This is a genomic window from Chryseobacterium cucumeris (assembly GCF_016775705.1).
Taxonomy (GTDB): Bacteria; Bacteroidota; Bacteroidia; order Flavobacteriales; family Weeksellaceae; genus Chryseobacterium; species Chryseobacterium cupriresistens.
Map to the genome: position 1 here is coordinate 1,268,775 of NZ_CP068760.1, position 115,343 is coordinate 1,384,117.

A 115,343-nucleotide genomic window follows, 5' to 3' on the forward strand; every position below is an offset into this window, starting at 1 on the left:
ATATTGGTCTGAATGGGTGAGGGAAACCAAACGAGGAATATCCGTCTCTTTATCCGAGAACTCAAAATCCGAATTTTTACCGATTGACTCCAAAGTATTTTTAATTTTTACCTGATAGTCATAGAAATTATCAAAATTGTCAATGTTTATGACAGAATGTCCATTTCTTAATAATCGTTCAACTAAATGGGAACCGATGAACCCACTACCGCCTGTTACAAGATAAACCATTTGTATTTTTTATGATTACAAAAATATAAATTTTACTTTTTGAAAAATATAATCATTAAATTTACTTAAAAAAGTAATATAAATATAATATGCAGTTTCAAGGGCAAATTTTAAAGATGACAAGCTACGATGCTAAGCCAATCCAATACTACCTCAATCTTTCCGGGGATCTGATCCACATGAATGAGCTGTTTGGAAAGGAGTTAAGCATAAAACATACAGGATTCCAGTGCGTAAATTGTGGTGAAAATAAACCAGTTTACAGAATGGGCTTCTGCAAAAACTGTTTTTTTGAAAGCCCTTATGCAAGCGATACCATTATCCGCCCGGAACTTTCTACAGCACATTTAGATATTGCAGAACGCGATCTTGAGATCGAAAAACAAATTCAGCTACAGCCACACACTGTTTATCTGGCCTATACAGGAGATGTAAAAGTAGGGGTAACCAGAAATACACAGATTCCTACAAGATGGATTGATCAGGGTGCAACTTTTGCATTGCCTATCGCAAGAACAGAGAACCGTTACGAAGCAGGAATGATAGAAGTAGCTTTAAAAGAACATCTGGCAGATAAGACCAATTGGAGAAAGATGCTGCAGGATGATTTTGAAGGAGAAGTAGACCTTGCCGATTTCCGACAAAAGATAAAAGAATATTTTCCTGACGATTTCCAGAAATTTTACAGTGATGGTGAAGAGCTGTGGATGTTTGATTATCCTTTTGAAAAACCTGAAAAAGTTTCTTCATTTACTTTGGATAAAAAGCCTGAATTTACAGGAAGGCTTACCGGAATTAAAGGACAGTATCTGGGATTTGAAGGAGGGAACTTTATCAATGTAAGAGGACATGAGGGATATGTAATCGAGCTCGAAATAAAGAACTAGTATTAAATGATAGCCTTAACTTGAATCATAGATATCTTAAGCTAAGGCTATTAAAAGTGAAATTTTATCAGTGGGCATAATAATTTACCCCGCATTCAAGGAATTTTTTGAAATCCTCTTTAGGCATATATCCTGAAACAGGCGTGTTGATTACTTTACCATCAGGAGTAATTAAAACATAGTGAGGCTGAGAGTTGTTGTTAAAGTTCACCTGCTGGAATAAACTCCATCGGTCCCCGATGGTTTTTACCTTCTTGATCTGTCCGTCTCCAAGGTCGATTTTGGTTTTCTGATCCTCAGGAAGCTCTTCCTTATCGTCTACATAGAGAGAAGCCAGTACTACATCGTTCTGAAGAATCGGTAAGATATCTGGTTCGCTCCAAACAAATTCCTCCATTTTTCTACAGTTTTCACAACCGTATCCTGTAAAGTCGATCAGGATTGGTTTATCTTCTTTTTTGGCCAGTTCTACAGCTTTGAAGAAATCGTGCTCCGGATGCATTCCTAAAATTCCGTCTTTTTCATCATGGAAATAGCTTACATTGAGTGGAGGTAAAATTCCACTTAATAACTGAAGTTTCGGACGGTCAGATGGGATTAACCCTTGAACCAGATAGATCACGAAACCAATTCCCAATACCCCTAATATTTTTCTGGTGATAGAGATTTTAGGCTTTTTATCATCATGAGGGAATCTGATCAATCCTAATAAATAGATTGCTAATCCTAAGGCGATAATAATCCAGATGGCAATGAAAAGCTCTCTTTTTAAGAAGAATGTTTTGGATACAAGATCAGCTTTAGACAAGAATTTCAATGCCAATGCCAGTTCTACGAATCCTAAAACTACTTTTACCGTATTCATCCATCCTCCGGATTTCGGAAGGCTTTGTAATGCCTGCGGGAATAATGCCAGCAGTCCAAAAATAATCGCCCATGCCAGCCCGAATCCAGCCAAAGCAAAGGTCAGAAGCATAGGAACATTGGATGAACCTGTTACTGCACTTCCCAGTAAACTTCCTAAAATAGGTCCTGTACAGGAGAAAGAAACAATCACCAACGTTAATGCCATGAAGAAAATACCGATAATTCCTCCCGCTTCTTCCGCTTTGGAAGATTTGTTGGCGATAGAACTTGGCAGCGTGATATCATAATACCCGAAGAAACTTCCGGCAAAGAAGATGAATATGATGAAGAACGCAATGTTCAGCCATACACTTGTGGAAATTTCATTGAAGATATTTCCGGCAATTCCATCAATAATATGGAAAGGAATACTTAATAAAACAAAGATCAGAAGGATAAAAAAGCCATAAATAAGAGCGTCTCTTTTTCCTTTGGCTTTGTTTTTACTTCCTTTGGTAAAGAAAGAAACCGTTAATGGGATCATCGGGAACACACATGGCGTAAGCAAAGCGATTAATCCTCCGATAAATCCAAGGAATAGATACGTCCAGTAATTTTCATCCACTTTGGCAGACGCAGTACCGCAATCTGTCAATGGCTTTTTGAAATCGATGGTTGCAATTTTCAACTGCTTTGGATCCAGTTTTGAAGCTTCTGTGATCGCAGTTTCAGTTTTTGCAGGATTTTCAGTAACGGTCCCGGTAACTTTCACTGAATCCTTTACAGGCGCTGCGTTTTCCTCGGCTGCAGCCTCTTCCGCTGCCCCTTTTGGAGTAACTTTTTGATTGAATTCTAATGTATTGGGAGCCAGGCAAACTCTGTCATCACAAGTCTGATACGTAATCTCGGAAGTGACATCTGCAGGTTTTGTCGGATCTTTTAATTTAAATTTCTGCTTAAATCCGGCAGCATTGGAATAAAAAACAATAGTACCTCCGAATGCTTCAGAAAATTCTTCATGTTTTTTACCTACTTCGGTAAATTTTCCAATCAACTCAATATTCTTTCCTGTCACTTTATACTCCGTTGGAATTCCGGTATCTTCCGGTAAATCTTTGGAGTAAATATGCCATCCGCTTTCCATGGTAGCATTCAATACCGCTTCGTACTGATTGTTTCCCAGATCGTTGATGGTGAATTTAAACTTTACAGGATTTTTTATCTGCGCATTAATTCCTGTCGCTAAAAATAGTAGAATTAATAAAAACCAGTTTCTAAATTTCATTTTATTAAAATAATTTGAATATATGTGATTAATAACTGGTGCTAATACCCAAAGAAAGACCGGCACTCTCAGGAACAAATCTGCAAACACCGCCTACACAAAGCAATCCTCCTCTTTGTCTGCCATAAGAAGCCTGAATTCTTGTACTGTTTTTTCTAAAAACCAGCCCTCCTGTGTAATAGTGCATTTGCTTTTCTTTATCAGAATTTCCGTAATTATAAAGGTCATTGGCGAAGATCGACCAGTTTTTGTTAAAATTATATTCGAAAAGACCGGCAGCCCAATTTCCATGGTAACCGTTTGCCCATTGATGCTGCAGTTCCAGTTTCATAGAACTTTTGGAAAATCTGTAAATATTATCCAGAATAAGGGTCTGTGCTTTTACTTCTCCACTTGTTTCTTCGACTCTGTAGGTGTTGTAGTACTGGTTAATAAATACCAGGGCAACCTTCCATTTATCCTTCAGCCTGGTTCTGATATCAAGACTTTGGTCTGAGTAATATTTTTCTCCTAAAGCAAGAAAATCCGTTTTATAGTCACGGATATCATTAATGTATGATCTGTAGGTTCCCTTTAATCCATACCAGTTTGAAATATTCAGAGAAAGATCAGTTCCGTATTTTCCACCCAATAGTGTTCCCTTTTTTATCTTATAAAAGATGTCTAGCTGGGAACCTATTTCCCCGGATTTCTTTTGAGGAAGAAATGACAGCCTTGGTTGTGCCTGATAAACATAAATATTGGCCAGGCTATAGTCATATTGTTTGGTGAGTGAGGGGATATAATTCAGTACGGAATTATGATAAATATTTCCGATTTGGTCTCGTTGTGAATAAAAATTAAAGTTTTCCAGTCTTCTTAGTCCCGCAATGATTCCGAACCGGTCTGTAGCATAGGAAAGGTTAAGCAGAAAAGCATTGCCTGAAAATATATTATTCGGATCCAATACGTTTACCTGCTTGATATTGTCCTTGGTTTTGTAAAGGTATTCCAATTCCATTGCGAAATTTGAATATTCCATTTTCATTCTGGACGAATAGATACTTACGTTTTTAGGGAATTTGCTGTTTTCCTTATTGTCCTCATATTTATTGACATAGCTGAATCCGATACTGGTATGAAGGTCTTTTGCCTTTATCATATTGTCCAGTTTCAGTTCGCTATCCAGTCCTGTTATTAATCCGTCTGAAAGATTAAATCCTAACCTCTGTTTACCTATTAATGCTTTCATGATGACGGTTTGGCTGGGATCTGTATATTTTATTTTTCCTCCCAGCAGGGAATTTGCAATCCCAAGCTGTTTGTCTTCCCATACACGTAAAGCTAAACCGCTGCCGAACTGCTCATAAAAATGCCCTAATGTGACATCTACTCCCGCCTTTTCGTTATTATAATTAACAAAATAAGTTCCCAGGTTGGTTTTATTCAAAGCCGGTGAGTAATTGAGCAAGGCTTTTGGTTCATAAGCTTCAAGCTGTACCCCTGCTGTGAATTTGTTTAATTTATAGCTGATATTCAGGTAGTTGTTTGATCTTAGCCTTTGTTCTTTTTCGGTTTCGGAGAGTTTTACTTTGCTGTCATCAATATAATATTGTGAATTGGATTCAAGATTTACAGATAACTGGCTAAAAAGACGAATGCTGGTTAATAGAGCAGTTCCATAAATTATTTTTTTTCGCATAATTAATTGCTGGTATTGTATTCTTTAATCTTTTTGATCAGTTCATCTTCATCTCCGGGAGAGTAGCCCACATGAGAATATACCACTTTACCTTTATGGATGAGTATGGTGTGGGGGATACTGTTGATATTCAATGCTCTCTTAAGAGTCTGGTTAGAGTCCAGTAATACCGTGTAGGGCCACCCTTTGCTTTTGACAAGGGTTTTCACTTTTGAAACTGTACGGGCATCATCTGTAGCAGCTGCCAGCAGGGTAAACTTGCTTTCCTTCTTCCAATCTTCGTATTTGTCATTAATAGCAGTAAGTTCCTCCATGCAGGGAAGGCACCAGGTGGCCCAAAAGCTGACAATAACAGGATTGGAGGAATCTATTTTGGAAAAATCGATCCTGTCACCCGATATAGTATTTAAAGAGACATTAGGGATGTCCTGGGCATAAAAAAAGCTTAAGCAAAAAATAAAAAGCCCTGAAAAAGTCATTTTCATCATAAATATTATTTTTAATAATTAAACAAATATTATTTTGCTAATATATAATTAATTATGTAATTTTAATGCGAAATAATCATTAAAACAATCAAAATATTGATTTTATCAAAATTTTAATGTTTAAATTTTAAACTCATTTATTAACAACTCCATATAAAATTTTAGTTTTTATTTAAACCTATTAAAAAATTCAACAAACAATGAAAAAAAAGTTATTATTTCTAAATTGTGTGATTTTATTTTTTTTGTTATTGTCCTCCTGTAGCGGATCGGCAAGCGACGAAGGAGATACTGTTGCGACTTATCTTACCATTTCTTCAGAAGGAGGTAACGAAAAACTATTGGGAAAAAGCTTTACATTCAGAATAAAGGATAATCTCAATAATGACATTACTTCAGAAAGTGAAATTTTTGTCAATAATCAGCTTATAAACGGAAATATCTATACGCCTGTAGAGAAAGGAGCTTATACTATCAGTGCCCGATACAGAAACCTCCCTGCAAATCCTATATCTGTAAATGCTGTCATCAATGACGGAGTCAATTTTAAACATAGAATTTTATACGAAGATTTTACCGGTACATGGTGTGGAAACTGTACCCGTGCAGGGGCCAGAGCCAAAAATCTGAGACTGCAGACCGATGATGGTTTTGTCTTTATCGGGATTCATGGGCCTAGTGGGCAGGATCCGTGGTCGAATGCCGTAAGTGCTGAGGTAGAGCAGTTTAAAAATGTAACCGGGGTGGATCTTGGCTGGCCTACTATGTTTATTAACAGAAATACAATGTGGGATGACAGTGAAAATTATACCGATATGTCGTTACCGTTGTCTCAGTTAAAAGCCTTCAGTAAAATAGGGATAAGAATAGGCTCTGATATATCTGGCAATACTCTGAATGTTGATGCCCGGATTTCTTTTGCCCAAGCCTTTTTAGGACTTAAGCTGGCTGCGTTTATAGTAGAAGACGAGCTGGTGGGTAAACAAAAGAATTATGTTCCTGCTTTGGGGCCACCTACAATTTATGATTATGTACACCATAATGTTTTACGGGCTAAACTGACTTCATCTGTTGCAGGAGAAAATATTCCGGATTCCCAGACAGGAATTTCCAATGAATACTCCCGATCATTTCAATACTCTATTCCTTCAGATTACCATCGTGATCATCTTAAAATTATCGTGATGGTAATGGATAGTAATGGAATTGCACTGAACGTGAGAGAAGAAAAGATAGGCATATCCAATACTTATGAATTTTTATAAAACTATTATTTACTAAACTTAAATTTTTAAAACAAATGAAAAAGATTTTATTTTCGGTGCTTATCCTGATATTCGGGATACACTACTCACAGACTTATTACAGTCAGGATTTTAATACTGCAGGACTCAACGGATGGGTGAGTACTGATATTGACGGAGATGGGAAACAATGGACTAATATGAATGTTTCTAGTGTAAATGCAGGCTTTGGAAGCGGATCATTGACTTCCTTTTCTTATGTTAATGGAACCGGAGCACTTACGCCAAACAATCTGATCACTTCCCCGCTTATTAACTTAAGTACTGTTACTGCTTCTAATGCATATCTGGTCTATAATTTGGCAACATATTCTAATGATCCAAACGAAAAGTATTCAGTATATGTTACAACAACCAACGCTTCAGGAGCTATTACTGCTTCCACACCTGTGTATACAGAAACTGTGGCTGCAGGTGGCTTTCAAAACAGAGTGATCAATGTGAGTTCCTTTATTGGGCAGCAAGTTTATATTTCTTTCAGACATTATGATTGTACAGATCAGTATTACCTCATTTTGGATAATATCCAAGTCAAAAGTCTTGCAGATTATGATGTAGCTCTTACAAATTTATCTTTAAGTCGATATGGAGTGACCAATACGGATTATTTTATCAAAGCAACTGTAAAAAATAATGGGGCACAAAGTGTTAATAATGTCACCCTTAACTGGAATGATGGCACAGACCATTCTGCTGTAATACCCTTAGCGGCGCCTTTAGCTATTGGGCAGGAAAAAGAAATTACGCATTCAAATGCCGTAAACTATTCTACAGTCGTAAATAAAAATATTATTGTATCTGTTACCGGAGTCAACGGAGCAGCGGATGCTACTCCTGCAGACAATACATTGTCCACCCAATTTATAAGTGTAAGCCAGAATTCGCCTAAAAAAGTAGTGATTGAAGAAGGTACGGGAACATGGTGTGGTTATTGCCCTAGAGGGGCGGTTGCAATGCATAATGCTGAAAATAGTTTTCCTAATGATTTTATAGGAATTGCAGTACATAATAATGATCCTATGACTTTGGCTGAATATAATACAGGAGCAAACTTTAATAGCTTTCCAGGAATGAATGTGGACAGAAGTCTTCTGAGACAGAGTGTTAGTTCTGATTTCTCTGAGTTTATTAATGCAAGGAAATCATTGATTGTTCCTGTTGCACTAAATGCAACATCTTCCCTGGCAGGAAGAATTTTAACATTCAATGCATCTGCTGTTTTCAGAACCAACTTTACAAATGCTAACTTCAGATTCGTTGCTGTGGTTATAGAAGATGAAGTAAAAGGTACTACTTCGGGCTATAACCAGGCAAATTACTATGCTGGGAGCACTACATCTATGGGTGGATATGAAAGTAAACCCAACCCGGTGCCTGCTGCGGATATGGTTTATGATCATGTGGGCAGAATGCTGTTGGGAGGATATGCCGGGCAGGCAGGATCTATACCTTCCACCCTAACTGACGGTCAGGTTGTAAACTATACATTTACAGCAGATATTCCAACTGCATATAACCTGGATAAAATAAAAGTTGCTTTGCTTTTATTGGATGGTACAACCGGCGAAATTGTTAATGCAGCAGGGCCATTTGCCATAAACACAACATTAGGGGTTCATGCTGCTGAAAAGACAAACAATGAACATATGTTATATCCTAACCCCGCAAAAGACTATTTCAAAATTGACGGAAAAGGAAAGGCAGACATTAAAATTTTTGATGTCAGTGGAAGAACAATTCTTGAAAAAGAAAATGCAGAGCCTAATACTCCGATTTCTGTACACAACTTTGTAAAAGGAACTTATCTGGTTTCTATTAAAGAAAAAGATGCGGAACCGGTTATTAAAAAGTTAATTATTAAGTAATTTCTCACAATCCGGGAAGCTGTAGCGCGGCTTCCTGGTTTTATAAATTTAAAAATTATGAAAAATATTAATTACTACATGATATTTCTGTCTTTTCTTATCTCTTTTTATGGGAAAGCGCAGCTTAGTCTAGCAAGAGAAGATGAGACACCAATAAATGACGGAAGTGTTATTACTTATAACACTGTAGATGAAAATCTGGCAACCTTACACTATAAAATTAAAAATAACTCTGCTGTTCCGATTAATGTTCGTGCAAAAGTTATGAATATTATCAATGCTGACGGAAGTAGTTTTCAATTCTGTTACCAGAATACATGTCTGCCATTTATAATTTTAGGAGCAGTTTATCCCGGAAATTCCAAACCGGCAATCAATATTCCTGCAAATTCTGAAGTTTCAAGTGGGTATACTATGTGGAATGCAGATACAGGTTCCGGAACATTCCCAATTGACTATATAATAAAATATTATCTGGTGGATGATTTTAATAATGAATACGGAATGCCAGTAACATTTACTTACAGATATAATCCTAATGCAACATTAGCAGTACATGATATGGCAAAAGGTAAGTTGTCTTTTGCTGAAATTGATGCAACCCGCGTTAAGAATGTGATTAGTGTAATTTCCAAAGAAGATATATCCTATGTCTTATATACCGCTGACGGGCGAACTGCGTTGGCTGGAAACCTTAAGAATGGAAAAAATGTTATAGATGTTTCTCATCTGCAGCAGGGAAATTATATTGTTTTTTTTAAGAACAGACGAGGAGAAGCTGCGTCAAAAAAAATAGTAAAAGAATAATTAATTACTACAATAAACGAATGTTGTTTTTATTGACAAAAGACTATCTCAATTGAGATGGTCTTTTGCTGTTTTTAGAATGAAATATTTTCCTTTTTAAAGTGATAAATCATATTAATTTTATTATTACAAAGTGTAAACAAGTAAAAATTGCACTTAATAATCTTATATTTAAACTTACATTTAACAAGATCAGGATATGAATAGGTGGATTAAAAATTTACTCATAGGTTTCGGAGTTCTGGCAGGAATTATTCTTGCCGCGAATTTTGGTTTAAATATTTGGCTTAAAACCCAGCTTCCGGAATATATAAAAAAGAATACTGACTATCAGGTTTCCTACAAAACCCTAGATGTGGATTTAGGAACCGGAAATATTTTTGCTACTGGAATTTCAGTTAATAGTAAAGATCCGCAAAATACAGACGTTATTGGTTTGCAGGGAACTATTGATACCTTGAAAATAAGCCGTTTCGGAATTTATGATGCTGTTTTTAATAAAAGAATCAGCTCGTCAGACCTTTTGCTGGCTAAACCTAATTTGAATGTCATTCTTGCTAAACCTGTCGACCGCAAAACCGGAAAGAAAAGAAATCCGGTTTCATTTGAAAATATAAGAATTAACGATGGTAAAATTGCTGTTTTCAGGCATACAAAGCAGAAATTTCTATCTGTACAACAACTGGATCTGTTTGTAGAAAATTTACAGATGACAGAAGAATCTGTAGAAAATAAACTACCCGTCGTTTTTGACAAATACAGCATCAAAGGAGAAAAATTCTTTCTTCGTCCTGATGATACGTATGCGGTTACCATCAGTAGTATCAATACAAGTAACGGGCAGATGGCTGTTGAGAATTTCAGATTGACTCCGCTGCTCTCCTTTGCTCAGTTTAAAAAGTTTTATCCTAAAAAGGCTCGATTATTTGAATTTGCAGTTCCCAAAATGGATTTTACGGATGTTATTTTAAACAAAAATAAAGTTTCACTTACGAATGCAGAATTCCGGAATCCTGTTCTGACAGTCTATAATACAGGAGTAAAGACTAAGAAAGCTGAAAAAAAATCAAATTTTGAAGTTGATTTAAAAAATATAAAGCTGGATAATGCCATAGTAAAGATCACAAAACCGGATGGAAATAATCTTCTGTCAGTAGGGAATCTTAGTGTAAATATCAATCAGCTGATGTTTAATAAAGAAACTTCTGAACAGGTTATTCCGATAGGTTACAAAGATTTTACCATTGCCGGAAAGGATATTGAATACTCCAATGCTCAGAATATTACAATGCGAAGTCTTGCGCTGAAGCCTGCAAACGGTGAAGTCAGGGATGTCGTACTGACACCAGGGCATCCTGCAGAGAGAAAAGCAACAGTAGTGTTAAAAACAGATCATATTGCTTTTAATATCAATAAACTGGAATTCATTGACAAAAAGCTGAATGTTGATATCAAGGATCTTCTTGTAGAAAATGTAAACGGAACCTTTAAAGCAGGTGAAAAACCAGCCAGTAAATCTCCTGAGCCTGGTATTATTAAATCACTTATTATAAGAAAAACATCTTTAAAAAATTCAAACATTACTTATGATAAAGGAAAACAGCCCTTGACTTTCCACGATCTTAATGCAACGGTAAATAATATTGAATTATCACCTAAACCCAATCAGCCGGGAATGTCCTTCAAAGTGAAAGATTATTATATTACCACCAGAAACCTCGCTTATAAAACTCAGTTTTACAACATGAGCCTTGGGCTTCTTAAGCTGAATAAAAATAAGGTGCAGATTAACAATTTTGCCATGAAACCTCTCGTTTCAAGAGCGCAGTTTATCAAAATGATACCTGTTGAGAGAGATCTCTATGATATAAAAGCCGGACAAATTACCGCAGAAGGAGAATGGGATCTGTTTTCTCATAATAAAATGATACATGCTTCACAGGTAGGCATTGAGTCTGCAAATGCCAATATTTTCAGAAGTAAAATTCCTAAGGACGATCCAAAAATAAAAGCATTATATTCTAAAATGCTGCGTTCCATTAAGATTCCGATGACCATTCATAACCTGGATCTGAAAAACTCTGTCCTAGTCTACGAAGAAGATACTCCCGAAAGTATGGGACCGGGAAAATTGGCCTTTAGCAACTTTAATATGAACGTTAAAAACCTGAATTCAGCTAAAATTAAAGGAAAATCAACAAAAGTAGATATTAACATCAATTGTTCTTTCATGAACCTGTCACCACTTTCTGTCAACTGGAACTTTGATGTTGCAGATCATAATGATAGATTTGCAATTTCCGGAAAAACAACCGGTCTTCCGGCAAATGGAATCAATCCTTTTATCAGGCCTTACCTTCATGTGACAGCTACTGCAGGAACTATTCAGGAAATGCTTTTTAATTTCAAAGGAAATCCTGCGGGATTGCACGGAACCTTTAATCTTAAACATAAAGACTTAAAAATTGCCGTATTAAATAAGAATAATCATGAGAAGAAAGGTTTTCTGACTGTTGTTGCCAATGTTTTTCTGAGATCGGATTCAGGGCGCTTTCCGGAAGCCGTTACTGTAGAAAATGTGGAACGTGACCCCACAAAGTCTTTCTTTAATCTCTTCTGGAGAGGAATAGAGCAGGGATTGAAGAAAACCCTGATTGGTAAAAATGTTGAAAAAACAGAAAAGAAAGTCAAAGAAGCAGTTTCTTCTGTAAAGGATATGAAACAATCGGTAAAAGAAATAAAACAGGAAATAAAAAATAAAAAAGAAACTCCCAGTGCGGAAGGAGAGAAAAAAGAAAAGAAAGGCTTCCTGAATAATGTGTTCAGAAAAAAGGGAAAAACTGAAGAATAATTCTTTAAACCATTAAGACAGATCCTTTGGCTGCCAGTCATAACCACTGTACAGTTTTTAATTGAAAACAACCTTAATGGTTTAAAAAATTAATATGTGATTGAGTTGTTAAAAATTGAATTCATCACTTTCCTGAATAGGGATATCTCTTAAAAACTTATCAAATTCTTCACCTGGATAATTGCTGTCTGCACCATAGGAATCTATAATCATCCCACGATTTCCTGCATTGTCCTTCACTACATACAGTACGGCGTTATCATCAGGATTGCTGTCTCCCTCGAAGCGATAAGTTTTTAAAATGACCAGTTCAGAGGGTTGATACACTTTCTCAGAATTTTCAAACTTCATTTCACATTTTTCGTTCATTCTGAACTCTCTGTGTATTCCTCGTTCAGAAAGCGTTTTCATCACTTGGCTCAAGGTTGTCATTCTGTCAATGTTTTCTGGATTTTCCATAATAATATTTTTATTTTTAAGTACAATAATTAAACCATTGCTATCTTAAATATAAGAAAAATAGCAGATTGTAATTTTCCTAAAAATAAAGTTGAATGTTAACAAAATTTATAATTAAAAAAAATAAAATAGGTATGCTTTTTGCAATGGTATCAATAATAAATCAGAGAAAATATGAAAAAAGAAGTTGGAGTTTTACTGGCAGGAGGAGTTGGTCTTTTGGCAGTATTGAGTTTAATAAGCATTAAAAAAATTTTGACTAAAAAAGATAAAAAATATAGTGATTCCTATTCGGACTATCACAGACACTTTGATGAAAAAAATAATGATGATGAAACTCATGGAGTAGAATTATTCGCGCTGAAGTAGTAAAAAAATATATTTAATTATGTTTAAATCCAACGCTTTTGAAAGTGTTGGATTTTTTTGTGGAAAACTTTAATGTTAAAACTCATTATTTTATAAAAATTCCATTCTAATTTTACACCGGAATGCAAAACGAAAATTTCATAAAAGGTCAGGGAGCTCAGCGAAACGTTGTCAATCGTTTCGACAGGTATACCTATGAACCAGAAGATGAAGATTTCGAAACCGTAAAGACTTCTTTTACGGAAGTATTTCCCAAAAGCATTGTCAATCAGGTTAAAAGTGAAGACCTTCCAATGGAATATTCGATGAATCCTTATCAGGGATGCGAACATGGCTGTTCTTACTGCTTTGCAAGGCCAACCCACGAATACTGGGGTTATAGTGCCGGGGTTGATTTTGAAAGAAAAATCATGGTAAAGAAAAATGCCCCTGAGTTGCTGGAGAAATTTTTTCAGAAAAGAGGATACAAAGCTGCCCCGATTCTATTGTCCGGAAACACCGACTGCTATCAGCCGGCGGAAAGACAATTTGAAATTACCAGAAAATTACTGCAGGTATGTCTTGATTACAGACATCCTGTCAATATTCTGACAAAAAATGCGCTTGTGTTAAGAGATCTTGATATTTTAAAACCTATGGCAGAACAAAAACTAGTGTCAGTTTCTCTAAGCATTCCAACCATCAACGAAGAATTGAGACGAAAGATGGAGCCGAGAACGAGTTCTGCAAAAAATAAATTAAAAGCAGTGGAAATCCTTTCCCAAAACAATATTCCCGTACATGTTATGGTAGCGCCCATTATCCCGGGACTCAATAGTGATGAACCTTTAAATATATTGAAAGCCATTTCGGATGCCGGTGCTTTAGGTTTCGGATATACTTTGGTACGCTTAAATGATACCGTAGAACCTGTTTTTGTTAACTGGATTGAAGCTCATTTTCCGGACAGGGTACAAAAAGTTCTAAATCTCATCAGATCCATGCGGGGTGGAAAACTTGGAGATAAAAGATATTTTGAAAGACAAAAAGGAGAGGGAAATATTGCAGAAATGATTCATACCACCTTTAAGATCGGCAGAAAGAAGTTTTTTGAAGGCAAAGAATTTCCAAAGCTTTCAACATCCAACTTCACGGGAACCCGCGACCAGCAGCTTAGATTGTTTGATTAAGCTTATTTTATATATAGTATAAACTTGTTGCTATTTCTTCAAACCCGCCCACACTCCAACCCTCCAACTCTCGAACTTTATTAGGAGCTATTTCCTGCTATCCATTCATACTCCTCGCGCCCTCGCACTCCAACGCTCTCACCCTGAGCGAAGCCAAAAGGCCCCACACCAAAAACCCATCCACCCTCCGACGCAAGCTGCGGGGTAACCATTTCTATCAGGGCTAGGGGTAGGAGTCGTGAATGAAGAGTGATGAGGTTCGGGTTATTGAGTTGCGAGTTTCGGGTTTTTAGGTAGAAAAGGAACATTGGTATTGAATTTTCAGATTGTAGATTTCTATGGAAACTGGTTATTGAGTATCAATCCCTATTCCCTTGTATCATTCCGGAGGAATCCCAACTTCTTTACAAGAGCCTTAAAAGAAGTAAAATGACAGTATAATGTCTAAGATTTTTTTTAACAGTTAGTATTAGCCATGTCATGCTGAGCAGAGTCGAAGCATTTTAATTAATTACAGGTATAGGAGTTAAATCTTATTGCTCTATATTATATATAAATATACTCTTTAGTCTTCGTCGAAGAAAGTCAGCTCTCTTATATAATTTGGTCTCTATATAATATATACCTTATTTGATCATAGTTACCCCAAATCCTCGCATCCCGCACCCCGAATCATCCCTCTCTCCCCCTAAACACTCAAACTCTCCCACACTCCCACGCTCTCACCCCGATCTTCCAAACAAATGTTTAAAATTTTTCCCCCTGCTACCCAGTCCTTTAGGAACAAATATCACCGTAATGTAAAATTTATGTTAAATAAACTTGTTTTGCGTTGCAGGAAGTTACTATCTTTGCCCCACTGAAAACGAGAGTAGAACAGTAGCGCAGAAGCGCCTTTAGATAGGCAGGAACGATATTACTTCAAAAAAGAAACAGACAAAAAAAACTTTAAAACTTTTTGTAAAAAAAGTTGTCAGTTTAAAAAGAGTTTGTATCTTTGCAGTCCCAATTAGAGGGAGCGCAGGAGTATAGAGATTGAGGTTTTGAGAAGGGTTAAGGTTACTTAAAAAACTTTAAAATTTTCTTCAAAAACATTTGGTCATAAAAACCATCAGGATTTGTTTCAAAGAATTACAGAAAAAACAGGAATTAAAATGAAGGGATTGGTTGCTGTACAAAGAAAACTCTTGGAACTGATGTATATTTTATTTAAAAATAAAACTTTTTACCAGATAGATTTTGAAGAAAGTAGGGTAAAAATCAAAGACGTTCACCCTACGCAAGCTAACTCAAGGTCGCTTTTATAAATATAAATGTATAAAAAATATTTGGAAGTTAACACAGAATCTAAAGCCCATTTCTATTGATAGAATATTTACAACACTCTTTGAGCATGAAGATAGGCCTTATTCCAGTATTTTTCATTCAGGGATGAAATGATTACGCCTTTTGAGGTAGAAGCATGAATGAATTTCACTTCTCCATCAGGGCCAATATCATGAACAATTCCCACATGGGATACTCTGCTTCCTCCGGCTGTCGCAAAAAACAACAGATCACCCGGTTTTACGTCTTTGATATCAATATTCTTTCCGGCATCGGCCTGATCAGAAGATCTTCTGGGAAGATTAAAATTATTTTCTTCAAATACTTTTACCGTAAATCCCGAACAGTCAAATCCTGAAGAAGTATTTCCTCCAAATTTATATGGTGTTCCGATATACTTTTCTGCATCTTTCAAAATATCATTGATGGACCTGGAAACACTGCCATTAAATTTTGAATCCAGTTTTCTGAGATTTTCAGCCTTCGCTACGGCTTTTGTATTTGACTTTTTGCTCGCAGAAGCACTTTTCGAGGATCCACAGGAAACCATAAAAACAGCAGCTGCCAGGGTAACCACCAACTGCTTTACTTTTATTTTTTGTTGAAATAATTCCGCTCCCATATTCTTCTGATTTATAATTAATTAACAAAATTTACCACAAATATACATTTTATAATTTAATTATAGTATAACTATACTACAACTATATTATAAATATATGTTAAAATTTTGATTTTCATTATTTATTGGTATATTTGATTTCTATTTTAAAGATATGGCAACCTATGAAAGTGTAATCAAGATCACAGGAGCAGTAGGCGATCTGGTATTTTATACTCTGAATGGCAAAAATGTGGTTCGGAAGAAAAGCGGGTTTAATAAAGCTGCGTTTAAAAAGAATCCATCCTATGAGAAAGTAAGACAGAACAGTTCTGAATTCGGACACTGTTCCAAAATGGGGAAAATGATCCGGAAAAGTCTGGAAGTATATGTTAAAGAAACAGGTGATCCTCTACTCTACCAGAAATTTGCAAAGGTGATGACTGCTATCAAAGATTTAGATAACACTTCTGAAAGAGGAAAAAGAACGGTTGAAAACGGCTTAAAGACTGAAGAAGGAAGAAAACTCCTGAGAGATTTTCAATGGGGAACGGTCAGGAAGGTTTCAGATTGTGTAAGAATGGAAGATCAGGTTCTGTATAAAAATGACCATTGTACATCAGAATATACCGTGATTATGACGATGAAATTAGATTCTGAAAATTATAATATAGAAAGCAATGAAGAAATAATCAGCTGGAACACACAACATAATCCATCTTTTAAAAAGTATTTTTCTGAGGATGGTCTTCTCTATTTTATAGCATTAAAGGGTGAAAATGATAAAATTACCCATATGGGATTTGTTTAAATAAAAAAGTCTGCAGTATATTCTGCAGACTTCTTGTTTTATTTCTTTTCTCCTTTCCAGCTTCCTGATACAGCAGGTGCTGGAAGTGAGTTGGACCAGTTTCCGTTTCCTTTTTTTTCTGTGGTTAACGTTCCTTTGAAATCTCCTTGTGAAGGGAGCCCCACTCTGGCGTTAAGATCTCCTGTCTCACTTAAATTTCCGGTAATGCTGTAGTTTTCATTATTAACATCAGAATGCATTGTTCCTACCACTTTACCACTTTCATCTACCACAAAGTTCCAAACTCCTTTGTCTGCTCCTTCATAAGAACCAGACCATGTTCCTACATAATCATAAATAGTATCATCATCAGAGCTGCAACCGATAAATAAAAACGCCGTTAATAAAAGTAAAAAAAGTTTCTTCATAGTTTCAGTAGTTTTATAACCTAAAATTCTGTTATTCTCATCTGCTTCCTTCCAAAAGTACAGCTGAGTGAGAATGCTTAATATTTATTATTTTTTTGTTCCGTGCAAATCTACTAATTTTTTCATTCAAATTATCTGAATTTTAATCAGCGTTCAATATGTTTGTTAAAAAACAACATATTTCGGCTAAAATACAAATATTTTTCAAACATACAGAGACTGTACAAATTTGAGTTAATTAAAAATATAAGGTTAAAATTGGATAGTAATATGTTCAAAATTCGTTTACAATTACTTTATACTAGATTGCAGATCATTTGCGGTATGTTTTAAAGATATTTCTTACCTTAGTGAAAAATTTAACCTTTTTCAAAAAATAACATGAAAACAAAAACATTATTTTTGGCAGCACTTGCTATTTGTGGAAGTTCAACAGCGCAGGTTGGGATCAATACCGCCACTCCAAGTCATACTTTGGATGTGAATGGTCTGGTAAGAGTAAGAGGACTTTCAAATGCTGAAAAAAAGATTGTTGCGGCAGATGCACAAGGAGTTTTAACGCTTATTTCTCCAGAAGAAATTTTTGCGCCAAAGGCTATACTGAACACATCTACCTCTTCCAGTGAACAAAGATCGACTGTATACGAAGGAAAATGCTTCCAACCTGGCGACAATGCTTCTTCCTGTACCGTTTCTGTAAACCATTACTCTTCTTGTGCGGGATTCAGTAATCCTGTTGACACTCAAATTATTGTAGGGCAGGGAATTAATACAGGAAACGGACAATTTCTAGGAACATGGACAGCCCGATATGTTGATAATAAAGGGTTTGCCAATGCAACTGCTGTGGCTAATCAGACAGCACCTGACTATCCCAGAATCTCTTATCCAAGTACCAATACAGTGAACTATTTAGGAAGTGGAAATTTTGCGGGTCAATGTAATACAGATTTGGTTACTACCATCAATCAGGCCACCGGAGATATAAAAGTAGAGTCTGTAAAGCGAAGCATGTACGCACACCTTGTGTACCTTATTAATATTGCCCGCTCCAGATCTTTATAATAGTTGATATTTGATTTCAAAAAGGCAGCCACAATATTTTCATTGTGGCTGTTTTTTTGATACAACGAACCCTCTTTTTTGAAAAAAAGCCTCTAAAAAGAGGCTAGAAACTATTATTGGATGATGAAAAACTTATCCCAAATGTATGATATATTCGTCTCTGGTTTTATGAGTACAGTCATATTGAGAATTTTACAGTAACATGATTTCTGTTTATCAGAAATCATGTTACCGCTTGAAATAAAAGTAAACAAAAACTGCAAAGAATTAACCTCGCAGCTTTTGTTTTCATAGTATGTTTTTAGAATCTTTTCTGGTCTGATAACTATCCGGAATTTAATTTTGGAACTTTACAAAATCCAGATAAAAAGTAGGGTTCCCAACATTAAACCCAGATGGAACTACAAGATTAGTCTTATGAGCAACTATAGGGTAAACACCGGGGGCTGCAAAATATAATACTCTGGTTTGATCTCTTGGCACAAAATTAATAGGATCGGGACTGGCAGTTCCACAATATGTTTTCCATACTTCCCCTATCCCGGGAATGTAAAACCAGTAATCATTACAGGTAGAAGTTATTGTAATTCCTGAACGGAAAAAATACCATCCTTTAGCAGGAATATTCACAGAAATTCCTGTTGGCAGGTTATCTCCTCCTGAGTTTCCGGTAAAAGGATTAACCAGTGTTCCAGTGTAAGATGTCCAGTTATCAGCAAATGCTGTAGTAACAGTGGAAGACCATGTAGCCAGTCCGTTAGCATCACTGGTCAGCACATACCCCAGCTGCTGGGTGCCGTCCTTGATCTGAAGGGCACCATTGGTAGTTCCGTTATCAATAACAATTTTTGCACTGGCTGCTCCTGCAGGTACTGTATTGGTTCCCACTAGAACTTTTCCTGTACCGTTGATGCTTAAATTGTTTCCTGCTGTGGCAATATCTGTCGGCTGTGAAAGTGTTCCTCCTAATTTTACATCTGTACCGAATAAAGTAAGACCGTTACTTGCTGTAGTAGTAGTTGCCAAAGCACCTGCAGACATTTTTTCCCATGTAGAATTTGTTCCGGTGAGACCCGTGCTCACGAGTTCCACACTCTGATTGGCTGGTACTGAAATACTGGCATTTCCGTTAATTGTTTCCGGAGCTACAGCATTCACTGTGATCTTAAAATTTGTATTGTTTTTAATTCTGTAAATCCTCCCTTTGAAGTTTCCAACCCCACTGACAGAAGGTGGTAAACCAAATACAGCATCTGAACTCCCATTGTATGAAACATGAAAGTCTGATAATACTAAATTATAAGTGGCTGTAGTAACCGCTTTATAATTAGCTGCCAATGATCCGTTAATATCCATAGTAGAACCTGGATTCACTGTGTTGACCCCAACATTTCCTGCCTGGGCAAAAGCAATAGCCGGACTTAAGGCTATCATTGCAAAGATTAGTTTTGTAGAAATTTTAAACATTTATCATTATTTTATTTACATTAATAAACTCAATTGTTTAACATAATGTAAAAGTATCAGAATAAATTCTACAAGAAACATCACCAAGCGTAGAAAAAAACTAAGCAAATTGTAGAAAATTTTCTACACTCAAAAAATTGTTTTATTCATAAAATTCAGTATCAGGACATGTAAGCTTCATACAGTTTAATAAGATCAGCCAGATTACTTGTTTTCAGTTTTTTATGGATTCTTTTTTTATAAGTACTAATTGTAGACATTTGAATATCCATCTCATTTGAAATTTCCAGGTTTCCGTTTCCTTTTACCATGAGCATAAAAATTTCATATTCCCTTTCTGATAAACTCTTTACAGCATCCAGTGCGGACGGCTGCAATAGCTTATTGACAAATCCATTAGGATAATAATTTCCTTCTGAAAACATCTTCATGACTGCTTCAGAAATTGTATCTACTTTACTGAGTTTATTAATGTATCCATCTGCCCCTTCTTTGATATATTGTATGGCTATTTCCTCTTCATACGCCGAAAAAACAAGTATTTTCAAAGCAGGATCAAGCTGTTTGATTTCTGAGATCATTTTTTTGTTTCTGCTTTCAGGCATATTAATATCCAGAATAAGCAGATCAAATTTCTGTCTGGAAATTTTATCGAGGGCTTCAGGATAATCTGAAGCGGTATCTATCAGTACATCAGGAATGCGTGCTTCTAAAATGATAGCGGTTCCTGTTAATACAATATCATGATCATCTGCTATAAGGATCTTTTTAATCATTTTTTCGATTTTTTTATAATTAATTGGAAAGAAGTGCCTTTGTTCTCGTTTCTTCTGATTATAATTTTACTTTCCAGCATCTGGAGCAGCTGCAGGATGAGATGAAGTCCCATACCATATTTCTGCAATAGCAGCTTTTCATTTTCAATATTCTCCTGAAGTTTGGTATAATATTCAATTTTATGGTCGTCCATTCCGATTCCTGTATCTGTAATTTCCAGAATAACAGTTTCCGGCTCATCTGCCCCGATGATTGTAATCGTTCCGTTTCTTGTATATTTTACAGAATTATCCATTAAATTATGAATAATCACAGCAAGAATATTTTTACTGATTTTCACCATTAATTTTTCATCTACATTATTAACAATTGTCGTGTTGTGATTGGCTGCAATCTCATCAAAAAGGATTTTCTTTTCCTGCACCAGATCATAGAAAGAATACAGCTCTGTTTCATCAGTCCTGTATTCATTATAAATATCAGCATACTCTTTCAGTGTTTTTGTAAAATTGTACAGCTGGTTAGATGATTTGTAAATAGAATTAAGAATTCTTTCAGTACGGTATGCATTCTTTTCATCATAGTCCAAGGCTTCTTTGCTGGTTAAAGCAATAAATTTCAATGGTGTGGTAATATCATGGGTAATTGTTCCGATGAGCTTTTTCTGCTGTTCAATTTCTTTTCCCAGCTTTATCTGAGTGATTTCCAGATTTTCTACAGTTTCTGAAAGAGTTTTGGTTCTTAGGCGGATAATTTCTTCCAGCTCACGGTTTTTCTTTTTATGAAAGCTCGTCCTCCATCTTACGGATACATACAGTAAAAGAAGAAAGATAAAAACAATCAGTAGTTTAAACCATAATGTCTGATAAAAAAAGGGAGGAATGATAATTTTAATTTTTTTGAAAACGTATTCCTGCTTATCAGAAACGAGCATCCTTACGATAAGAAAATGGGTGCCATGGCCAAGATTATTGAGTAAAAATTTCCGGTCTTTTCCTACAGACAGCCATTTATTGATGCCATCGTCATCCAGTTTTGCTTCAATGACAATATTATCAGGGTTTGCATAGTAAGGGACATCGATAAACAGTTCAACCTGTCTGTTCTCCTGACTCAGTTTCAGAATATTTGTAAACAATCTTTCTTTATCATCAACGAGGACTCTTTCTATATACATCGCTGCGGGATAATAACTTTTAACTTTCAGCGGGTTAAAAAATACCAGTCCGCTTAATGAAGGCAAAACAAAATCTCCGTTTTTCAATTTGTTGCTATTGATATTACTTCCTCCATTAAACTCGTTGGTACTAAAGCCGGCTTCTTTTGAATATCTGTAATAGTTCAATTTAAAATTCCTGTTTTGCAGGTATTTTAAAAGCATGCTTTCTCTTATTTTATACAAGCCATTATTGGTTGGAATCCAGAAGTAACCATTAGGATCTTCCATCAGGGTATGCGGTGACAAAAGATTGCCTTCAGAATCACCCGGCAGCTTTATAAGACGGTTGTTTCTTAAAAGATAAAAACCTTTTCCAAGAGTGGTTACCCATATATTTCCGTCTGCAGTAAGTACAATATCACGAACTGATAATTCATTTTTACCGTTTAAACTATAGATTTTGTTATGATTGACGGATATTTTATACAATCCTTTTATTGTACCAACCAGAATATCTCCTGCTTCTGTCAATACCATTTTGGTAGGTTCTTTGGCAAACAGGTATTTTTTCTTTAATGACTTAAAAGGCCAGTTTTCATAAATGCTTAGTGTACCTGTGAACTCGGTATTTCCTTTTTTTTGTTTCACTGCCAGCACGTAATATTTCCCATTGGCAAAGAAGAAATCATTCACAGTGTCTTCTCCGGTGGAAATGCTTTGAAAATCTGTAAAATCAGACTTTTTACTGTATACAAAAAGAGTTTGTTCTCTCCGGGTTACAAGATTGCCCTGTCTGTCAAAATTTAAAAAGTACGATATACTTTTATCGAAGTTTTTGCTTTTAACCAATCCATAGCGGTTGTAGATTTCCCCTGCAGGATTAATTACACACGAATCATTATAAGGCTGGATCGCATAAAAAACAGCTGATGATTTTGGGATGTTCTTTTTCGAAGAGGTAAAATCTGTTAAGCTCACTATTTTGAGCCCGTCTGTACTGCTTCCAAGGTAAAGTTTTTTATATTTTTCATCATAATAAATGCACATCAGATTACTTTCGTCTATATGATCCAGCCGGATCAGTTTTGATAATTTAAGCGTTCCGCTATTGTAGATGCATCTGTAAAGGATATTATTATTCAGGACAAATCCTTGTCCATTGGTTCTGTTCCAGAAAATTTTGCTTCTGACATCCGCTACAATGGGCAGATCATAAGAACCGGTAATTTTCCCTTCTTCTATTTTTTTAACTTTTTTAGCATTCCGATCAATATAAAACAGAATATCTCCTATTGTAAAGGCATTTGGATCATTTTTAAAAAGCGGCTTCACGTCAAGTTTAACCTGTGATTTTGAAAGAAAATCTTCATAAACAAAGGAATTCTGTGTGATAAAATACCTTCCTTTTTTGAAGTCCATAAAAAAATAGACTCCCGGAGACGGACTGTAGCTGTAATTTGAAATACACAGATGATAGTTGATATTCTCCCTAACAATAATTGTTGGACATCTTTTTATGTTTTTAAATACTTTTGGAATTTTTTGATGGATTAAAACCGTTTTTCCATCATCTACCGCCGTAAAAATACTGTCCTTATCAGCATCACCATAAAAATAGGTAAACCGCTGGCTATTGAGTGGAAATTTTTTATGAACAAAAAAATTAAGCCCGTCATATCTTACAATTCCGTTTTCTGTAGTCAGCCAGATAAAACCATATTTATCTTTTATAATATCTTTTACACTATTCTGAGGCAGTCCGTTATCTGTATTGAAAAACTGCACCGTGTATTGTTGAGAATAAAACAAAAGAAAAGCAAACAGAAAACCAACCGTAAGAATATTTCTACACAAAACCAATCATTTTTACCAATAGTGTAAAGATAATTTATTTAAAACACTTTATTGCTAAAATATAAGACATTACCTATAAAGTAGGTATTTTTCATGCTAAATATTTCCACAGACCGTAAATGAAGTTCAAAGATCCCTTGTCTGGTTGATATCGGTAATCGCAAAGCCTTATGTATTCAAAACTGTTGATCACAAATCGGCATTTCTGGATTTCAGAAGTATATCTGGAAATAGGAATGATTTTAATAAGTTGCCCGATAAAGTATTTGCCGCATCAGAAAAGAAATAGTAAAAATTGGGCTATTGATCTCCGAAATAACGGAGGTGGAAACTCTATGCTTATTGATAAAATCTTGGAATATATTAAAGATCATCAAAAATAAATGCGGAGACTAATTGATAATCTCCCCATTATGGTTTTCCAGCTTTTCGCGGAATCTCTGAAGATCTTCAGGAGCTGGTCTGGTCCAATCTGTCACTTCTCCGATAATTTTCAAAGGCATTTCGGAACGATAAGAGCGGGTGGGATTTCCGGGAAATTTCTTATCGGTAACATTGGGATCATTCTCAAAATTTCCTGTTGGTTCTACAATATACACACGTTCTGTACCCTCTCCTTTTGCTAATGCAGCAGCGAGTCCTGCTCCGTTTACCAAAGCGGTAAAATAGATATGATTCATTTTCAGGTCAGACTGATAATTGGAACTTCCACCTGCTTTCAGTAAATCTCCAATTTTTAAATCTGCTTTTGTTCCGTGATAAAAAGGTCCTTTATCGGACGGATGGTTTTTTAACTGTAATGCCAGTTCAGCATTCTTTTTTGATATTTCTGTATCTCCCGACTTCTCCCAGCATTGAGCAATGTTCTGATAAAGAGCAGGCAACGCGCTTTTAACAGTGTCATCATTAATTTTTAAAGCAAATTCTAAAGAAGTTTCAAGCCATTTCAACTGATCCTCAGTTGTTTTCTGGTTACGTGACAGATAATAAGCTGCCAGAAACTTTTCGTGGTCATCCGTAGCTTCTTCCCAGGCTTGCAAAAATAATTCACCTGCTTTTTCATGCATTCCTTTGTCTTCAAAATTCATTCCTTGCAGACAAAGCTTAATCACAGGATTAAAAGGAGAAAATTCCATGTTTGATTTTTTATTTCAAATCTAGTGTATTCTGTTGGAATTACCGGGACAAAACATCAACCACAAAAAAGAGCTGTAACACATTATATTACAGCTCTTTAGTGGAGAATACGGGATTCGAACCCGTGACCTTTTGACTGCCAGTCAAACGCGCTAGCCAACTGCGCCAATCCCCCGTATTTTGTTTTTAAAGCGGTACAAAAGTAAGTATTTAAATGGTATTTGCAAATATTTTATCGTTTTTATTGAAATAAATTAGCTTTAATCTTCATAAAACTTGAATTGCCCATTGAATAACTACCAATTACCACTATTTTTGTCCGAAATTATATTACCTTATGCAGCTCTACACAGAAAGATTAGTTCTACGGGACATTACGATTGAGGATCAACAAGACATTTTCGACTACCGTTCCGATGCTGAAGCCAATAGATTTCAAGGCTGGATCCCTGAAACGCTGGAAGAGGTGGAAAATTTTATCCTGAGAAATACTAAAGAATTTAACCAGCCTGAAAGCTGGTATCAGCTGTTAATTACGGATAAAGAAACAAAAACGGTTATCGGAGATATCGGAGTTCATTTTACCGGAGATGAAAATGCACAGGTAGAACTGGGAATTACATTAAATACGTCTTTTCAGGGAAAAGGATATGCTTCTGAGTCTTTAAAAGGCATCATAAGTCACCTGTTTGATGATTTACATAAACACAGAATTACAGCGTCTGTGGATCCGGACAACACAGCTTCTATTCTATTGATGGAAAGAATCGGTTTACGAAAAGAAGGTCATTTTGTAAAAAGTCTGTTCTGGAAAAATAAATGGGTTGATGACGTTATTTATGCGATTCTTCGGGAAGAATGGCCTGCCAGATAAGAATACAACTCCTTTCCGGGGATCAATATCACCATCAACAGTTCCGGCCATCTATTTTTACAAAAGTAACAACAGAAATCAACTTACAGTACTGTATATTTTTCGTAAAATGGAGTGAGTTTTGTTCTTACGATAATTAAAGTGACTAAGTCATTGCATATTAAGCAGGATATGATCATTGTCCTGTACCATTCTTTAATTGTAACCGTAATCCAGTTATCATTTTCTACCAATGGATACCTCTCTTTTTTAAAATACATAATTACATGATCCTTCCTCTTTCCGTTGAGTGAAAATAAGTCTTTCATAATGTTTTTGTAATCTGGTTGCTCTTATTTTAGCAGGTGTTATGTTGGGCTTACTTCAGGCTTTAGTTTATTCCAAATATAGTGAAATAATTAAAATTTATTGTACAATATTCACCGTAAAGAATATTATTAACAAAATATTCACATAAAATACTTATTAAAAGAAATATTTTCTGAAACTTTAACTCAGAAAGAAAAGTCCAGATCATCTGCAGAAGGCCTGAAATTGGAATGCATAGCCGCGGTAAAATAATCGCAAAATATCTGGTACACTGCAGAATCAGTATCTGTAGCCCGGATTCCCAGCTGTGTATAAACAGTAAGGATCTGACGGGATAATTTTTGAACCATCTCTACTCCATACTGATGAATCACGTGTTGTTTATCCTCCGGAATCTCTTTGTGATCACCGAGTATATGTTCTACTTCTCTGGCTATGCTTAATACTTTTCCCAAATGTTTTTTAACAGACTCTGCGAAACTTTTGAAATGGATCTCAGGACGAATATATTCTGCTTCTTCAATAAAATGAGAAGCCATTCCCAAATAGTTGACCAACAGTGTCAAGTCTGCAAAAATCCGAAAAGGAATAGTGTCCAGAATATCATTCGTGAAAAAAATATCGTAAACAAAGCTGTAATCTTCACTGACAGTGACATTTTTAATGGCAAAGGAATAGGTTCCGCTGGCTTTCATTCCCATAGATTTCCAGTTGGGAATAACCTCAGCGTGTTCTTTCGAAATAATAAATGATCGAATTATTCCATTGCCATGACCATCCATTAAAGGTTTTCCGTTTTCTGTAATTTTTGCATTCAATGTAAAATGGGTAAGATGAGGTGCTCCTGTTGCAAAATTCCATGAACCGTTGATCAGATAAGTGCTGTCATCCTGTTTTTCTGCCGTCCCGCCAACCATTCCGCTTCCTCCAAAGCAGGTTTCAGAATGAGTGAAGAGTAACTGAGCAATTTCAGGCTTGATATTTCTGGAAAAGTAATTGGCACCGGCACAAAGTGTCAGCATCCAGCCAAAGCTTCCATCGGTTTCTGCACAGCCAAATAAGGCGTTAAGTCCTTCTTCAAAACGATAGCCGAGTCCTCCATATTTTTTGGGGACCCATATTTTAAGCAGTTCTTCTTCACGAATATGCTGCATTACTTTATCAGAAATTACAGGGGCTCCATGAAGTTCCCGTCTGATCTCTTTAGTACTCAGCATTAGCTTTCGATTTAATAATTTTTTGCCACTCTATATATCCGGAAATGGCTACTAAAAATAAGAATGACATCAAAACAGCATAGAGATACAATTCTTTATGAATCATTAAAGGAATAGAAATGATATTACTGACATTGAGTATCACCCAGTTTTCAATTTTCCGTCTCGCCATCAGCCACATTCCCGCCCAGGCAAAAGCACTCACCAGAGAATCCCAGATAGGAACATCCGAGTCTGTAAAATGGGTCAGAAAAGACCAGAATAAGATAAAAGTTCCCAGAACAATTCCTCCCGTAATCCATTTTTCTGTGGTGGTGGTAACAGAGATTTCCATTTCTGATTTCTGCTTTCCGAATTTCCAATATAACCATCCATAGATGCTCATGATCAGATAATAAAGATTTAAGGTAAATTCAGCGTACAGCTTGGAAGTAAGCATCACATACAGCGTAAGCAGAATACCTGCAATTCCGAAAAGATAGTTGTTGACATTGTTTTTACGGGCCAGTAAAACCTGGATTACTGAAAATAATACTCCGAACCATTCCGGTAAGGTAATTTGTTTTAAAATGTCCTGCATCATATTAATTATTAGAAATCAAATGATGAGATGATCAGTAAGCAATCCCTACGCCGGCATTATCCGGATCAGGTGTGGAAATACATTCCTGGGTATCATCTCAGCCACCGTTATCTGTAGCACCCCATTGTTGGGCAAAGGTGCAGCTTTTTGTTGAAAAAAGAAAGGACTTTAGCCTATTATTTTTGAGATATGATCAGGATTATAAAGAGTCCGTCAGGTAAGTTTTAATTTTATAGCTCACTTTAAAAATTATATTATGGATCATCAGCAGGAAATATCAGTACTTAATGACTTACTACACATTACCAACGACAGAAAGGAAGGCTTTGAAAAAGTTGAGGGAAAAGTATGGGAAATGTATCCGGATGTAAAAGATGAGTACGAACATATGATTTCGCAGTCGAAAATCATGAAAAATGAACTGATCAACCTCATCACAGAAAAGCAAGGCACTCCGGAGGACTCAACGTCCATGGCAGGAGCTGTTCACAGAACTTGGATTGACATTAAAAATTCTTTTACCATGGGAAATCTCATAGAATCTACATTAGAAAATGTGGTATTTGGCGAAAAAGCAGCTATTGAAGCTTATCAAAATGCCCTGGACACAGGTGAGCTCAGCCCAAAAAGTACTGAGATTGTGTCTGAACAGCTTCGTATCCTTAAAGATTCTTACAGACAATTCAAGAAAATTGAAGAATATAAAAAGAAAGAATAATCAAAAAACTCCTCTTAAAAAGAGGAGCTTACTATAATCAAGAACAAAATAATATTTAATCAATTCAAAATTATTAAATATTGTATGCTCATACTTATGATGCAGGTCATAAAAACTCAATATTATTTGACCACATTTTTAGCTTTTTCCGATTCCTGCAAATGATGTTCAAGTGTCGGAAGGGTTTTCGCTGCGAAAGATTTTAATGAGGCTTCTGTTCCTTCTGACACCTCTTTTTTGAATGCTTCTACATCTTCCTTGTGGTCACTGACCATTAAATCTGTATATTTTTTGTCAAAGTCTTTACCTTTCTTAGCTTTCAGGTCATCATACATCTTCTGCTTTTCGGCATCCAGACTTGTGGGTAAGGTATACCCTATTCCTGATGCCCAATTCTTAAGCTCGTCGTTCGCTTTGGAATGATCGGTTACCATCATTGCTCCCAAAGATTTTACCACTGAGTTTTCAGCGTTTGTTGCGGCCAGTTTTCCCATCATTACCTCCATCAGTCCTCCTATGGCTGCAGCATCCGCAAACTTTTTGTCCTGATCGCTGAGAGTACTTTTCTGATCTTTGGTGTCTGACATTTTGGTGGAGTCGCTTACCGTCATCCCGGATTCTGCAGGGGCAGACATTGTGGTACTTTCCTCAGATTGACTCGTGGTTGTCGGTTCGTTTTTTTTGCAGGCCGTTAAAGCAGCTAATGCAAAAATTGTTACTACAAGATTTTTCATAATAATAAATTTTAAGTGGTGATATTAATGAAGTCAAACAATGACTTTGTTTATAAATGCAACAATTTATCTGCCAAAAACCGATTACAACACTTCTAACCTAATCATAAAACATTATGAATAAATACCTTACAACTTATTAACCAACCGGAATGTAAGATTAATACGCTCCTTCATAGCGGTTAGAGACTTGGCAATACGATGTTCCCAGTTTTCCTGAAGGTCTCCTTTCATAATCAATAATGATCCGTGAGGAAGAGGCAGGCTGTATTTACTCTGATGATGGTCTTTTTTCCTGAAATCAAAATTTCTGGTCTGCCCCAGACTTACTGATGCAATCACCGGACGTTTCCCATATCTGCTTTCCTTATCCCGATGCCAGGCAACAGAATCGTTATGATCTCTGTAAAGGTTCAACAATACGGAATTGAATTGATAGCCAAATGTTTCTTCTATTCTTTGTTTTAAAGAAAACAGTTCGGGTGTCCAATGATGGGCATCCAGTTCATTGTCTGAAGGATAGGCATTTTTCTCATCTCCATACCAGGCGGTTAAGCGAGGTGTGAGAACCATCTTATCATACATTTTCTGGGTACGTTGTTTCCAGGGAGCTGTTTCAAGCAGATGAATTTTAAGGCGGTCAGCTTCTTCCTGATTCAGGAAATGTTCTCTGTATTCCAGAAGGTCTTTTGGAAATTCGTACAGATCTGCTGAGTCGAACAGGCTAAGTTGGGTCATTTTTAAACTTTATAAATGGTAGAATACAGTTTTCTTTTACAGTATAAGAGTTTTGTTATTCAATTACAGTTCATTTAAAAAAACTAAATTGATACAAATTATATCCACAAATATACTACAACTGATACAAAATCAACCAAGATAAAAATGTTGCATTTTAAACCTTTCCGGATTTCAATAAAAAGGAGACCTGATTTTTTCAGGTCTCCTTTTTAAAGATTGTATTTACATGGCTTTGCTGTTAAGATTGGTATCAGCAACTTTTGTAAGCAGTTCATCACATTTTTTTTCTTCTTCCAATGTGCTTAAAAAGTTTTTAAGACACTCTTCTTCCTTCAATACTTTTGCGAATGCTGCCAGTGTTCCATAAGTAGCAATTTCATAATGTTCAACTTTTTGCGCTGCTGCAATAATGCCCGCATCTCTTACTGCTCCCGGTTCTGTCTCTTCCATAATGCTCTTTCCTTCATCCAGCAATCCCTGCATAGCATCACATTTTTTTGCCTGGGCTTTTTTTCCTAATGCTTTAAAACATTCTTCCAGTCTTTCCACATGGCCTTCCGTTTCTGTGATGTGCTTATCGATGCCTTGCTTAAGCTTTTCACTGGTTGCATTTTTCATCATTGCCGGCAGCGCTTTCAATAGTGCTTTTTCAGCCCAGTAAATATCTTTCAGTGCATCTTCAAAAAGATCTTCCAAACTTTTGGCTGCATTTTTTTTAGCCGGAGTTTTTGCTGTTGTTTTTGCTGTTGTCGTTTTTTTGGCTGGTGATTTTTTGGTTGCCGTTTTAGTTTCCATAATATAATAATTTAGTGTTTGATTGGTGATAAATCTGCAACTATAAGACCATTTTTACCTGAAATGCCAAGATGTGGTATCTAAAATTATCAGCCTGAATATCTATTTTAAGATATAATATGAGAAGACTCATAAACATGAAAGTGCTTTTAGATGTACTTTTAATATCACTAAATCAATAATTAACATGGGAAAAAGAACCACTTTAAATCTTACGCTGAAAATCTGGCGGCAGAAAGACAGAAAAACAAAAGGAAAATTTGAAATGTATAAAGTATCCGGTATTTCTACAGATTCATCCTTCCTTGAAATGCTGGATATTCTCAATGAACAGCTGATTGATGAGAATAAAGAGCCTGTAGCTTTCGATCACGACTGCCGGGAAGGAATATGCGGAATGTGTTCTCTTTATATCAACGGAAGAGCACACGGCCCTGATACAGGAATCACAACCTGCCAGCTCCACATGAGAATGTTCAATGATGGCGAAACAATAGTTATTGAACCCTGGAGAAGTATTGCCTTTCCTGTCATCAAAGATCTCATTACAGACCGCAGTGCTTTTGACAGAATAATGGCTGCCGGAGGGTTTATTTCTGTAAATACTTCAGGGAATACATTAGACGCCAATGCGATTTTAGTTCCGAAAGAAGATGCCGATAAAGCCATGGATGCTGCAGCATGTATCAGTTGCGGAGCTTGTGTTGCCTGCTGTCCTAATGGCGCTGCAATGCTTTTTGTGGGAGCAAAGGTTTCCCACCTGGCATTACTTCCGCAGGGAAAAGTAGAAGCAAAAAGAAGAGTTCTGAACATGGTTCAGGCAATGGATGATGAAGGTTTCGGAAACTGTTCGGTAATCGGAGCCTGCGAAGTAGAGTGTCCGAAAAATATATCACTCGATAATATTGCAAGAATGAACAGAGAATATATGTCTGCCTGGATCAGTAAACCATAACCAATAATTTTAAACCGGAAACCATGGTATTAGTAACCGGAGCCACCGGAATTCTTGGCAGGGTAATCGTTCTGGAGCTTCTAAAAAAAGGCAGAACGGTAAGGGCATGCAAAAGAAAGTCAAGTGATCTCGAAGAGGTCAAAAGATCACTAAGTTACTACACAGAAAATGCAGCTATTCTTTTTGATAAAATTGAATGGGTAGATATCAGCCTTGATGACAAAAAAACCTTACAACAGGCGCTGCAAGGTGTAAAGGAAGTCTATCATTGCGCTGCTAAAGTGAGTTATGATCCTGATGACAGGGAAAAGGTAGAGCGTGTGAATGTGGAAGGAACACAAAACCTCTTAGAATGCTGTAAAAATTCAGGAATCAGCAAGTTTCTGTATGTAAGCTCTGCGGTTATTTTTAAAAAGGAAAGAATGGATAAGCCTGTTGATGAGCACTCTCCTCTTATTAATGATACAAACAATACAATATATGCTGTTTCCAAATATAAAGCTGATTCGGCTGTTTGTAAAGCTTTTAAAGAAGGATTGAATACCATTATCATCAATCCGGGAATGATCATAGGAAGCGGAAACTGGGATAAAAGCAGTGGAAAGTTCCTGCAGAATTTTATAAGGAGTTTTTACACTTTTTCAGGGCAAGCCGGATGTGCAGATGTAAGAGACGTGGCTTTCATTGCTACAGCACTAATGGATAAAAATGTTTTCGGAGAAAGGTTTCTTATTGCCTCTGAAAATATAAAATACAAAGAGCTGTCTGCTATCATTGCCGGGAATCTGCATAAAATAGAACCATTCGTATTGCCAAAAATTTTCTTAAACATAGGAAAATTCCTGAATATACTTTTGGGAGGGTTAGTGCCAAAGCTAAGGATGCTGACCACCCAAAACATTGAATTTCTAACCTCATCCCAAAATATATCCAATAAAAAAGTTGCTACTCTGCTGAAATACCATTTTATTCCGGTTAGAGAAAGTCTTTTATTCCATATTGATAACTTTCTCAGCGAAAAAAAATAGTTCTTCGATATTATAATTTCAGTTTTTTTTCACCCATACACTTACCGAACCAGGATTTACAGTAAACACCGCTTTCCCGTTTTTATCTGTATAAATTTCTTCATGACGGTTCTTTAAAAAATCGGTATAAACCGAATCCGCATGTTCTTTTCCCAATTCTATTTCTTTATAGCCTTCTTCGCTATTAGACATGATTACAATGCAACCCGGATGCTTTTCATCTCCTTTCCGTACAAAAGCTACGCAGTTCGGATGATCAAAATAATCGGTCTGCTTACCGTATGCAAAAAGCTTTCTTACTTCAAGCAGACCGGGAAGCTCTTCAACCTTCGGCATGATGATATGCACTTCCTGCTCATCCTTTGTGTCGATATAATCTGCACCAAAAAGATCGGGATAAAATATGCAGGGATAAGCTTCATCGGTAAGAAGAATAATAGCATAAGCCAAGGGTTTGAACCAGTCTTTCACCGCAGATTCAAGAGCCTGAAGCTGCTGTGTATCATGGTTTTCAACAAAAGAAACTGAGAATACCGGTTTCTTCTCCAGGAAGCTTCCTTTTAAAATCCGGCTCATATCGTAGTCTTTACCATCCTGTGATGCTTTGAAGAAATTATAATGCAGCGGAGCATCAAAACAAGAGATAAGATCAGACATTTTATCGGAAAAATACTCAATTTTTTCTGCCTCGTCTTTCCAGAATTCGCCCAAAACAAAACATTCAGGATTCACTTCTGTTTTAATATAGGAGATCCAGTCTTTCAAAAAGTCGGAGGAGATATGTTTTAAGGCATCCAATCTGATTCCGTCTACTTTCGTTGTTTCCATATACCATCTGATCCATTTTTTCATTTCCTCCACAACATAAGGATTACGGTACTCTATGTCAGCTCCCATCAGATAATCATAATTACCGAACTGATGACTTACGGCATCTGTCCACTCCTCACCATATTCATTATGGATTTTAAAAACACCCTTCATCTCCTCTCCTTCTCTGATCACATAATCAATACCGCTGAAACAGTGATGATCCCATATAAAATCCGAATACACTCCTTTTCTTCCCGGAAAAGTAAATTTCGTATAGGCTGAAACCTCCATATTTTCAGAGATTCTTTCATTACGGTTTTCTTCATTCAGCTGATGTACCATAATCTTTTCTTCTTCATCTCCTCCCATCCTATGGTTTAAAACAATATCTGCATATACAGACATTCCCGCTTCATGCGCTTTCTCTATAGCCATTAAATATTCAGCTTTCGTCCCGTACCGGGTTGGTATGCAACCTTTCTGATCAAATTCTCCCAAATCGTAAAGATCATAGACATCATAGCCACGGCCTTCCCTATTGAGACTGCATTTATTGGCAGGAGGAAACCATACGGCAGTAAATCCCAAATCTCTTAAATATTCTGCTTTTTCAGCAAATTCATTCCATAGGTTCCCGGGATGATACCAATGGAAAAACTGAATAATAACTCCGTTCATATCCGTTAAGATTAACCGTTAACAATTAAACCTCCATTAGGATGAAGAACCTGTCCCGTTATCTGTGATGAAGCATCTGTGGCAAGAAATAGAAAACTTGCTGCCACTTCTTCGGTAGAAGCATTACGTTCTAGCGGCGGTTTATTCTGACCTTCATCTTCTTCCCCGAATGTTTTTTCCGTGAGCGGCGTAGCTACCGGTCCGGGTGCAACAGCATTCACCCGTATTCCTTTAGGTTTAGCCTGCAGTGCCAATGAACGGGTGAACGAAACGATAGCGCCTTTGGTGGCTGAATAATCCAGTAATTCTTCATGTCCCAGATAGGCAGTAGCTGAAGTAGTATTGATAATAGAATCCCCTTGTTTTAAATGAGGGAATACGATCTTTGTCAGAAGGATCATTCCAATAATGTTGGAATCGAAAGTCTTGCGGATATCCTCCTCTTTAAGATTTTCTATACTTTCACAGGGAACCTGGGTTCCGGCATTATTGATCAGGATATCTATTCCGCCCAGTTTGGAAACGACTTCATTAACAACAGATTCACAAAATTTGCTGTCATTAATATCTCCTTCAAACGAAAGAACTTTTCTTCCTGTTTTTTTTATTTCATCCACTGTTTTCATGGCATCTTTGGCATCATGATAGTGTATGAAGGCAATATCAGCTCCTTCTTTAGCAAATAAAAGAGCGATGGCTTTACCAATTCCGCTGTCTGCTCCTGTAATAAGAACAGATTTATTTTTCAGTTGTAAATCTTTCATAGTGTGATTATAGTTTATTATTGAAATAGTTTTATTCTTTGTTTTTCCGGTTCTTATCCAGTTCCAGCTTAAAACATCCCAGGATGAATTCACTGTAATAGAGCTGGGCATTAACAGGCTTGGTTCTGGAATGCAGATCTAATTTCTCTGAAAGAACCACTTTTCCTTTGTGCACAATGGCAAAGTAAGCGAAGAGCTTCCCTTCTGATTCTTCCACCGGAGTGGCATATCCTGTTACTCCAATAGACCAGTCGGTTTTGTATAGTTTACCTGCCTGCAACGCCATTGTCTCAGCAATATGAGGAGATACAGAGTTATATTGTCTGGCTTCCAGAGCATCTACATCAAGAAGATTTACCTTTTCTTCTAAAGTGTACGCTGTCATGCCGCCTTTAAAAAATTGAGAGGCATCCTTCATCTGGGAAAACGAAAACTGCAAAAATCCGGCTGTAACACTTTCAGCCGTTGAAACGGTTTCCTGTCCGGAAAGAAGATACTCTCCGATACGTTTAAACAGTTTCTCGAGTTCTATGACGAAATACACCAGGGATTTCACTGACAGTGAATCAGCGTGGGCAATTTGAGAAGATTTTAAAATCATGCTATATATATATTATAATAGTATTAAGACTATTTTTGCACGGGATCCTGTGAATGTTCTTTTTCTTGAGATAGTTGTCCAAGTTTCTCATAATATTTGTGAAGCTTGTCCAGTTCTTCTTCCGTCAGATCTTCTATATCCACCAGCCTGTTGCTGGCCTTTTCATAGGATGCTATCAATTCGTTGAGTTTTATCTGAATAGCCTTAGAGTCTTTATTCTGGGTTTTTTGAATCAGAAATACCATCAGGAAAGTAATAATAGTGGTACCGGTATTGATAACAAGCTGCCAGGTTTCTGAATAATTGAAAACAGGTCCGCAAACAGCCCACACAACTACCAGTAAACTGGCTCCCATAAAAGCACCCGGACTTCCGGTTATACAGACAACACGATCTGAAAACCTTTCAAAAAAATTTTTTTTCATAAATAATACGATTTTGAATAAAATGGTAATACAAGTTATCAAAACAACAGTATAAAAATTATGATTCAAGTCATCTCTGACTTTTAATACATAGCTATTATTATAGTATATTTTCCAAGAATATTTAGTTTTATTTAAAAATATGGAGAAGCACATAATTATTTTTATCCGTTAAAAACAAGGCCTTTTTTTGATCAATCTCTTTTGTAACAAATTGTAAACGAAAGATGTGGAATAATTAACATATTCAAAAAAGCGGGAAATAAAGCATATTCAAAAAACTGAATAAAATCACTTCGTTAAGATTTAATACTTAATTAAAAAATAATTATCCATCTTTGCAGCCTTAAAAATCAAACACGCTAGTTTATTTCATGAGCATTACTTTTAAAAAGCGACTTATTATAGCGCTTGTATTACCTACGGCCGCCATATATTATGGGCAGAATACGAAGGATTCTTTAGAGAAATCCAAATCTATTGATGAGGTTATGTTGGTAGGTAGAAACCTTTCCCAAACAGCCAAAGAGAGAAAAACACCTGTTGCGGTTTCCAACATTAAGGCTGCAGAAATTCAGGAGAAACTGGGAAACAGAGAATTCCCTGAAATTATGAAGTCTACTCCATCCGTTTACGTGACGAAAGTAGGTGGAGGATTCGGAGACAGCAGAATCAACATGAGAGGTTTTGATGGTGCCAACATTGCGGTAATCATCAACGGACAGCCGGTGAATGACATGCAGGGAGGTACCGTGTATTGGTCCAACTGGACCGGTTTGGCTGATATTGCCAGCAATATTCAGATCCAGAGAGGATTGGGTGCTTCTAAATTTGTAGTACCTTCTGTTGGAGGAACCATCAATATTGTAACCAAAGCTACCGATTCTGAGCAAAAAGCAATGATCAAAGGAGAAGTCGGAAACGATAACTACTCCAGAATTTCCGCCATGTACTCATCAGGGTTAAAAAACAAGTGGGGAACAACCGTATTGCTTTCCCGCTGGCAAGGTGACGGATACATCAACGGAACCAAAGGAGAAGGTTATTCATGGTTTTTCTCAACAGGATTTAAGCCTAATGAAAAACATGCGTTCAATTTAATTGCAACCGGAGCACCACAGGTACACGATACGAGAAGATCTTCTGCAACTGGAGCCAATGTTGCCACTTTACAGCAATTTGAAACGTACGGAAGAAGATATAACCCTCAAACGGGAATGCTGAATGGTTCTCAATTCAATTTAGCTCCTAATTTCTATCATAAGCCTATCGCTTCTTTGAACTGGGACTGGACCATGAATGACAACCTGAAGTTATCTACAGTGGTTTACGGCTCATGGGGACGCGGCGGCGGCGGTACCGGACTTAACGGTTCTATCAAAAACGCTGCAGGACAAACCATGAATTTCATGAATTATGGTGCAGGAGGAGACGGTACCATCAACTGGGATATGATTTACCGTTATAACAGAGGCGGTATGGTGACGGATTATAATGGAAATACCTTCCAGAAATCTACCTTTACGGCACCTGCAGGATCTCCCGGTGATTATAACGGCCAATATGTCTCTACTCTGAACGGAACCACTGGTATCGTGAGAAAGCAGAGTATCAATGCTCATGATTGGTATGGTGTAATTGCAGACCTTAATTACAAAAAGAACAACTGGACTTTCAACGGAGGTATCGATCTTAAAACGTACAAAGGAGCATTGTATGACATTGTAACTGATATGTTAGGATCTGATGCGCTATTTGTTCCTTCTACAGCCAATGCGCCAAAAGGATATTATATTAATCAAACCGTAAAACCGGAACCGCTTACCAAGCTTAAAGATGCTCAGAAAGTATCCATACACAACGAAGGTCTTGTAAAATGGGCAGGGATCTACGGAATGGTTGAGTACAGCTCCGAAAAGTTAAGTGCATCCGTTCAGGGATCTGTTTCCGAGCAATATTACAAGAGACGAGATTATATGCTGTACACTCCAGGGAACCAGGAAACAAAATGGTATCACAAAACAGGTTATATTGTAAAAGGAGGTGCCAACTATAATATTGACGATCACCACAATGTATTTTTCAATACTGGAGTTATTTCAAGACAGCCTTTATTCAATGCTTTATTCCCTTCAAACCAGAATATTTACAATGATGCCAAGAATGAAAGGATCTTCTCTGTGGAATTAGGTTACGGTTTCAAATCCCGTTATGTGGATGTGAACATCAATGCGTACAGAACACAGTGGGATGACCGATTCATTTCAAGAACATTCAATGCTACGGCTGCAGATGTTGCCAAATTCTCTCAGCTAACCCTTGGAAATGCTTATTTCTATAATGCATTGAACGTTGGGCAACTACACCAGGGAATCGAATTGGAAGCAAAAGCAAGACCTTTCGCTAACCTTAGACTGAGAGGAATGGTATCATTGGGGAACTGGAAGTACAAAGGAAACGCTAACTTCAATATTCTTGATGTTCAGAACAACCAGGAAATAGCAGGAGCAACCGGAATGATCAATATCAAAGACCTGAAGGTTGGAGATGCGGCCCAGACAACAGCAAGCATCGGAGCAGATTACAATATTACCAAAGCTTTCAGTATCGATGCCAACTGGGAATATTATGACAAGCTGTATACTCAGTTCAACCCGATCAACTTCCTTACTGAAGCGGCAAGAGAAAAAGGAATTGTAAAACTGCCAAGCTATCATTTATTTGATGTAGGAGCTTCTTACAAATTCACGCTTGATGCAAAAAAATCTTTGACATTGAGAGCAAACGTATACAACTTATTCAACAAATATTATATTTCTGAATTAAGCTCCAATATCTTTGCAGGCGATAAAATTGCCAATGGTCCGGATGCCGGAAAAACGTATCAGGAAGCTGGCAGAGTGTATCAGGGTGTTGCAGACGGGAATACAGGATTCCTTGGTTTCGGAAGAACCTGGTCTGTTGCAGCGACTTTGAGATTCTAATACAATATCATTTCAATAATGAAACTATTAAACAGGCTGCTCCTTTTTGGAACAGCCTGTTTTTATATCTATTAATCATCAATAAGAAAATTAAAAGTTTTTCGGCTTCCTGTTCTGAGCGGCCTGTCTCGCGATTTCATCTATACGGTTTTTTCTCGTTTCCGGTCTTTTGGCCAACACAATCCATTGCAGCATCATTTTTTTTACAGACTTGCTCAAACTTTGAAAAAAGGCTTCAGAACCTTCATGAATTTTAAATGCTTCATTCAGATCTTCCGGGATTATCAGGTCTTCCACACTGTCTAAAATAGTCCAGGAGCCGTTTTCTTTGGCAATTCTGATGGTTTCAAATCCCGCTTTCATCATCAGATTACTTTTGATCAGCTTCTGAACCTTCTCTTTATTGATTTTAGACCATGTACTCTTCGGCTTGCGTCTGCTGAATAACTGCATAAACGAGCCTTCATCAATAGTCTTTCTTGTGCTGTCAATCCAGCCGAAACAAAGCGCTTCATCTACCAGTTCGCTCCAGGAAACATTGGGTAAATTGGATTTTCTGGTATTGCAGATCAGCCATACCGATTGTTCTGTATGATGATTCTCTTCCAGCCATTGCCGCCATTCTGCCCTGGTATTAACATTGAAAGTTTGTTTCTCTGCAATTTTTCCCATAGCTTTTATTTTATTGATGATGTAAAATTAAAATACTTTAGTGACAATAGTTTGTCAGTATTAAATATTTAATTTCATAATACGCAAACTTATCTTCAAGAAATAAATTATAAATTAGGCAAAATAAATCATTAAAAAACATTCTATTTTTTTCACTTGGATATGGACAGAGAAACTATAGATTATATTATCAGATATTTTAGCAAATTAATGACCAAGGATGAAGCTTTAGCACTGAATCATCATATGTATACTTTGAAGAGCTCTGAAAATACACGTATGAGAAATATAATGATTGAGCGAGGCTGGATAAATTCTGATCCTGAAGTCATACAACTATTAGAACATGGATATGAAGTTTTTGAACAAAATGTTGTAACCCGGATCATGAAAGAAACTCCTGAAAAAGTTTTTTTCAACAATTGTCCTAAATGCCACAAACTAGCCCGTACTCCACGTGCAAAGCAATGCAGATATTGTGGATATAACTGGCATCATTTAACGGTTGCTCAATTTCAACTCAATAATACATTTCAAGTTACAGGAAGAATTTTTTTCTTATTAGGACAAATTGCAGAAGGTAAAATAAAAGAAGGACAAAGAATAGATTTAAGAATATTGGGTCTTAATAAAAAGCCTAAAATTCAATCCATTGAATTTGCCCTTACACGTCAAGACGGAAAAGCATGGGAAGATATTGCACTGGGTATAGCTGAGTTAACTGCAGAAGATAAAGAATATTTAATAGGTATCACACCTGCCAGAGATCCGCTTGACATCATAGAATAATTATTTTTTCACATTCTTCACCTGCAACGCTCTCTGATAAAAAGACTGATTGGCAATTTTCTCTTCTGCTTCATCAATCGCAGCAAGCAGATTATTTTGATTGTCTGCGATATCTCCCAAAACCTGTGACATCAGTTCCCAAACGGGTTTCATTTTTTCAATGAGCGCCTGCCCTTTTGAAGTGAGTTTAAAAAGCCTTTTGCGTTCGTCCTGTTTATCTTTTTCCCATTGGATCAACTCCTGCTTTTCAATTTCTTTGAGCAGTGTTATGGTGGACGGATGAGTATAACCGATCTCGTTGGCTATTTCTACTACACTTGCTATTTCTTTTTTATAAATGGTAAAAATAACCGGAAACCATTTCAGCTCAAAATCGATTCCAAATGCTTTATAGATCAATGCTCCGTCTTTCCTCAATTGTTCACTGAGGCGGTGCAGCCTTGTGGATATGGCAAGAATTCCTGCTTCGTTGATTACATTCATATTCAGTCAAGATTTAAGTGGTAAAAAACATCATCGGCACTCATTAAAGGAAATTTTACGGGAAGATTGCTTTTCTCAATCTTTACAAATTCATTCCTTTCATAGAAACGCTGAGCTGCTTTCAGTACCGTTATGGTTCCCAGATATAGATCATCAATTCTGTTTTCACGGCAGAAAGAAATTAAAACTTCCAGTAATTTCTGGGCAATATTCAGTTCTTTTCCTCTGAATTCCTTTTTAACAAACATTTTTCTGATGGCTCCTGCCCTTTCGTCAAATTTAACCAATGCTATAGAACCTACCAGCTGATTATCTACAAAAGCACCCCAAAAGTTGCCTCCGGCTTCCATGTAAAAACTTTCTATCTGCAAAAGATCAGGCTGATCTTCTATGGTAATCGGAATATTAAACTCTTTTTGCTGGATCGTCAAAATCAGATCAATAGCCTGTTCCGAATAAGAATTTCCGATGGGTTGTATTTCTAATTTCATAGTGTTTACCTTTTAAAGTACAAAACTACGTAGTTGAATACATAAATACAAATCAATTCTTCTTTTTAAAAAATTTTAACACTAAATTTTCAAAGCCGGAATTTCTACATGATGATATTTATGTAATTTCCTCAAAAAAATAATACCATTCAAAACTTCACTTTAAAAATGAAAATAGAAAACATAAAACCTTTTAATGGTCAGCATTGTGAAACGACCGCTACGGGAACATTATTACATCAAATCGGGATCGAACTTTCCGAACCAATGCTTTTCGGATTGGGTGAAGGGCTGGGTTTTATCTATTGGAACATGAAAACAATGGACTTCCCTTTCATTGGAGGAAGGATAAAACCTGACCTGCTCACTCAAAATTTAGCCAGAAATCTGAATCTGGAATTAACCATAAAGGAAACTTCTTCACAACAAAAGGCCTGGGATCAGGTAAAAGAACTTCTCGATGACGGACAGGCAGTAGGATTGAAAATGGATTGCTATCATCTGGAATATTTCTCAAATCCTTTCCATTTTGCAGGACATTATGCCGCCATTTATGGTTATGATGATGAAAATGCTTTCCTGATTGATACCAGACAACAAGGCGGACAAGTACAAACATCTTTAAAAAGTCTGGCTATGGCCCGTTCTGAAAAAGGCCCGATGGCTTCCAAAAATATGTATTATACCCTCAGGAACACAGACAGAAAATTTGATCTGGAAAAAGCCATATCCGCCGCAATCAGAAATAATGCGGCCGAATACCTAAATCCACCCATTACCAATATTTCTTACAAAGGGATTTTAAAAACAAGTACTGAAATTGTCAAATGGTTCAATACAAGTAAAGATATTGAAGGAGAATTTAAGCAAGCGGCTTTACTAATGGAAAAAGCAGGAACCGGAGGTGCATTGTTCAGAAATTTATACCGTGATTTTTTGAAAGAAAGCTATGAACTCCTTCAGCTTGATCCTTTAAAATCAGGCTATGAAGCCTTCACTGAAATTGCCGGACTCTGGACAAATGTGTCTCAGCTGTTTGAAAAAGTAAGCCAGACAAAGGAAATTCAATATATTCATCAGGCTTCGGATATTTTAAAAGAGATATCTGGAAAAGAAAAAAGAACTATGGAGATATTGACAACTTTATAGCTGGAAAAGAAACGGGTACTCCTGTTATAATAAATTCACAAAATAATGAATAATATTAACACCCATCAACAAATCGATAAATAAAAACATACAAACACATAAAAAAAGCTAAAACAATAGATTATTAGTAAATTATATCGCGATTATATGAAAATAATTTATATTTTTATATAATAAATTTTAAATAATACAATGATGAAAAATCTAAAATTAATTGCAATCGCATTAGGGATGCTATCTCTGTCTTCATGTAACAGAAATGAAGAAGAACAAAATACTCAGCAGCCTAAGCAGGAAAATCAGGCAATGCGTTCCTTAGGAGCAATCCTGGTAGATGACAAAACTTACAGTTCATTTGCTAAAGCTGATATAGATGCATTAGCTATGAAATTCAAAGGCAAATCGGCAGAAACGCTTATAGCTTCTATTCCATCAAGTTATACCATACCCAACACTCCTCCAATAGCAAATCAGGGACAGGAAGGTTCATGCGTTGCATTTGCTACAGCTTATGCCGCTGCAAGTATTCTGGAATATAATTTTAAAGGAATAACAAACCCAAGAAGTCCTGAGTACGTATATAATCAGATAAAAGTAAATGGCTGTCCTAATGGAACCTATGCATCCAGTGGATTAAATTTAATAAAAGATCAGGGAGTTTGCAGCTGGGATGAAATGCCCTACACAGATGTAGAGTGCTCTACACAGCCCAATGCAACACAAAAAAGTGCAGCAAGTACTCATAAATTTACAACCTGGGCTACTGTAGATAAGACCAATATCACCAATATAAAGACACTTTTAAGCATGAATTTACCAATAATTATTACGGTGACGGTAGATGGAAGCTTTGATAGTTTAAGCTCGGCAAACAATTGGATATGGAAAAGTCATTCTGGTGCTGTAAGAGGAGGACATGCCATTTGTGTAGTGGGTTATGACGATGCTAAACAAGCTTTTAAAGTACAAAATTCCTGGGGTACCACATGGGGAAACAATGGATTTTTCTGGATAGACTATGCATTTTTTGCCAAGGCTAGAAAAGGAGCTATAAATGAATCTTATGTAGCCTATGTTCAATAAAAATTAACTTTGAGTAAGTCTCCTATGTTTGTATTGTCAGATATAGGAGACAGTCTCATTTTTATACTTTTAAAACCTGATCATTTATTTTTTACAAATAATAACACTGGTAAAATCAGATTAATATTGTCAATAAAAAAACGTATGCCATTCCTGACATACGTTTTTATGATATTACATTGCTGAAGCGGTTATTTCCAGCCTCCGCCCAAAGCCTGATAGAGCTCTACGGCTGCTTTCATTTTACTGTATCTTGCATTGGAAATGTTAAGTTCTGCATTCAATGAATTCACACTTGCATTCAATACTTCAAGATAGTTGGCCATCCCATAGTTCACCAGCTCCTGGGAATAGTCAACTGATTTTTTGTAGGCATCAAGTTCTTTTTGTTTCAATTCAATGAATGAATCCTGAACAGAGAAAACCCTGATGGCATCCGAAACTTCTTTTCCGGCAGTCAAAACTGTTTTTCTGAAGTTAAGATAAGCCGTTTCCTGATTGGCAAGACTTACGTCATAGTTGGTCTGAATCTGTCTTTTATTTAAAATCGGCTGAGCCAGTCCCGCCACTACATTTGCGAATAATGAATTTACACTGAATAAGTGGTCAATATCCACAGACTGCAATCCGCCGCTTCCTGTCAGTTTTAAAGTAGGATAAAACTGAGCTTTGGCAGCATTCGTCAGTTGGAAAGCATTCATTAAGTTAAACTCTGCTCTCATTACATCCGGGCGGTTGGCCAGAAGCTGAGTCGGGTAACCCAGTTTTAAATCGATCGGAAGTTTCTGCCCTTCCAATGTAGATCTTTCTATAGAATGAGAAGGCTCTCCCATCAAAAGGCTCATTGTATTTTCGAGCAGCTGGATCTGTGTATCAATATCAATCAGTAATGATTTGGCATTGAAAACAAGCGCTTCGCTTTGCTGAACTGCTACTTCAGTAAGAGACCCGGAAGCTTTTAAAGCTTTTGTGGCTTCAAGATTTTTCTCCCTTACAGCAATTGTTTCCGTGATAATTCTTTTCTGGGCATCAAAAGTCAGCAACTGATAATACGCAGAAGCAATGGAAGACACCAAGCTGCTTTTAACGGCTTTATGAGCGGCAACAGTTCCTAAATAAGTCGCAAGCTGGGCTTTTTCCTGTGCTTTCAATTTGCCCCAGATATCAGCTTCCCATCCGATACTTGCCGTAATGTCAAACTGGTTTACATAACGTCTTTCTCCGATGATCTGTCCAAACTGGGTATTGATAGACTGGGTCTGAAATGTATAGTTGGGTCCGATAGAAAGCGTCGGCTGATACGCTGCCTTACTCTGTTTAAGATAGGCTTCCGCAGAATTAATACTTTCCAAAGCAATTCTGATATCAAGATTGTTTTCCAGTGCCTTGGAAATATGCCCCTGCAATATCGGATCAGTGAATATTTCTTTCCATGAAATATCTGCAATATTCGTGCTGTCCGAAGGAAGCATGTCTGTACGAAAAAGCTTTTCGTCTACAACATTTTTCGGTCTTTCATATTCTTTTCTCGCCATACAGGATGAGATGGCTCCGAGTATGAAAACTGAAAAAGTGATCCCTTTTATGATGTTTAATAAACTCTTCATTATTTTTAATTAGAAGTTAGAGTTTAGAAGTTAGAAGTTAGTTTTTAGACTTATCTCTAATTGCTAACTTCTAATTTCTTAAATCTTAATTTTATTCTGCTAAATTGATATCTTCTTTTTTGATAGGTTTGATTTTTTCCTGCAGTGTTTCAAAAATCACATACAGAACCGGAATTACAAATAATCCCAAAACAGTTCCTATCAATAGTCCGATGGCCGCTCCCGTAGCGATAGATCTGTTACCTACTGCTCCGATTCCGCTTGCCAGTACCAACGGCAATAAACCGAAAATAAAGGCGAATGAGGTCATCAAAATAGGTCTTACCCTGGCTTTCGCTGCATTAATGGCCGACATCACAATCGTTTCTCCATGATGCCTTCTCTGGACAGCGAATTCAACAATAAGGATTGCGTTTTTCGCCAGTAGTCCCACGAGCATGATCAGGGCAATCTGGAAGTAAATATTATTTTCAAGTCCCATGATCTTCTGGCCGAAATAAGCTCCCATTACCCCAAGAGGAAGAGAAATAATAACAATCAGCGGAAGGATATAACTTTCATACTGTGCGGAAAGGATAAAGTAAACAAAGATCAAACTCAGTCCAAAAATCAAAAGCGTTTGAGATCCTGAATTTAATTCTTCTCTCGTTAACCCGGTAAATTCTACGGCATAGTTTTGATTCAGGGTTTCATCTGCCACCTGCTGCACCGCAGCAATGGCATCCCCAGAACTGTATCCGTCAGAGTTTGCTCCCGTTACCTTCACTGAAGTAAAGAGGTTGTAACGGCTTACGGATTGTGGTCCGTATGCTTTTGTCAATGTTACAAACTGTGAAATCGGAGTCATGATCCCTGATCCTGTTCTCACATAAAGCTGATTCAGGTTTTCAATATTCTTTCTGTTTTCAGGAAGAGCCTGAACCATCACTCTGAACTGCTTTCCATACTTGGTAAAGTCTGCAGTATAAATACCTCCGATATACCCCTGCATTGTAGCCAGAATTTCATTGACAGAAACTCCAAGCTGTTTGCTCAGAGGAACATTAATTTCCATCTGATACTGAGGATATTTGGTATTGAATGAAGTCTGTGCAAACTGAATTTCCGGTCTCTGCATCAGCTTACCGATGAATTCATTGGTTTTAGCATCCAGATCGGCATATTCTCCACCTGATTTATCAAGCAATACCATTTCAAAACCTGCACTGTTACCAAATCCCGGTACACTTGGCGGTTGGAAGAATACTACTTTAGCGTCAGGAACAGATCCTACAATTCCGAATAGTTTTTTGGTGATATCTTCAGAAGTCTGTCCGTCTTTTTTTCTTTCTTCGAATGGTTTCAGTTTAACAAAGGCAAGACCGTTGTTACTTCCGTTTCCGGACAAGAACCCTCTACCTGTTGAAATCGTTACGTTCTGTACGCCCGGAACTTTCAATGCTTTAGCCTGAAGAGTTTTCAATGCGTTGTAAGTTCTTTCCATAGAAGCTCCCGGAGGAAGCTGAACATCGGTAAAAATAATCCCTCTGTCTTCTGTAGGTACAAACCCTTTCTTCATGCTGCTGCTTGCCCAGAACAGAATACCTCCGGTAACAGCAAAAATTATCAGGGTTACCCATTTATGTCTCAACAGGAATACAAATCCTCTTCCGTAACGTTCAGTAGTTGTTTTAAAAGCAATATTAAACTTATAGAAAAACTTCTGTAACAGGTTCAGATTTTTATATTCTGCATGATGCGCTTCGTGAGGTTTTAAGAATAATGAACATAAAACCGGACTCAGGGTCAATGCATTAATCGCAGAAATGATGATGGCTATAATCAGCGTAATACCAAACTGCTGATAGAATACCCCTGTAGGACCTGTAATGAACGTCACCGGAATAAATACAGCTGCCATTACCAAAGTAATCGAAATAATAGCCCCTGTGATCTCATCCATTGCCTCTACGGTCGCTTTTTTAGCATCAGAAATACCATGTTCCATCTTGGCATGAACGGCCTCGACGACGACGATGGCATCATCCACTACAATACCAATGGCCAGTACCAATGCAAATAAAGTCAAGAGGTTCAATGAATATCCGAAGAGATTCAGGAAGAAGAATGCCCCCACAATAGATACCGGAACCGCGATAGCCGGGATCAGTGTAGACCTGAAGTCCTGAAGGAAAATATATACTACGATAAATACCAGAATGAAGGCTTCGATAAGGGTATGAACTACCTTTTCAATAGAAGCTTCCAGGAATTCGTTGGTATCGAAGTTGAAAGTATACTTGATTCCCTGTGGGAAAGTTCCCTCAGCAGATTTCAGATAGGCTTTGATATTTTTAATAATCTCCTGTGCGTTGGATCCCGGAGTCTGGAAGATCCCCATACTGATGGAAGGATTGTTTCCGTTCTCCCCGATTCCTGTGTAAGACTGTCCTGCAAGTTCCACTTTAGCAACGTCTTTCAGCATCAGGTTTTGTCCGTTTGCAAGAGATTTGATGATGATATTATCGTATTGTTCCTTATCGTTGAATTTCCCTACGTATTTGATGATATATTCAAAAGAACTACCGCTGTTTTGGCCGATAGAACCTGCCGCCGCTTCTCTACTCTGCTCATTGATGGCATTGGTAACATCAGTAGGCGTTACACTGTAGGCAGCCATTTTTGCAGGATCAAGCCAGATTCTCATCGAGTAGTTTTTACCACCGAAAACGTTCGCATCTCCAACACCATTTACCCTTTTCAGGTTAGGAATAATATTGATATTCAAAAAGTTCTGAAGGTATACGTCATCCAGGTCTTTATTTTCAGAATAGAAGGACATATACATCAGGGCACTGGTCTGCTGCTTCTGGGTTACTACCCCTGAACGCGTTACTTCGGCAGGTAAAAGCGGCGTAGCTCTCGCTACACGGTTCTGTACGTTTACCGCTGCAATATCCGGATCTATTCCCTGTTTGAAGAAAACCTGGATCTGGGCAGAACCGTCGTTTCCGGCACTGGAAGTGATATAATCCATACCTTCCACCCCATTGATCTGTTCTTCCAAAGGTACTACTACACTTTTCATTACCGTCTCGGCATTGGCTCCCGTATAGTTTGCGGAGACACTTACCGTAGGCGGCGCAATGTCCGGATACTGTGTAACCGGTAACGAGATCAGTCCCAGCACACCGAGAATCACAATCAGGATTGAGATTACGGTGGATAAAACCGGTCTGTTAATAAAGTTTTTTATCATTAGAATTTCGGTTTTATTGATTGAACAAGACTATCCATTTTAATTGGCTGCGGTTTCACGGCTGTTCCCGGTTTCAGACCTCCGATACCAGCTGCAATAACTCTTTCACCTTTATTAACTCCGGATTTGATAAGAGCCATATTGTCGATTCTGTCGATAACATTCACAACAACGTTTCTGGCAGTATCTCCTTTTTCTACTTTGTAAACGTAAACAATACCCTGCTGCTCATAAGTAGCACTTTCAGGTACTACAAGTACATTGTCATAATGCTGAGGGAACCTGATCGTTCCACTGTTCCCATTACTTAATAATTTCTGGGCATTCGAGAAAGCAACTCTGAACTGAATGGTTCCGGTTGTAGGATCAATCTGGCCGGTAATGGCTTCAATTCTCCCTTTTTCAGGATAAAGACTTCCGTTGGCTAACTGAAGTTCAACCATAGGTAAGTTTTTGATTTTCTCAGGCATAGAAGCTCCCGGAGATTTTTCAAGGAAATCAAAATATTCTTTTTCATTCATGGCAAAGTAAGCATAGATCTCAGAGGTATCAGAAATCGTTGTCAGAGGAGTCTGATCAGACGGCCCTACCAAACTTCCTACTTTCAATGGCAGTCTTCCGATTACCCCTGAAATAGGAGCACGGATAATAGAATATTCGATGTTGGCTTCTACTCCTTTATAGTTGGCTTCTGCCTGTCTTTTAGCAGCATTGGCCTGCTGAAGCTGTGCCTGTGCCTGTGACAGCTGAGCCTGAGCGGTCTGTAACTGTACGTTACTGATGATATTTTTCTGAACCAGTGGTTTAAGTTTGTTGACTTCAACCTGAGCTGCATTTACAGAAGCCTGCGCTGCGGCAACGCTTGATGCTGCAGCACCGATTCCTGCTTTGGAAGCAGCTGCATTTTCGGTCAGGATATTGGTTTCCAGACGAAACAATGGCTGTCCTTTTGTAACATATTGTCCTTCATCTACCAATACCTGGGTAATATATCCCTGTATTTTTGCACGTACATCATTGTTTACTCTACCCTGGATGGTAGCCGGAAACGTCTGATAACCCACTATATTTTTTGACTCCACTGAGATAACAGGATATGGCTTGGCACCATCCTGTTTCGGAGCTTCTTTTTTGCAGGCAGTCAGTGAAAGCGCTGCAATGGAAAGTATAACTAGCTTATTATTCATTTTATAGTTTATTAAGAGATTCCTGAATATTTTCTATGTTTTTATTTAAGAGTGCTTTGTAAACTTCTATTCTTTCGTTGTATCCATCGTCTTTACTTTTTTTAAAATTGTTTAAATCATCTAATAGTCTTAGTTCGTCCTGCATTTTCTGGACAATTTTCTCGAATCGTATTTTTTTGTATTCATCATTGATGAAAAAATACCGTTTCCGCTCATCCATTTTGTTATGGTCTACGATAAGCTGAGCATTCAGTAGTAATGAAATACTGGTGGAAACAGAACTTTTGCTCGCGGAGAGCACTTCAACGAACTCGTCAAAAGTAATTCCTACTTTCTCATAGTCAAAAAGAAGGTAGGAATAAATTTTTGATGCTAAAGGAGGTAAGCTGAACACAGTACCATAAAATTTTACGGCATCCTGAAAAATTTTTTCATCAATTTCTATACTTTGGTGCATAATATAAAAATTTGAACAAAAGTAGAAATTAGTTCAGAACCAAACGAACAAACCCGATAGAGTTTATAAATACTGGACGTTTTAAAAATTCAATGAAAGTTGATTTAACTTTTTGCCTAAATTATAATCTTCTCAAAAGCTTTCCTCATCCCGTCTCTTAAAAGAACCTCTCCACAATAGGAATACCCTCTGCCTTCAAGAATTTTCAGCATGGCGATATTATCATGGTTGGTATCTACTTTAATACTCTGAATTCCATGAGATTTGGTAAAATATTCAATCTGATCAAAAAGTTTCTTTACCATTCCCTGTCCGGCAAATTTTTCATCTACGGCCACTCTGTGAACCACAACAAATTCACCGTCACTTAGCCATGCTCCTTCAATGGTACTGTAAGCCGGTTCATCATTCAAAATCAGGGCTGCATATACTGCAATTTCTCCGTCTACGGTCAATACATGCCCGAATCCTTTCGCAATATCACTTTCTACCGTTCCTAGATTAGGGTATCCGTTCTGCCATTGGGTGCTTCCGTCCTGTCTTCTTCTTTCAATGGATTGCTGGATGATTTTCCAAATAATGTTTCTGTCTTCAATTTCCGCTTGTCTTAGTTTAATCTCTGGATTCATGTTATAAAATTTGATTAAAAGATTGAATGATTTAAGAATTTAAAATCAGAATTGCTGCTTTCCGTTCAATCTTTGAAATATTTATTTTTTGATGGGTTGCAATTAAAAAACCGAAAATTAATTAAAATTAATTTTCGGTTCGAAGTAGTAAAATTTAAAATTATGAAATTGTTTATTGATTTTCACTTTGTTGAAGGTAAGCATCAATAATTTCAAATGCTTTGGATTCATCTTCTAGATCTACCATTACCTTCAGCGAAGTGGCTGTTGGCGTTGTAGTAAATGTAAGATAGTTATTTTCAACCGTGTTTGTAATCTGTGCGTCATCCAATTTAGATTTAACCAACTGAATTTCTGAAGGGTTATCACTTTCATAAACTGATACTCTCGTACTTCTTTCCATATTCTAATTGTTTGAGTATCTAAATATACAATGTTTTTTTTAAAATTACAAATTCCGGATTTTAAATTTTATTAATATTGTTTTCAATTTTGTCTAAAGCAAGCTGGATTTCTTCTTTAGTAACATTCAAATGAGGTCTGAAACGAAGAGACTGATCCCCGCAAGGAAGAATAATCAATCCGTCATTGAAAAGCTCATTCATCAGGTGGTTTCTCTGTTCTGCAGTTGGCAGATCGATCGCACACATAAGCCCTCTTCCTCTTGCATTTGAAATTTTCTCAGGATATTTTTCTGCCAGAGCTTTTAAGCTTTCCAGTAAGAAATCTCCCACTACTCTTGCATTTTCTACAAGATTTTCTTTTTCGATCACCTCCATTACCAGCTGGAAACGAAGCATATCAATAAAGTTTCCTCCGAATGTTGAGTTGATTCTTGAACTTTCCCTGAAAACATTGTTTGGAACCTGATCAAATTTTTCCTTATTAGCCAGCACACCACAAACCTGAGCTTTTTTCCCGAAAGAAATAATGTCCGGTTTTGCTGTAAAATGCTGGAATGCCCACATTTTCCCTGTAATGGCAATTCCCGTCTGAACTTCATCAAAAATAAGTAAGATTTCGTTATCATCACAGATTCTTCTTAATCCCAGCAGGAATTCGTCTCTGAAATGATTGTCACCGCCTTCAGCCTGAATAGGTTCGATGATGATACACGCCACTTTATCGGGGTTCATCAAAATAGCCTCTTCAATCTGAAGTAAAGCAAGGTTTTCGTTTTTGATAGTTTCTTCAAGGTTTTCTTCTGTAATCGGGAACTTTAATTTGGGATTTAAAATTCTCGGCCAGTTGAACATCGGGAAATATTGGTATTTTCTCGGATCAGCAGTGTTTGTTAAACTTAAAGTATAACCACTTCTTCCGTGGAAAGCCTGTTTGAAATGAATACAGATTCCTGCTTCAGTGTCTAATCCTTTTGCAAAGTTTTTGCGGGTTTTCCAGTCGAAGCATGCTTTCATTGCATTTTCAACGCCCATCGTTCCGCCTTCGATAAAGAAAGCATATTGTAATTCTTCAGGGATAACCACTCTTTCGAATACTTCAAGGAAGTGAGCGTACTCTTCTGAGTAAACATCCGCAAGAGTAGGTTTATTAACAGCCATTCTTCCTAACCATTCTGATCTTTCAACAAGATAAGGGTGGTTGTATCCGATGGATGCAGATGCAAACATAGAGAACATATCCAGGTATTCTCTGTCTGTCAGTTTATCATAAAGCCATGATCCGTGTGACTTTTCAATATCCATCACAAAATCGAAACCGTCTGCCAACACATGTTTTCCTACTGTTTCTTTTACTTTATTTGCTTTTATATCTAATGTGTGTTCCATAATAAATTGTAGTGTGATTTAATAAATGAACGATTAAATGATCCAAAAATGAAGCCTTTAATCATTCAGGTTATTAAGTTTTATGTTTTTTGAGTGCTTTAAGTAAAGCTTTTATAAATCAAATTTAATTCCCTGTGCTAAAGGAAGTTGTGCGGTGTAATTGATAGTATTGGTTTGTCTTCTCATATAATACTTCCAGGCATCAGATCCTGACTCTCTTCCACCACCGGTTTCTTTTTCACCACCGAAAGCTCCACCAATTTCAGCACCGGATGTTCCGATATTGACGTTGGCAATTCCACAGTCTGAACCAGCGTGAGAAAGGAACAATTCTGCCTCTCTTAGATTCTGGGTCATGATTGCAGAAGACAATCCCTGAGGAACATCATTCTGAATAGCGATCGCTTCTTCTAATGTTTTGTATTTGATCAGATATAGGATTGGTGCAAAAGTTTCGTGCTGAACAATTTCATAAGAGTTTTTCACTTCAGCCACACAAGGTTTCACATAGCATCCGGATTCGTAATCTTTACCAGATAAAACTCCGCCTTCAACAACGAATTTTCCACCTTCTTTTTTACATTTTTTGATGGCTTCTTCGTATTGGTTTACAGCATCAGTATCAATAAGCGGTCCTACATGGTTTTTCTCATCCAATGGATTTCCGATTTTCAACTGGCCATAAGCTTTTGCCAATCTTGTTTTCACTTCATCATACACACTTTCGTGGATAATCAGTCTTCTTGTCGAAGTACATCTCTGGCCTGCAGTTCCTACAGCTCCGAAAACAGCTCCGATAATTGACATATCAATATCAGCTTCTTTTGTAATAATGATCGCATTGTTTCCACCCAATTCAAGGATAGACTTTCCGAATCTTTCAGCTACTTTAGAAGAAACCATTCTTCCAACTCTTGTAGATCCAGTGAAAGATACCAGCGCTACTCTTTTATCATCTACCAGTTTCTGCCCGATTTCGTGGTCCGATACCAATACACTTGAAATTCCTTCAGGAAGATTATTTTCCTTCAAAACTTCCATCATGATATTCTGGCATGCAATAGCACAAAGCGGTGTTTTCTCAGATGGCTTCCAAATGGTAACGTTACCACAGATCCATGCTAATGCAGTGTTCCAGGACCATACGGCTACCGGGAAGTTGAATGCGGTGATAATCCCAACAACTCCCAGCGGATGGTATTGCTCATACATTCTGTGTCCAGGTCTTTCAGAGTGCATAGTGTACCCCTGAAGCTGTCTTGAAAGTCCAACTGCAAAGTCACAGATATCGATCATCTCCTGAACTTCTCCAAGACCTTCCTGTAATGATTTACCCATTTCATAAGAAACAAGTTTACCCAGGTCGTCTTTATATTCTCTTAATTTTAAGCCCAGCTGTCTTACCATCTCTCCTCTTTTGGGAGCCGGAATCAGCCTGAATTCATGAAATGCCTTTTGAGCAGTTTCAATTACTTTGTCATAATCACTTTCTCCGGAAGTTTTTACTTTAGCAATCAACTTTCCGTCCACAGGAGAAATGCTTTCTATCACTTTTCCTGATGCGAAATATTTTCCGCCCACTGAAGTCCCTTTGTTCTCTTCTTTAATCCCAAGATTTCTGAGTGTTTTTTCGATTCCGAAATCTTTTACTTTTTTTGACATAAAATCTTACTTTTCGTTCTCTCTAAAGATAAAAATATTATGTGAACCTCAAAACTTTAATTTTTAATAGGCTTTTTATTTGGACTAATTATAAACATGCTTATCTTTGTAAAGTAATCATTTTGATAATCACCAATGGAAAATTCACAGGAAAACAACTCAAAGCTTAAAAAGTGGTTCAAGCGTGTGGGATGGGCAGGATTAGCTTTCTTTACCATTAAAGGCTTGATTTGGCTCGTCATATTCTACGTTGGAGCAGATAGTCTTCAAAGTTGTATACAATAAAAAAGCAGAGAAAATTTCTCTGCTTTCTTTTTTGGTATAAGATTAACTGAATTGTTATTTTTTTATTGAAAAGCTAAAAAAGAAGGTCTTTTTTATATTTTCTGTAATTTTAGAAAAGGGGGATATCATCATTTTTTGTGGGTATACTTCCCCAAAATATTATCATTCCTTCTCTATTCTTTCCTTTCATTTACTCTTTTTTCTTTCTCCCTGCGTTAACAAGACTCTGATGCAGCAGGTATTCTATCTGTCCGTTTACACTTCTGAATTCATCATTGGCCCACTTTTCAAGGAGTTTATAAGTAGACTCGTCTATTCTTATCACAAAGGATTTTTTGCCTTTGCTTTCTGAAGAGTTCTGAGCTTTTTCTGATTTCATTTTTTTAATTCTCTAACATTATTTACAGTTGCTGTCAGTATAGAAACTGTCTGTACCAAAAGCCCACTGTTAAATTTCTTAATTGTAAAGTGTTCCTGCATTTAGGATAGGTGTTGCCGCTTTTTCACCGCAAAGAACCACCATTAAATTGCTTACCATCGCCGCTTTTCTTTCATCATCCAGTTCAACGATATTATCTTCAGAAAGCTTTTTCAGGGCAAGGTCTACCATTCCTACCGCTCCTTCCACAATCTTGGTTCTTGCAGCAACAATCGCAGTAGCCTGCTGTCTCTGAAGCATTGCTCCCGCAATTTCTGAAGCATAAGCCAAATGGGTAATTCTCGCTTCCTGGATAATGATTCCTGCCGGTGCCAGTCTTTCTAATAATTCCTGCTCGAGAATTTTGTTGACCTGATCCCCACCGTCCCTTAAGGTAATGTTCGCATGTTCATCTTCAAGGTTATCATAAGGAAAGCTTACCGCAAGGTGTCTTACTGCGGCCTCACTCTGCATTCTTACATAATCCGTATATCTTTCTACTTCATAAGCTGCTTTGTAAGTATCTCCTACTTTCCATACAATTACGGCTGCAATTTCAATAGGATTCCCCATCTTATCATTTACTTTTAAAGTCTGCCCCTGAAGGTTTTCGGAACGAAGACTTATTTTCTGTGATGAATAAAGCGGGTTGATAAAGAAAAGTCCGTTTTCTTTTACCGTTCCAACATACTTTCCAAAAAAGTTAAGCACTCTTGAGTGGTTAGGCTGAATAATCATTAATCCTTTTAAGAAAAAGCATGATATCAGAAAACACAGCATAGCGAGCGCAACAAAAGTTATATTCTGGTCTACTCCGGTAATAAAAAAGTAGACAGCTGCGATAAACAAAGCCAGGCAAATAACCAATGTAAGATAGCCGGACATAGGTTTTAAGATTTTTTCCATGATTGAATTTTAATTTGATATTATTTTGATATCATAAAGATAGTGATGAATTATGAATTATGAATTATAAATTTTGATTTTTTTGAGGTACGAGTTTCGGGATCCGGGAATTTTTAACTAATGCAAAGTTCGGAAGTTTAATTTATTAGGATGTCTTATATTTTTGTTCGCAAAGCCAATTCGTTTAGCTAAGACCGCTAGTTCTTTGCTGAGTGAAACGCCTTTGGGAGCAATATTTAGTATCCCAAAATCATTGCGATCCTTAGCGTTAAAACAGCTGACCCTAATGCTAAAAACAATAGAAATAAAAAAATCCCGGAAAGTGAATTCCGGGATTTTAATTTATAGTTTCAGTATTTTATTTCTTTGTTAAAGCTTTAAACTTGATATAAGAAACAGCTGATAAAATAATCATTGTTGAGATTCCGATGTATACCCAGGCTGGTACAGGTACCGGATCTCCCGCTGCGTATGAGTGAAGTCCGCTTAAGTAATAGTTTACTCCAAAATAGGTCATTACCATTGAGCAGAATGCAAACATTGTTGCTACGTGGAATGCCCATCTGCTTCTCAATCCCGGTACTAATCGCATGTGCAGTACAAATGCATATACCATGATAGAGATGAAAGCCCATGTTTCTTTCGGATCCCAGCTCCAGTATCTTCCCCATGATTCGTTCGCCCAGATTCCTCCTAAGAAGTTTCCTACTGTTAAAGCAAATAATCCGATGGTTAATGACATTTCAGAAACAATTACCAGTTCCTTCAATGTCGTATCGTGGTGAATTTTATACGTTTCTTTATTAGAGATAATATAGAATACCAATGAGATTACAGCAATAATCATGGAGAGCGCGAAGAATCCGTAACTTGATGTAATAATAGCTACGTGAACAATTAACCAGTAAGATTTCAATACCGGAACAAGTGGTGTAATCTGCGGATCAAGAGCTGAACCTCCATGGGCAAATCCCATCATGATAACAGCTACCATAAATCCTGCTGCAGGAATCAATGCATTGGCATTTCTGTACAGGATCAAACCTGCCGTAATCCCTACCCAGGAGATAAAGATAATTGCTTCATATCCGTTACTCCAAGGTGCATGACCTGAAATATACCATCTTGCAACAAGTCCTAGGAAATGACACAGATATCCAATTAAACCAATTGCAATAATTACTTTAATTGCTTTATTTAATACTTTATTTGATTTGAATAATTCAACAAATCCTAAGATCAGAAGAAGACCGCCGATAAGCGTGTAGAAGATCAATAATTTGAAGTTAATATCTACTTTATTCATAAATACTTCAAGATCTACTTTGGATTTAGCAGGAACGACTGCTTTACCCCATTTCTGCTGATAGTCTGAAAGCTTTTTCAATTCTGCATCTGCTTTGCTCCAGTCACCGGTTTTTTGTGCCGTAAGCGCTTCTGCAAAATAAGGTCCCATTACCTGCTGAGATTCCATATCCGGTTCGAATTTCTGATCCAGCCATGAATGCCATGTGTGATTGGCATCATTTTTCACAGGAACAATTCTCATAAACTGACCGCTGAAGAACTCATTGAAGATCTGTACTCTTTCGTTTACAGCAATTACTTCTTTATCATAATTCGTTTGTTCAGCCGGTTTCTTACGGAATGCGGTATTGTAATCATGCTCAAGAATATAAGTAAGATTACCGTTTGCATCTGCCGGGAAAAGGTTCATCAGAGAAGTATAACCATCTTCATCTGCTTTTGTTTTATTCTTCAGCTCATCCCCTCCTTTAGTTCCTACTTTAATAATCGGAACCATTGTCCAGCTTGGAGTATCTGTATTGATAGAAAGGAACCATTGGTTGGCTGTAAGAGATTTTCCGTCTGTTCCTTTAAATTCGTCTTTCTTGTATAATTTTCTTAAAATATCGATTGCCTCTGTATTGATAGGAACAATTCTTCCTTCAAAGTTCTGAACCAAAAGATATCCGAATTTATCAGCATGTTCTTTACTGATTTTGTTTCTTGCAATGATCTCGTCCGGAGAAATAGTTCTCATTTTTCCCATTGGAGTTGCCAGAGAGTTCTGCTTCGGAGCAGCTCCATCAAGCGGCTGGGCAGACGGTGCCGGAGCATGGGAATGGTTGTCTCCTTCCACATGAATATGTTCTCTGCTTCCGTCGGTAGTTCCGTGAGTTTCGATTTTTTGTGCATGTAAACCTAAACTTAAGAACAATAAAAGTATACCTGCTGCTTTCTTTTTATTCACTTCAGCCAGCATTTTATTTAATTTCCAGAAATGTGTTCCTTTCCAGAAGAAAATGACAAACATTCCAAGGAATAAAAGTCCGTATCCGATGTAAGAAATCAAAGTTCCCCAGTAATCGTGGTTTACAGAAAGAACGGTTCCCATTCTGTCCGGATCAAAACTCGACTGGAAGAAACGGTATCCTTTATGGTTAAGAACGTGGTTCATATAGATTTTATAAGGAGTTTCTTTACCTTCGTCAATGATTTTTACGTGGCTTTCATAAGCACTTGGAGATGAACTTCCCGGATATGTTTCCATCACGAAATCATCCAGTTTCAATGCGAAAGGCGTGTTGTATACTTTAGGTCCGAAACCTACCATGATGTTTAAACCGTCCATAGTAACCTGCTTGTAAGCATTCGGGTTTCCTTTTTCAACCGAAAGGTCTACAATTTGTTTTGTTTTTGGTCCCTGAAGCTCAATCTGAAGCATATCAGGAACATTAGCATCTTTCTTTCTGTCGCCTTCAATAGCCATCAGTCTTCCTTTTTTAAGACCTTCAGGTACTACCAGCTTCAGCTCGTTGATGGTATATAAACTTCTTAATGCCAAAGGCTGAAACGCATCTTTCACTGTAGTTCCTGTTGCTTGTGTAGCCATGGTCATATAGCTGGCATCTACAGGAGTTTTGATGAATAATTTTCCGCCTTCATTTTTAAATTCAACAGCACCTTCAATAGCTCTGTTGAATGTCACCAAAGTACCGTTGATGGATTTTGTTTCTCCCGGTTTGATGTAAATATTCTGTCTTCCAGTATTTCCGGTAGAAACCAGATGAAGATACTCAGCACCATTTGGCTCAGCTACAAGGCTGTCTTTTTTTCTTTGGATGTATTCCTTGGCAAACACTTTCACTTCTTTTCCGTGGAAGTCATAAGTTGCTTTGAAATCTTTGTGTAACGGAGACATCAGATAAGGAACATCCTGATAATTCAGTACATCACCCTTTTCTTCGATCTGAATTTTAAAGAAATTTTTATCGGTTACGATTTCGTTGGACGTTTCACCTTCTCTGATGTGCATTGTTCCTTCAAAACTGATGTATCTGGTGATGGCACCACCGATAAAAATAAAAACAAAGGCAAGGTGGAAAACAAGAACCGGCCACTTATCTTTTTTCCACAGTCTGTATCTTCCGATATTTCCTATGAAATTGAGAATCAGTAAGACCATGATCAGTTCGAACCATTTAGCCTCATAAATTAATGCTTTTGCTGTAGGAGTTCCGTAGTCGTTTTCTAAGAACGTTGCATAAGCCATCGCGAATGCGTACACCAGCAACAATACAGCCATTGTCCTGGTTGAGATAAGAATATCTTGGAGCTTCTTCATGATTTATTGTACTTGACATGCAAAAATAAGCATGATAAACCACAAAGAGCTTAAAAAAAGCTGTTTTTTATCACTTTGGCCTTGGTTTTGCTTATTTTGAAACGTTCTTAATAAGCCCCAGAAACATTAAGAAAAATTCAATTTTTAAAAATGTAAATATCTGGATTTATATTGCCTATCCGACTGATTGAGAAACTCTATAACCAATTCCATATTCTCAACATAATCAACTCATATAAAACATTTTACGTATCCAAAGTATGATTCACCTCCATTTTTAATTTCAGCTTATTGATTAAAGTATCAATTCCGGTGAATGATCCATCCATTTTCTTAGCTTTTAAAAACAAATCCATTGCTTCCTGATACTCCATTTTTTTCATATGGTAAATTCCTAAATTTTTATAGGCATCAGCATTTTGCGAATCAAGCTTTAATGAATCTTCAATATCTTTACGTCCTTCTTCACAAAGGTTTAATTTAATTTTTGCCAGTCCGCGGTTATTATAGGAATATGAAAACTTTTTATCCACTGAAATAGCTTTGTTTAATAAAGGGATAGACTCTTCGTATTTTTCGAGGAGAATTAGTGTATACCCTTTATTATTTAAAGCAAATTTGTTGTCCGGATTTATTTTTAAGGCTTTATCATAATATTCAAGAGATTCTTCCAACGATCCTGTTTCAGTAAAGGTCAATGCAAAATTCGTCCAGTCATCCGTAGTCATGGAAGAATTATTTTCTTTGAATGTAATGGCTGTCTCTTTTGCTTTTTCAAAGTTCTTAGCATTAATATGAGATACTATTGCCATCCTGTAGATATCAAGATCTTTTGATTCCTGCAGTAAACTGTCAAAGATTGATGCCGCTTCACAATACTTCTTTTCGTTAAATTTATAGATTCCTTCTGTATATTCTTTAGGCAGTTTTTTCTGACGGATAAGATTGACAATAGCTTTTCCATCGTTAAATATTAATCTTCCATCACTCATATAAATAGGTTTGTGGCTCGGAAAAATATTGATCAAAAAATCAATTGCTGAAGAAACCATTAAGATGATGAAAAACAAAGTAAGAAATTGAGTATTTGAAATGATTAAATAAGAGAGTAAAGCCAGTAATAATGATGCAGCCGGCCCTCCAAATACATATAAAATATGCTTATTGACAGAAAATCTTTTTTCTTCACTTTCACAGAGTCCTCTTCCCCATTTAAGGGGATTTTTAAAAATATAAAAAGAAAAATCTTTGAAATTGATGAGAAAACTGTTATCCTTATCTCCGTAAGAACCCATAAAGACATGTACTTTCTTTCTTGTCACCAGCCAGGCGGTAACGGCATGCCCCATTTCATGAAAAAAGACTGTTAAAGGTCTGATCAATATTAAAAAGATGAAAATAAAAATTCCGGGGACACCAAAAAATTCCATTAAAAAGTCTTCAATCGGTTATTAATTATCATTCTTTATCCTAATCGGATACAAATCCTGATATGATAAAGAAAACTGTTGCAATATACTTATTTTTCCAATGACATTTTCCTCCTGATTTTGCTTAAAAACTCATGGGTAATTCCCAGATAGGATGCTACCTGCTGCTGGGTAATCCGTTGTTCCAATCCAGGATACTTTTCAAGGAATTCAAGATATCGTTTGTCTGCTGTTTTGCCCGTTAAGGAAAGAATTCTTCTCTGCAACGCTACCGAAGATTTCTGGTTCATGATTCTGAAAAGCTTTTCTATCTGCGGCATTGTTTTATACAGATTTTCTTTATCTTTTCTAGAAATCATCAAAACTTCACTGTCTTCAAGGGCTTCAATATTGAGAATACTGGGAACGGTATTGATGAGGCTGTCAATATCAGTAATCCACCAGCCTTCAACCGCAAAATATAAGGTTTGCTCCAATCCGTTTTCATTGAGATAATAGATTTTAAAACACCCGTTCAGAACAAATCCTTCAAAGAAACAATAATCTCCTTCTTTGAGCACCACCTCTTTCTTTTTAAATGTTTTGCGTTCAAAAGGCTTTGCAAACTTTTGAAAATCCTCTTCTGGAAGATTGATATATTGACTGATATTTTTAAAAAGTAAATCGGACATCGGATTATTTAAGCAAAATAAAGGTATCAAAATTATTGGCACCTTTATCAAATTAAGTTATGTTAAGCTGTTTTTATATTAAGCAAATGATCTTTTTAAATAAGTTTATTAGAAATCTTCGGTATTTGCTAAATAAAAAATATTAGAAAACGCAATGGCGCCAAGATTTTTTTGAAATATCAGCAGTTTTTAAGGCGCAAGGATTTTATCTATGATAAAATTTATTAGATTCATTTTGCTGGAAATCTTCGATTTCCTTGCGTCTTAAATTAAACAATACGTATGATAAAACTTTGCACCTTTGCGTTTACCCAACAAAAATTGAAGTTCATTGTACACGTTCCCTATCTAAAAAATAGCCTTATTTTAAAAGTTCATCAGTATTTATTACACGGGCATAAAGATTTCCAAGAGCAGAAATCCCGGCCAAAAAGGATCTTTGAACTTCTTCAGCCTTTATCACTTCCCCATTCAGTTCACGGTTTCTGGTTGCTGTAGCATCTCCGATAATGGTATTGGTAAACCCGAAATCAAAAGCAGCTCTGGTTGTAGATTCCACACAGACATCTGTCATCATTCCTGTAATCACCAGATTTTTAATTTTCTTTGACTGAAGATAACCTAGAAGATCCGTCTCTCTGAAGCTGTTGGGAAAATGCTTAACGATAACTTTTTCATCTTCCCTCGGTAAAACCAGATGATTGATTTTAGTGCCCTCTGTACCCGGAAGGAAAAACGTTGCACCATCATTGGTAGAAATATGCTGAATGTGAATGACAGGAAGATGATTGTTCCTGAAATATTCTAAAATTCTTCTGGTGTTTTCAGCGGCCTGTACGCTTTTTTCCAGTGTCATTTTTCCGCCCGGGAAATAATCGTTTTGTACGTCGATAATTAATAGCGCCGTGTGTTCCGTTTTTTGTTGTTGTGCGTTCATTGTAATCATTGAAATTAATATCAGACAAGAGGTCAGAATAGTTTTAAATTTATTTTTCATGAGTAAAATTGTATTGGCCAAAATTACAGAGGCTTTACGTCCTGACCTTTGAACTAGTTCAAAAAACACTGTTGCTATCTAAAAACTTTAATATTGTTAATTTTTTTCATCTCTGTCCGATTAAATCAAAAATTTTATTACCTTTTTAAAGAAAAACAACTCATAAACAGTTAATATAATTTAACGGTATCAGATTTGGATAAGCCAAAAAAATAACCTTATTTTATTCTGTCATAAGAGAAAATATTCTTAAAGTAAAAATTTTAAATACCCTTTATAAAAGCGGGATTACCAAAATGTTTTTTGGATAAAAAAGATTTATTTAGTGTTGAATAAAACATTAAATTTGCGACATTGATATTATGGATAAAAAGACACAAAAAAAACCGACTGAATCGCCTGAGAAAGGCAGAATCTTATCTAAGCCACGTATTTTTTTCGGGCTTACTTTTATACTTTTATCGGCTGTTCTTGCACTCTCATTCGTCTCTTATCTGATGAACTGGAAAGCAGATCAAAGCCAGGCCGGAACCATGCTGGACAAAAGCATAAAATCTTCCAATATCTTTGGCAAGGTAGGTGACTGGCTTGGAAATATTTTCATTTTTGAAAGTATTGGTATTGCTTCATTTATCATTGCATTTTTATTCCTTGTAGTGGGGACTCTGATCCTTAAGAAGAAAATCTTCAAACCGTGGAAAACGATCGGCCACTCTTTATTTTTCATCTGCTGGCTTCCTATTTTTATGGGGGCACTTACGAAAGGCCAGGGTGTTTTAGGCGGTGTTTATGGATATCAGATCATGGACTATCTTAACTCTATCATCGGAGCAGTAGGTCTGTGGACGGTATTAGCTGCAAGCATTCTTCTCTATTTTATTCTTGAATTCAATCTTCGTCCAAGTTCTATCAAAGCGAAACTGGATAAAATCAATGAAAATACGATTGGAAAAGTAAAATCTATGATGCCGGACTCCAATGATGATTTCGAAGCTGATGAGGAATTGAAAGAGGAAGCAGAGGAAGCGGAAGAAGAGACGCTTTCCAGAGTTACGGTGAGTGATGTTGCCAACAAGCCCGTTACAACTCCTGTCAATACAATGAAAGAACCAGAACCTGTAAGTGCTCCGAAAGGATTTCCTGAGGTTCCGGTTTCCAACGAAATAGAAACCATTTCTACGCCCAACCATACTTCTTTTGAAGCAGAGCCAAGAGATGTTTCTCAACAGGTAAGCTTAAACCTTTCTACCAAGCCCATTGTTCCGGTTTCAAGCCCGGAGGAAGCATTTGATATCAGACCTTCTACTCCGTCTCCGGCAGTAACCACTGCTTCGGCACAGGAAAATATTAAATTCAATGTAGAAGTGGCACAGGTGGTTGATGTTTTGGATGATTCTGATAAAAAGTCTCAGGAACTGGTAGAAAAGCATGGTTTATATGACCACAAGCTAGATCTGGCCAACTTCCAGATGCCACCTGTAGATTTGCTGAAAGATTACGGTAATGAAGAAATTTCTATCAATAAGGAAGAATTAGAAGAAAATAAAAACAAGATTGTCGGACTTCTTAAGAATTTCAATGTTGGAATCGCAGAGATTAAAGCAACAATCGGTCCTACAGTTACGCTGTATGAAATTGTTCCTGAAGCAGGAATCAGAGTAGCAGCGATTAAAAAACTGCAGGATGATATTGCGCTGAACCTTTCCGCATTAGGAATCAGAATTATAGCGCCAATGCCAGGAAAGGGAACAATCGGTATTGAAGTGCCAAGAAAGAATCCTACCATGGTTTCTATGCGTTCTGTTATCGCTTCCCAGAAATTCCAGAATACGGATATGGATCTTCCGGTAGTTTTCGGAAAGACCATTTCCAACGAAATCTTTATGGCTGACCTTTCAAAAATGCCTCACTTATTGATGGCAGGAGCAACAGGTCAGGGTAAGTCTGTTGGTATTAATGCTATCCTTACTTCCCTTCTTTATAAAAAACATCCGAGCGAACTGAAATTCGTCATGGTAGACCCTAAAAAAGTGGAACTTTCATTATATTCTAAAATTGAAAGACACTATCTGGCAAAACTACCGGATGCAGAAGAAGCCATCATCACAGACACCAATAAAGTAATCAATACACTGAACTCTCTTTGTATTGAAATGGATACCCGATATGATCTTCTGAAAAATGCTTTTTGTAAAAACTTAAAAGAGTATAATAAAAAGTTTACGGAAAGAAAATTAAATCCTGAAAACGGACATCGTTATTTACCGTATATCGTATTGGTAGTAGATGAGTTTGCAGATTTGATCATGACGGCAGGAAAAGAGGTTGAATTACCGATTGCCAGACTTGCACAGCTTGCAAGAGCCGTAGGAATCCACCTTATTGTAGCTACACAGAGACCTTCCGTTAATGTTATTACAGGTATGATCAAGGCTAACTTCCCTGCAAGAGCTGCCTTCAGGGTAATTTCCAGTGTTGACTCCAGAACCATCCTTGATTCTCCGGGAGCAGATCAGCTGATTGGTAAAGGAGATATGCTTTATTTCAACGGAAACGAGATCCTGAGACTTCAGTGTGCTTTCGTGGATACTCCGGAAGTGGAAAGATTGGCAGAGTTTATCGGAGAACAGAAAGGGTATTCTTCAGCATTATTACTTCCTGAATACGTATCTGAAGATTCATCAAGTACAGTAGGTGCTTTTGACCCGAACGAAAAAGATGCTTTATTTGAAGAAGCCGCAAGAATAATCGTTTCTACCCAGCAGGGATCTACTTCAATGCTTCAGAGACAATTGAAACTGGGCTATAACAGAGCCGGAAGAATTATGGATCAGCTGGAAGCAAGTGGTATTGTGGGAGGATTCAATGGTGCTAAAGCAAGAGAGGTTCTGATCAGTGATCTTCATTCTCTGGAACAGTTTCTTGAAGATTTAAGAAACTAATTATAAAAAATCATCAATACAAAGATTAATCCCGGATACTCCTGATTGGAGACCGGGATATAAAAAATTCACTAAAACTATTACCATGAAAATTACAGTAAAACAAACTATTGCATTGAGTCTTTTAGCATGTACATTAACATTCTCTTCATGCGCCTTAAGAACTGTTCCCAGTGATTATGCTTCTGTGAAACTGGACGTTATTGATAATAACACGCTGGGAAATGGCAAAGTCCTTATTTATAATGGTGCCGGAATTCTTCATAAAATGGATAACACGGCAAGACTCAATATCGGACTTGATGGCAAATCATTAGGACAAATCAGACCGAAAGAATATGTTATTGTTGATTTAGAGAAAGGAAAACATGAGTTTACGGTTCTTCATATAGATATGGTGAATATGAGAAGTAAACATCCGGTTGAAATCGATGAAAATACCAAAGTAATTAAAATTGAACCTACCATTACTTCCAATAAATTAACTGTCACCAATATGCTCCCTGAAAAATTTGATCAGTACATTGAAAGACCGGAGACAAGGTAATCTGTAAACAATATCTGCCAAACAGTATCCGGCATTGAAAGGTGGATTTTGGAACAGTTTTTGGAAGATCTGCGTAGTTAAAGGAAAAACACATCGTTTTAACCTTAAGAATTAAAGAAAATCTAACGATTATTAAATTAAGAAAATGAAAAATATTATTTCAAAAGTTATATTGGGAAGTTTTGTTGTAGGTGCAGTAGGTATGGCCAACGCTCAGAAGATTGATGCAAAAGCTAAAAAGATATTGGATGATATTACAGCCAACTACAATTCTAAAAAGAATTCTTACTTCAAATTTTCTTTTGGAAGCGGCCTTAACGGACAGGTGACCAAAACAGAACCTGGTATTTATTATGTTGCCGGAGAGAAATACAAACTGAAGATCATGGATACGGAACAGATCTTTGACGGAAATAAAATTTACAACATCAACGCCGATGATATGGAAGTTACCATTGCCAAGCCCAACGGAACCAGCACCATGTTCTCCCCTATCAACTACCTTACAACGTATAGAAACGATTATAATGTAACATACAACGGTAAGAAAATAGTGAATGGCGTGAATGCCGATTTTATTAAACTGACTCCAGTAAAAGCCAACGGAATAAAGTATGTATACCTTTTTGTCGATTCAGCGAAAAAGCAGATGGTAAAACTGGAACAGCACGGAAACAATAAAGATGTTGCAGTAATTGCTATTAAAGAATATAAAGAAAACCAGGAACTGGATCCTAATATGTTTGTTTTTGACAAAAATAAGTTTAAAAACTACATCGTTACAGAACTTTAAAAAGCTGAAAGTGAATCCGCAACTAAGTAAATTTACTTTTATCGTTAAAAAAATAAGAAAATATAAAAAGCCACAAGTAAACTTTGTGGCTTTTTGATTAATTTTGGCGCATGTTAAAAATACTAGACCGATATATCATAAAAACCTTCTTTGGACCGTTTTTCTTTATATTCAGCGTATTGTTTTTCATTTTTATTGTAAACATTATCTGGGTACAGTTGGGACAGTTTATGGGAAAAGGATTAAGCTACTGGCAGATCCTCAAACTTCTTTTTTATCTTGGGGTAAACGTCATCAGTATGGTGCTTCCGCTTACCATCCTCCTGGCCAGTATTATGTCGTTCGGTGAATTTGGAGAACGGTACGAGCTTGCAGCCATGAAAGCCGCAGGAATTCCACTGACCCGTGTAATGACTCCTCTTCTTGGAATTTCAACAGCCCTTGCTATCATGTTGTTTTTCTTTTCCAACAATATTATTCCGGATTTTCAGAAAAAAGCCAAGAATATGCTTTTTAATATTGCTCAGACCAAACCGGCCATCAACTTTACTCCGGGACAGTTTATTGATCAGATTCCCGGCTATATGGTAAAATTTGATAAAATATACGGAGAAAACGGAGAAAATATTGAAGGGGTTTTTGTTCATAAAAAAGCCAATGCTTACGAAAACCAGCAGTCTGTTGTTGCAGAAAAAGGAAAATTTGTTCCGGCAGTCAACAAGAACTTTCTAAAGCTGGTACTGTATAACGGCTATGTATTTGAAGATGCTTTTGCCGGAAAAGGTGATAATGTAAGACTGAAACAACCTGACCAGGCGATCAAATTCGATACACTGGTTTCCCACTTTGACATCAGCGAGATCATCAATAAAGCGATCGAAAAAGAACAGATTACGGATGACTACCGTTTCCAGACCTACAACCAGCTTGACGGAACGATTACCAAAACCAAAAAAGACAATAAACAGTTCTTTGACAATATAGGTTCGGAAGTTCTTAACCAGACCAATTCTGTGATTACCTATATGGATAAAGGGAATAAACATAAAGCTGCTCCGAAAACCCAGATCAAACTGGATACGGTAAAAGGTGAAAGAAAAATGGAAATCATTTATAATTCCTACACCAGGCTGGACAACCTGAAATCAACACTGGAATCCAAAAAGAATGAATACAGTTCTAATGTAAAATACTTCAGTAAGGTAGTGATTTACCAGCAGAGAATTGTTGCCTATTCTGTGACCTGTATCATCTTCTTTTTGATTGGATCAAGTTTAGGTTCTATCATCAGAAAAGGAGGAATGGGGCTTCCGGTCATCATCGCTATCGTTATTTTCATCATCTTTTATGTCATGAATGTCGGGGTGGAAAATATGTCATGGAGCGGGAAAATGAATCCTTATCTTGCAGCATGGCTTCCCAACCTGATCCTTCTTCCCTTTGGAGTCTGGATGACTTATAAAGCACTTACAGATTCGCAACTGTTTGATGCAGAAAAATACAAAGCATTGTTCAAACCTATCACCAAAAGGTTTACCAAAAGTAAGGAACATCAGAGATACCAATAATTCTGATTTTAAAATAAAATTAAAAGCTTCGGAGAAATTCCGGAGCTTTTTTGTTGATTATTATTACAATATTTAATTGATAATGATTTTGAATTTAAAAATTTATATTTGTGGGAATTTAAAACAAAACCATGAAGAAATTACTACTTATTGGCCTGTTCGGTCTTGTGTCACTCAATGCCCATGCTCAGGATCAGGATGAAACCGGAACCTACAACGGTGAAAAATACGGCTACATCATTGACAAATCCGGAAAGAAAATTGAAGGTGTTGTACATCTGCACGGCGGCTATTCAAGTCCGTGGCAAAATCAGTTAAAAGTAAAATTTGCGGCCATTGCTGATATTGACAAAGTAAAGAATAAGATAAAATTCAAAACCTACGACACAGACGATATCAAAGAATATATGTTGTATGAAGGTGACACTCCGAGGGTTTTCAAGTCTGTAAAATACTCAAACATGAGAGAAGCCTTGAACAGCTCTGAAAGTTCAACAGGATTATCGGCCGGCTTTAAGGCAATCAACAATCTGTCAAGAACAGAACAGTTTGCAGAAGTCGTAACGGAGGGCAAAATTACAGTTTATAAGCTTTATGGCTACCCTACGGCTCTTTCTGCAAACAGTACTCAGGCCATCACGCAGAGAGAAACAGACCGGTTAAGAGAGAATCCCAATTATATTTTTTCAAAGAAAGGAGGAAAAGCTGAAGAATTAACGCCCGCAAAAGCCAAAATTATCCTGGCAGACTGCCCTTACGTAAAAGCAAAAATAACAAAGGGAGAATATGGTTCCCTGAAAAACGAAGAGAAGAAAAGAAGCGGTCTTGGAAAATTCATCCGGGATGAAATCAACAATTCAACGGTGGATAAACTTTCAATTATCAATGAAGTGATCTATGATTACAATGAGAACTGTAAATAGAATATACAAAAAGAGGTTTCCGGTTGGAAACCTCTTTTTATTTTTAAAACTGATACACAAAAGCATTGATATTCATCCCTGCTCCTACTGAAGCAAATAACACAATATCATTTTTTTTGATTTTATGATGTTCAAGTTCATCCTGCAAAATCATCGTCAGCAAAGAAGGAATCGTAGCCACACTGCTGTTACCTAATTTATGAATAACCATAGGCATGATATTTTCCGGAACCGGTTTTCCATACAGCTGATAAAACCTGTTAACGATGGCTTCGTCCATTTTTTCATTCGCCTGATGAATAATAATCTTATTCAACTGATCAATGGAATATCCACTGTTGTCCAGACATTTTTTCATCGCATCCGGAACATTCACGAGAGCGAATTCATATATTTTACGACCATCCATCTTAATATACCGGGTATCCGGGCATCTTTCGTTGTTGTAAGATTTTCCAAAATACAGATAGTCTTTTTCTTCAAGGGTATAAGAAGCTGACAAATGGGATTTGATCCCGGCATCATCATCCTGATTTACTTCCAGAACAGCCGCCCCGGCACCGTCGGCATAGATCATACTGTCTCTGTCGTGGATATCTACCACACGGGAAAGTGTTTCTGCTCCAATAACCAGACATCGCTTCGCTATACCGGATTTGATAAACGCGTGAGCCTGTATTACCCCTTCAATCCATCCCGGACATCCGAAAAGCACATCATAGGCCACACAGAAATTATTTCTGATTCCCAATACATGTTTCACCCTTGCTGCAAGGCTGGGCACCGTATCAGACTGAACCGTTCCGAAGCGAACATCCCCAAAATTATGGGCAAATATAATATAGTCCAATGTTTCAGGATCGATCCCTGCATTTTCTATGGCTGCACGCGCCGCAATGACGCCCAGATCTGAAGTGACCTGTGTACTATGTGCATATCTCCTTTCTTCAATACCTGTAATCTTTTTAAGCTTATCCGTAATGGAAGCGTTATTCTCCTTTAATAAAATCCCTTCTTCATTAAGAAAAATATGTTTATCAAAAAATAAATTGGTTATGGTTTCCGATGGGATATAATTTCCTACCCCGATTATTTTTGTCATCATTATAGTATCTGTTTCCTGTTTTTTAATTAAACGTCAGGAATAATTCATTAAATATAATGAATGAACGTAAATACTTCACAATATAGTATAGAATAAGAATGCATTGCATTATAAAAAGTTTAAGCAATAGCTGAAAAGTAATAAAAAAAAGAGGTCTCACATCGGAAACCTCTTTACAAATATTTTAAAAACTGAAAATTATACTTTCATAATTTCAGCTTCTTTTGTCTTAAGATGCTCATCGCAAAGCTTAACGTATTTATCAGTGTAAGCCTGGATTTCTTCTTCCACGCCTTTTACGACATCTTCAGAAACTCCTTCCAGTTTTTTAAGTTCTTTCAAACCGTCCTGTCTTGCATTTCTTACCGTTACTTTAGTGTTCTCAGTTTCCACTTTAGCCTGTTTTGCAAGCTCCTTTCTTCTTTCCTCTGTTAAAGGCGGAACATTAAGGATAATGTTTTCTCCGTTGTTAGAAGGTGCAAAACCTAAGTTGGAATTAATGATTGCTTTTTCAATCGCATTGATTGCTGTTCTGTCCCAAGGTTGAATAGAGATTGTCATTGCATCCGGAACAGAAACATTCGCAACCTGGTTGATAGGAGTCATTGCTCCGTAGTATTCTACCATTACATCCTGAACCATTGTCGTAGAAGCACGTCCTGCTCTAATTCTTTGAAATGCGTGATCCAGGTGCTTTACCGCTGCATCCATATCCTGTTTTACAGATTCTAATATAAGATCTAATTCTTCCATTATTATAGTATAGTTTGATAAATTACACATCTATTAATCCATCTGAATATCAATCAATTAAAACTAAAAACACTGTAAACATCAGGGTTTTCTTATTATTTTAAATTATTTTTTACTATTCAGTGCTGCAAAAATAATGATTATTTCCATATTCTGGTAAGACTGCATTCTGTATTTTGTGAAAACGTTGATATTTTTGAATAGGACCCAATATAAAATTGTTTTATTGCAAGTCGTGATTTGTTGCTTGTTTTATTTAATTAGAATACAAATGCATATTTCTCGTACAATTCCTTATCATTAGTAACTAATTCTTCATTAATATATTCAAATAAACAATTCATTTCAGCTAAACATTTATAGTGCCTGTCTTCCAAATACAAAAAATGATAAAAAATCATTGCTGTTTCATATTCAGACAATTGTGATTTTATAAGATCAAAATATAACTTTTTATAATAAAATTCCTTATTGGTCGAAAGTTTAAATCGATCAACATAATCAAGAATCGACTGTATACCTCTATAATAATGCCCTAAAACATCCCAATTTTGTTTGTAGATATAGTGATAAACTTGCCTATTGAATTTTTTATCTTCAGGTAAAGCTTCAAGATATTCTCCATATATTCTTCCCATTAACTGAACACCTTTTACATTGTATTCTTCTGTTGTTCTTTGTACCCCTTTTTGAACTAACTTTTTATATGTCTTTTCTAAAGAAACTACTGTTTCTCTATGTAATTTAAGTAAATTAAAAAAGATTGCTTCAAAATTTTGGATTTTAGTATCTTCCTTCTGATTATTTATATCTTGTCTTTGTAATAAAATCGCGATTATAACACCCACAAATGATAATCCCGTAAAAAGGGCATTTGAAGCACCAAACATATCTCCAAACAATCCTTGATAGTCTTTTCCTAGATTTGATGCATAAACGTAATTTCTCCATAATACAAAGCTCATAAATGCCATAGATCCTAACCCAATAAGCCAGAAAACCAAATTATTCTTTTTCATTTATTTATTGTTTTTTGAGTGTCCAAAAAAATAACCTAGAATAAGCAAGAAAGCACTCTGTACAATTTGAATCGGATTTATTTTGTAAAACATCATTATGATTAAACTAATACCCATTAATAACAATAGGATTGCACCAACTATAGAGGCTACTGATTCTTTATCCAAAAATTTTAGAAAAATATTATACTTTTTTTCCATCATTTCTGTTCTATGCTTACTAAATTCAATTTCTTCAGCAAATAACACTTTTTTCTCCCCTATACTTGACAACTCGTCTTCTAGCCTTTTATTTGCTTCCTTTAATTCATTTATCTGATCTTCAAATCTTTCTTTCAAGTCTGAATCATTGATTTCTTCTACCAATTTTTCGATACTTTTAACAGATTGAGTTTGTTCGAGTTCAGTAATCCTCTTCATTATATAATCATGAGGTTTTTTAAGTTGATGAAAGATAGTAAACTTAAATCCAACAACACTGTCGTCCTCTCTAACTGTGTAATGAATATCTCTATCAAAATGTAGTTGGTGTGTTTGCAGGAATTCTTGGTTTAGAAATAATTCTCGAATTCGAATTTTAGACTCCTTTAACTCGTCTAAATCCATTTTTTCTAAAGACTTATCATCTAATTTATAGTACTCCAAAACAAATTGAAATGTTTCATAACTTTTATGTTTGAAATATTTTCTTGCTTCCGCCGAGGTGCCAAAAGCTATTAAATTTGTCATTAGATATAGTTTTCCGGCAAATATAACAAAAAGCCCTCTCAAAGAGAAGGCTTTAAACTTAAACAATGTAACATTAATTTTCCCAATCAATTTCTAATCTTACATTACAAGTTGGTATAAATTCTAGATCTTCATTGATTCTACAATAAGCACTTTTGTAATCAGTACCTGTTTTTGTAGAAACACTCAACAAGTCTATTTTACACACATCGGGTATGCTAATTTTTAGACCTTCTAAAGGAATTAACACTTTACTTAATAACTCTCCTAGCTTACTTATTTCAGCTCCTGCTTTTAAAATTTTCTCCATTTCAGGTTTTGTCATTAATACATTTATATCCTGCTTCATAACCCATATGCCATTTGGTTAGATGGCCTTATCTCTAATATGATGAATTTATTTTAGTTATGCAATAATTACATGATATTTTTTCCAATCTATTTTTCCAAAGCATGTATTTATTTCTTAATCTGTGCCTACATATTAATCCATGTGCTTGATACTTATTTTCTTCATTATATTATACACTTATCTCCTCTTTGAAACAAGAAACTTGTTTTTACCTAAAATCCAACTTCTAGCAAAAACTTCAGGTACAAATACCTACCGAATATTTTGGTTATTTCTACTTAGTGTGATATCATTTTTAATAACGTCCTTTACTCTATTCTTTTAAACGAAACGTCGGCAGGTATTTCAAACGGAAAACTTGCCGTAACAAACGGAAAGTCCTGGATAAGACATTTTGCAGAAATGAACAATTATAAACTAATTTAAACCCATCACATCATGACAAATCCATCTTTAGATGCCTATCAACAAGTTTTCGGTATGGCAGGTCTTGCCAACCGTGCCGGAGGCTACAACGGTTTTGGTATCCAACTGCAGCAACAGCTTCAGTATGATTTATCCTATTATTTTAACAATGTTCCTCCGGTTAAAATAATGGATCAGAAAACACCTTCCATAGCTAATCCTTCAGCAGTAGCGGAATTAGGAAACTGGGATCTGGTCTGGGGACCTGCCCTGATCGAAGAAAAAAATGAAAAGGGAGTTCCTACCGGAGTTGCAGATAATGCATTATATGTTGTTAAATCTGATGCTGTCGCATTTCCGGGAGGTCCTACATTGCCTACCTACGTTGTGGCTATTGCTGCCACTAATCCTTCCTCTCTTTACGATTGGGAAACAGAAGATTTCTCAGTGGCAGAAGTAGTAAACTGGACCACTTATAATCCTTCCAACTTTGCTCCATCAGCCTTTAACGGCATTGACCCTTATATTTCAAAAGGAACGGCTACCGGAGTCGGTATACTTCTGGGACTTATAAGTCCGGGTGATGCAGCCGCACCCAATACCACGCTTCAACAGTTTCTTGCCAGCTTAAGTCCGGATCCGGATACAGCCATCATATTCTGTGGACATAGCCTTGCCGGAGCATTATCTCCTACCCTTGCCCTTTATCTGAAAGAAAATAAAGATCTGGATGCTTTCGGGGTAACGCTTGTATATCCTACTGCCGGGCCAACGCCAGGTGAGGCAGCATTCGCCAATCTGTTCAATAGTAAATTCCCACCATTACCTCCGGGATGGCAGCAACAGACAGGTACTTATCAAAGCTGGAATACCATGCACTGGAACGATCTGGACGTTGTTCCTCATGCATGGCCGGTATCGGAACTGGGGAAAATTGCAACGATTTATGGCCAGGCTCCTACCTATATGACGGCAGCCTTATTAAACGCTTTACAAAAGATTGCAATTGCTGATTCTTCAAATTCAGGAGCCAGTTATACAAGAATACAGAACCAATCGCTGCCAGGCCGGCTCCAACACTCAAGTGCCTCCTCGGTGAGCATTAAGACACCTCCTGAGTCTTTGCAGGACTATATGCTGCAGCTATCCGTACAGCATGTAGGAATGTATAATGGCATTCCTGCGGAAGGATCCAATCCACAGGTAGAAGGACTTATTTTATCACAGCCATTACCAAAACCAGAGGTGAAGCTGGTACCGGGAGTAACTGCTGTCACGGAATTGGAGATGATTCTTAAAATAATAAATCAGATCATCGGATGGATTTCTTCCCGTTATGTTTTGGTTGAAAAGGAAAATGCCACACAGAATGTTGAAGCAGACAAATAAATACTTAAAACAATCATTAATAAAAAACACCTGTCACAATTACTGTAACAGGTGTTTTTATATTTTAAACGGTTAAACTGATTATAAATCAACTAAAGTCCCTACATTTTCTCCGTCTACGATTTTTTCTAAATTTCCATCTTTGTTCATATCGAATACAATGATTGGCAATTTATTTTCGTGGCTCAGAGTAAATGCGGTCATATCCATTACTTTAAGGTTTTTCTCAAATACTTCATCAAAAGATAATGAATTGTATTTTACAGCATCTGCATTCTTTTCAGGATCGCTGTCGTAGATTCCGTCTACCCTTGTTCCTTTTAAGATCACATCAGCTCCGATTTCGATCGCTCTTAAGGTAGCCGCTGTATCTGTCGTAAAATAAGGATTTCCTGTTCCTGCCCCAAAGATCACTACTCTTCCTTTTTCAAGGTGTCTTACCGCTCTTCTTTTGATGAAAGGTTCAGCTACTTTATCCATTTCGATAGCAGACTGAAGTCTTGTTTTAATTCCTGCATCTTCCAATGCTCCCTGCAAAGCCATTCCGTTGATTACCGTGGCCAGCATTCCCATATAATCTCCCTGCACTCTGTCCATTCCTTTGGCAGCTCCTGCAACACCACGGAAAATGTTTCCTCCTCCGATTACGATCGCTACTTCACAGCCTTTTTCAACTACCTTTTTGATCTCAGCTGCATATTCCTGCAGTCTTTCGTTGTCAATACCGTATTGTCTGTTTCCCATTAAGGCCTCACCGCTCAGTTTCAGAAGGATTCTTTTATATTTCATCTTTTATTTTTAATAACTTTTTATTAGTACCGGTTTCCCCGGAATTTGATTTTGCAAATATAATCATTAAAGATATTGATGAAAGAAAAATATTTAAATAGAAATAATGTCAGAAATATTTTGAAAAGTACGAAAAAGGATTATTTTTGCATTAATTATAAATTGAGTTGAAGAAAATTATCATTTTTTCATTATTTCTATCAGGAATTGTTTCTTATGCGCAAACAGGAACAAATGTTTATCCGTTCTTAAATGTACCTGTATCTGCAAGGCAGGCTGCTTTGGGCGGAGATGCAATTTCGGTAAGAGATTATGATGTTTCCTTTGCTATTGCAAACCCTGCCCTGTTAAATAAAGATTCTGACAAACAGCTTTCTGTAAACGCAACGGCTTACCTTGCCGACTCGAAATATGGAACGATTGCTTATGCCAAAGACTTTGAGAATGGCCATATGGCTACCATCAATGCAAGGTATATGAGCTATGGAAGTATTCCGAGGACGGATGAAAGCGGTTTCGAAAACGGAGAATTCAAAGCTTCAGATGTAGCGATTGGTGCAGGCTATGCCTACCAGTTTGAAGAAGACTGGACGATTGGTGGAGGACTTAATTTTATTACCTCAAAAATTGACAACTATACTTCTTCCGCGATCTCAGGAACAGCGGGAATTACCTATCATAATAAAAAGAGCAAGGAAGTCGTTTCACTGGTCATGAGAAACTTTGGGTTTCAGCTGAAATCCTTTAACGGGACAAGAGAAAATCTTCCTTTCAGAATCGATCTTGGATATACCAAAATCATCAAGAACTTCCCTCTTGCCATTACTATTACCGCACATGACCTTCAGAAGTTTGATATTTCTTCAGAAGAAAACCTGGACGGGCAGAAAGTGGGTGCCGGCAGAAAGATTGCCGATCACTTTTCTTTGGGAGCCGAATTGTTTCCGGAAAAGAATTTCAATATCAGGCTGGGATATAATGTAAAAAGAGGAAATGAGCTGGCGGTTTCGGATCAAAGAAATTTCTCGGGACTTTCTGCAGGATTTGGAGTTAAAGTTTCCAGATTCCGTATTGATTATGCCCACGTGAGATATCACAACTCTTCGAACGTCAATCAGATAGGAATTTCTATGGACCTTTCCAGCCACAGAGGAGAATAATCTTCCTGGCCGGAAATTTCTTAATTATTCCGAAAATTTCTTACTTCCTCTTGATTTTCTAAAAAAAATCTTGAAATTTGCAGTATGAAAAAACCTGTAATTGCTATCGATGGGTACTCGTCTACCGGAAAAAGTTCTATCTCTAAAATCATTGCTGATCAACTGGGACTTATTCATATGGATACAGGGGCACTTTACAGAGGAGTTACCTGGTATGCTTTGCAGCATTGTCTGAATGAAAACGGTGAGATTGATCTGAATACATTGTTCTCTTCTTTTAATCAGATCAAACTTGAATTTAAAAATAACGACGGCACCCTTATTCTTTTCCTGAATGACACAGATATCTCTACGGAAATCCGTACCAATATCGTATCAGACAACGTAAGTCTTGTTGCCAAGCAAAAAGAGGTGAGAGATTTCCTCCTGCAGTCACAGCGCACTTTGGCAGAAAAAGGTGGCGTTATTATGGACGGGCGTGACATCGGGACAGTAGTTCTGCCAGATGCAGACTATAAATTCTTTCTTACTGCCAGTATTGATGAAAGAACCAACAGAAGATTTCTGGAACTGAAAGGACTGGGAATTGAGGCGGATAAGGAACAGGTAAAGCAAAACCTTGTAGAACGCGATAAAATCGATAGTGAGCGTGAAATAGCCCCTTTGAAGCAGGCTGACGACGCTATTGTCATTGATAATTCGGCACTCACCAAAGAGGAAACCATACAGCTTATTTTATCTCACATCCAAAAGATTTAACAATTTTTAATAGGCTTCAGGCCTCCTTTGGTATACAAATTGTAAGTTTTATTACTGTAAAAACTAATCTATTATTAATTATTAAAAAACTTAAAATGTCTAGAAAAGGAAATAATACAGCAGGTATATTGGCAGGACTTCTTGCAGGTGCTGCGGCAGGTGTAATCTTAGGAATGTTATACGCACCGGAAGAAGGTAAAGAAACCAGAAAAAAAATCAAAACAAAGGCTAATGATCTTAAAGATCAGGCAAAAAACAAATACGGTGAGGTTTCTGAAAAAGTGAAAGACCAGTACAGCAATATTTCTTCTACTTTCAAGGAAACGGCGAACAGCGTAGCACATACTGTGAAAGACGGATATGACAAATACAAAGATCAGATTGTTTCTAAAACTGCAGATTTGGCAAAAGATGTAGAAGCAGAACTGAATGATCTGAAAAAATAAGTAATTTATCTTTTTAAGTAAATTACAGAAAGGAACTTTTGTGCGAAAGTTCCTTTTTTTGTAACTTTAAAAAAAAACAATGATAGAAACTATTAAAGAATACGCCTCCAAGAGAATCGATCTTCTGAAAATTGAAGCGACTGAAAAGTCGTCACTTTCTGCCGGGCTCATTACTTACTTTGTAGTACTGCTTGTTGCTTTTGCTTTTTTTATTATCCTTTTCAACTTTGGAATTGCTTTCCTTATCGGAAAAGCATTGGATAATTATTCCTATGGATTCTTAATTGTAGCTGCATTTTATGCGCTGATAATGGCTTTTGTGGTTGCCTTCAAAACAAAAATTGTGAATACTGTTGCAGATCAGGTTATTAAATTTTTAAATCATTAAACTATGGGTAGAAAATACGAGAGCATAGAAGAATTAAGAAGAAAGAAAAAACTGCTTCAGGGTGAAATAAGTGATCTTGAAAATCTTCTGACCTTCAAAAATACAAAAGAAAGCCTGAGTGCATTTACCAATGGTTTAACTGATCAGTATCTTCAGGAAAAGATTGATGAAGACGGTGATGAAAAAGTAGTCCTAAGGAAGGATGTCATTGCCAAACAGCTTACTTCAGAGGTGAAAGACCTTTTGATCAGCAAAAATACAGCTGTAGGAATTGCCAGCTCTGCTTTCAAAGGAGGAAATCTTACAGACGGGCTTGTAAAACTGGGGGTTACTGCTATCGTAGGGAATTATGCCAAAAAGAATATGAAAAGTTCCAACTGGAAGAAAAAACTGATTGGTGCTGCATTGATTTACCTTGCTCCTATTGCGCTGAAATATGTCAGAAAAAAAATAGAAGTATACCAGAAAAACAAAAGTGTTTCAAGTATGGAACAATTGATTTAAGGAATTAGGGCTTAGGATTTAGAAAATAGTTTTACATTTTCACTTCCTGGGCCCTAATTTCTGAATCTTATTTTGAAAATAACTGTCCTAAAATAATCCCGGCAGCCATTGACACATTGAGGCTTTCTGTAGACTGGGATTTTCCAAATCTAGGAATACTGATACTTTTTTGTACCAGTTTTTCCGTCTCAGGTCTCATTCCGTTTCCTTCATTTCCTAAAATAAGGTTTAGCTTTTCGGGTTTCTGGAAAGTATAAATATTCTCCCCTTCCATATCCGTTCCGATATTTACATTCTCTGTTTTGGAAAGATATTCCACCAGATCAGTATACACCACATTCACTCTGGTAAAAGATCCCATGGTTGCCTGAATGACTTTCGGATTGTACACATCTACGGTATCTTCACTACAGATGATCTGTTCAATACCAAACCAGTCTGCAAGACGTATAATGGTTCCCAGGTTTCCGGGATCCTGTATTCCATCCAAAACCAATTGTATATTCTTATCTTCCCATTTTTCTTCCTCGGCAAGATAACATACCGCCACGGAATCTTTTGGAGTTTTAAGAAAACTTATTTTTTTTAATTCATTTTCAGAGATATGGGTAACAGGAACGTCAGTACGGTCCAATTTTTGTGGATCGGTTGACAATATTTCTTTAACTTTAAAGTTAGAATTAGAAAGTTCACAAATGATTTTATTACCTTCAACCAAAAACAAATTGTATTTTTGTCTGAACTTCTTTTTATCTAAAGATTGTAAAACTTTTATTGTATGAGCTGTAAGCATTATAAGAATTCTCCTCAAAAATATTATAAAATTATCTCATTTGCAACATTTGTTGGTCTCCTTTATGCTTGTAGTACGACAAAAAAAGTTCCTGACGGCGAATATCTGCTTACCAAGAACAATTTAGAGTTCGAGGATAAGAAAGTATTTTTCGATGAGGAACTTAAAGATTATATTCAGCAGAAGCCCAATAAAAAGCAGTTTCTTTTCATGCCATTAAGTCTCCTTCTGTACAATATGGCGGATCCGAAATACGACACCATACTTAATGAATATATGACCTATCCCGGTGAGATGAGAAATCAGAAGCTGAGAGATTCTTTATTCCTTAAATATAATATGAAAAGCAGTGTCGGAAAAAGTCTTCTTTTCGACCGTTTACTGCACAACTGGGGAACACCGCCGGTTATTCTTGATCAGACAAGAAGTGAAAAAAGTGCTGAATCTATCAAGAAAAGACTTACCTACAGGGGATATTGGGATGCTGATGTCAATTTTAAACATACACTGGATTCAGCTTCCAAAAAAGCATCGGTTAATTATTCCATCAAACATAATGATCCTACACGTATCAAGGATTACTTCTATAATATTCCGGATCAGGGGATCAAAGGGTATTACAACTATAATCTGAACAGAAGTCTTGTAAGATCCGGACAGATCCTTGACCAGACCGTTCTGGAAAGAGAGGTTACCAGAATCACCGATCTGATGAGAGAGTTTGGTTTCTACAGGTTCAATGCTTCCAATGATGAAGTTTATTTCGTTGCAGATTCCCTTAAAAGTAGAAAACAGGTTCCTTTAACCCTGGAAATTCATAAAGATTCTCTGGATACTCCCTATAAAATAGCCACTTTTGGAAATATTGACGTTGCTATTGTGGATGAACCCGGTGATTATCCTAAAAATACCAAAAAAGACAGCTTAAGGAGAATAAGATTTCATACGATGAATGACAAATACAAACTTTCATCGGTTTGGAGAGCGATTATTCCGGACAGTAAAAAGGTTTTTGACCAAACGAAACTGGACGTAACCAAGAGAAATCTTTTATCGATGAATAACTTCAGCATCGTTAAAGCGAGAGACTCACTGAGACAAGGCGGAATGACCTCTCCTAACGACAGTATTGTTGATGTTTTGTATGTACTGAAACCACTTCCGAAATACGAACTTAAAGTGGGAACAGATATTAACTATTCTCAGGTTTTAAACCTGGGGATCTCTCCTTCTGTGGACCTTACCACCCGAAATGTTTTTAGAGGAGCGGAAAACCTTTCTACCAGTCTTTCAGGAACATTTGGTTCTATCAGAAGTACAAAAGATATCAGTAAAAGAGTTGCAGCCTACGAAATATCGGCTCAGGCATCCCTGAACTTCCCAAGACTGCTGCTTCCTTTTAATTATTATAAATTCATTCCAAAACGATACACACCTACATCATCTATTTTGCTGGGGGCGTCGATACAGAACAACATCGGTTTGGGAAGGTTGATTTTCAATACGGGACTGAATTATCAGGCAAGTGTTAATGATCAGGTGTATCACAAGCTTACTTTATTCAATACTCAGGTCAGTCTGACAAAAAATAAAGATGCGTACTATGACTACTTTGTGAATGACGGAAGGGTAAAAGATGAAGTTTTCGGAAATTATTTTATGTTTAGCCCGGAAACCGCGCAGACCGGACAAGATTACAAAGATGGAAAACTGAATGTAGATGAAGTTTCCAAAATGATTATTGAGAACGATGCTTACCGTGGAAGTCTTAATCAGCAGGGAAGAGATCTTTTAACGGCCTTTACCGGAACATTGGTCAACAAAGACAGACAGACCCAAGATGTCCTTATCTCTTCTATGATCTATAATTTTGTTTATAGTGAAATTGGAAAAAAGGAATATCCAAATGCCTTTTATTTTAACGGAAAAGTTGAGCTTGCGGGAAATATATTGAGTATATTCAATAAAAAGGATAACGGCGGAGGTATTGTTACCGGCCCGCAAGGAACTATTTTCGGACTGCCTTACGCACAGTTTGTAAAATTTGATATTGATACAAGAAAATATTTCAAGTTTAACGGAAACCAGACATTGGTGCTGCGCCAGTTTATCGGAGTTGGAATACCTTACGGAAACTCTCAGGATATGCCCATCATCAAGTCTTATTTCAACGGAGGTTCCAACGATATCAGAGCCTGGGTAGCCTTTGGAGGATTAGGTCCTGCAGATTCCCAGGTGGATGAAAGAGTTCGTACCTATATGACAGACAATCTAAAGCTTACCACTAATATTGAATATCGAATTCCTTTCAATAAAACTTATGAAGGCGCTTTATTTACCGATATCGGAAATACATGGAGTCTTCGTAACTATAACGATGGATATGGAGATGAATTTAAGTTCGGTAAGTTCTGGAAACAGGTGGGTATCGGAAGTGGATTCGGATTAAGATTAAATATTGCTTATGTAACGGCGAGAATTGACCTTGCGTATAAGATCTATGACCCGAATAAACCTGAAGGCGACCGATGGAGATTCAAATTCATCCAGCCTTTCAAACCAACAGTTAATATCGCGTTCGGATATCCTTTCTAATCCGGAGAAACGCCTAAAATAAAATAGACTACAGCAATCACACGGGCGAGGATTTCCCTCGTCTGGTTTCTGTAGAAACTCTCGGGTTTTGTGACATCCTGCGCATCAAACCCCAGGGCATTCATATCATTATTTCTTGCAAAAAACAATGCTCTCAGGTTGTGATATCCCTGAGATACAATAATGACATTCTTCTTCTTATAAACATCCTTACAACGCAGAATGCTTTTATAGGTATTGAACCCTTTCGGATCTTCTACAATAATATCTTCCGGAACACCTTCCTGGTTAACCAGATAATTTCTCATAGCTCCCGGCTCGTTATAACCTTTGCTTTTTTCCCCGCTTACTATAATTTTCTTGATTTTTCCATGATGGTAAAGAAGGGCAGTCGCATCCATTCTTTTGGTGAAATAAGGGTTTGATTTTCCTGATCTCATTTTTGGAGATGTCCCCAGAACCAGTGCAATTTCCCTTGGCGGAATTTTTGAGATTTTGGTATAAGTTCTTCCGTTGGTAAGCCCGAAAACCCACACATTACAGAAGCATATCATCAGAATTCCCAATTCCAGTGATATAAATCCAAGGTTAAATATGTTCCTAATAATTCTCAACTAAGATCAAAGTTAAGCTTTATTTTTTTACTTTTCACAATAGACATACAAGCTAAAATATGTCCCTGCTCCTCCTCTTTTTCGGTAAGATACTCATTCTCCAGCAGTTCTACTTCCCCTTCCTCCAGAGAACATTCACAGCTTCCACAGATTCCTGACTTGCAGGAATAAGGAACAGGGAATTTCTGCATCAAAAGCTGCTGTAAGATTTTATCCTTATTATCAGGCAGATAAGTGGTGTATTTCTTTCCAAGCATGGTAAATTCAACCTCTATATTTTCAATAAGAGGAAATTCTCTTTCCACAGGATAAATATCGTCATTAAATTCTTCAAAAAGTTCAAAATGGATATTCTTTTTCGGAATTCCGTGATGATAGCAGGCATTAGCCAAAGTTTTGATCATTTCACCTTTTCCACAGATCAGCACTTCGTCTACAGCATCCCAGATGGTAGATTCCTCGTCTGTATCATCCAAATGAAGGATCTGATTGATGATAAGATTCAGCTTTTTTTCATCAAGTCTTCCATAAAAAAACTGATCTGCCGTTTTCTCCTGAGAAAAAAAGTAAAATATCTGAAGTCTGTCACCACATGTTCTGGCAAGATTATCCAGCTGTTCGCGATAGACTAAATCTTCTGAACTTTTATTTCCAAAAAATAAGAACAGCCGTGTTCTGGGTTCGTTGTGGAGAATATTTTTAAAATGACTCAAAATGGGCGTAATCCCAATACCAGCAGCAAAAGCAACAATAGTTCTGAATTCGCTGGGCTTGGATACAATGGTAAATCTTCCGGCAGGTTCACTTACCCACAGTTCATCACCTTCGTTATAATTCTGAAATAACTGAGAAGTAGCTCCTTCAGAGGAATTCACCTTTATCCCCAGACATATTTTCCCTTCATAAGGAGCCGAAGTCATTGAATAATCATTAATAACCTCTTCCCCATGTGATTGAAATCGTATACTGACGAACTGCCCGGCTTCAAACCTGAAATTTTCTCTTAAATTCTCAGGAATTTCGAATTCCAGAGAAAAAGTATTTTTGGTCAGCTCTTCCTTTTTCGCTATTTTTAACGGATGAAACTGTATCAGTTTCCCTTTATAGATTTGTTGTTCCATAACTTCAATTCAAAAATAGATAAAAAATAATTTATGAAGAAGATAATTTTTTCCACGTTACTTCTTACTGCTCTCTACAGCTGTAAAAAAGAAGGTCAGAAAACTGAAGACACAGCTGGCACAGACCCTGTTTCTGTATCTCAAACTACAGAATCTGAAGGAAGTACAGCTATCCCCCAAGAACTTTCTCCTGAAAATGTAAGCCAGCATTTGGCCAAAAATAATGATACTTTATATGTAACCAATTTTTTTGCAACCTGGTGTGGTCCATGTATGAGAGAAATTCCAAGTTTTAAAAGTAAAATGGAAGAATTGAAAGGGAAACCTGTAAAATTCACTTTCGTCAACCTTGATGATAAGGCAGATTGGGCTGGTGCTGTTAAGAATTTTGCTGCAGAAAATAAATTGGGAGGCAGCATTATATTACTGGATGGACAAAAATTAGATCCAAACTTCTTTCACAACAACTTCAAACAATGGGACGGAGGTTCTATTCCTTTTACTTTCATGAGAAAAGGTGATAAAACCGACGAATATCTGGGAATGATGACGGAAGATGTTTTGAATTCTAAAATCGATTCTTTCCTAAAATAAATAGACTGAACTCTTTCTGAATCATGTCAAAAAGATTTAAAATCCTGTGTTTATTATTCGTGATTGCTATTATTGCAAGCGCAATTATTAATCTGAACACAGGATTTTTAAGTTTAAGCTTCCAGGATTTCTTTCAGGATTCTGCTCAGAATCAAATTGCTGAAATCCGTATCAACCGTGTTCTGGTGATGATGCTGGCTGGGATTTCCATTCCTACTTCTGGTTTCCTGATGCAGGAATATTTTCAAAACCCGCTAGCTGGGCCTGATATATTGGGGATAACATCAGTCGCCAGTTTATCAGTTGCCTTTTATATTTTCTTTTCCCATACTATTTCCCTTCCTGAATTTTTACAGAACAGTTTCCTGAGTTTATCAGCTATTGGGGGAAGTTTACTGCTAATGTTGATCCTGCTGTCAATGTCTAACAGATTTCAGGACAAATCATATCTTATTATCTTTGGATTTCTTGTCTCTGCTTTTGCCGGAGCTATTGTTTCTCTGCTTCAGTTTTATGCAGAAAATCAGAGTCTTAAAAACTATATTTTATGGTCTTTCGGAGCGAATAATATGGTAACGAGGAATCAGATCTATGTACTTTCCGTCCTGGTTTTAACCGGAATGTTGATCTGCTTCAGAGCGATAAAACCGCTCATTGGAAATTCTCTGGGCAATTCCTATGCACAAAGTTTAGGGGTCAATCTGAAACAGCTGAAACTCTTAATCATAGCAGCATCTTCTCTCCTATCTGCTTCTGTTACTGCATTTTTAGGACCTATTCTGTTTATTGGAATCATTGTGCCGCACTTTTGCAGACTTGTTTATAATCCATCCAGATTATGGCAGCAATGGATTCTTAATATGTTTCTGGGAATGCTGATTATGTTATTTTTCTCTGTCATTGCCGAAAAAACACAGATTCCTTTGAATGTAATAAGCTCTGTATTCGGAATTCCTGTGATTCTGATGATGCTGTTGAAACAGAATAAAGTGTGATTTTTTGTTGGATAAACGCAAAGGCGCAAAAAACTTTTAAAAATTTTATATTTTTAAGACGCAAAGATTTTATCTCCGATAAAATTGAGCACCTCATATTCTAAACAAAAAATTTCTCCAATATCTTGCTGAAAATCTTCGATTTTATCGCGCCTTAAAATATTACACAAAATATTAAAAGCCTTTGCGTCTTCGCGTTTACCCAACATTTCGCATCAATAGGCATACTATGTTCCAAAATCATTAGTAACAGTCTTTGTAATTATTAAGCAACTATTCATATATTTAAGTCCAACAAAACACCACAAATGACAGAAAATGAATTATCAAAAGTAGTTTTTGAAACAGGTTTAAAGATTCACAGAAAACTTGGAGCAGGATTATTTGAGCATGTGTACGAAGAATGCATGTTCTATGAGTTAACAAAAGCAGGATTTTTAGTAGAAAAGCAAAAGCTGCTTCCAATCATTTATGAAGATTTGAAAATAGAGAACGCTTTCAGACTCGATATGATTATTGAAAACAAAGTAATTCTGGAAATAAAAACAGTTGAGTATATATCACCTACTCATAAAGCGCAGCTTTTAACTTACTTAAAAATGACAAACTGTAAATTGGGATTATTACTTAACTTTCAATCTGATGTCTTCAAAAACGGAGTAACAAGAATTGTGAACAACTTATAAAATAAAACATGATAAAAATTTGACAAAGTCAAATTCCTTGCGTCTTAAAACATTATTTTTGTAAAAAACTTTGCGTCTTCGCGAAAACGAACAAAAACATGCATCTACAGATCAAACAGGCAGATATCGGCTACAATACAACTTTAATCTCCAATGCCAATGCAGATTTAAAGCTTGGTGATGTATGCCTGCTGATTGGTAATAACGGTGTAGGAAAAACAACATTAATCAAATCTATCCTGCATCAGCTCCCTTTACTGAATGGGGAAATTTCTATTAATGGAAAAAATGTAAAAAATCTTTCGGTAAAAGAGATTGCGGAGAATATTGCCATTGTCTTCTCAAAATCGGTAATTCCGCAGCATTATACTGTTGAAGATCTCATTTCTCTGGGAAAGTATATCTACTACCCTTTTTATTTTGAACTTAGAAAAGAGGATCGCGAAGAGGTTCGTCATATTATTGAAGAACTGGATCTTAATCAGTACCGATATACTCTTTTGAAAAACCTTTCTGACGGAAATCTTCAAAAAGCATTTATCGGACGGGCTATCACCCAAAATTCGCCTATTATCATTCTGGATGAGCCTACTACCCATCTGGATGAAAAAAATAAAATTATTATTCTTAAAACTTTAAGAAAGCTGGCTAAGGAACAGAACAAGCTTATCCTTTTTTCTTCCCATGACTGGCGACTGGCTAAAGAATTCGCAGACAAAATATGGTATGTAAAGGAAAATCATTTGTATTCCGGAATTGTTGAGGACATTTTGCTTCAGCATAATGAACTTACAAATGCTTCCTTATTTCAAATCAATGAGACCTTTATTCCGCCAGTAATCTCTGCACCGCAGTTTCACAAGGAAATGCTGTATTCTCTGCTTCAAAAAAACTTCCAAAAAGACCTGTCTGACCTGAATTTCGAATTTCAGAACCCATTTTGGGTAATTGCTAAGGATTCCTCCACCTATCAATGTGAATCTTTTGAAGAAATCATCATTTTAGTCTCAAACATTCATTAATACTTAATTTTCTTTGATTTATCCACATACTATGCATGCATAGTATTATGCTAATCATACAATTTAATCCATTTATTTACAGCCTATTAACAAAATTTAACGTTAATAAATATTATGCATGCATAATATTTATTAAATTTGGGTAAAACCATTGGCGCAAAAATGATGGATCATAATAAGGAAAAAATAGAAAACGTAGATTTAATTTTAAAACAGACCTGGTTGGCTGTTTCTAAAATGTACACAGAATTAGCCCAGGAACATGATTCCACAGCGGTACAGGCACTCACACTTTTAAAAATAGATCCTAAAGAAGGAACCCGAAGTACCAATCTTGGACCGAAGATGGCTATTGAACCCACTTCTTTAACAAGAATCATCAAACTTCTTGAAGATAACGGATACATCTATAAGGAGAAGACCACCACTGATAAAAGAGAGGTGATCATCAAACTTACAGATAAAGGATTAAACTCCAGAAATATGTCTAAGGAAGTCGTTGTGAATTTCAACAAGAAGGTGATGGAAAAAATTTCTCCGGAAAAACTGGAGGCTTTCAAAGATGTGATGGGTGAAATCATGAAAATAGCCAACGAATTATTAAATAACAGAAAATAAATTATGATGAAGCCTTCGGGTTCATATCATCTTATACAAATAAAAATTTACATATGAAAAGAAGAATCAAACATGTAACGGTTCTTGGTTCAGGAATTATGGGAAGCGGAATCGCTGCTCACTTCGCCAACATCGGCGTTGAAGTATCACTTTTGGATATTGTTCCTTTTGAACTTACTGAAGCTGAACAGAAAAAAGGTTTGACCAAAGATGACAAAGCAGTAAGAAACAGAATTGCTTCCGAAAACTTTGAAAAACTTAAAAAAGCAAGTCCTGCACTTCTTTATTCACCAAAGTTTGCAGACAGAATCAAAATCGGAAATTTCGATGATGATTTGCCGAAAATAAAAAATACCGACTGGATCATTGAAGTAGTCGTTGAAAGACTTGATATCAAGAAGTCTGTGTACGAAAAAATTGAACAGTTCAGAAAACCGGGGACATTAATTTCTTCCAATACATCCGGTATTCCTATTCATCTCCTTACAGAAGGGAGAAGCGAGGATTTCAAGAAGTACTTTGCGGGAACACACTTCTTCAACCCGGTAAGATATCTTCCCCTTTTAGAGATTATCCCAACCAACGATACAGCTCCTGAAATTATCGATTTCTACATGAATTACGGAGCAAAATTCTTAGGTAAAACGACTGTTTTAGCCAAAGATACACCAGCCTTCATCGCCAACAGAATCGGGGTGTTCTCCATGATGGATCTTCTTCACAATGTACAAAAATTAGGACTTACCGTTTCTGATGTTGATAAATTAACAGGTCCTGTAATCGGACGTCCAAAATCTGCTACATTCAGAACAGCCGACGTTGTAGGTCTTGATACTTTGGTAATGGTAGCCAATGGAGTTCGTCAAAGCGGTGCAGAAGCGAACGACTTTAATGATGTATTTGCCCTTCCTCCCTATATCCAGAAGATGATGGATAATAAATGGCTAGGTTCAAAAACAGAACAAGGTTTCTATAAAAAAGTGAAAAATGCAGAAGGAAAATCTGAAATTCACGGATTAAACCTTGATACTTTGGAGTATGAACTTCAAGGAAAATCATCCTTCCCTACTCTGGAATTAACAAAATCTATAGATAAACCGATTGACAGATTTAAAGTATTAATTGGTGGTAAAGATAAAGCTGGTGAATTGTACAGAAAGTCTTTAGGGGCATTATTCGCTTACGTTTCGCACAAAGTACCTGAAATCTCTGACGAGGTCTATAAAATTGACGATGCGATGAGAGCCGGTTTCGGATGGGAAAACGGTCCATTTGAAATCTGGGATGCCGTAGGTGTTCAGAAAGGTATTGAACTGGCAAAAGATGCAGGATACGAAGTTTCTGACTGGGTGAAAAATGTAGAAACCTTCTATAAAGTTAATGATGAAGGACAAAGTATCTATGTTGATAAAAATTCAGGAGAATACAACAAGATCCCTGGTCAGGATGCATTCATAATCTTAGATAATATCAGAAAAAATAAAACGCTTTGGAGTAATTCAGGGGCTGCAATTCAAGATTTAGGAGACGGAATTATCAACTTTGAGATCCGTTCAAAAATGAACTCTCTTGGAGGCGAAGTTCTTGACGGATTGAACAGAGCGATTGATTTGGCAGAAAAAGAATATGACGGATTAGTAGTTGGTAACCAGGGAGCTAATTTCTCTGTAGGTGCCAATCTTGCGATGATTCTTATGATGGCAATCGAACAGGATTGGGATGATCTGAATATGGCGATCGCTTACTTCCAGAAATCAATGATGAGAGTACGCTACTCTTCTATTCCTGTAGTAGTTGCTCCTCACGGAATGACTTTAGGTGGAGGATGCGAAATGACGATGCATGCAGACCGGGTGGTTGCCGCTGCAGAAACCTATATCGGACTTGTTGAAACCGGAGTTGGAGTAATTCCTGGTGGTGGAGGTACTAAAGAATTGACTTTAAGAACTTCCAGAGAATTCCACAACGATGATGTTAAAAATAACAGACTTCGTGATGCATTTATGAACATCGCCATGGGTAAAGTAGCTACTTCTGCCTACGAAGCTTACGATATGGGAATCCTTGAAAAAGGGAAAGACATCGTTTCCGTAAGCAAAAACAGACAGATTGCCGAGGCTAAAAAAGTAGCAAAACTATTAGCGGAACAAGGCTATACCCAGCCGATCGAGCAAAAAGTAAAAGTTCTTGGTAAAGACGCATTAGGAATGTTCTATGTAGGAACAGACCAGATGCTAACCGGAAATTTCATCTCTGCACACGATAAGAAAATTGCTGATAAACTAGCCAACGTGATGGTAGGTGGAAATCTATCAGAGCCAACAGTTGTAACGGAACAATATCTATTGAACCTTGAAAGAGAAACTTTCCTTCAGCTTTGTGGGGAAAGAAAAACTTTAGAGAGAATCCAGTACATGTTACAGAACGGAAAACCATTAAGAAACTAATACTTTCAAAAGTAATTAACAAACACTTTGTCATTCTGAAGGAATCCAAACATTGAATAGATGCTTCCAGCATGACAAACAGTATGGTTAATTTTTATAACAATTAATTAATAAAACAATGTCAAAGACAGCATATATAGTAAAAGGTTTTAGAACTGCCGTTGGAAAAGCTCCAAAAGGAAGTTTAAGATTTACAAGACCTGATGTCATGGCGGCTACCGTTATTGAAAAATTAATGGCTGAGCTACCCCAATTAGATAAAAACAGAATTGATGACCTTATCGTAGGAAATGCAATGCCGGAAGCTGAACAAGGGCTTAATGTGGCGCGTCTGATCTCTTTGATGGGGTTAAATACCGATAAAGTTCCGGGAGTTACCGTGAACAGATACTGTGCATCAGGAAGTGAGGCAATTGCTATTGCTTCTGCGAAAATTCAGGCTGGTATGGCAGATTGTATCATCGCTGGTGGTACAGAATCTATGTCATATATTCCTATGGGAGGTTATAAGCCGGTTCCTGAAACGGATATCGCAAAAACAAACCCTGATTACTACTGGGGAATGGGCTACACTGCGGAAGAAGTTGCAAAACAATATAATATTACAAGAGAAGAACAGGATCAGTTTGCTTTTGAATCTCATATGAAAGCTTTAAAGGCTAATCAGGAAGGTAAATTTGCCAACCAGATTGTTCCGATTCCTGTAGAGTATAATTTCCTGGACGAAAATCAGAAACTGCAGACTAAAAAGTTTGATTTTTCAGTAGATGAGGGGCCTAGAGCAGATACTTCTTTAGCAGGTTTAGCAAAACTAAGACCTGTATTTGCCAACGGAGGAAGCGTAACTGCCGGAAACTCTTCTCAAATGAGTGACGGAGCGGCTTTCGTAATGGTAATGAGTGAGGAAATGGTAAAAGAATTAGGACTGGAGCCTGAGGCAAGATTAGTGGCTTATGCTGCAGCCGGATTAGAACCAAGAATCATGGGAATGGGGCCAATTTATGCTATTCCAAAAGCATTGAAACAAGCTGGTTTAGAATTAAAAGATATCGATTTGATCGAGCTTAACGAAGCTTTCGCCTCTCAATCGGTTGCAATCAAAAAAGAATTAGGCTTAAATCCTGATATCTTAAACGTAAACGGAGGAGCAATCGCCCTTGGACACCCGCTTGGATGTACAGGAACAAAACTAACGGTACAACTTCTTGACGAAATGAGAAGACGCGGCAACAAGTACGGAATGGTTTCTATGTGCGTGGGAACAGGTCAAGGAGCGGCTTCTATTTTTGAACTTTTATAGTTGTATAATGTCCGTTGTACAATGTATAAAGTATTAAAACTTACATAATAATAATTTCATAAAAAAGTACAATGTACATTTTACATTATACTTTTTACAAAAAATAAAAAAAACAAATATGGCTACATTAAAAGGCGGGGAATTCCTGATCAAACAGATTCCTGCAAATGAAATTTTCAGTATTGAAGAACTGAATGAAGAACAAAAGATGCTTCGTGATTCTGCGAAGGAATTTATAGATAGAGAAGTAGTTCCTCAAAGAGAGCGTTTTGAGAAGAAAGATTACGCATTTACTGAAGAGACCATGCGTAAACTGGGAGAAATGGGAATGTTGGGAATTGCCGTTCCTGAAGAGTACGGAGGCCTTGGAATGGGCTTTGTGACTACAATGCTTGCTTGTGATTATCTATCAGGAACTACAGGTTCATTGGCTACAGCTTATGGAGCCCATACGGGAATCGGTACGCTTCCTATCGTTCTTTACGGAACTGAAGAACAGAAGAAAAAATACCTTCCGGATTTAGCAACAGGAACAAAATTCGGAGCTTACTGTCTGACAGAGCCTGATGCCGGTTCTGATGCCAATTCAGGAAAAACAAAAGCAAAACTCTCCGAAGACGGAAAACATTATATCATCAACGGTCAGAAAATGTGGATCTCTAATGCAGGATTTGCAGATACATTTACATTATTCGCTAAAATTGATGATGATAAAAATATCACTGGATTTGTCATCAACAGATCTGAACTTGAAAACCCTGAAAGCTTAACTTTCGGTGAGGAAGAGCATAAACTGGGTATCCGTGCTTCTTCTACCCGTCAGGTTTTCTTCAATGATATGAAGATTCCTGTGGAAAATCTTTTAGGAGAAAGAAACAATGGTTTCAAGATCGCTTTAAATGCATTAAACGTAGGCCGTATCAAATTGGCTGCCGCTTGTCTTGATGCACAAAGAAGAATCTTAAACCACTCTATCCAGTACTCTAACGAAAGAAAACAGTTTGGTGTTTCAATCGCTACTTTTGGAGCGATCAGAAAGAAACTGGCAGAAATGGCAACCGGAGTTTTCGTAAGTGAAGCAGGTTCTTACAGAGCCGCTAAAAATGTTCAGGATAAAATTGATGAGCTTGTTGCAGCAGGATTAAGCCATCAGGAAGCAGAATTAAAAGGTGTAGAAGAATTCGCTGTTGAATGTTCAATCCTTAAAGTTTTCGTTTCTGATCTAGCACAACACACCGCAGACGAAGGAATTCAGGTGTACGGAGGAATGGGATTCTCTGAAGACACTCCTATGGAAGCGGCTTGGAGGGATTCAAGAATTTCAAGAATCTATGAAGGTACCAACGAAATCAACAGATTGCTGGCTGTAGGAATGCTTATTAAGAGAGCCATGAAAGGTGAGCTGGATCTTTTATCTCCTGCAATGGCGATCAGCAAAGAATTGATGGGCATCCCTTCATTTGAAGTTCCTGATTATTCAGAATTCATGAGCGAAGAAAAAGCAATTATCGCCAATCTTAAGAAAGTATTCTTAATGGTTTCCGGAGCAGCTCTTCAGAAATATATGATGGATATTGAAAAACAGCAGCATTTATTACTGAATGCATCTGAAATCCTAAACCAGATCTATATGGCAGAATCCGCAGTATTAAGAGCAGAAAAACACTTCTCTCCTGAATCTGTAGAAGCAGCTATGGCTCAGTTAAACCTTTACAAAGCTGTGGAGAAAATCATTACTGCAGCTAAAGAAGGAATTGTTTCTTTTGCTGAAGGAGATGAGCAGAGAATGATGCTTTCAGGACTAAGAAGATTCACAAAATATACCAACCATCCAAATGTGGTAGCCCTTACTGAAAAAGTAGCAGCTCACTATATTGAGAAAGGAGCTTATTAGTCTTTAATAATATAAATTTGATTCAGCGTCCCAATTTTTGGGGCGCTTTTGTTTTTCACCCTTATTTATGATGATGATCATTGGATTTATTGACAGCCAATAAGTATATTCAAAAAAAATTATTATTTTTATTCTAAATTAAATAACACATGAAGAAATTATTATTTCCCCTGGTCCTCATTTCGGCTATGGTTACGGCACAAAAAAAAGACAATTTAGTCCCTGCTCCAAAGATTGATACAACAAAGATCATTTCTAAAGGAAAATTCCCGGGATATTCTGCTGTGAAGCCCGAGCATCCTCAAAAAGAATTTTACAGGATATTGACGTATATGCCTAAAGATACTGCCCTTTATCTGGCCTTAAAAGAGCCTTCAAAGGATTATTCACAATATAAAATTCTAAATTCGGTTACTCCTGATAAGCTTCAGGTAAGCCGAAAAAAGATAATACCGTCAAAATAAACACAATACAACCTAAAAACTATCACCATGGGAAAATTTATTATCTCTAAAAGAACAAACGGAGACTTCCAGTTTAATCTTAAAGCAGGAAACGGACAGGTCATTTTAACCAGTCAGGGATACAGTACCAAACCTTCCTGTGAAAGCGGAATCGGATCCGTAAAACTCAATGCACAGGAAGATGCAAAATTTGAAAGAAATACGGCCAATGACGGCAGATGCTATTTTAATCTAAAAGCCGGAAACGGGCAGATCATCGGAACCAGCCAGATGTATGAATCTGACAATGGTATGGAAAACGGAATAGAATCTGTAAAAAACAATGCTCCGCATGCTCATATAGAGGATGAAACAAACCTGTAAAATCATCTGAAAATATTCTTCATAAAAAATGCCTTAGTTCTTAAGGCATTTTTTATTTTTGTACTCTATTTTTCATTAGCAATGACAAAAGAAGAATTACTGAATAAAGCAATCAAAATCGCCGATAAGGCTCATAAAGGACAAACCGATAAATACCATGCTCCATACATTGCCCACGTAATGCGTGTGATGAACTATGGTAAAACACTGGATGAAAAAATCGTTGGAGTACTTCACGATGTTGTAGAAGACCATCCACAGGAGTTTAGTCTGGATTATTTAAGATCTGAGGGATTCCCTGAATATATTATTTTTGCCATCAGCTGCCTTACAAAGCTTGATCCGGAAGAAGATTATGATGAATTCATCAAAAGAACGGAACGATCTCTCCTTTCTGTAGCTGTAAAACTAAATGACCTTCGTGATAATATGGATCTCAGAAGAGTAAACAGAGAGCTTACTCCTAAAGATATCAAAAGATTCAATAAATATCTGAAAGCCTATCGTTATCTGATAGAGAAATACTAATCTGATAGAGAAATACTAAATAAAAAAAACACACATGACTAATAACCTACCCAAAATTTCATCAGCTTATCAATCTAAGCTGGTTTCTGCTATTGTATCCATTTCAGTTTTTTTCCTGATCTATCTGATACTTATACTCGCCTCACTCCTGATGATATTCTTATTAGGATACGGAGCAATAAAACTGTTAAGCATTTCTCTCAATTACTTTACCGTTTTTGGTGCAGCAGGATTATTAAGTGTTGGAATTTTTGTTTTTATTTTCCTTGTCAAATTTATTTTCAGAAAAAACCATTACAGTACGCGTCATTTGCTGGAGGTTAACAAATCCCATCAGCCTCAGCTTTTTGCTATTATTGATGAAATTGTGGCTGAAACAGGAGTGAAAGCTCCTCAAAAAGTTTTTCTTTCTCCGGACGTAAACGCCAGTGTAAGCTATAATTCTATTTTCTGGAGCATGTTTTTGCCGGTAAAGAAAAATCTGACGATTGGAGTTGGGTTGATCAATACTACAAGTGTAGGAGAATTGCGGACAATTCTGGCTCACGAATTTGGACATTTCTCTCAAAAAAGCATGAAAGTCGGCGGCTATGTAAGCCAGGCAGAAAAAATTATTTTTGAAACCGTTTACAATAACAAAGACTACGAAAACTTTATCATGGAATTTTCCGGAGGAAATGCTATCTTTAAAATTTTTGGTTTGATTTCAGTTAGTTTTATTAATGCATTTCAGTCCGTTCTTAAAGGCATGTCCAGTTTTCTTTTCAAAAATCATGCTTCCCTGCAAAGAGAAATGGAATATCATGCAGATGCTATTTCAACCTATATAACCAATCCTGATGAGCAGACATCATCTTTATTAAGACTGGAATTAAGTGATGTTGCTTTTATTGGTTCTTTTAATTTTTATATTGAAAATAATCAGAAATATCTTCCAAAGGATCTGTACAAGAATCAGATTTCTTTAATGAAAATTCTCTCCGAAAGGAATAACCATCCTTATATCAACGGACTTCCAAAAATAGATACTGAAGATCTTACACGTTATAATAAATCAAAAATAGAAATTGAAGATCAATGGACTTCACATCCGGATATTTTAAAAAGAATTGAAAGGATTAAAACAAACAAAACCAGAAATACAGCTGCAGACCACAGATATGCAAAGGAAATTATCAGCGGATTTGATAAAATTTGTGAAATTATGACCTCAAAATACCTGACATTACGCACGGTAAAAAATGTAGGTGAAGTGATAGAGGATGAAGCGTTCGTCAGACTGTATCTGGATCATAATATCTATCAGACCTTCAGTTCAGATTTTAACGGATATTACGAAAGACATAATCCTGTTATAGAAAACATTGAATCTGTTATTTCTGATATTCCAGCTCATCAGGGCGAAGATTTTTTCAGTGACAGAAAGGTATCTTTAGTTTACGAAAAATCAGGGATAGAAGGTGATATACAGATTTTGCATTATCTGGTTTCCCATCCTAAAGAAATAAAAACATTCAGATTTGACGGCACTTTATACAAAGCAAAAGATGCTGCAGGCCTCATCCCTCAACTGGAAAATAAACTGGCGAGAGTAAAAGAAGAACTTTTGGAAAATGACAAAGCTATTTTTCAGCATTACTATCATATCTCCAATGAAAACCTGAAAAAAGACCTTCTTAACAAATACAAAAAGTTTGCGTTAATCGATAAGGAATTCGATGATTTTCAAAAAGGCCTTAATGACTTTACACCCTATCTTCAGTTTATGGCTGTTACCTTACCTTTTGAAGAAATACGTAAACACAGGGCCAAACTATTGAAAGCAGAAGAACCTTTTAAACTGATAACCAAGCAACTGATTGAAAACTCGGCTTACCAGGATGCTTTAAAAGCTGAAGATAAAAACCTCTTACAGGAATTTGTAAACTCTGAATATATCTATTTCAACAAAGATAAATACCTTGAACATGAAGTAAATGCCATATCGTCAGTAATTGAAAAATATCAGACATTACTGAATGATCATTATCTTAATTCTAAACTCGAGCTGCTAAACTTTCAGGCCGATTTACATAATAATTAATCCGCACCCGGGAAATCGTAACTCTTCGTGTGATGATCTGTTCCATCGATGTTGATGTTTAAAGCAAGGTAAACGAAATGTAAATTTTTGTTCCCTTTTGCTTCAAATTCACGCTGCCACAGATATCCGCTCACGATTCCAAAATAATCATCGATCTGATAGCCGAAACCGCCATAGACTCTGTTTCTGGCGAAAGTAGGCTTCATCGGAGAGACAAAGAATACTTCGTCATAAGCATTGGCGAAAACAGTTCCTTTCTTGATGGTTTTGGCGTTTAAAGGAACACTTACATTCAGACGGTATCGGTAACGCATTCTCTGGGAAGTCTGATCTGTTTTCGGCTCATAGAACCAGCTCTTTTCAGCACGAAAACGGTTTTCAAACTTTACAATACCTTTTTTAACATCGATAACATCCTGAAGCCATACCCTGAACTCTTCTCTGCTCAGGCTATGTTCTTTATAGTTGACATATCTTCCCAGCCCAACAAAAGGTTTGTGGTTTTTGGTAAGATTATACCCTAATCCCCCTTTTATCTCATAATAATCGGGGTAAGTATAATCTTCGTTACCACGCAATTGCCCCTCTGCGTACAGGAAAAATTTCGGATGAAACTTATAGGTCAGAGTCACTGCATTGAAGCTGGAAATGTGTTCCTGTGCTTTAAAAAAAGATATTCCAAGTAATAAACCTAAGCCTATAAGACGTTTCATAAAAAATTTTTGCAAATGTATATTTTTTAACAATTTGTTAATATTAACTTTCATTAATATTAAATTAACACCTACTTAATATTAATTGTATAAGAAAACCCAATGTGGAACCACCTTTGCGGCATCCCGACACCAAAAGCTTCTGTATATTTTGTATTGGTCAAATTGTTAATCAACACATATACTGAGTAATCTTTTTTAGCAAAGCTCAGCTTCTCATCTACAAGATTATAGGTTCCCAGATTGACTCTTTCATTGTAACGGTAAACAAGCTCATTGGTAAAGTTTTTCAGGAATTTCACCTCTAACTTGGACACAAACTGATGCTTCAGATTGTCCAGAATATATCTTGAAACCACACCATCTTTTTTTTCATACTTACTGTCAATATAAGTATAGCCAACGGTATATTTTAACCAGTCTGTCGGTCTGTGGCTCCACTCTGCTTCAATTCCTTTGGTTTTGATATCACCTACGTTTTGGGCGTACCATATTTTATCGCTCAGATCTTTTTTTACCCAGTCAATAGAATTATTGGAGTTTCTTAGAAATCCACTGATTTTTGCTAAAATCCTGTTATTTAGATATTGATATCCCACCTCTGAAGAAATCGCATTTTCAGGCTGTAAATCCGGATTTCCCTGCTCCGTTTTACTCACATAATACAGTTCGGTAAAAGTGGGTACACGGTGTACTTTTGCAATATTTCCGTAGATTTTAGAATTAGCATTAAAGTTATAGCCTACATCAAGCCCCGGATAGAAGAAATTCCCTTCTTTAGAATAATTAGCCCATGAAATTCCCGGACTGATATTCAGTTTTTTATCCAGTAATGAAAAATGATGTTCAAAGAAAACCTGAGATACAAAACGGTTTCTGTCTCCTAAATTACTGCTGACCAGAAATTCTTTTCTAAGCTCAACACCAATTCCGGTTGTTCCCAACCCCCACTGATAGCTGGAATTTACCTCTCCACCTGCATTATTTCCAATGTGCATATTTCGGTAAAAATCCGGATTCCATCTGTCATAAAGGTACATATCCTGTCCTCTTCTCCAGTATACATTAGAATTAAGTTTCAGCTTTCCAAAAGTCTGCTGATGAGCTACACTTACGATAGAAGCCTGCGTTTCCTCATACTGCTTCGTTGCAGCACTGGAAGTATAAAAGCCATTGGCTCCGAATTTCTTTTCCGAAAAGCCGGCCTGAACTCTTACATCTCCGTTTTTGATATTCAGTTTTCCCTGATAAAATACATTTCTGATCTCATAATCAGTATTGAACATATACCCTTCTGATGAAGCTGAATTCGCCTGCAGGGAGTTCGTGAATTTTTCATTTCCGATCTGCGCGTTAAATCCCAGACCATAGCTGCCGTAATCTCCTCCCTCTGCGCTTATCTTCACTTTTTTCCCTGGAACACTTCTGGTGATGATATTGATAACACCGGCATAAGCATTCTGTCCGAAACGTCTTGCAGCCGGGCCTTTTATGATTTCTATCTTTTCTACTTCATCCAGATCTACCGGAATATTCATATTATTATGTCCGGTCTGGGAATCATTCATCCTGATTCCGTTCAATAACAAAAGAACCTGCTCAAAAGAACTACCACGGAAACCGATATCACTCTGCACTCCATTGGCTCCTCTCCTTCTGATATCCATTCCCGGCACCTGTTGAAGAATTTCGTCGATACTTTTAGCCGGAGAATTTACAATATCTTCTCTGGTGATAACGCTGATGTTCTGGTTAGCGCTTTTATAAGGTGTAGAGATAAATTTACCCTGAAATTCAATGCTTTCAATATCTGTTGTCTTTTCCTGTGCATTTACCCAAAGTAAAGATCCCAGAAAAAAAGCACTTCCTATCTTTTTGATCATAATCGTTTCCGTAGTTTTTTAAGAGAGTCCAAAAGTAAGGGAGTTCACGAAGAAAGGCAAATGATAGTTGTCATAAAAAAAGATGCAGCGTGAAGCTGCATCTTTCTGAGGGAGTAATTTCTATCTTTTTCTCATTAAATGTGTAACCAGATCTCTGAATAATTTTCTCATTTCTCTATTACATATTTATGAATGCAATTTTAAATAATTTTACAATATAAAACAATAGTTCAATAAAAAAACACAATATATTTTAAAAAATTATATAAAACACTGTAAAATAAACAGCAAAATAAAATTAAGTCCACAAAATATACACCTTTTCAGGTGGTTTTGAAAGCAAAATATGGGTTTAACCTGTTCAATGTAACGATCATTATAACAATTTTTAACAATAAGATAAGCGTAAATTTTTCGCTAAAATTTCGTAATTTTGTGGGTCTTAATTTTACGATGAAAGTATTCTATTTCAATAGTGATTTTGCCAGCATTTATAAAAATTGCAGCAACAGATTTCAGAGGAATCAGGATATATGTAAAAGTTCAATTGATACCGGCCACAGAATATTTGTAGCCAAACACCATTACTGACAGCCTTAATGCTGTGCAGTCTTTATATGAATAAACAAAATATGGCTAACACAACAGAAATAGATATAAAAAAGCAGATTTTCGTTAAGAATGCACATCTTAATAATCTGAAACATATAGACGTCCTTATTCCAAAGAACAAACTGATTGTTATTACAGGAGTTTCGGGAAGCGGTAAGTCATCTTTGGCTTTTGATACGATCTACGCAGAAGGACAGAGAAGATATGTTGAAAGTTTAAGTTCTTATGCCCGTCAGTTTTTGGGGAAATTAGAAAAACCAAAAGTAGATGATATCAAAGGACTCGCCCCTTCTATTGCCATCCAGCAGAAAGTAATTTCTTCCAACCCTCGTTCTACGGTAGGAACTTCAACAGAGATCTACGATTATATGAAGCTCTTGTTTGCAAGGATCGGGAAAACCTTTTCACCGGTTTCGGGAGAAGAAGTGAAGAAAGATTCGGTTTCTGATGTAGTCGACTTCATCAAGGCTTCAAAAAAAGATACTTCCTTTCTATTAACTGCTCCATTGGAATATGATGCAGACAATTTTAAAGAAACCCTGAATGTTTTAAAACTGGCAGGTTTCACAAGACTTGAAATTAATGGAAATGTAGCCGGGATTGAAGATCTGGAAAGTTTTGGTTTTGCCCCGGAAAAAGGAATGACGATCAACCTTGTCATCGACCGTTTTTCTTACGAAGAAGACGAAAGCTTTTTACAAAGACTTGCAGATTCTATTCAAATGGCATTCTATGAAGGACGCGGATATTGTTCATTAAAGAATACAAACACTGAGAAGGTAAAAGAATTTTCCAATAAATTTGAGCTGGACGGAATGGAGTTTCTTGAGCCCAACGTTCATTTTTTCAGCTTTAATAACCCCTACGGAGCATGTCCGGTATGTGAAGGATACGGAAAAGTGATCGGAATTGACGAAGATCTTGTAGTTCCTAATAAAACTCTTTCTATCTACGAAGATGCCGTTGTCTGCTGGCGGGGAGAAACCATGAGCGAATGGAAAAAGGATTTCATCAAAAAAGCAGGTGACTTCCCTATCCACAAACCTTATCATCAATTAACAAAAGAACAGAAAAACTTCCTTTGGAAAGGTGACGGAAGGAGTAATTTCCCGTGCATCAACAATTTCTTCAAGATGCTTGAAGAAAACCTTTATAAAATCCAGTACAGAGTAATGCTTTCCCGTTACAGAGGAAAAACCCTTTGCCCGACATGTGAAGGCTTGAGACTTCGTGAAGAAACAAGCTGGGTAAAAGTAGACGGACACAATATCCAGTCGATGATTGAACTTCCTTTGGATGAATTGGCTCCGGTGATCAACGGATTAAAACTTTCAGATCATGACAAAGAAGTCGCCAAAAGACTGATTTACGAAATCACCACCCGTCTGGAATTTTTATTAAAAGTAGGATTAGGTTATTTAACATTAAACAGAACATCGAATACCCTTTCAGGAGGAGAAAGTCAGAGAATCAACCTGGCAACAAGCTTAGGAAGTTCTTTGGTAGGTTCTATTTACATTCTGGATGAGCCTTCTATCGGGCTGCATTCTAAAGATACGGAAAACCTGATCGAAGTATTGAAAAATCTTCGTGACCTTGGAAATACCGTGATTGTAGTAGAACATGACGAGGATGTAATGAGAGCGGCTGACTATATTATTGATATTGGCCCGGAAGCAGGTTATCTTGGCGGGAAACTGGTATTTGCCGGAGATTATAAGGATCTGAAAAAAGCCAATACACTTACTTCAGAATACCTTACCGGAAGACTTGAAATAGAAGTTCCGAAGAAAAGAAGAAAAGCAAAAGAATGGATTTACATTAAAGGAGCCCGTCAGAACAATCTCAAAAATATAGATGTAGACGTTCCTTTGGAAAGTCTGGTAGTCATTTCCGGAGTTTCAGGAAGTGGAAAATCTACTTTGATGAAAGAAATTCTTACCAATGACATCCAAATCCAGTTAGGAATGGGCGGTAAAAAAGGAGATTATGATGCTGTAGAATTTCCAAAAAAACTGATCGAAAACATTGAACTGATTGACCAGAACCCTATTGGAAAATCATCCCGTTCAAATCCTGTAACTTATCTAAAGGCTTACGACGATATCCGTGATCTTTTTGCCAAGCAGAAAGTAGCCAAAATGATGGGTTATAAGCCTAAACACTTCTCTTTCAACGTAGATGGCGGAAGATGTGATGAATGCAAAGGAGAAGGAGTGATCAATGTTTCCATGCAGTTTATGGCGGATATCGAGCTTGAATGTGAGGTATGTAAAGGAACACGATTCAAAAATGAGATCCTTGAAGTAAAATTTGATGAGAAAAACATCTCTGATATTCTTCATATGACCGTAGATGAAGCATTGGAGTTCTTTAAAGATAATAATGAGGAGAAAATAGTTACGAAGCTGAGACCTTTGCAGGAAGTAGGTTTAGGTTATTTACAGCTGGGACAAAGCTCTTCTACCCTTTCCGGAGGTGAGGCACAGCGTGTGAAGCTGGCTTCATTCCTTGTAAAAGGAGTAACAACTGATAAAACGTTATTCATTTTTGATGAACCTTCCACAGGGCTTCACTTCCATGATATTCAAAAATTACTGAAGTCATTACAGGCGTTGATTGATCTCGGACATTCGGTGATTGTTATTGAGCATCAGCCTGATATTATCAAATGTGCCGATTATATTATCGATATCGGTCCGGAAGCCGGAAAACATGGTGGCGAAGTTGTATTTGCAGGAACACCGGAAGATCTGACAAAAAATAAAAAGTCCTATACGGCAAAATACATCAAAGAAAAACTGGAACAATAAATACAACCGGCTGTTTAAAAACAGCCGGTTTTTTATTGAGATTACTTATCTTTATTCAACTTATCAACCCATTACAAAATTATTATTTATGCCCTGGAATCCCGAATTATATGATCAGTACAAAGATGTACGTTATAAGCCATTTTATGATTTAGCAGCGTTAATCAAGCCTGAAAACAATATTAAAGCTATTGACTTAGGCTGTGGAACCGGAGAACAGACTTCTATTCTTACGGAAAAACTCACAGGTTCTACATTCTTAGGAATAGATTCATCAGCAGAAATGCTTGAAAAATCGAAGAAATATGAAAACGATCATTTACACTTTAAGCTTCAGAGCATTGAAGAAACAGCGCAGTCTGACGAGAAATGGGATCTTGTCTTCAGTAATGCCGCTTTACAGTGGGCTGATGATCACGAAACTTTATTTCCCAAAATCATTGGATTACTTTCAGAGAATGGACAGTTAGCAATACAAATGCCGGTTCAGAAAGAAAATATCCTCAATCAGATTTTAACAGAAATGGCAGGTGAAGAACCCTACGCATCCCAACTAAATCATTTCAACCGTGATTCTCCGGTACTTTCAATGGATGACTATGCACAGATATTATTTGATAACGGAATTCAGGATATTGAAATATTTCAGAAGGTATACCCTATTATTGCGGATGATCACGAGGCTTTATACACCTTTATTTCAGGAACAGCATTGTTACCTTATTTAGAACGCATGGAAGGAGAACAGAAAGAACAATTCATCTCCGAATTTAAATCGCGTATCGCCAAAAGGTTTACAAAATATCCGGCTATCTATGCATTCAAGCGCATCCTGATGTATGGCCGTAAGAAATAGAAAACCTTAACGCCCAATAAAAAACTGCCACAATTGTCATTCTTACGAAGGAAGAATCTCATTAATAACCAATGATATGAGATTCTTCATTACACTTCGTTTCATTCAGAATGACAAAATTGCGACAGCTGCTTCTGTTTATTAATAAAATAGTTACTCTTTCAGATTATACAAAAACGGACTTTTCCTGATATACTCAGAATTTTCAATCTGAGAAACCAGAAAATCCGCCAGATCTGTAGCACTGATGCTTTCTCCTTTACAGTCTGTAGGATTTGTCTCCGTTGGAAAGCTTTCCTCTGTAAGATGAATGAGTGGTAATCTTACCAATGTCCAGTCCAGATGGCTTTCCAGAAGAAGTTCATATTCTTTCTGCTTATCAGCGGTTGTCTCAGGATAGTTCTGATACATCCAGCCTGTAGCCATTTTTACCTTTTCATTTTTATGATCGGACGGTGTATTTACACTCAAGCCTGTAGTTACAATATAACGACCGATTCCATGATGACTCATTGCAGAAATGATATTTTTTGTAGCATCACTAAAAATAGACTTCTCTCCTTTTGGCTGCCCTAAAGTACTCATGACAAGATCAGTTCCTAGAATCAATTTATCGATCGCTGTTGTATCCCTTGCATCTCCTTTTACCACTTCAATTAATGGATTTTGAAGGGTGAAATTCTTGGGATGCCTTAATAAAAGTTTAAGATGATATCCTTTCTCAAGAAGGTTTTGTACCAGATATTGTCCGGATTTTCCGGTTCCGCCGATGACGGCAATTTTATGGATTTTCATAATGATTTTTTTTAATATTAAATATCAATAATCAGCAGCTGATTCACCGCTAATGACCATTAGTATTATAAAAGATGAATTGTCTTTTCTTTAGATAAGAATAATAGCTATATAGGGTTCAGAAAATTGAACCTAAGATGTTCAGGCTTAAAAGTAACACCTGACTCATAGTAATATGTATTACGAGATTTTAATCAATTAAAGTTACATTTTTTCCCTCAAAAAAAATCAAAAATTTATGATTTTGACAACATGTATTAAAAGAGAAAGTTTTTAACTTTGATAACTATCTTACTGTCAGTATTTTCCTTAAAACAAACTTACACCCAATAAAATATCATAATATGGAACCATTTACAGTAAACATACCCGAATCGGTTATAACCGATCTTAAAAACCGTCTGCAAAATGTCCGCTGGCCGGGAGAACCGGAAGGATCCGGCTGGAACTACGGCACCAGTGAAACATACCTGAAAGAACTTACCCGCTATTGGATCAATGATTACGACTGGAAGATGCACGAACAGCAATTGAATCAGCATCCACAGTATGTCACCCGGATTGACGGAATTTTGATTCATTTTCAATACATCAGAGGAAAAGGGTCAAATCCTAAACCGCTGATTCTTACTCATGGCTGGCCAGACAGCTATTACCGCTTTCATAAAATTATTCCACTGCTTACGGAAGGTGAACAGAGTTTTGATCTGGTTATTCCTTCCATTCCGGGATTTGGCTTTTCTGATAAAACAGCGGTCAGCAGTGAAAAGGTGGCAGATCTGTGGAAACAACTGATGACTGAAGTCCTAGGTTATGAAAAATTCTGTGCTGCCGGAGGAGATATCGGAATGGGAGTCGTAAAGGCATTGACTTCAAAATATCCTGAAGCCCTGGAAGCTGTTCACCTTACAGATGTTGGCTACCCCACCGGCCAGGAAGACCCTGCTACAATGAGTGAAGAGGAACAGAAATTCGCACAGTTTGTTCAGCAATGGTGGTACAGTGAAGGAGCTTACGCCATGGTACAGTCTACCAAACCTCAATCTTTGGCCTATGGTCTCAACGACTCTCCTGTCGGACTGGCAGGCTGGATCATAAGTTTTATCAATGCAGGCGCACCACCTGAAATGATTGAAACAGCATTTGGCGGAAAAGATGAGTTGCTTACCAATATTATGATTTATTGGGTAACCCAAACCATTGGTTCTTCTGCAAGAATGTATAAGGAAGATGCAGCCGCTATATGGAGCGGAACACATTTGCATCAAAAGAGCAATATTCCGGCTGGAGTGCTTGTATTTCCCCGTGAAGCTCAGTTTCCGAAAGAATGGGCAGAACGTTTCGTGAATGTCACCAGCTTTAAAAAGATGAATGAAGGTGGCCATTTTGCGGCCCTGGAATTACCTCATTTATTTGCAGATGAACTGAGATCATTTTTTTATTCTGCCACATAAACAATTCATGAGCTACAATCGGTCCTGCCTTTTTGCAGCTCCTTTTTGATGGTAAAATGTTAATCCTTCTAAACCATTACTAAAATATTGTTAATAGAGTATAAAGTTGTTGGCAAGTTTTTTATTTTAGCCAAAATTAATAACTATGAAAAAATTGTCCTTCACGATTATAGCAGCATTTCTATTCTGCTCAGTGCAAGCTCAGATACAAAATGCCGGTTTTGAGAACATGACCGATGGATTACCCAATCACTGGAATATAAAAAAAGCAGATTCGTACGAAGGAAAAGTAGATTATACCCAATATTTTGGAGGAAAAGCCTCTATGCAGCTTATAGGAAAGGCTGATCATTCCAAAGACTTTCAATCTTTTTCTCAAAAAATACCTCTTGATATTCAGCAATTGCAAAAAATAGAAATCAGTGCCTATGTAAAATCTGAGAACACCAATGGGAAAATCAATCTATGGACACAGGTGAAGGATGAGAAGGGGCAGATGATAGACTTTGGAAACTCAGAGTCACAACAAAAGTCCATTGCATTGAATAAAGACTGGACAAAATATTCTTTAATTTTCACTGTTGATAAAAATGTAAAAAGCCTTCTTCTTGGAGGCGTATTCTCAGGAAACGGAACGGTTTGGTTTGACCACTTTGAACTGAACAGAATTGCATTTTCAAATGAAGAACCTTCGAAAAAATCTGCAAAATATATTCAGGAGTTTAAAGATATTGTGAAAAAGAATTCAATCTTTTCAGACCAACTGGACTGGAAAAATATTGAAACCAACCTTCAATATCTTTCAAAAGGCATGAAAACCATTGATGATACAGACCCTGCATTGAGCTATATTATACAAAATCTAAGACAGGTTGGTGATAACCATTCATTTATTTCCGGCAAAGAACGTTCAGAAAAACAAAAGAAAAGCAACACCAATGAGGCAAAGCCCGATTCCAGACTAATTGATCAGAGTATTGGCTATATTTCTGTTCCCGGCTTTGGTTCCGTCAACACAGAAGTTGGAAATGATTTTGCCCTGCAGATTCACAATATGATTAAAAAACTGGACTCTGAAAATACGATTAAAGGCTGGATTGTAGATCTGAGAGGCAATACAGGAGGAAATATGTATCCTATGATCGGAGGTCTCGGAAGTCTGATTGGAGAAGGAACTTTGGGATATTTTGTATATAAGGATAAAAAAACTCCATGGATTTATAAAGACAGGAAGTTTGGTTCCAATAAAATTACAGAACCTTATAATCTTAAAAGCGGACAATCTAAAATTGCAGTTCTGATAGGTCCAAACACGGCCAGTTCAGGAGAAGCTACAACAATTGCATTTATTGGAAAAAGCAATGTAAAACTCTTTGGAAAACCATCTGCGGGCTATACTTCGGCCAATAGGATTTATCCGTTAAGTGATGGTAGAAGCTTTGCTCTGGCTTCTTCTTATGAAATGGACCGAAACGGGAAAGTCTACTACGGGAAAATTGATCCGGACGTTCCGGTAGAATCCAAAGAAGGCCAGGATATGGATCTGGAGACTGCAAAAAACTGGATTTTAAATTAGCTTCAGACTTATCCACAAAAAAATGTGGATAACTTGTGAATTTTAACATTTAATTCATATTTCGTATTAAAATAATTACTACATTTACTATGTAATAAACATCGAAGTGGAAACTTTATTTGCTTTTCTTACTACTCTTGAAATTGCAATTAAATTTGAAATAAAAATTTAAGCACAGCATTGTCGGCTGTGCTTTTTATTGTTGTCTAATTAAAAAAATGAGATGTATTTATCTACTGGATCTGCCTCTAAAGGGCAGATTCTTTTATCCTACATCCTTTTATAGAAGTATTTTCGCATATTTGCTATAAAATGTACAAAACGGTACAAACATCTTTGCCAGTCTCCATTCTCTGCATTAATTGTTGATTATTAAAATTAAATAATTTGTATTTTTATGAATCAAACCAAGGCCTCATAGTTCAATGGATAGAATAGAAGTTTCCTAAACTTTAGATCCAGGTTCGATTCCTGGTGAGGCCACAAATTTGCCAAATGGCACTAGCTAAATAAGATATATTATTTTATTTTCTTTCTATTTTAAGAAGAAATCAAGTCCTGTTTTTTCATCATTTCTAAACGATAATATATTTTTTGAGTACTTCAAGAAGGTCCGCCTGCTTTACAGGTTTGGGAAGGAAATCATTCATTCCGGCTTCAAGGCACTTTTCTTTTTCACCCAGCACATTTCCAGCTGTAACACCTATGATAGGTATATGTTCATACCCCGGAAGCATTCTAATATTTCGTGTTGCCTCAATACCGCTCATTACCGGCATCTGTACATCCATCATAATAATGGAAAACTGTTTTTTCCTACATTCTTCCAAAGCCTGCAACCCATTAACGGCTTCCGTTAGATGTATACCAGGTGCAAGAGATCTCATTATTCTATTATTCAGGACCATATTCACTACGTTATCATCAACCAAAAGCACTTCTAATTCCGAATCAAATACATGCGAAGTTTTCTCAGGCTGATCCTTATTAATTTTCACTGTATAACTTTGGTCTACCTTTTTTAAGGTTTTGTATAGATCATGAGATTTGATGGGTTTCAATAATAAATGTGCATTTTCTATTTTTCTAACTGAGCTAAGTATGCCCAGTTCTTCAGAAGAAGAAGAAAGTACTATAAATGGAGAAGTCTCATTTCGCTGATTGAACAGTCCTGTTATTTTATCTATTGTTTCCAATCCGGACATAACAGGCATATGATAATCCATCAGGATCACATCGAACCGCTCACCTTTCAACAGGATCTCTAAGGCTTCCATCCCATTAGAAGCCAAGGTAGACTTGATATTTTTATAGGTAAGCATATGCTCAAGAATGATCCTGTTGGTTTCATTATCATCAACCACTAAGGCTGTTTTAATAGTTATCTCCTCCTCGTCTCTCAATGGAGGGATCTCGTAAGGAATCTCAATGTCAAAGAAAAATACAGACCCTTTTTCCTTTACGCTGCTCAGCGACAAATGGCTTCCCATATATCCCAGGATATTGTTTGAAATCGTAAGTCCCAGACCCGTGCCACCATATTGTTTACTAATGGAACTGTTTTCCTGTGTAAAGGCATTAAAAATGTATTTTTGTTTCTCAATAGGGATGCCAATCCCAGTATCTCTTACTGAGAAGCGCAAAGCAATAGTACGATCATCCATGCGCAATTTCTCAACTTTCAGCTCAATCTCTCCCTTTTCTGTGAACTTCACAGCATTCCCGAGAAGGTTGATCAGGATCTGTTTTAACCTTGCTTCATCCATAAAAAGTATTTTGGGAAGACCCGGCTCAATATTGAGCAGAAGTTCAATATCTTTTTTCTGGGATTGATAAATAATCACATTGATCACCTGGCTCAACATATCATAAACATCACATTTTTCAATCAAGAGCTCCATTTTTCCGGATTCTATTTTAGAAAAATCCAATATATCATTGATGATGCTAAGAAGATTTTCCCCAGACTCATTGATGTAATTCAGATATTGCATCTGGGTTTCATTCAGCGGTGTCGTGAGGAGAAGGTCTGAAAAACCTATAACTCCGTTTAAAGGAGTCCTGATCTCATGACTCATATTGGCAAGAAATTCGGATTTTGCTTGGCTGGCTGTATCTGCTGTTTCTTTGGCATTTTTCAGTTCTTCATTGATCTTAACAGCATTGGTAATATTCTGTATGGAAATAATGACACCGCCTACTTCATTTTTTGTAAGATACCAAGGTCCCACTTTAAGGTCGTAATGCTGAATTTCTTCTTTTCCTTCCACCTTTAACGTAAAATCACCGTTGATGTACGTTTTTCCCAACAGCGCATTCTTATAGATCTCTTTTCCTTCTTCGGGAATATTAGGTGATATTGTGAAAAGATTATTACCGATAAGATCTATATCATTCATATTAAATTCCTCTCTCCATCTGCTGCTTACAGCAATATAGTTAAGGTCTTTATCAAACATAGCCAAAGGAACAGGAACATCAGTGGCAAAAGACTGCATTATAGCCTCCTTTCGGGTAACTTCAAGAAACATTTTTTTGAAGGCATCAATGTCCTGAATGATTCCGAAAACTCTTTTACAACTATCACCTTCAAATTCGGGAATGCCTTTTACTCTTACCCAGATCGTAGCGCCATCATTACGCAATAGCTGAAGCTCCTCATCAAAAGGAATTCCTTGTTGTATTGCCCTGTTAAAAAGATATTTTATTCTATCCCCGCTTTTTCCTTTGTAAAATCCAAGGGCATTTTCAAAAGTAGGCTGGAAATTATTTTCTATTTTGTGAATTTCTCTTGTACTTTGAGACCAGAAAAGCTTTCCCGTCTTCATATTAGCTTCCCAGCCTCCCACCTGGGCTACTGAACCTGTTTCCTCAAGCATTTCTTTAGTATAAGACAGGTCGTTTTCTAACTTACTACGACGAATAAGGTCAGATTTTAGTTGTATATAAACAAAAAGGGTTACACCGATAGCTGCAACAGCAGAAAAGATGATGAATAAAACAGTCCGATTGGAAGATTTGTTCAGATCTTCATTTTTTATGGCAAGTTGAACTTCCTCAAGTTTTACAAATTTCTGAACGAGCATGCGGCATCTATCCATAGCCTCCTTGTTTTGTACAAGTTCTGCCGGACTCATTACAATTCCTTTTTTACGATTCTCAATAAGCAAGGCATATTCTTTCATCAACACCTCTGAAGTATACAGCAGTTCATTTAGGATATTAATCTGATCTTTATCTCTAAGATTAAGCCTATCTTTGTGAGAGACAAACTGCGGATATTCATTCTTGCTTTTATTGAAAGGTTCAAGAAAATTCTCCTTCCCGGTAAGCTGATATCCCCGATTTCCAGTTTCAGCATTTAAAAGAGTACTTAAGATATCTTTTGCTAAGCTTATAGATTCCTTATTTTTTAATAACTCTTTCCTATTCTCCATCTGCTTATGTATGCTGATATAAGATGCTATGGAACTAGCAATCAGAAGCATCAAAGAAATTACTACTCCAATTTGAAGATTTCTAATAATTTTTTTTGGCATTTAATCGTATTTTGGCAATAAAATACTAAAAATAGGTCATTTTGTAATATTAACAAATTAATTTAAAAATTTGTCAGCAGATATTGGAAAATGAGTACAATTAAAGTGTTAAAGATGGGTTTATCAATTTTATAAAAGTTTACTTTGTATATCATCTTTCTCCATTGGTGTTTATTTTAAAAAACATGATTACAAGAGATATTCGATTAAAAAATAAAATTTTTATACTTGTAAAGCTTTTGCGACCAGCTCAAAAGTTTAACGTAAATTTTGGAGAGTAAGTGAAAATGATTTCCCGGGCATCGTAGTTTTATTAAAAATCAATTCCTAACATCTTACCATTTCCGGTCATTAATTTGCTAAAAAGCAATTTCTTTACTTCTATAGTTGATTTTTACCCTAAATTATGAAAAGAAAAATCCCCGGATCTCGCCGGGGAAAAAATCAAGTCAATATAACAAAAATATGTTATTTTTTTATTAATATATGGACGTTTATTAATGTATATTCCTGCATACGATCTAAATTCTATTTTCTTATTATAGATTATTTCCTAAAATAAAGTCTTTTTATGAATTTATAAACCTCAAACCACAGTACGGAAACTGAAGCAGTGAGCAGTGCCAGTCCAAGTTCTTCTATGCTGAGAGCGGTTACGCTGAAAAACCCGGAAACAGGAGCTGCATAGAGAATAATCAGAAGGAAAATTACAACCAATACTGAAATCCCGGCAAGCAGGACGTTTCGGTTCTTAAAACACTCCAACATGCTGTAATAGAAAGAACGGTTCACCAGACTTAGCAGTATATTGGAAAATATAAGCGTAGTGAAAACCAATGCTCTGGTTTTAGCTTCACCATTTCCATGACTGACAGAGTACTGATACAGCCATAATATCCCTGCGGTAATGATGATCCCCTGAATAATGCTTATTGTGAGTTCTCTCCAGTTCAGAAAAGTATCTGTCAGTGCTCTTGGAGGTCTTTTCATTGCATTTTTTTCCATTGGCTCATTTTCATAAACAATGGAACAGGTTGGCCCCATAACCAATTCCAGAAAAATAACATGTACCGGAGTGAATATATGTGGAAATACCCAGCCCAGAAATAAAGGCAAAGAAACGGTGAGTATAATGGGAATATGAATAGAAATAATATACTGGACCGCTTTTTTTATATTGGCATAAATTCTTCTTCCAGCAGCAACACCAATTACGAGCTTATCCAGATCGTCATTGGTGATGACCAGTGCTGCGGCTGATTTGGCAATTTCAGTCCCTTTATTTCCCATGGCCACTCCAATATGAGCTGCCTTTAAAGCTGGCCCGTCATTCACACCATCTCCCAGCATTGCTACTACGCGGCCTTGAGCTTTCAAGGCAGAGACCACTTCCAGCTTTGCTTCGGGAAACATTCTTGTAAACAAAGTAGTCTCTTCAGAAAGTTTTATAAGATCTGATTCTGAACACGCGGCTATTTCACTTCCATTAACGGGCGGAGTATTGTTTACTATTCCTGCCTGCAATGCAATGGCTTTAGTAGTATCTGCATTATCTCCTGTAATGACTTTTACCTGAATACCGGCGTCGTAAATATGTTTAAATACTTCTTTTATTCCTTTTTTAGGAGGATCATAAAATACAGTCAATCCTAAAAAGTCAAATTTAAAATCCTGCTGTTTATCAGGAAAATCATTTCCTTCAAAATGAGATCTGGCAACACCGAGAACTCTGTATCCTTGTTCTCCGAAATTCTTTATTAACGTTCTTATTTTATTTTTTTCTTCTTCTGAAAGACTGGAAACACTTATAATGGCTTCCGGAGCTCCTTTAGCTGCTATAATTCTGTCTTTGTGCTCATTTTCAAAAAGATGGGTCATCATCGGAGGCTTGCCTTCCAGCGGGTACTCATGAAACAGCTGATAGTCTTTTCTTTGATCAGGCTTACGATTCTGTTCATAGACCTTATGTAGTGTTATTTCCATAGGTTCAAAAGGTACAGGTTCACTACTCCACATTGCATAATCAATAAGTTCATATAGTTCTCTTGTTTCAAACTCTGTTTCTTCATAAATTCTGTCAGAACGGTAATCATAAAGATGCTTCAACTGCATGGAGTTTTCCGTAATCGTTCCTGTCTTATCAGTACAGATTACAGAAACGCTTCCCAGCGTTTCTACAATACTGCTTCGTTTAATAATAATTCCTTCCCGCATCAGTTTCCATGCACCCAAGGCCATAAAGGTCGTAAAGGCTACAGGAATTTCTTCAGGAAGAACAGACATTGCTAATGTAAGCCCACTCAATAAACTGGTCACAAAATCTCCTGTTTTGACAAAGCTGAAGATGCATACTGCCAGGAAGATGATGAGCCCGATAACAGCCATCCCCTTTACAAAGTTCCTGATCTGAAGCTGTAAAGGCGATATTTCTATTTTTATATTGAGTATGGACTGTCCTATTTTTCCTACTCTTGTTTCCTTTCCAATATTTTCAACCTCAAAAACCGCAAGTCCGGAAACCGTAATTGTTCCGCTATAGACTTTATTATCTTCAGATTTGCTGTCCTTGAAAACAGAAAAGCTCTCTCCGGTAAGGGAAGATTCGTTGACAGAAAAATCGTTGCTGTAAACAATTCTTCCGTCCGCATTGATGAGGCTGCCTTCTTCGGTAATGCACAGATCTCCGACTGCTATCTCAAAAGTAGGAATATCTATAATCTTTGAATCCCTGATGACCTTACTTAAAGGTTCATTCAATTTTTCAAGTTCTTCCAGTGCCTTTTTGCTCCGGTTATCCTGGTAAAAAGAAATTGCAGTAACTCCAACAATAGCAGCAAACATAAATAAAGCCTCGCCATAATCTCCTGTAAGCACATAAATGAAGGAAACACATATAAGAAGAATCAGCATCGGCTCTTTCAGGATATTGAGAAGAAGATCTGCCCATGATTCTTTCTTAACTGCTTCGAGACGGTTGTATCCGTATTTTTTTCTGGAAGCGGCTACTTCAGATTCTGTAAGCCCTTTCAAATCTTCCGGTATATTGTAATTCATACGAAATGGATATGATATTAAATTTACTGATTGTTTTTGTTATATCAGAATACTATTTCTTTTTTTAACAACCTGCTATTCAATCTGCTTTTTGGTTTCTTTTACCCACTGTTCTATTTCTGACTTTTGGGTATCAGACAACTTTGCATTCTGATGAAGAACGGTATAGGATGTAAGGGGCATCTCTCCCTCTCTGATGGTTTCTGCAACCTCATCAAGTTTCTTTAATTTTTTTTCTTTCGAATAGCTGTTAAATTCATCAAAATTGAAATGCCGTTTTCCTGAGTTCACATGATCTGCCAGCCACCATTTTATAGGCTGTATGTTATTGTACCACGGATAAGCTGTAGTGTTGGAATGACAGTCATAACAGCTTGCTTTTAATAATCCCTGTATATGATCCGGAACCTGGTAATGCTTTTCAATAGCATTTTCTGAAGGAGCTGCCGCTATATTTTTATCAGTATCAAAAAACTGAATTGTAATCAGAAACAAGACTATAAAACCTGCTCCTGTTTTTAATAAAGATGATGTTTTCATAATTTGTATTTATTTATAAGTTCTTTTATTTTACTATAATTTTTATTCATCTGCAGTGTTCTTAAGTTTCATAAGAAGTGTATAAGCATTTTTGATGACTATCTTTTTATTTTTAAAATCATCTGTATTCATAATCTGTACGAATCCGTTTTCTGTTTCACCTAACGTTACAGGAGTCAATCG

General features: G+C 36.8%; 98 protein-coding genes, 2 tRNA genes and 1 riboswitch (2 of these 101 cut by a window edge). Of the genes, 46 read left to right on the forward strand and 54 right to left on the reverse strand.

Annotation, left to right across the window (positions count from 1 at the left end; translation table 11 throughout):
* Positions 1-231, reverse strand: the 5' end (the start) of a protein-coding gene (locus JNG87_RS05710) for a GDP-mannose 4,6-dehydratase (protein WP_202842339.1). Its footprint begins 798 nt before the window's first position; 231 of the gene's 1,029 nt are visible here — the first part of the coding sequence; it begins with the start codon at positions 229-231; the stop codon falls past the left edge of the window.
* Positions 232-320: 89 nt separating this feature from the next.
* Here JNG87_RS05710 and JNG87_RS05715 point away from each other — a divergent pair, with 89 nt between their 5' ends.
* Entirely contained in the window at positions 321-1,118 is a 798-nt protein-coding gene (locus JNG87_RS05715; RefSeq protein WP_202842341.1) for a DUF2797 domain-containing protein, read from the forward strand.
* A gap of 67 nt (positions 1,119-1,185) precedes the next feature.
* On the opposite strand, the gene JNG87_RS05720 is transcribed toward JNG87_RS05715, so the two are convergent.
* From JNG87_RS05720 to JNG87_RS05730, 3 genes are read right to left on the reverse strand one after another with little or no spacing between them, the layout of a single operon-like run.
* Positions 1,186-3,249 carry a protein-disulfide reductase DsbD family protein gene (locus tag JNG87_RS05720; RefSeq protein ID WP_202842343.1) on the reverse strand — a complete coding sequence of 688 codons (2,064 nt, stop codon included), beginning with the start codon at positions 3,247-3,249 and terminating at the stop codon, positions 1,186-1,188.
* A gap of 28 nt (positions 3,250-3,277) precedes the next feature.
* Positions 3,278-4,930: a DUF6029 family protein gene (locus JNG87_RS05725; protein ID WP_202842345.1), complete on the reverse strand. Its 1,653-nt coding sequence runs from the start codon at positions 4,928-4,930 to the stop codon at positions 3,278-3,280.
* Between the two features lie 2 nt (positions 4,931-4,932).
* Positions 4,933-5,418 carry a TlpA family protein disulfide reductase gene (locus JNG87_RS05730; RefSeq protein WP_238349677.1) on the reverse strand — a complete coding sequence of 162 codons (486 nt, stop codon included), beginning with the start codon at positions 5,416-5,418 and terminating at the stop codon, positions 4,933-4,935.
* 200 nt (positions 5,419-5,618) lie between these two features.
* Between JNG87_RS05730 and JNG87_RS05735 the strand changes: the two genes are divergently transcribed.
* The 4 genes from JNG87_RS05735 (at position 5,619) to JNG87_RS05750 (ending at position 12,245) form a co-directional block, all read left to right on the forward strand.
* Entirely contained in the window at positions 5,619-6,683 is a 1,065-nt protein-coding gene (locus JNG87_RS05735; RefSeq protein ID WP_202842347.1) for an Omp28-related outer membrane protein, read from the forward strand.
* 35 nt (positions 6,684-6,718) lie between these two features.
* The gene (locus JNG87_RS05740) at positions 6,719-8,587 is read left to right on the forward strand and encodes a T9SS-dependent choice-of-anchor J family protein (protein WP_202842350.1); all 1,869 of its coding nucleotides are present in this window, start codon (positions 6,719-6,721) and stop codon (positions 8,585-8,587) included.
* A gap of 57 nt (positions 8,588-8,644) precedes the next feature.
* A complete protein-coding gene (locus tag JNG87_RS05745; protein ID WP_202842352.1) occupies positions 8,645-9,394 on the forward strand; it encodes a T9SS type A sorting domain-containing protein in 750 nt (249 codons plus the stop codon).
* 199 nt (positions 9,395-9,593) lie between these two features.
* Entirely contained in the window at positions 9,594-12,245 is a 2,652-nt protein-coding gene (locus JNG87_RS05750) for a hypothetical protein (protein ID WP_202842354.1), read from the forward strand.
* 108 nt (positions 12,246-12,353) lie between these two features.
* On the opposite strand, the gene JNG87_RS05755 is transcribed toward JNG87_RS05750, so the two are convergent.
* Complete coding sequence (locus JNG87_RS05755; RefSeq protein WP_110011835.1) at positions 12,354-12,704, reverse strand: hypothetical protein; 351 nt, start codon at positions 12,702-12,704, stop codon at positions 12,354-12,356.
* A gap of 174 nt (positions 12,705-12,878) precedes the next feature.
* Between JNG87_RS05755 and JNG87_RS05760 the strand changes: the two genes are divergently transcribed.
* Both JNG87_RS05760 and JNG87_RS05765 read left to right on the forward strand, forming a co-directional pair.
* Complete coding sequence (locus tag JNG87_RS05760; protein WP_047426218.1) at positions 12,879-13,073, forward strand: hypothetical protein; 195 nt, start codon at positions 12,879-12,881, stop codon at positions 13,071-13,073.
* Between the two features lie 122 nt (positions 13,074-13,195).
* Complete coding sequence (locus JNG87_RS05765) at positions 13,196-14,242, forward strand: PA0069 family radical SAM protein (protein ID WP_202842355.1); 1,047 nt, start codon at positions 13,196-13,198, stop codon at positions 14,240-14,242.
* A gap of 1,375 nt (positions 14,243-15,617) precedes the next feature.
* On the opposite strand, the gene JNG87_RS05770 is transcribed toward JNG87_RS05765, so the two are convergent.
* A complete protein-coding gene (locus JNG87_RS05770; protein WP_062669794.1) occupies positions 15,618-16,190 on the reverse strand; it encodes a C40 family peptidase in 573 nt (190 codons plus the stop codon).
* 154 nt (positions 16,191-16,344) lie between these two features.
* Here JNG87_RS05770 and JNG87_RS05775 point away from each other — a divergent pair, with 154 nt between their 5' ends.
* Positions 16,345-16,980: a hypothetical protein gene (locus JNG87_RS05775; RefSeq protein ID WP_202842357.1), complete on the forward strand. Its 636-nt coding sequence runs from the start codon at positions 16,345-16,347 to the stop codon at positions 16,978-16,980.
* Positions 16,981-17,018: 38 nt separating this feature from the next.
* Here the strand turns inward: JNG87_RS05775 and JNG87_RS05780 are convergent, their stop codons facing one another.
* The gene (locus tag JNG87_RS05780) at positions 17,019-17,387 is read right to left on the reverse strand and encodes a hypothetical protein (RefSeq protein ID WP_202842359.1); all 369 of its coding nucleotides are present in this window, start codon (positions 17,385-17,387) and stop codon (positions 17,019-17,021) included.
* A gap of 381 nt (positions 17,388-17,768) precedes the next feature.
* On the opposite strand from JNG87_RS05780, the gene JNG87_RS05785 reads away from it, so the two are divergent.
* The gene (locus tag JNG87_RS05785; RefSeq protein WP_062669796.1) at positions 17,769-18,452 is read left to right on the forward strand and encodes a hypothetical protein; all 684 of its coding nucleotides are present in this window, start codon (positions 17,769-17,771) and stop codon (positions 18,450-18,452) included.
* Between the two features lie 336 nt (positions 18,453-18,788).
* On the opposite strand, the gene JNG87_RS05790 is transcribed toward JNG87_RS05785, so the two are convergent.
* The 5 genes from JNG87_RS05790 to JNG87_RS05810 all read right to left on the reverse strand — a co-directional run bounded on the left by JNG87_RS05790 (position 18,789) and on the right by JNG87_RS05810 (position 25,021).
* Positions 18,789-19,919 (reverse strand): hypothetical protein, encoded by a 1,131-nt coding sequence (locus JNG87_RS05790; protein ID WP_202842361.1) that lies wholly within the window; start codon positions 19,917-19,919, stop codon positions 18,789-18,791.
* 161 nt (positions 19,920-20,080) lie between these two features.
* Positions 20,081-20,695 (reverse strand): response regulator transcription factor, encoded by a 615-nt coding sequence (locus tag JNG87_RS05795; protein ID WP_110008794.1) that lies wholly within the window; start codon positions 20,693-20,695, stop codon positions 20,081-20,083.
* Positions 20,692-23,709: a sensor histidine kinase gene (locus JNG87_RS05800; protein WP_238349678.1), complete on the reverse strand. Its 3,018-nt coding sequence runs from the start codon at positions 23,707-23,709 to the stop codon at positions 20,692-20,694. The genes JNG87_RS05795 and JNG87_RS05800 overlap by 4 nt, the downstream gene beginning before the upstream one ends.
* A gap of 392 nt (positions 23,710-24,101) precedes the next feature.
* Positions 24,102-24,515: an NAD(+)--rifampin ADP-ribosyltransferase gene (gene arr, locus JNG87_RS21775; RefSeq protein ID WP_343641094.1), complete on the reverse strand. Its 414-nt coding sequence runs from the start codon at positions 24,513-24,515 to the stop codon at positions 24,102-24,104.
* 432 nt (positions 24,516-24,947) lie between these two features.
* A tRNA-Ala gene (locus JNG87_RS05810) sits at positions 24,948-25,021 on the reverse strand.
* Positions 25,022-25,183: 162 nt separating this feature from the next.
* Here JNG87_RS05810 and JNG87_RS05815 point away from each other — a divergent pair.
* Positions 25,184-25,720 carry a GNAT family N-acetyltransferase gene (locus tag JNG87_RS05815; RefSeq protein ID WP_202842367.1) on the forward strand — a complete coding sequence of 179 codons (537 nt, stop codon included), beginning with the start codon at positions 25,184-25,186 and terminating at the stop codon, positions 25,718-25,720.
* 494 nt (positions 25,721-26,214) lie between these two features.
* Here JNG87_RS05815 and JNG87_RS05820 read toward each other — a convergent pair whose 3' ends face one another.
* Both JNG87_RS05820 and pnuC read right to left on the reverse strand, forming a co-directional pair.
* Complete coding sequence (locus JNG87_RS05820; protein WP_202842370.1) at positions 26,215-27,246, reverse strand: hypothetical protein; 1,032 nt, start codon at positions 27,244-27,246, stop codon at positions 26,215-26,217.
* Positions 27,233-27,829, reverse strand: a complete 597-nt coding sequence (gene pnuC / locus JNG87_RS05825; protein WP_202842372.1) for a nicotinamide riboside transporter PnuC — start codon at positions 27,827-27,829, stop codon at positions 27,233-27,235. The genes JNG87_RS05820 and pnuC overlap by 14 nt, the downstream gene beginning before the upstream one ends.
* Positions 27,830-27,854: 25 nt before the next feature.
* A riboswitch (TPP riboswitch) is annotated at positions 27,855-27,963 on the reverse strand.
* A 122-nt stretch (positions 27,964-28,085) separates the two neighbouring features.
* Here pnuC and JNG87_RS05830 point away from each other — a divergent pair.
* Positions 28,086-28,547: a PA2169 family four-helix-bundle protein gene (locus tag JNG87_RS05830; RefSeq protein ID WP_202842374.1), complete on the forward strand. Its 462-nt coding sequence runs from the start codon at positions 28,086-28,088 to the stop codon at positions 28,545-28,547.
* Positions 28,548-28,669: 122 nt separating this feature from the next.
* Here JNG87_RS05830 and JNG87_RS05835 read toward each other — a convergent pair whose 3' ends face one another.
* From JNG87_RS05835 to JNG87_RS05845, 3 genes are all read right to left on the reverse strand, one after another.
* Positions 28,670-29,281: a DUF4142 domain-containing protein gene (locus JNG87_RS05835; protein ID WP_202842376.1), complete on the reverse strand. Its 612-nt coding sequence runs from the start codon at positions 29,279-29,281 to the stop codon at positions 28,670-28,672.
* 129 nt (positions 29,282-29,410) lie between these two features.
* Positions 29,411-30,019 (reverse strand): alpha-ketoglutarate-dependent dioxygenase AlkB family protein, encoded by a 609-nt coding sequence (locus JNG87_RS05840; protein ID WP_062670013.1) that lies wholly within the window; start codon positions 30,017-30,019, stop codon positions 29,411-29,413.
* A 225-nt stretch (positions 30,020-30,244) separates the two neighbouring features.
* Entirely contained in the window at positions 30,245-30,817 is a 573-nt protein-coding gene (locus JNG87_RS05845) for a ferritin-like domain-containing protein (protein ID WP_202842378.1), read from the reverse strand.
* A 187-nt stretch (positions 30,818-31,004) separates the two neighbouring features.
* Between JNG87_RS05845 and JNG87_RS05850 the strand changes: the two genes are divergently transcribed.
* Positions 31,005-31,772: a succinate dehydrogenase/fumarate reductase iron-sulfur subunit gene (locus tag JNG87_RS05850; RefSeq protein ID WP_202842380.1), complete on the forward strand. Its 768-nt coding sequence runs from the start codon at positions 31,005-31,007 to the stop codon at positions 31,770-31,772.
* Positions 31,773-31,795: 23 nt separating this feature from the next.
* Positions 31,796-32,800 (forward strand): NAD-dependent epimerase/dehydratase family protein, encoded by a 1,005-nt coding sequence (locus JNG87_RS05855; protein ID WP_202842382.1) that lies wholly within the window; start codon positions 31,796-31,798, stop codon positions 32,798-32,800.
* 18 nt (positions 32,801-32,818) lie between these two features.
* On the opposite strand, the gene JNG87_RS05860 is transcribed toward JNG87_RS05855, so the two are convergent.
* Genes JNG87_RS05860 through JNG87_RS05875 form a run of 4 tightly spaced genes read right to left on the reverse strand, consistent with a single transcriptional unit; the run spans position 32,819 to position 36,081 of the window.
* Positions 32,819-34,291, reverse strand: coding sequence for an alpha-amylase (locus tag JNG87_RS05860; RefSeq protein WP_202842384.1), 1,473 nt, complete (start codon positions 34,289-34,291; stop codon positions 32,819-32,821).
* 11 nt (positions 34,292-34,302) lie between these two features.
* Positions 34,303-35,055 carry an SDR family oxidoreductase gene (locus JNG87_RS05865; protein ID WP_202842386.1) on the reverse strand — a complete coding sequence of 251 codons (753 nt, stop codon included), beginning with the start codon at positions 35,053-35,055 and terminating at the stop codon, positions 34,303-34,305.
* Between the two features lie 31 nt (positions 35,056-35,086).
* Positions 35,087-35,656, reverse strand: coding sequence for a CinA family protein (locus JNG87_RS05870; RefSeq protein ID WP_202842388.1), 570 nt, complete (start codon positions 35,654-35,656; stop codon positions 35,087-35,089).
* Between the two features lie 29 nt (positions 35,657-35,685).
* Complete coding sequence (locus tag JNG87_RS05875) at positions 35,686-36,081, reverse strand: low affinity iron permease family protein (protein ID WP_120230957.1); 396 nt, start codon at positions 36,079-36,081, stop codon at positions 35,686-35,688.
* 374 nt (positions 36,082-36,455) lie between these two features.
* On the opposite strand from JNG87_RS05875, the gene JNG87_RS05880 reads away from it, so the two are divergent.
* The gene (locus tag JNG87_RS05880) at positions 36,456-39,065 is read left to right on the forward strand and encodes a TonB-dependent receptor (RefSeq protein WP_202842390.1); all 2,610 of its coding nucleotides are present in this window, start codon (positions 36,456-36,458) and stop codon (positions 39,063-39,065) included.
* Between the two features lie 90 nt (positions 39,066-39,155).
* On the opposite strand, the gene JNG87_RS05885 is transcribed toward JNG87_RS05880, so the two are convergent.
* Positions 39,156-39,737: a YdeI/OmpD-associated family protein gene (locus JNG87_RS05885; protein ID WP_202842392.1), complete on the reverse strand. Its 582-nt coding sequence runs from the start codon at positions 39,735-39,737 to the stop codon at positions 39,156-39,158.
* Positions 39,738-39,899: 162 nt separating this feature from the next.
* Between JNG87_RS05885 and JNG87_RS05890 the strand changes: the two genes are divergently transcribed.
* On the forward strand, positions 39,900-40,526 hold the full coding sequence (locus JNG87_RS05890; protein WP_202842394.1) for a hypothetical protein: 627 nt from the start codon (positions 39,900-39,902) through the stop codon (positions 40,524-40,526).
* Here JNG87_RS05890 and JNG87_RS05895 read toward each other — a convergent pair whose 3' ends face one another.
* Both JNG87_RS05895 and JNG87_RS05900 read right to left on the reverse strand, forming a co-directional pair.
* Positions 40,527-41,009 (reverse strand): MarR family winged helix-turn-helix transcriptional regulator, encoded by a 483-nt coding sequence (locus tag JNG87_RS05895; protein WP_202842400.1) that lies wholly within the window; start codon positions 41,007-41,009, stop codon positions 40,527-40,529.
* Between the two features lie 2 nt (positions 41,010-41,011).
* The gene (locus JNG87_RS05900) at positions 41,012-41,500 is read right to left on the reverse strand and encodes a GNAT family N-acetyltransferase (protein ID WP_202842402.1); all 489 of its coding nucleotides are present in this window, start codon (positions 41,498-41,500) and stop codon (positions 41,012-41,014) included.
* A 168-nt stretch (positions 41,501-41,668) separates the two neighbouring features.
* On the opposite strand from JNG87_RS05900, the gene JNG87_RS05905 reads away from it, so the two are divergent.
* Together JNG87_RS05905 and JNG87_RS05910 are read left to right on the forward strand one after the other, a co-directional pair.
* A complete protein-coding gene (locus tag JNG87_RS05905; protein WP_202842404.1) occupies positions 41,669-42,649 on the forward strand; it encodes a BtrH N-terminal domain-containing protein in 981 nt (326 codons plus the stop codon).
* A 192-nt stretch (positions 42,650-42,841) separates the two neighbouring features.
* The gene (locus JNG87_RS05910) at positions 42,842-43,732 is read left to right on the forward strand and encodes a C1 family peptidase (RefSeq protein ID WP_202842406.1); all 891 of its coding nucleotides are present in this window, start codon (positions 42,842-42,844) and stop codon (positions 43,730-43,732) included.
* Between the two features lie 191 nt (positions 43,733-43,923).
* Here the strand turns inward: JNG87_RS05910 and JNG87_RS05915 are convergent, their stop codons facing one another.
* From JNG87_RS05915 to JNG87_RS05980, 14 genes are all read right to left on the reverse strand, one after another.
* Positions 43,924-45,339 (reverse strand): efflux transporter outer membrane subunit, encoded by a 1,416-nt coding sequence (locus JNG87_RS05915; protein ID WP_202842408.1) that lies wholly within the window; start codon positions 45,337-45,339, stop codon positions 43,924-43,926.
* Between the two features lie 91 nt (positions 45,340-45,430).
* On the reverse strand, positions 45,431-48,577 hold the full coding sequence (locus tag JNG87_RS05920) for an efflux RND transporter permease subunit (protein ID WP_062670038.1): 3,147 nt from the start codon (positions 48,575-48,577) through the stop codon (positions 45,431-45,433).
* Complete coding sequence (locus tag JNG87_RS05925; RefSeq protein WP_202842413.1) at positions 48,577-49,764, reverse strand: efflux RND transporter periplasmic adaptor subunit; 1,188 nt, start codon at positions 49,762-49,764, stop codon at positions 48,577-48,579. Before JNG87_RS05925 ends, JNG87_RS05920 begins: the two co-directional genes overlap by 1 nt.
* A gap of 1 nt (position 49,765) precedes the next feature.
* Positions 49,766-50,221: a hypothetical protein gene (locus JNG87_RS05930; protein WP_034694378.1), complete on the reverse strand. Its 456-nt coding sequence runs from the start codon at positions 50,219-50,221 to the stop codon at positions 49,766-49,768.
* A 116-nt stretch (positions 50,222-50,337) separates the two neighbouring features.
* On the reverse strand, positions 50,338-50,850 hold the full coding sequence (locus tag JNG87_RS05935) for a GNAT family N-acetyltransferase (RefSeq protein ID WP_202842418.1): 513 nt from the start codon (positions 50,848-50,850) through the stop codon (positions 50,338-50,340).
* Between the two features lie 172 nt (positions 50,851-51,022).
* Positions 51,023-51,253, reverse strand: coding sequence for a DUF2007 domain-containing protein (locus tag JNG87_RS05940; protein WP_002979801.1), 231 nt, complete (start codon positions 51,251-51,253; stop codon positions 51,023-51,025).
* 61 nt (positions 51,254-51,314) lie between these two features.
* Positions 51,315-52,640, reverse strand: coding sequence for an L-lysine 6-transaminase (gene lat, locus JNG87_RS05945; RefSeq protein ID WP_202842420.1), 1,326 nt, complete (start codon positions 52,638-52,640; stop codon positions 51,315-51,317).
* 111 nt (positions 52,641-52,751) lie between these two features.
* The gene (locus JNG87_RS05950; RefSeq protein ID WP_202842423.1) at positions 52,752-54,302 is read right to left on the reverse strand and encodes an aldehyde dehydrogenase family protein; all 1,551 of its coding nucleotides are present in this window, start codon (positions 54,300-54,302) and stop codon (positions 52,752-52,754) included.
* Positions 54,303-54,777: 475 nt separating this feature from the next.
* The gene (locus JNG87_RS05955; protein ID WP_034694367.1) at positions 54,778-54,966 is read right to left on the reverse strand and encodes a hypothetical protein; all 189 of its coding nucleotides are present in this window, start codon (positions 54,964-54,966) and stop codon (positions 54,778-54,780) included.
* 78 nt (positions 54,967-55,044) lie between these two features.
* A complete protein-coding gene (locus JNG87_RS05960; protein WP_110008771.1) occupies positions 55,045-55,911 on the reverse strand; it encodes an SPFH domain-containing protein in 867 nt (288 codons plus the stop codon).
* Positions 55,912-56,269: 358 nt separating this feature from the next.
* Positions 56,270-59,539, reverse strand: a complete 3,270-nt coding sequence (gene ccsA / locus JNG87_RS05965) for a cytochrome c biogenesis protein CcsA (protein ID WP_202842428.1) — start codon at positions 59,537-59,539, stop codon at positions 56,270-56,272.
* Positions 59,540-59,784: 245 nt separating this feature from the next.
* The gene (locus JNG87_RS05970; protein ID WP_202842430.1) at positions 59,785-60,921 is read right to left on the reverse strand and encodes a tetratricopeptide repeat protein; all 1,137 of its coding nucleotides are present in this window, start codon (positions 60,919-60,921) and stop codon (positions 59,785-59,787) included.
* Between the two features lie 137 nt (positions 60,922-61,058).
* Positions 61,059-61,640 (reverse strand): Crp/Fnr family transcriptional regulator, encoded by a 582-nt coding sequence (locus JNG87_RS05975; protein WP_202842432.1) that lies wholly within the window; start codon positions 61,638-61,640, stop codon positions 61,059-61,061.
* A 361-nt stretch (positions 61,641-62,001) separates the two neighbouring features.
* Positions 62,002-62,637, reverse strand: a complete 636-nt coding sequence (locus JNG87_RS05980; protein ID WP_202842434.1) for a cysteine hydrolase family protein — start codon at positions 62,635-62,637, stop codon at positions 62,002-62,004.
* Between the two features lie 362 nt (positions 62,638-62,999).
* On the opposite strand from JNG87_RS05980, the gene JNG87_RS05985 reads away from it, so the two are divergent.
* The 5 genes from JNG87_RS05985 (at position 63,000) to JNG87_RS06005 (ending at position 69,410) form a co-directional block, all read left to right on the forward strand.
* Complete coding sequence (locus tag JNG87_RS05985) at positions 63,000-65,579, forward strand: FtsK/SpoIIIE family DNA translocase (protein ID WP_202842436.1); 2,580 nt, start codon at positions 63,000-63,002, stop codon at positions 65,577-65,579.
* Between the two features lie 85 nt (positions 65,580-65,664).
* Positions 65,665-66,126: a hypothetical protein gene (locus JNG87_RS05990; protein ID WP_202842438.1), complete on the forward strand. Its 462-nt coding sequence runs from the start codon at positions 65,665-65,667 to the stop codon at positions 66,124-66,126.
* 145 nt (positions 66,127-66,271) lie between these two features.
* Positions 66,272-66,919 (forward strand): LolA family protein, encoded by a 648-nt coding sequence (locus tag JNG87_RS05995; protein ID WP_202842440.1) that lies wholly within the window; start codon positions 66,272-66,274, stop codon positions 66,917-66,919.
* 110 nt (positions 66,920-67,029) lie between these two features.
* Positions 67,030-68,487: an LptF/LptG family permease gene (locus tag JNG87_RS06000; RefSeq protein WP_202842442.1), complete on the forward strand. Its 1,458-nt coding sequence runs from the start codon at positions 67,030-67,032 to the stop codon at positions 68,485-68,487.
* A 131-nt stretch (positions 68,488-68,618) separates the two neighbouring features.
* On the forward strand, positions 68,619-69,410 hold the full coding sequence (locus JNG87_RS06005) for a hypothetical protein (RefSeq protein WP_202842444.1): 792 nt from the start codon (positions 68,619-68,621) through the stop codon (positions 69,408-69,410).
* Between the two features lie 43 nt (positions 69,411-69,453).
* Here JNG87_RS06005 and JNG87_RS06010 read toward each other — a convergent pair whose 3' ends face one another.
* The 5 genes from JNG87_RS06010 to JNG87_RS06030 form a co-directional block, all read right to left on the reverse strand.
* Positions 69,454-70,515 carry a 3-oxoacyl-ACP synthase III family protein gene (locus JNG87_RS06010; protein WP_062670066.1) on the reverse strand — a complete coding sequence of 354 codons (1,062 nt, stop codon included), beginning with the start codon at positions 70,513-70,515 and terminating at the stop codon, positions 69,454-69,456.
* Positions 70,516-70,713: 198 nt separating this feature from the next.
* Positions 70,714-71,268 (reverse strand): ribosome recycling factor, encoded by a 555-nt coding sequence (gene frr, locus JNG87_RS06015; protein WP_034694343.1) that lies wholly within the window; start codon positions 71,266-71,268, stop codon positions 70,714-70,716.
* 260 nt (positions 71,269-71,528) lie between these two features.
* Positions 71,529-72,287, reverse strand: a complete 759-nt coding sequence (locus tag JNG87_RS06020) for a putative phage abortive infection protein (RefSeq protein ID WP_202842445.1) — start codon at positions 72,285-72,287, stop codon at positions 71,529-71,531.
* Complete coding sequence (locus JNG87_RS06025; RefSeq protein WP_202842447.1) at positions 72,288-73,016, reverse strand: hypothetical protein; 729 nt, start codon at positions 73,014-73,016, stop codon at positions 72,288-72,290. It lies immediately after the preceding gene.
* 73 nt (positions 73,017-73,089) lie between these two features.
* Positions 73,090-73,365 carry a hypothetical protein gene (locus JNG87_RS06030; RefSeq protein ID WP_202842448.1) on the reverse strand — a complete coding sequence of 92 codons (276 nt, stop codon included), beginning with the start codon at positions 73,363-73,365 and terminating at the stop codon, positions 73,090-73,092.
* 441 nt (positions 73,366-73,806) lie between these two features.
* Between JNG87_RS06030 and JNG87_RS06035 the strand changes: the two genes are divergently transcribed.
* Complete coding sequence (locus JNG87_RS06035; RefSeq protein WP_202842449.1) at positions 73,807-75,162, forward strand: lipase family protein; 1,356 nt, start codon at positions 73,807-73,809, stop codon at positions 75,160-75,162.
* A gap of 81 nt (positions 75,163-75,243) precedes the next feature.
* On the opposite strand, the gene pyrH is transcribed toward JNG87_RS06035, so the two are convergent.
* Positions 75,244-75,951, reverse strand: a complete 708-nt coding sequence (pyrH, locus tag JNG87_RS06040; RefSeq protein ID WP_076355472.1) for a UMP kinase — start codon at positions 75,949-75,951, stop codon at positions 75,244-75,246.
* A 167-nt stretch (positions 75,952-76,118) separates the two neighbouring features.
* On the opposite strand from pyrH, the gene porQ reads away from it, so the two are divergent.
* From porQ to JNG87_RS06065, 5 genes are all read left to right on the forward strand, one after another.
* On the forward strand, positions 76,119-77,111 hold the full coding sequence (porQ, locus tag JNG87_RS06045) for a type IX secretion system protein PorQ (RefSeq protein ID WP_202842450.1): 993 nt from the start codon (positions 76,119-76,121) through the stop codon (positions 77,109-77,111).
* Positions 77,112-77,195: 84 nt separating this feature from the next.
* The gene (gene cmk / locus JNG87_RS06050; protein WP_202842452.1) at positions 77,196-77,870 is read left to right on the forward strand and encodes a (d)CMP kinase; all 675 of its coding nucleotides are present in this window, start codon (positions 77,196-77,198) and stop codon (positions 77,868-77,870) included.
* Between the two features lie 95 nt (positions 77,871-77,965).
* On the forward strand, positions 77,966-78,316 hold the full coding sequence (locus JNG87_RS06055; protein WP_047431084.1) for a YtxH domain-containing protein: 351 nt from the start codon (positions 77,966-77,968) through the stop codon (positions 78,314-78,316).
* Positions 78,317-78,395: 79 nt separating this feature from the next.
* Entirely contained in the window at positions 78,396-78,704 is a 309-nt protein-coding gene (locus tag JNG87_RS06060) for a phage holin family protein (RefSeq protein ID WP_202842454.1), read from the forward strand.
* A gap of 3 nt (positions 78,705-78,707) precedes the next feature.
* Positions 78,708-79,208, forward strand: a complete 501-nt coding sequence (locus JNG87_RS06065; protein WP_202842456.1) for a phosphoribosyl-ATP pyrophosphatase — start codon at positions 78,708-78,710, stop codon at positions 79,206-79,208.
* 67 nt (positions 79,209-79,275) lie between these two features.
* On the opposite strand, the gene JNG87_RS06070 is transcribed toward JNG87_RS06065, so the two are convergent.
* A complete protein-coding gene (locus tag JNG87_RS06070) occupies positions 79,276-80,001 on the reverse strand; it encodes a TrmH family RNA methyltransferase (protein WP_110008752.1) in 726 nt (241 codons plus the stop codon).
* Between JNG87_RS06070 and JNG87_RS06075 the strand changes: the two genes are divergently transcribed.
* Positions 79,987-82,596 (forward strand): BamA/TamA family outer membrane protein, encoded by a 2,610-nt coding sequence (locus JNG87_RS06075; RefSeq protein WP_202842463.1) that lies wholly within the window; start codon positions 79,987-79,989, stop codon positions 82,594-82,596. The genes JNG87_RS06070 and JNG87_RS06075 overlap by 15 nt on opposite strands.
* Here the strand turns inward: JNG87_RS06075 and JNG87_RS06080 are convergent.
* The gene (locus JNG87_RS06080; protein ID WP_395974871.1) at positions 82,593-83,150 is read right to left on the reverse strand and encodes a vancomycin high temperature exclusion protein; all 558 of its coding nucleotides are present in this window, start codon (positions 83,148-83,150) and stop codon (positions 82,593-82,595) included. The genes JNG87_RS06075 and JNG87_RS06080 overlap by 4 nt on opposite strands.
* A 56-nt stretch (positions 83,151-83,206) precedes the next feature.
* Positions 83,207-84,331: a ferredoxin--NADP reductase gene (locus JNG87_RS06085; RefSeq protein WP_202842475.1), complete on the reverse strand. Its 1,125-nt coding sequence runs from the start codon at positions 84,329-84,331 to the stop codon at positions 83,207-83,209.
* Between the two features lie 33 nt (positions 84,332-84,364).
* On the opposite strand from JNG87_RS06085, the gene JNG87_RS06090 reads away from it, so the two are divergent.
* The 12 genes from JNG87_RS06090 (at position 84,365) to JNG87_RS06145 (ending at position 97,325) form a co-directional block, all read left to right on the forward strand.
* A complete protein-coding gene (locus tag JNG87_RS06090; RefSeq protein WP_202842477.1) occupies positions 84,365-84,925 on the forward strand; it encodes a TlpA family protein disulfide reductase in 561 nt (186 codons plus the stop codon).
* 23 nt (positions 84,926-84,948) lie between these two features.
* Entirely contained in the window at positions 84,949-85,920 is a 972-nt protein-coding gene (locus JNG87_RS06095) for a FecCD family ABC transporter permease (RefSeq protein ID WP_202842479.1), read from the forward strand.
* A 308-nt stretch (positions 85,921-86,228) separates the two neighbouring features.
* Positions 86,229-86,606 (forward strand): GxxExxY protein, encoded by a 378-nt coding sequence (locus tag JNG87_RS06100; protein ID WP_062670086.1) that lies wholly within the window; start codon positions 86,229-86,231, stop codon positions 86,604-86,606.
* 98 nt (positions 86,607-86,704) lie between these two features.
* Positions 86,705-87,628: an ABC transporter ATP-binding protein gene (locus JNG87_RS06105; RefSeq protein WP_202842481.1), complete on the forward strand. Its 924-nt coding sequence runs from the start codon at positions 86,705-86,707 to the stop codon at positions 87,626-87,628.
* Positions 87,629-87,793: 165 nt separating this feature from the next.
* Positions 87,794-88,246, forward strand: coding sequence for a MarR family winged helix-turn-helix transcriptional regulator (locus JNG87_RS06110; protein WP_062671553.1), 453 nt, complete (start codon positions 87,794-87,796; stop codon positions 88,244-88,246).
* A 53-nt stretch (positions 88,247-88,299) separates the two neighbouring features.
* Positions 88,300-90,693 (forward strand): 3-hydroxyacyl-CoA dehydrogenase/enoyl-CoA hydratase family protein, encoded by a 2,394-nt coding sequence (locus JNG87_RS06115; protein WP_120230936.1) that lies wholly within the window; start codon positions 88,300-88,302, stop codon positions 90,691-90,693.
* 118 nt (positions 90,694-90,811) lie between these two features.
* Positions 90,812-91,993: an acetyl-CoA C-acyltransferase gene (locus tag JNG87_RS06120; RefSeq protein WP_062670092.1), complete on the forward strand. Its 1,182-nt coding sequence runs from the start codon at positions 90,812-90,814 to the stop codon at positions 91,991-91,993.
* A 118-nt stretch (positions 91,994-92,111) separates the two neighbouring features.
* Positions 92,112-93,887: an acyl-CoA dehydrogenase family protein gene (locus JNG87_RS06125; RefSeq protein ID WP_202842483.1), complete on the forward strand. Its 1,776-nt coding sequence runs from the start codon at positions 92,112-92,114 to the stop codon at positions 93,885-93,887.
* 149 nt (positions 93,888-94,036) lie between these two features.
* Positions 94,037-94,351: a hypothetical protein gene (locus JNG87_RS06130; RefSeq protein ID WP_202842485.1), complete on the forward strand. Its 315-nt coding sequence runs from the start codon at positions 94,037-94,039 to the stop codon at positions 94,349-94,351.
* A 27-nt stretch (positions 94,352-94,378) separates the two neighbouring features.
* Positions 94,379-94,714: a YegP family protein gene (locus JNG87_RS06135; RefSeq protein ID WP_110008738.1), complete on the forward strand. Its 336-nt coding sequence runs from the start codon at positions 94,379-94,381 to the stop codon at positions 94,712-94,714.
* A gap of 81 nt (positions 94,715-94,795) precedes the next feature.
* Positions 94,796-95,242: a phosphohydrolase gene (locus JNG87_RS06140; RefSeq protein WP_041461800.1), complete on the forward strand. Its 447-nt coding sequence runs from the start codon at positions 94,796-94,798 to the stop codon at positions 95,240-95,242.
* 34 nt (positions 95,243-95,276) lie between these two features.
* Entirely contained in the window at positions 95,277-97,325 is a 2,049-nt protein-coding gene (locus tag JNG87_RS06145) for a M48 family metallopeptidase (protein ID WP_202842497.1), read from the forward strand.
* Here the strand turns inward: JNG87_RS06145 and JNG87_RS06150 are convergent.
* On the reverse strand, positions 97,322-98,038 hold the full coding sequence (locus JNG87_RS06150) for a DUF2490 domain-containing protein (protein ID WP_202842499.1): 717 nt from the start codon (positions 98,036-98,038) through the stop codon (positions 97,322-97,324). The genes JNG87_RS06145 and JNG87_RS06150 overlap by 4 nt on opposite strands.
* A 71-nt stretch (positions 98,039-98,109) precedes the next feature.
* The gene (locus tag JNG87_RS06155) at positions 98,110-99,921 is read right to left on the reverse strand and encodes a TonB-dependent receptor plug domain-containing protein (RefSeq protein ID WP_202842502.1); all 1,812 of its coding nucleotides are present in this window, start codon (positions 99,919-99,921) and stop codon (positions 98,110-98,112) included.
* A gap of 632 nt (positions 99,922-100,553) precedes the next feature.
* On the opposite strand from JNG87_RS06155, the gene uvrA reads away from it, so the two are divergent.
* Both uvrA and JNG87_RS06165 read left to right on the forward strand, forming a co-directional pair.
* Positions 100,554-103,346: an excinuclease ABC subunit UvrA gene (gene uvrA, locus JNG87_RS06160; RefSeq protein WP_202842505.1), complete on the forward strand. Its 2,793-nt coding sequence runs from the start codon at positions 100,554-100,556 to the stop codon at positions 103,344-103,346.
* Between the two features lie 88 nt (positions 103,347-103,434).
* A complete protein-coding gene (locus JNG87_RS06165; protein ID WP_202842508.1) occupies positions 103,435-104,202 on the forward strand; it encodes a methyltransferase domain-containing protein in 768 nt (255 codons plus the stop codon).
* A 153-nt stretch (positions 104,203-104,355) separates the two neighbouring features.
* Here the strand turns inward: JNG87_RS06165 and JNG87_RS06170 are convergent, their stop codons facing one another.
* Entirely contained in the window at positions 104,356-104,997 is a 642-nt protein-coding gene (locus tag JNG87_RS06170) for an NAD(P)-dependent oxidoreductase (protein ID WP_123278372.1), read from the reverse strand.
* A gap of 344 nt (positions 104,998-105,341) precedes the next feature.
* On the opposite strand from JNG87_RS06170, the gene JNG87_RS06175 reads away from it, so the two are divergent.
* The 3 genes from JNG87_RS06175 (at position 105,342) to JNG87_RS06185 (ending at position 108,510) form a co-directional block, all read left to right on the forward strand.
* Positions 105,342-106,451, forward strand: a complete 1,110-nt coding sequence (locus JNG87_RS06175) for an epoxide hydrolase family protein (protein ID WP_202842511.1) — start codon at positions 105,342-105,344, stop codon at positions 106,449-106,451.
* A 145-nt stretch (positions 106,452-106,596) separates the two neighbouring features.
* A complete protein-coding gene (locus tag JNG87_RS06180) occupies positions 106,597-108,027 on the forward strand; it encodes a S41 family peptidase (RefSeq protein WP_202842513.1) in 1,431 nt (476 codons plus the stop codon).
* Between the two features lie 411 nt (positions 108,028-108,438).
* A tRNA-Arg gene (locus JNG87_RS06185) sits at positions 108,439-108,510 on the forward strand.
* A gap of 92 nt (positions 108,511-108,602) precedes the next feature.
* Here JNG87_RS06185 and JNG87_RS06190 read toward each other — a convergent pair.
* The 4 genes from JNG87_RS06190 to JNG87_RS06205 form a co-directional block, all read right to left on the reverse strand.
* A complete protein-coding gene (locus tag JNG87_RS06190) occupies positions 108,603-111,566 on the reverse strand; it encodes a response regulator (protein WP_238349679.1) in 2,964 nt (987 codons plus the stop codon).
* A gap of 546 nt (positions 111,567-112,112) precedes the next feature.
* Positions 112,113-114,620, reverse strand: a complete 2,508-nt coding sequence (locus JNG87_RS06195; RefSeq protein ID WP_202842515.1) for a cation-translocating P-type ATPase — start codon at positions 114,618-114,620, stop codon at positions 112,113-112,115.
* A 75-nt stretch (positions 114,621-114,695) separates the two neighbouring features.
* The gene (locus tag JNG87_RS06200) at positions 114,696-115,160 is read right to left on the reverse strand and encodes a heme-binding domain-containing protein (protein WP_202842517.1); all 465 of its coding nucleotides are present in this window, start codon (positions 115,158-115,160) and stop codon (positions 114,696-114,698) included.
* Between the two features lie 42 nt (positions 115,161-115,202).
* On the reverse strand, positions 115,203-115,343 hold the final stretch of the coding sequence (locus JNG87_RS06205) for an efflux RND transporter periplasmic adaptor subunit (protein ID WP_202842519.1). It continues 1,014 nt past the right edge of the window; the window shows 141 of its 1,155 coding nt (coding positions 1,015-1,155); the start codon falls outside the window, past its right edge; its stop codon occupies positions 115,203-115,205.

Bases quoted from the DNA above. Each gene is read 5' to 3' on its own strand.
- JNG87_RS06105 (WP_202842481.1), top strand. From the start codon at position 86,705: ATGCATCTACAGATCAAACAGGCAGATATCGGCTACAATACAACTTTA.
- JNG87_RS06000 (WP_202842442.1), top strand. From the start codon at position 67,030: ATGTTAAAAATACTAGACCGATATATCATAAAAACCTTCTTTGGACCG.
- JNG87_RS06195 (WP_202842515.1), bottom strand. From the start codon at position 114,620: ATGAATTACAATATACCGGAAGATTTGAAAGGGCTTACAGAATCTGAA.
- JNG87_RS06010 (WP_062670066.1), bottom strand. From the start codon at position 70,515: ATGATGACAAAAATAATCGGGGTAGGAAATTATATCCCATCGGAAACC.
- JNG87_RS06165 (WP_202842508.1), top strand. From the start codon at position 103,435: ATGCCCTGGAATCCCGAATTATATGATCAGTACAAAGATGTACGTTAT.
- JNG87_RS05840 (WP_062670013.1), bottom strand. From the start codon at position 30,019: ATGACCCAACTTAGCCTGTTCGACTCAGCAGATCTGTACGAATTTCCA.
- JNG87_RS05885 (WP_202842392.1), bottom strand. From the start codon at position 39,737: ATGGGAAAAATTGCAGAGAAACAAACTTTCAATGTTAATACCAGGGCA.
- JNG87_RS06060 (WP_202842454.1), top strand. From the start codon at position 78,396: ATGATAGAAACTATTAAAGAATACGCCTCCAAGAGAATCGATCTTCTG.
- JNG87_RS06030 (WP_202842448.1), bottom strand. From the start codon at position 73,365: ATGAAGCAGGATATAAATGTATTAATGACAAAACCTGAAATGGAGAAA.
- JNG87_RS05925 (WP_202842413.1), bottom strand. From the start codon at position 49,764: ATGAATAATAAGCTAGTTATACTTTCCATTGCAGCGCTTTCACTGACT.
- JNG87_RS06175 (WP_202842511.1), top strand. From the start codon at position 105,342: ATGGAACCATTTACAGTAAACATACCCGAATCGGTTATAACCGATCTT.
- JNG87_RS06025 (WP_202842447.1), bottom strand. From the start codon at position 73,016: ATGACAAATTTAATAGCTTTTGGCACCTCGGCGGAAGCAAGAAAATAT.
- JNG87_RS05785 (WP_062669796.1), top strand. From the start codon at position 17,769: ATGAAAACAAAAACATTATTTTTGGCAGCACTTGCTATTTGTGGAAGT.
- JNG87_RS05930 (WP_034694378.1), bottom strand. From the start codon at position 50,221: ATGCACCAAAGTATAGAAATTGATGAAAAAATTTTTCAGGATGCCGTA.
- JNG87_RS05955 (WP_034694367.1), bottom strand. From the start codon at position 54,966: ATGAAATCAGAAAAAGCTCAGAACTCTTCAGAAAGCAAAGGCAAAAAA.
- JNG87_RS05910 (WP_202842406.1), top strand. From the start codon at position 42,842: ATGATGAAAAATCTAAAATTAATTGCAATCGCATTAGGGATGCTATCT.
- JNG87_RS05720 (WP_202842343.1), bottom strand. From the start codon at position 3,249: ATGAAATTTAGAAACTGGTTTTTATTAATTCTACTATTTTTAGCGACA.
- JNG87_RS05905 (WP_202842404.1), top strand. From the start codon at position 41,669: ATGAAAATAGAAAACATAAAACCTTTTAATGGTCAGCATTGTGAAACG.
- ccsA (WP_202842428.1), bottom strand. From the start codon at position 59,539: ATGAAGAAGCTCCAAGATATTCTTATCTCAACCAGGACAATGGCTGTA.
- JNG87_RS05765 (WP_202842355.1), top strand. From the start codon at position 13,196: ATGCAAAACGAAAATTTCATAAAAGGTCAGGGAGCTCAGCGAAACGTT.
- JNG87_RS05725 (WP_202842345.1), bottom strand. From the start codon at position 4,930: ATGCGAAAAAAAATAATTTATGGAACTGCTCTATTAACCAGCATTCGT.
- JNG87_RS06055 (WP_047431084.1), top strand. From the start codon at position 77,966: ATGTCTAGAAAAGGAAATAATACAGCAGGTATATTGGCAGGACTTCTT.
- JNG87_RS06070 (WP_110008752.1), bottom strand. From the start codon at position 80,001: ATGCTTACAGCTCATACAATAAAAGTTTTACAATCTTTAGATAAAAAG.
- JNG87_RS06125 (WP_202842483.1), top strand. From the start codon at position 92,112: ATGGCTACATTAAAAGGCGGGGAATTCCTGATCAAACAGATTCCTGCA.
- JNG87_RS05770 (WP_062669794.1), bottom strand. From the start codon at position 16,190: ATGGGAGCGGAATTATTTCAACAAAAAATAAAAGTAAAGCAGTTGGTG.
- JNG87_RS06080 (WP_395974871.1), bottom strand. From the start codon at position 83,150: ATGATATGCTTCTGTAATGTGTGGGTTTTCGGGCTTACCAACGGAAGA.
- JNG87_RS05975 (WP_202842432.1), bottom strand. From the start codon at position 61,640: ATGTCCGATTTACTTTTTAAAAATATCAGTCAATATATCAATCTTCCA.
- JNG87_RS06035 (WP_202842449.1), top strand. From the start codon at position 73,807: ATGACAAATCCATCTTTAGATGCCTATCAACAAGTTTTCGGTATGGCA.
- JNG87_RS05875 (WP_120230957.1), bottom strand. From the start codon at position 36,081: ATGAAAAAAAATTTTTTTGAAAGGTTTTCAGATCGTGTTGTCTGTATA.
- JNG87_RS05860 (WP_202842384.1), bottom strand. From the start codon at position 34,291: ATGAACGGAGTTATTATTCAGTTTTTCCATTGGTATCATCCCGGGAAC.
- JNG87_RS06075 (WP_202842463.1), top strand. From the start codon at position 79,987: ATGAGCTGTAAGCATTATAAGAATTCTCCTCAAAAATATTATAAAATT.
- JNG87_RS06090 (WP_202842477.1), top strand. From the start codon at position 84,365: ATGAAGAAGATAATTTTTTCCACGTTACTTCTTACTGCTCTCTACAGC.
- JNG87_RS05755 (WP_110011835.1), bottom strand. From the start codon at position 12,704: ATGGAAAATCCAGAAAACATTGACAGAATGACAACCTTGAGCCAAGTG.
- JNG87_RS05960 (WP_110008771.1), bottom strand. From the start codon at position 55,911: ATGGAAAAAATCTTAAAACCTATGTCCGGCTATCTTACATTGGTTATT.
- JNG87_RS05775 (WP_202842357.1), top strand. From the start codon at position 16,345: ATGGCAACCTATGAAAGTGTAATCAAGATCACAGGAGCAGTAGGCGAT.
- JNG87_RS05890 (WP_202842394.1), top strand. From the start codon at position 39,900: ATGGACAGAGAAACTATAGATTATATTATCAGATATTTTAGCAAATTA.
- JNG87_RS06135 (WP_110008738.1), top strand. From the start codon at position 94,379: ATGGGAAAATTTATTATCTCTAAAAGAACAAACGGAGACTTCCAGTTT.
- lat (WP_202842420.1), bottom strand. From the start codon at position 52,640: ATGGAACACACATTAGATATAAAAGCAAATAAAGTAAAAGAAACAGTA.
- JNG87_RS05730 (WP_238349677.1), bottom strand. From the start codon at position 5,418: ATGATGAAAATGACTTTTTCAGGGCTTTTTATTTTTTGCTTAAGCTTT.
- JNG87_RS05820 (WP_202842370.1), bottom strand. From the start codon at position 27,246: ATGCTGAGTACTAAAGAGATCAGACGGGAACTTCATGGAGCCCCTGTA.
- frr (WP_034694343.1), bottom strand. From the start codon at position 71,268: ATGGAAGAATTAGATCTTATATTAGAATCTGTAAAACAGGATATGGAT.
- JNG87_RS05935 (WP_202842418.1), bottom strand. From the start codon at position 50,850: ATGAATCCAGAGATTAAACTAAGACAAGCGGAAATTGAAGACAGAAAC.
- JNG87_RS05980 (WP_202842434.1), bottom strand. From the start codon at position 62,637: ATGAAAAATAAATTTAAAACTATTCTGACCTCTTGTCTGATATTAATT.
- JNG87_RS06155 (WP_202842502.1), bottom strand. From the start codon at position 99,921: ATGATCAAAAAGATAGGAAGTGCTTTTTTTCTGGGATCTTTACTTTGG.
- JNG87_RS05895 (WP_202842400.1), bottom strand. From the start codon at position 41,009: ATGAATGTAATCAACGAAGCAGGAATTCTTGCCATATCCACAAGGCTG.
- JNG87_RS06065 (WP_202842456.1), top strand. From the start codon at position 78,708: ATGGGTAGAAAATACGAGAGCATAGAAGAATTAAGAAGAAAGAAAAAA.
- JNG87_RS06110 (WP_062671553.1), top strand. From the start codon at position 87,794: ATGGATCATAATAAGGAAAAAATAGAAAACGTAGATTTAATTTTAAAA.
- JNG87_RS05985 (WP_202842436.1), top strand. From the start codon at position 63,000: ATGGATAAAAAGACACAAAAAAAACCGACTGAATCGCCTGAGAAAGGC.
- JNG87_RS05780 (WP_202842359.1), bottom strand. From the start codon at position 17,387: ATGAAGAAACTTTTTTTACTTTTATTAACGGCGTTTTTATTTATCGGT.
- JNG87_RS06115 (WP_120230936.1), top strand. From the start codon at position 88,300: ATGAAAAGAAGAATCAAACATGTAACGGTTCTTGGTTCAGGAATTATG.
- pyrH (WP_076355472.1), bottom strand. From the start codon at position 75,951: ATGAAATATAAAAGAATCCTTCTGAAACTGAGCGGTGAGGCCTTAATG.
- JNG87_RS06100 (WP_062670086.1), top strand. From the start codon at position 86,229: ATGACAGAAAATGAATTATCAAAAGTAGTTTTTGAAACAGGTTTAAAG.
- JNG87_RS05790 (WP_202842361.1), bottom strand. From the start codon at position 19,919: ATGTTTAAAATTTCTACAAAACTAATCTTTGCAATGATAGCCTTAAGT.
- JNG87_RS05995 (WP_202842440.1), top strand. From the start codon at position 66,272: ATGAAAAATATTATTTCAAAAGTTATATTGGGAAGTTTTGTTGTAGGT.
- JNG87_RS06005 (WP_202842444.1), top strand. From the start codon at position 68,619: ATGAAGAAATTACTACTTATTGGCCTGTTCGGTCTTGTGTCACTCAAT.
- JNG87_RS06145 (WP_202842497.1), top strand. From the start codon at position 95,277: ATGACTAATAACCTACCCAAAATTTCATCAGCTTATCAATCTAAGCTG.
- JNG87_RS06200 (WP_202842517.1), bottom strand. From the start codon at position 115,160: ATGAAAACATCATCTTTATTAAAAACAGGAGCAGGTTTTATAGTCTTG.
- JNG87_RS05940 (WP_002979801.1), bottom strand. From the start codon at position 51,253: ATGGAAAGAAGTACGAGAGTATCAGTTTATGAAAGTGATAACCCTTCA.
- JNG87_RS05865 (WP_202842386.1), bottom strand. From the start codon at position 35,055: ATGAAAGATTTACAACTGAAAAATAAATCTGTTCTTATTACAGGAGCA.
- JNG87_RS05855 (WP_202842382.1), top strand. From the start codon at position 31,796: ATGGTATTAGTAACCGGAGCCACCGGAATTCTTGGCAGGGTAATCGTT.
- uvrA (WP_202842505.1), top strand. From the start codon at position 100,554: ATGGCTAACACAACAGAAATAGATATAAAAAAGCAGATTTTCGTTAAG.
- JNG87_RS05835 (WP_202842376.1), bottom strand. From the start codon at position 29,281: ATGAAAAATCTTGTAGTAACAATTTTTGCATTAGCTGCTTTAACGGCC.
- JNG87_RS05745 (WP_202842352.1), top strand. From the start codon at position 8,645: ATGAAAAATATTAATTACTACATGATATTTCTGTCTTTTCTTATCTCT.
- JNG87_RS05750 (WP_202842354.1), top strand. From the start codon at position 9,594: ATGAATAGGTGGATTAAAAATTTACTCATAGGTTTCGGAGTTCTGGCA.
- JNG87_RS06140 (WP_041461800.1), top strand. From the start codon at position 94,796: ATGACAAAAGAAGAATTACTGAATAAAGCAATCAAAATCGCCGATAAG.
- JNG87_RS05880 (WP_202842390.1), top strand. From the start codon at position 36,456: ATGAGCATTACTTTTAAAAAGCGACTTATTATAGCGCTTGTATTACCT.
- pnuC (WP_202842372.1), bottom strand. From the start codon at position 27,829: ATGATGCAGGACATTTTAAAACAAATTACCTTACCGGAATGGTTCGGA.
- JNG87_RS06190 (WP_238349679.1), bottom strand. From the start codon at position 111,566: ATGCCAAAAAAAATTATTAGAAATCTTCAAATTGGAGTAGTAATTTCT.
- JNG87_RS05870 (WP_202842388.1), bottom strand. From the start codon at position 35,656: ATGATTTTAAAATCTTCTCAAATTGCCCACGCTGATTCACTGTCAGTG.
- JNG87_RS06170 (WP_123278372.1), bottom strand. From the start codon at position 104,997: ATGAAAATCCATAAAATTGCCGTCATCGGCGGAACCGGAAAATCCGGA.
- JNG87_RS05920 (WP_062670038.1), bottom strand. From the start codon at position 48,577: ATGATAAAAAACTTTATTAACAGACCGGTTTTATCCACCGTAATCTCA.
- JNG87_RS06095 (WP_202842479.1), top strand. From the start codon at position 84,949: ATGTCAAAAAGATTTAAAATCCTGTGTTTATTATTCGTGATTGCTATT.
- JNG87_RS06085 (WP_202842475.1), bottom strand. From the start codon at position 84,331: ATGGAACAACAAATCTATAAAGGGAAACTGATACAGTTTCATCCGTTA.
- JNG87_RS05915 (WP_202842408.1), bottom strand. From the start codon at position 45,339: ATGAAGAGTTTATTAAACATCATAAAAGGGATCACTTTTTCAGTTTTC.
- JNG87_RS06180 (WP_202842513.1), top strand. From the start codon at position 106,597: ATGAAAAAATTGTCCTTCACGATTATAGCAGCATTTCTATTCTGCTCA.
- JNG87_RS06150 (WP_202842499.1), bottom strand. From the start codon at position 98,038: ATGAAACGTCTTATAGGCTTAGGTTTATTACTTGGAATATCTTTTTTT.
- JNG87_RS05795 (WP_110008794.1), bottom strand. From the start codon at position 20,695: ATGATTAAAAAGATCCTTATAGCAGATGATCATGATATTGTATTAACA.
- JNG87_RS05990 (WP_202842438.1), top strand. From the start codon at position 65,665: ATGAAAATTACAGTAAAACAAACTATTGCATTGAGTCTTTTAGCATGT.
- JNG87_RS05950 (WP_202842423.1), bottom strand. From the start codon at position 54,302: ATGTCAAAAAAAGTAAAAGATTTCGGAATCGAAAAAACACTCAGAAAT.
- JNG87_RS06120 (WP_062670092.1), top strand. From the start codon at position 90,812: ATGTCAAAGACAGCATATATAGTAAAAGGTTTTAGAACTGCCGTTGGA.
- JNG87_RS05850 (WP_202842380.1), top strand. From the start codon at position 31,005: ATGGGAAAAAGAACCACTTTAAATCTTACGCTGAAAATCTGGCGGCAG.
- JNG87_RS05830 (WP_202842374.1), top strand. From the start codon at position 28,086: ATGGATCATCAGCAGGAAATATCAGTACTTAATGACTTACTACACATT.
- JNG87_RS05715 (WP_202842341.1), top strand. From the start codon at position 321: ATGCAGTTTCAAGGGCAAATTTTAAAGATGACAAGCTACGATGCTAAG.
- JNG87_RS05740 (WP_202842350.1), top strand. From the start codon at position 6,719: ATGAAAAAGATTTTATTTTCGGTGCTTATCCTGATATTCGGGATACAC.
- JNG87_RS06020 (WP_202842445.1), bottom strand. From the start codon at position 72,287: ATGAAAAAGAATAATTTGGTTTTCTGGCTTATTGGGTTAGGATCTATG.
- JNG87_RS05760 (WP_047426218.1), top strand. From the start codon at position 12,879: ATGAAAAAAGAAGTTGGAGTTTTACTGGCAGGAGGAGTTGGTCTTTTG.
- JNG87_RS05845 (WP_202842378.1), bottom strand. From the start codon at position 30,817: ATGGAAACTAAAACGGCAACCAAAAAATCACCAGCCAAAAAAACGACA.
- JNG87_RS06130 (WP_202842485.1), top strand. From the start codon at position 94,037: ATGAAGAAATTATTATTTCCCCTGGTCCTCATTTCGGCTATGGTTACG.
- JNG87_RS05815 (WP_202842367.1), top strand. From the start codon at position 25,184: ATGCAGCTCTACACAGAAAGATTAGTTCTACGGGACATTACGATTGAG.
- JNG87_RS05900 (WP_202842402.1), bottom strand. From the start codon at position 41,500: ATGAAATTAGAAATACAACCCATCGGAAATTCTTATTCGGAACAGGCT.
- cmk (WP_202842452.1), top strand. From the start codon at position 77,196: ATGAAAAAACCTGTAATTGCTATCGATGGGTACTCGTCTACCGGAAAA.
- JNG87_RS05735 (WP_202842347.1), top strand. From the start codon at position 5,619: ATGAAAAAAAAGTTATTATTTCTAAATTGTGTGATTTTATTTTTTTTG.